The sequence below is a fragment of the Synechococcus sp. JA-3-3Ab genome (assembly GCF_000013205.1).
Classification (GTDB): domain Bacteria; phylum Cyanobacteriota; class Cyanobacteriia; order Thermostichales; family Thermostichaceae; genus Thermostichus.
Map to the genome: position 1 here is coordinate 1,895,209 of NC_007775.1, position 114,267 is coordinate 2,009,475.

Annotated in this window: 100 protein-coding genes and 2 tRNA genes (2 of these 102 cut by a window edge); 49 read left to right on the plus strand and 53 right to left on the minus strand. The window is 60.5% G+C overall.

Annotated elements, in window-relative coordinates; genetic code table 11:
* Window positions 1-401, minus strand: the beginning of a protein-coding gene (locus CYA_RS08885) for a hypothetical protein (protein WP_228375254.1). Its footprint begins 3,727 nt before the window's first position; only the first 401 of its 4,128 coding nucleotides appear in the window; the start codon lies at window positions 399-401; the stop codon falls past the left edge of the window.
* 504 nt (window positions 402-905) lie between these two features.
* Here CYA_RS08885 and CYA_RS08890 point away from each other — a divergent pair.
* Window positions 906-1,379 (plus strand): Hsp20/alpha crystallin family protein, encoded by a 474-nt coding sequence (locus tag CYA_RS08890; protein WP_011430710.1) that lies wholly within the window; start codon window positions 906-908, stop codon window positions 1,377-1,379.
* A gap of 46 nt (window positions 1,380-1,425) precedes the next feature.
* On the opposite strand, the gene CYA_RS08895 is transcribed toward CYA_RS08890, so the two are convergent.
* The 7 genes from CYA_RS08895 to CYA_RS08920 all read right to left on the minus strand — a co-directional run bounded on the left by CYA_RS08895 (window position 1,426) and on the right by CYA_RS08920 (window position 9,992).
* Window positions 1,426-2,208, minus strand: a complete 783-nt coding sequence (locus CYA_RS08895; RefSeq protein ID WP_011430711.1) for an SAM hydrolase/SAM-dependent halogenase family protein — start codon at window positions 2,206-2,208, stop codon at window positions 1,426-1,428.
* 52 nt (window positions 2,209-2,260) lie between these two features.
* The gene (locus tag CYA_RS08900) at window positions 2,261-3,508 is read right to left on the minus strand and encodes an RNA-guided endonuclease InsQ/TnpB family protein (protein WP_148203197.1); all 1,248 of its coding nucleotides are present in this window, start codon (window positions 3,506-3,508) and stop codon (window positions 2,261-2,263) included.
* Complete coding sequence (locus CYA_RS14165; protein WP_011430713.1) at window positions 3,396-3,989, minus strand: IS607 family transposase; 594 nt, start codon at window positions 3,987-3,989, stop codon at window positions 3,396-3,398. Before CYA_RS14165 ends, CYA_RS08900 begins: the two co-directional genes overlap by 113 nt.
* A gap of 93 nt (window positions 3,990-4,082) precedes the next feature.
* Window positions 4,083-4,838: a response regulator transcription factor gene (locus tag CYA_RS08905; protein ID WP_011430714.1), complete on the minus strand. Its 756-nt coding sequence runs from the start codon at window positions 4,836-4,838 to the stop codon at window positions 4,083-4,085.
* A gap of 147 nt (window positions 4,839-4,985) precedes the next feature.
* The gene (locus tag CYA_RS08910) at window positions 4,986-6,764 is read right to left on the minus strand and encodes an ABC transporter ATP-binding protein (RefSeq protein WP_011430715.1); all 1,779 of its coding nucleotides are present in this window, start codon (window positions 6,762-6,764) and stop codon (window positions 4,986-4,988) included.
* Window positions 6,765-6,914: 150 nt separating this feature from the next.
* The gene (locus tag CYA_RS08915) at window positions 6,915-8,255 is read right to left on the minus strand and encodes an FIST signal transduction protein (RefSeq protein WP_011430716.1); all 1,341 of its coding nucleotides are present in this window, start codon (window positions 8,253-8,255) and stop codon (window positions 6,915-6,917) included.
* Window positions 8,256-8,348: 93 nt separating this feature from the next.
* Window positions 8,349-9,992, minus strand: coding sequence for a LysM peptidoglycan-binding domain-containing M23 family metallopeptidase (locus CYA_RS08920; protein ID WP_228375256.1), 1,644 nt, complete (start codon window positions 9,990-9,992; stop codon window positions 8,349-8,351).
* 348 nt (window positions 9,993-10,340) lie between these two features.
* Here CYA_RS08920 and cysS point away from each other — a divergent pair, with 348 nt between their 5' ends.
* Complete coding sequence (gene cysS / locus CYA_RS08925) at window positions 10,341-11,861, plus strand: cysteine--tRNA ligase (RefSeq protein ID WP_011430718.1); 1,521 nt, start codon at window positions 10,341-10,343, stop codon at window positions 11,859-11,861.
* A gap of 23 nt (window positions 11,862-11,884) precedes the next feature.
* Here the strand turns inward: cysS and CYA_RS08930 are convergent, their stop codons facing one another.
* From CYA_RS08930 to CYA_RS08955, 6 genes are all read right to left on the minus strand, one after another.
* Window positions 11,885-13,414, minus strand: coding sequence for a S10 family peptidase (locus tag CYA_RS08930; RefSeq protein ID WP_011430719.1), 1,530 nt, complete (start codon window positions 13,412-13,414; stop codon window positions 11,885-11,887).
* Window positions 13,415-13,498: 84 nt separating this feature from the next.
* Complete coding sequence (locus CYA_RS08935; protein ID WP_011430720.1) at window positions 13,499-14,092, minus strand: hypothetical protein; 594 nt, start codon at window positions 14,090-14,092, stop codon at window positions 13,499-13,501.
* Window positions 14,093-14,288: 196 nt separating this feature from the next.
* Entirely contained in the window at window positions 14,289-15,311 is a 1,023-nt protein-coding gene (gene thiL / locus CYA_RS08940) for a thiamine-phosphate kinase (RefSeq protein ID WP_011430721.1), read from the minus strand.
* A gap of 83 nt (window positions 15,312-15,394) precedes the next feature.
* Entirely contained in the window at window positions 15,395-16,999 is a 1,605-nt protein-coding gene (gene kaiC / locus CYA_RS08945) for a circadian clock protein KaiC (protein ID WP_011430722.1), read from the minus strand.
* A gap of 25 nt (window positions 17,000-17,024) precedes the next feature.
* On the minus strand, window positions 17,025-17,327 hold the full coding sequence (gene kaiB / locus CYA_RS08950; RefSeq protein ID WP_011430723.1) for a circadian clock protein KaiB: 303 nt from the start codon (window positions 17,325-17,327) through the stop codon (window positions 17,025-17,027).
* Window positions 17,328-17,330: 3 nt separating this feature from the next.
* The gene (locus CYA_RS08955; protein ID WP_099835839.1) at window positions 17,331-18,332 is read right to left on the minus strand and encodes a circadian clock protein KaiA; all 1,002 of its coding nucleotides are present in this window, start codon (window positions 18,330-18,332) and stop codon (window positions 17,331-17,333) included.
* Window positions 18,333-18,483: 151 nt separating this feature from the next.
* Here CYA_RS08955 and CYA_RS08960 point away from each other — a divergent pair, with 151 nt between their 5' ends.
* The 7 genes from CYA_RS08960 (at window position 18,484) to CYA_RS08990 (ending at window position 24,893) form a co-directional block, all read left to right on the plus strand.
* Complete coding sequence (locus tag CYA_RS08960; RefSeq protein WP_011430725.1) at window positions 18,484-19,416, plus strand: nucleoside hydrolase; 933 nt, start codon at window positions 18,484-18,486, stop codon at window positions 19,414-19,416.
* Between the two features lie 311 nt (window positions 19,417-19,727).
* Entirely contained in the window at window positions 19,728-20,315 is a 588-nt protein-coding gene (pgsA, locus tag CYA_RS08965) for a CDP-diacylglycerol--glycerol-3-phosphate 3-phosphatidyltransferase (protein ID WP_011430726.1), read from the plus strand.
* 70 nt (window positions 20,316-20,385) lie between these two features.
* Window positions 20,386-20,850, plus strand: coding sequence for a crossover junction endodeoxyribonuclease RuvC (gene ruvC / locus CYA_RS08970; protein WP_041439100.1), 465 nt, complete (start codon window positions 20,386-20,388; stop codon window positions 20,848-20,850).
* A 66-nt stretch (window positions 20,851-20,916) separates the two neighbouring features.
* Window positions 20,917-21,564 carry an LON peptidase substrate-binding domain-containing protein gene (locus CYA_RS08975; protein WP_011430728.1) on the plus strand — a complete coding sequence of 216 codons (648 nt, stop codon included), beginning with the start codon at window positions 20,917-20,919 and terminating at the stop codon, window positions 21,562-21,564.
* A gap of 129 nt (window positions 21,565-21,693) precedes the next feature.
* A complete protein-coding gene (locus CYA_RS08980) occupies window positions 21,694-22,425 on the plus strand; it encodes an alpha/beta hydrolase-fold protein (protein WP_011430729.1) in 732 nt (243 codons plus the stop codon).
* Between the two features lie 45 nt (window positions 22,426-22,470).
* Window positions 22,471-23,529 (plus strand): ATP-grasp domain-containing protein, encoded by a 1,059-nt coding sequence (locus CYA_RS08985; RefSeq protein ID WP_011430730.1) that lies wholly within the window; start codon window positions 22,471-22,473, stop codon window positions 23,527-23,529.
* A 176-nt stretch (window positions 23,530-23,705) separates the two neighbouring features.
* Window positions 23,706-24,893, plus strand: coding sequence for a GNAT family N-acetyltransferase (locus CYA_RS08990; RefSeq protein ID WP_011430731.1), 1,188 nt, complete (start codon window positions 23,706-23,708; stop codon window positions 24,891-24,893).
* A gap of 5 nt (window positions 24,894-24,898) precedes the next feature.
* Here the strand turns inward: CYA_RS08990 and CYA_RS08995 are convergent, their stop codons facing one another.
* Complete coding sequence (locus CYA_RS08995) at window positions 24,899-25,573, minus strand: response regulator transcription factor (RefSeq protein ID WP_011430732.1); 675 nt, start codon at window positions 25,571-25,573, stop codon at window positions 24,899-24,901.
* 160 nt (window positions 25,574-25,733) lie between these two features.
* On the opposite strand from CYA_RS08995, the gene CYA_RS09000 reads away from it, so the two are divergent.
* Together CYA_RS09000 and CYA_RS09005 are read left to right on the plus strand one after the other, a co-directional pair.
* Window positions 25,734-26,480 (plus strand): rhomboid family intramembrane serine protease, encoded by a 747-nt coding sequence (locus tag CYA_RS09000; protein ID WP_011430733.1) that lies wholly within the window; start codon window positions 25,734-25,736, stop codon window positions 26,478-26,480.
* A gap of 50 nt (window positions 26,481-26,530) precedes the next feature.
* A complete protein-coding gene (locus CYA_RS09005) occupies window positions 26,531-27,172 on the plus strand; it encodes a Uma2 family endonuclease (RefSeq protein WP_011430734.1) in 642 nt (213 codons plus the stop codon).
* Window positions 27,173-27,331: 159 nt separating this feature from the next.
* Here CYA_RS09005 and tnpA (CYA_RS09010) read toward each other — a convergent pair whose 3' ends face one another.
* The gene (tnpA, locus tag CYA_RS09010) at window positions 27,332-27,808 is read right to left on the minus strand and encodes an IS200/IS605-like element ISSoc3 family transposase (RefSeq protein ID WP_011428991.1); all 477 of its coding nucleotides are present in this window, start codon (window positions 27,806-27,808) and stop codon (window positions 27,332-27,334) included.
* On the opposite strand from tnpA (CYA_RS09010), the gene CYA_RS09015 reads away from it, so the two are divergent.
* Window positions 27,764-29,005: an RNA-guided endonuclease InsQ/TnpB family protein gene (locus tag CYA_RS09015; protein WP_228375257.1), complete on the plus strand. Its 1,242-nt coding sequence runs from the start codon at window positions 27,764-27,766 to the stop codon at window positions 29,003-29,005. The two genes, tnpA (CYA_RS09010) and CYA_RS09015, sit on opposite strands and share 45 nt — an antisense overlap.
* Window positions 29,006-29,081: 76 nt before the next feature.
* Here CYA_RS09015 and CYA_RS09020 read toward each other — a convergent pair whose 3' ends face one another.
* Entirely contained in the window at window positions 29,082-30,689 is a 1,608-nt protein-coding gene (locus tag CYA_RS09020; RefSeq protein ID WP_011430735.1) for an NAD(P)H-quinone oxidoreductase subunit 4, read from the minus strand.
* Window positions 30,690-31,058: 369 nt separating this feature from the next.
* On the opposite strand from CYA_RS09020, the gene CYA_RS09025 reads away from it, so the two are divergent.
* Window positions 31,059-32,093, plus strand: a complete 1,035-nt coding sequence (locus tag CYA_RS09025; protein WP_011430736.1) for an adenosine deaminase — start codon at window positions 31,059-31,061, stop codon at window positions 32,091-32,093.
* A 76-nt stretch (window positions 32,094-32,169) separates the two neighbouring features.
* Here the strand turns inward: CYA_RS09025 and mnmH are convergent, their stop codons facing one another.
* Complete coding sequence (gene mnmH / locus CYA_RS09030) at window positions 32,170-33,219, minus strand: tRNA 2-selenouridine(34) synthase MnmH (RefSeq protein WP_011430737.1); 1,050 nt, start codon at window positions 33,217-33,219, stop codon at window positions 32,170-32,172.
* A gap of 191 nt (window positions 33,220-33,410) precedes the next feature.
* Between mnmH and CYA_RS09035 the strand changes: the two genes are divergently transcribed.
* On the plus strand, window positions 33,411-34,106 hold the full coding sequence (locus tag CYA_RS09035; protein WP_011430738.1) for a biuret amidohydrolase: 696 nt from the start codon (window positions 33,411-33,413) through the stop codon (window positions 34,104-34,106).
* Window positions 34,107-34,250: 144 nt separating this feature from the next.
* A complete protein-coding gene (locus tag CYA_RS09040; protein ID WP_011430739.1) occupies window positions 34,251-35,702 on the plus strand; it encodes an ABC transporter ATP-binding protein in 1,452 nt (483 codons plus the stop codon).
* 51 nt (window positions 35,703-35,753) lie between these two features.
* Here CYA_RS09040 and urtE read toward each other — a convergent pair whose 3' ends face one another.
* From urtE to urtA, 5 genes are all read right to left on the minus strand, one after another.
* Entirely contained in the window at window positions 35,754-36,518 is a 765-nt protein-coding gene (gene urtE / locus CYA_RS09045) for an urea ABC transporter ATP-binding subunit UrtE (protein WP_011430740.1), read from the minus strand.
* Window positions 36,519-36,552: 34 nt separating this feature from the next.
* Complete coding sequence (gene urtD / locus CYA_RS09050; RefSeq protein ID WP_011430741.1) at window positions 36,553-37,320, minus strand: urea ABC transporter ATP-binding protein UrtD; 768 nt, start codon at window positions 37,318-37,320, stop codon at window positions 36,553-36,555.
* 170 nt (window positions 37,321-37,490) lie between these two features.
* On the minus strand, window positions 37,491-38,699 hold the full coding sequence (urtC, locus tag CYA_RS09055) for an urea ABC transporter permease subunit UrtC (protein WP_011430742.1): 1,209 nt from the start codon (window positions 38,697-38,699) through the stop codon (window positions 37,491-37,493).
* Window positions 38,700-38,702: 3 nt separating this feature from the next.
* Window positions 38,703-39,860 (minus strand): urea ABC transporter permease subunit UrtB, encoded by a 1,158-nt coding sequence (gene urtB / locus CYA_RS09060; protein ID WP_011430743.1) that lies wholly within the window; start codon window positions 39,858-39,860, stop codon window positions 38,703-38,705.
* Window positions 39,861-39,964: 104 nt separating this feature from the next.
* Window positions 39,965-41,239, minus strand: a complete 1,275-nt coding sequence (gene urtA / locus CYA_RS09065; protein WP_011430744.1) for an urea ABC transporter substrate-binding protein — start codon at window positions 41,237-41,239, stop codon at window positions 39,965-39,967.
* Window positions 41,240-41,636: 397 nt separating this feature from the next.
* On the opposite strand from urtA, the gene CYA_RS09070 reads away from it, so the two are divergent.
* On the plus strand, window positions 41,637-43,571 hold the full coding sequence (locus CYA_RS09070; RefSeq protein ID WP_011430745.1) for a S9 family peptidase: 1,935 nt from the start codon (window positions 41,637-41,639) through the stop codon (window positions 43,569-43,571).
* Between the two features lie 67 nt (window positions 43,572-43,638).
* A complete protein-coding gene (locus CYA_RS09075; protein ID WP_011430746.1) occupies window positions 43,639-45,765 on the plus strand; it encodes a lytic transglycosylase domain-containing protein in 2,127 nt (708 codons plus the stop codon).
* 239 nt (window positions 45,766-46,004) lie between these two features.
* Here the strand turns inward: CYA_RS09075 and CYA_RS09080 are convergent, their stop codons facing one another.
* Complete coding sequence (locus tag CYA_RS09080; protein WP_011430747.1) at window positions 46,005-46,283, minus strand: DUF3082 domain-containing protein; 279 nt, start codon at window positions 46,281-46,283, stop codon at window positions 46,005-46,007.
* A gap of 47 nt (window positions 46,284-46,330) precedes the next feature.
* Here CYA_RS09080 and CYA_RS09085 point away from each other — a divergent pair, with 47 nt between their 5' ends.
* Window positions 46,331-47,050, plus strand: coding sequence for a J domain-containing protein (locus CYA_RS09085; protein WP_228375259.1), 720 nt, complete (start codon window positions 46,331-46,333; stop codon window positions 47,048-47,050).
* On the opposite strand, the gene CYA_RS09090 is transcribed toward CYA_RS09085, so the two are convergent.
* The 3 genes from CYA_RS09090 to CYA_RS09100 form a co-directional block, all read right to left on the minus strand.
* Window positions 47,047-47,910: an SDH family Clp fold serine proteinase gene (locus CYA_RS09090; protein WP_228375261.1), complete on the minus strand. Its 864-nt coding sequence runs from the start codon at window positions 47,908-47,910 to the stop codon at window positions 47,047-47,049. The two genes, CYA_RS09085 and CYA_RS09090, sit on opposite strands and share 4 nt — an antisense overlap.
* Before the next feature lie 64 nt (window positions 47,911-47,974).
* Complete coding sequence (locus CYA_RS09095; RefSeq protein WP_049749767.1) at window positions 47,975-48,856, minus strand: hypothetical protein; 882 nt, start codon at window positions 48,854-48,856, stop codon at window positions 47,975-47,977.
* Between the two features lies 1 nt (window position 48,857).
* Window positions 48,858-49,832: a fatty acid desaturase gene (locus CYA_RS09100; RefSeq protein ID WP_011430751.1), complete on the minus strand. Its 975-nt coding sequence runs from the start codon at window positions 49,830-49,832 to the stop codon at window positions 48,858-48,860.
* A 340-nt stretch (window positions 49,833-50,172) separates the two neighbouring features.
* Here CYA_RS09100 and psaK point away from each other — a divergent pair, with 340 nt between their 5' ends.
* Both psaK and CYA_RS09110 read left to right on the plus strand, forming a co-directional pair.
* The gene (psaK, locus tag CYA_RS09105; protein ID WP_011430752.1) at window positions 50,173-50,418 is read left to right on the plus strand and encodes a photosystem I reaction center subunit PsaK; all 246 of its coding nucleotides are present in this window, start codon (window positions 50,173-50,175) and stop codon (window positions 50,416-50,418) included.
* Between the two features lie 125 nt (window positions 50,419-50,543).
* Complete coding sequence (locus tag CYA_RS09110) at window positions 50,544-50,681, plus strand: photosystem II reaction center protein K (RefSeq protein ID WP_011430753.1); 138 nt, start codon at window positions 50,544-50,546, stop codon at window positions 50,679-50,681.
* A 164-nt stretch (window positions 50,682-50,845) separates the two neighbouring features.
* On the opposite strand, the gene CYA_RS09115 is transcribed toward CYA_RS09110, so the two are convergent.
* Window positions 50,846-51,385, minus strand: a complete 540-nt coding sequence (locus CYA_RS09115) for a DUF3611 family protein (RefSeq protein WP_011430754.1) — start codon at window positions 51,383-51,385, stop codon at window positions 50,846-50,848.
* Window positions 51,386-51,496: 111 nt separating this feature from the next.
* Entirely contained in the window at window positions 51,497-51,910 is a 414-nt protein-coding gene (locus tag CYA_RS09120; RefSeq protein WP_011430755.1) for a DUF4168 domain-containing protein, read from the minus strand.
* A gap of 339 nt (window positions 51,911-52,249) precedes the next feature.
* Between CYA_RS09120 and bchI the strand changes: the two genes are divergently transcribed.
* The 3 genes from bchI (at window position 52,250) to CYA_RS09130 (ending at window position 55,166) form a co-directional block, all read left to right on the plus strand.
* Window positions 52,250-53,308 carry a magnesium chelatase ATPase subunit I gene (bchI, locus tag CYA_RS09125; protein ID WP_011430756.1) on the plus strand — a complete coding sequence of 353 codons (1,059 nt, stop codon included), beginning with the start codon at window positions 52,250-52,252 and terminating at the stop codon, window positions 53,306-53,308.
* Between the two features lie 105 nt (window positions 53,309-53,413).
* A complete protein-coding gene (locus CYA_RS14170) occupies window positions 53,414-54,031 on the plus strand; it encodes an IS607-like element ISSoc2 family transposase (protein WP_011430757.1) in 618 nt (205 codons plus the stop codon).
* Window positions 53,919-55,166: an RNA-guided endonuclease InsQ/TnpB family protein gene (locus CYA_RS09130; protein WP_148203198.1), complete on the plus strand. Its 1,248-nt coding sequence runs from the start codon at window positions 53,919-53,921 to the stop codon at window positions 55,164-55,166. The genes CYA_RS14170 and CYA_RS09130 overlap by 113 nt, the downstream gene beginning before the upstream one ends.
* 9 nt (window positions 55,167-55,175) lie before the next feature.
* Here the strand turns inward: CYA_RS09130 and CYA_RS09135 are convergent, their stop codons facing one another.
* The 7 genes from CYA_RS09135 to ylqF form a co-directional block, all read right to left on the minus strand.
* Window positions 55,176-55,844 (minus strand): cofactor assembly of complex C subunit B, encoded by a 669-nt coding sequence (locus tag CYA_RS09135; RefSeq protein WP_011430759.1) that lies wholly within the window; start codon window positions 55,842-55,844, stop codon window positions 55,176-55,178.
* 57 nt (window positions 55,845-55,901) lie between these two features.
* Window positions 55,902-56,426 (minus strand): thermonuclease family protein, encoded by a 525-nt coding sequence (locus CYA_RS09140; RefSeq protein ID WP_011430760.1) that lies wholly within the window; start codon window positions 56,424-56,426, stop codon window positions 55,902-55,904.
* A gap of 143 nt (window positions 56,427-56,569) precedes the next feature.
* Window positions 56,570-57,724: a homocysteine biosynthesis protein gene (locus CYA_RS09145; protein ID WP_011430761.1), complete on the minus strand. Its 1,155-nt coding sequence runs from the start codon at window positions 57,722-57,724 to the stop codon at window positions 56,570-56,572.
* Window positions 57,725-57,858: 134 nt separating this feature from the next.
* Window positions 57,859-58,653, minus strand: coding sequence for a 3',5'-cyclic-AMP phosphodiesterase (gene cpdA / locus CYA_RS09150; RefSeq protein ID WP_041438436.1), 795 nt, complete (start codon window positions 58,651-58,653; stop codon window positions 57,859-57,861).
* A gap of 217 nt (window positions 58,654-58,870) precedes the next feature.
* Complete coding sequence (psbP, locus tag CYA_RS09155) at window positions 58,871-59,455, minus strand: photosystem II reaction center PsbP (RefSeq protein ID WP_071813523.1); 585 nt, start codon at window positions 59,453-59,455, stop codon at window positions 58,871-58,873.
* Window positions 59,456-59,549: 94 nt separating this feature from the next.
* Window positions 59,550-61,832 (minus strand): RelA/SpoT family protein, encoded by a 2,283-nt coding sequence (locus tag CYA_RS09160; protein WP_011430764.1) that lies wholly within the window; start codon window positions 61,830-61,832, stop codon window positions 59,550-59,552.
* A 198-nt stretch (window positions 61,833-62,030) separates the two neighbouring features.
* Window positions 62,031-62,900 (minus strand): ribosome biogenesis GTPase YlqF, encoded by an 870-nt coding sequence (ylqF, locus tag CYA_RS09165; RefSeq protein WP_011430765.1) that lies wholly within the window; start codon window positions 62,898-62,900, stop codon window positions 62,031-62,033.
* Window positions 62,901-63,079: 179 nt separating this feature from the next.
* Here ylqF and CYA_RS09170 point away from each other — a divergent pair, with 179 nt between their 5' ends.
* Both CYA_RS09170 and CYA_RS09175 read left to right on the plus strand, forming a co-directional pair.
* A complete protein-coding gene (locus CYA_RS09170; protein WP_011430766.1) occupies window positions 63,080-63,565 on the plus strand; it encodes a 2Fe-2S iron-sulfur cluster-binding protein in 486 nt (161 codons plus the stop codon).
* 6 nt (window positions 63,566-63,571) lie between these two features.
* A complete protein-coding gene (locus tag CYA_RS09175) occupies window positions 63,572-64,993 on the plus strand; it encodes an FGGY-family carbohydrate kinase (RefSeq protein WP_011430767.1) in 1,422 nt (473 codons plus the stop codon).
* A 382-nt stretch (window positions 64,994-65,375) separates the two neighbouring features.
* Here CYA_RS09175 and CYA_RS09180 read toward each other — a convergent pair whose 3' ends face one another.
* From CYA_RS09180 to CYA_RS09195, 4 genes are read right to left on the minus strand one after another with little or no spacing between them, the layout of a single operon-like run.
* Window positions 65,376-67,034, minus strand: coding sequence for an ABC1 kinase family protein (locus tag CYA_RS09180; protein WP_011430768.1), 1,659 nt, complete (start codon window positions 67,032-67,034; stop codon window positions 65,376-65,378).
* Between the two features lie 37 nt (window positions 67,035-67,071).
* Window positions 67,072-67,653: a peroxiredoxin family protein gene (locus tag CYA_RS09185; RefSeq protein WP_011430769.1), complete on the minus strand. Its 582-nt coding sequence runs from the start codon at window positions 67,651-67,653 to the stop codon at window positions 67,072-67,074.
* 37 nt (window positions 67,654-67,690) lie between these two features.
* Window positions 67,691-68,128, minus strand: coding sequence for an SRPBCC family protein (locus CYA_RS09190; RefSeq protein ID WP_011430770.1), 438 nt, complete (start codon window positions 68,126-68,128; stop codon window positions 67,691-67,693).
* Window positions 68,129-68,131: 3 nt separating this feature from the next.
* On the minus strand, window positions 68,132-68,695 hold the full coding sequence (locus CYA_RS09195; protein ID WP_011430771.1) for a hypothetical protein: 564 nt from the start codon (window positions 68,693-68,695) through the stop codon (window positions 68,132-68,134).
* A 124-nt stretch (window positions 68,696-68,819) separates the two neighbouring features.
* Here CYA_RS09195 and CYA_RS09200 point away from each other — a divergent pair.
* Window positions 68,820-68,904, plus strand: a tRNA-Ser gene (locus CYA_RS09200).
* A 105-nt stretch (window positions 68,905-69,009) separates the two neighbouring features.
* Here the strand turns inward: CYA_RS09200 and CYA_RS09205 are convergent.
* The gene (locus tag CYA_RS09205; protein ID WP_011430772.1) at window positions 69,010-69,819 is read right to left on the minus strand and encodes an RNA methyltransferase; all 810 of its coding nucleotides are present in this window, start codon (window positions 69,817-69,819) and stop codon (window positions 69,010-69,012) included.
* Window positions 69,820-69,885: 66 nt separating this feature from the next.
* On the opposite strand from CYA_RS09205, the gene CYA_RS09210 reads away from it, so the two are divergent.
* The 4 genes from CYA_RS09210 to fabZ all read left to right on the plus strand — a co-directional run bounded on the left by CYA_RS09210 (window position 69,886) and on the right by fabZ (window position 73,453).
* Entirely contained in the window at window positions 69,886-70,461 is a 576-nt protein-coding gene (locus CYA_RS09210; RefSeq protein ID WP_011430773.1) for a hypothetical protein, read from the plus strand.
* Between the two features lie 6 nt (window positions 70,462-70,467).
* Window positions 70,468-71,379 (plus strand): UDP-3-O-acyl-N-acetylglucosamine deacetylase, encoded by a 912-nt coding sequence (gene lpxC, locus CYA_RS09215; RefSeq protein WP_011430774.1) that lies wholly within the window; start codon window positions 70,468-70,470, stop codon window positions 71,377-71,379.
* A gap of 267 nt (window positions 71,380-71,646) precedes the next feature.
* Complete coding sequence (locus tag CYA_RS09220; RefSeq protein ID WP_011430775.1) at window positions 71,647-72,873, plus strand: RNA-guided endonuclease InsQ/TnpB family protein; 1,227 nt, start codon at window positions 71,647-71,649, stop codon at window positions 72,871-72,873.
* A 79-nt stretch (window positions 72,874-72,952) separates the two neighbouring features.
* Window positions 72,953-73,453 carry a 3-hydroxyacyl-ACP dehydratase FabZ gene (gene fabZ / locus CYA_RS09225; RefSeq protein ID WP_011430776.1) on the plus strand — a complete coding sequence of 167 codons (501 nt, stop codon included), beginning with the start codon at window positions 72,953-72,955 and terminating at the stop codon, window positions 73,451-73,453.
* A 168-nt stretch (window positions 73,454-73,621) separates the two neighbouring features.
* On the opposite strand, the gene tnpA (CYA_RS09230) is transcribed toward fabZ, so the two are convergent.
* Window positions 73,622-74,098 (minus strand): IS200/IS605 family transposase, encoded by a 477-nt coding sequence (gene tnpA / locus CYA_RS09230; RefSeq protein WP_011430777.1) that lies wholly within the window; start codon window positions 74,096-74,098, stop codon window positions 73,622-73,624.
* Between tnpA (CYA_RS09230) and CYA_RS09235 the strand changes: the two genes are divergently transcribed.
* The 3 genes from CYA_RS09235 to lpxB all read left to right on the plus strand — a co-directional run bounded on the left by CYA_RS09235 (window position 74,054) and on the right by lpxB (window position 77,631).
* A complete protein-coding gene (locus CYA_RS09235; RefSeq protein WP_011430778.1) occupies window positions 74,054-75,325 on the plus strand; it encodes an RNA-guided endonuclease InsQ/TnpB family protein in 1,272 nt (423 codons plus the stop codon). The two genes, tnpA (CYA_RS09230) and CYA_RS09235, sit on opposite strands and share 45 nt — an antisense overlap.
* Window positions 75,326-75,532: 207 nt before the next feature.
* The gene (gene lpxA / locus CYA_RS09240) at window positions 75,533-76,444 is read left to right on the plus strand and encodes an acyl-ACP--UDP-N-acetylglucosamine O-acyltransferase (protein ID WP_011430779.1); all 912 of its coding nucleotides are present in this window, start codon (window positions 75,533-75,535) and stop codon (window positions 76,442-76,444) included.
* Window positions 76,441-77,631: a lipid-A-disaccharide synthase gene (lpxB, locus tag CYA_RS09245; RefSeq protein ID WP_011430780.1), complete on the plus strand. Its 1,191-nt coding sequence runs from the start codon at window positions 76,441-76,443 to the stop codon at window positions 77,629-77,631. Before lpxA ends, lpxB begins: the two co-directional genes overlap by 4 nt.
* 2 nt (window positions 77,632-77,633) lie before the next feature.
* On the opposite strand, the gene CYA_RS09250 is transcribed toward lpxB, so the two are convergent.
* Together CYA_RS09250 and CYA_RS09255 are read right to left on the minus strand one after the other, a co-directional pair.
* On the minus strand, window positions 77,634-78,680 hold the full coding sequence (locus tag CYA_RS09250; RefSeq protein WP_011430781.1) for a DUF1611 domain-containing protein: 1,047 nt from the start codon (window positions 78,678-78,680) through the stop codon (window positions 77,634-77,636).
* Between the two features lie 4 nt (window positions 78,681-78,684).
* Complete coding sequence (locus CYA_RS09255; RefSeq protein ID WP_011430782.1) at window positions 78,685-79,734, minus strand: dipeptide epimerase; 1,050 nt, start codon at window positions 79,732-79,734, stop codon at window positions 78,685-78,687.
* 178 nt (window positions 79,735-79,912) lie between these two features.
* Between CYA_RS09255 and CYA_RS09260 the strand changes: the two genes are divergently transcribed.
* From CYA_RS09260 to CYA_RS09290, 7 genes are all read left to right on the plus strand, one after another.
* Window positions 79,913-81,550 (plus strand): acetolactate synthase large subunit, encoded by a 1,638-nt coding sequence (locus CYA_RS09260; RefSeq protein ID WP_011430783.1) that lies wholly within the window; start codon window positions 79,913-79,915, stop codon window positions 81,548-81,550.
* A 156-nt stretch (window positions 81,551-81,706) separates the two neighbouring features.
* Window positions 81,707-83,773 carry a GspE/PulE family protein gene (locus tag CYA_RS09265; RefSeq protein ID WP_011430784.1) on the plus strand — a complete coding sequence of 689 codons (2,067 nt, stop codon included), beginning with the start codon at window positions 81,707-81,709 and terminating at the stop codon, window positions 83,771-83,773.
* A gap of 160 nt (window positions 83,774-83,933) precedes the next feature.
* Window positions 83,934-85,076 carry a type IV pilus twitching motility protein PilT gene (locus CYA_RS09270; RefSeq protein ID WP_099834829.1) on the plus strand — a complete coding sequence of 381 codons (1,143 nt, stop codon included), beginning with the start codon at window positions 83,934-83,936 and terminating at the stop codon, window positions 85,074-85,076.
* 160 nt (window positions 85,077-85,236) lie between these two features.
* Window positions 85,237-86,463: a type II secretion system F family protein gene (locus CYA_RS09275; RefSeq protein ID WP_011430786.1), complete on the plus strand. Its 1,227-nt coding sequence runs from the start codon at window positions 85,237-85,239 to the stop codon at window positions 86,461-86,463.
* Between the two features lie 51 nt (window positions 86,464-86,514).
* The gene (locus CYA_RS15635; RefSeq protein ID WP_011430787.1) at window positions 86,515-91,224 is read left to right on the plus strand and encodes an alpha-2-macroglobulin family protein; all 4,710 of its coding nucleotides are present in this window, start codon (window positions 86,515-86,517) and stop codon (window positions 91,222-91,224) included.
* A 77-nt stretch (window positions 91,225-91,301) separates the two neighbouring features.
* Window positions 91,302-92,933 carry an alpha-D-glucose phosphate-specific phosphoglucomutase gene (locus CYA_RS09285; protein WP_011430788.1) on the plus strand — a complete coding sequence of 544 codons (1,632 nt, stop codon included), beginning with the start codon at window positions 91,302-91,304 and terminating at the stop codon, window positions 92,931-92,933.
* 136 nt (window positions 92,934-93,069) lie between these two features.
* Window positions 93,070-93,981 carry an alpha/beta fold hydrolase gene (locus CYA_RS09290; protein WP_011430789.1) on the plus strand — a complete coding sequence of 304 codons (912 nt, stop codon included), beginning with the start codon at window positions 93,070-93,072 and terminating at the stop codon, window positions 93,979-93,981.
* On the opposite strand, the gene CYA_RS09295 is transcribed toward CYA_RS09290, so the two are convergent.
* Complete coding sequence (locus CYA_RS09295; RefSeq protein WP_011430790.1) at window positions 93,978-94,439, minus strand: HHL1-like protein; 462 nt, start codon at window positions 94,437-94,439, stop codon at window positions 93,978-93,980. The genes CYA_RS09290 and CYA_RS09295 overlap by 4 nt on opposite strands.
* Window positions 94,440-94,554: 115 nt before the next feature.
* On the opposite strand from CYA_RS09295, the gene CYA_RS09300 reads away from it, so the two are divergent.
* Window positions 94,555-94,628: transfer RNA gene (locus tag CYA_RS09300), tRNA-Pro, on the plus strand.
* A gap of 99 nt (window positions 94,629-94,727) precedes the next feature.
* Here the strand turns inward: CYA_RS09300 and CYA_RS09305 are convergent.
* The 4 genes from CYA_RS09305 to xseA all read right to left on the minus strand — a co-directional run bounded on the left by CYA_RS09305 (window position 94,728) and on the right by xseA (window position 100,082).
* The gene (locus CYA_RS09305; protein ID WP_011430791.1) at window positions 94,728-97,328 is read right to left on the minus strand and encodes a DUF3536 domain-containing protein; all 2,601 of its coding nucleotides are present in this window, start codon (window positions 97,326-97,328) and stop codon (window positions 94,728-94,730) included.
* Between the two features lie 330 nt (window positions 97,329-97,658).
* Window positions 97,659-98,528, minus strand: a complete 870-nt coding sequence (gene folD / locus CYA_RS09310) for a bifunctional methylenetetrahydrofolate dehydrogenase/methenyltetrahydrofolate cyclohydrolase FolD (RefSeq protein WP_011430792.1) — start codon at window positions 98,526-98,528, stop codon at window positions 97,659-97,661.
* A 101-nt stretch (window positions 98,529-98,629) separates the two neighbouring features.
* On the minus strand, window positions 98,630-98,866 hold the full coding sequence (gene xseB / locus CYA_RS09315) for an exodeoxyribonuclease VII small subunit (RefSeq protein ID WP_011430793.1): 237 nt from the start codon (window positions 98,864-98,866) through the stop codon (window positions 98,630-98,632).
* Entirely contained in the window at window positions 98,847-100,082 is a 1,236-nt protein-coding gene (gene xseA / locus CYA_RS09320; RefSeq protein ID WP_011430794.1) for an exodeoxyribonuclease VII large subunit, read from the minus strand. The genes xseB and xseA overlap by 20 nt, the downstream gene beginning before the upstream one ends.
* A gap of 63 nt (window positions 100,083-100,145) precedes the next feature.
* On the opposite strand from xseA, the gene CYA_RS09325 reads away from it, so the two are divergent.
* From CYA_RS09325 to mraY, 6 genes are all read left to right on the plus strand, one after another.
* Window positions 100,146-101,351 carry an RNA-guided endonuclease InsQ/TnpB family protein gene (locus CYA_RS09325; protein WP_011430049.1) on the plus strand — a complete coding sequence of 402 codons (1,206 nt, stop codon included), beginning with the start codon at window positions 100,146-100,148 and terminating at the stop codon, window positions 101,349-101,351.
* A 173-nt stretch (window positions 101,352-101,524) separates the two neighbouring features.
* Window positions 101,525-102,661, plus strand: a complete 1,137-nt coding sequence (locus tag CYA_RS09330) for an AI-2E family transporter (protein ID WP_011430796.1) — start codon at window positions 101,525-101,527, stop codon at window positions 102,659-102,661.
* Window positions 102,662-102,780: 119 nt separating this feature from the next.
* Window positions 102,781-103,155, plus strand: coding sequence for a DUF1257 domain-containing protein (locus tag CYA_RS09335; protein WP_011430797.1), 375 nt, complete (start codon window positions 102,781-102,783; stop codon window positions 103,153-103,155).
* Window positions 103,156-103,177: 22 nt separating this feature from the next.
* Window positions 103,178-104,293, plus strand: coding sequence for a pentapeptide repeat-containing protein (locus CYA_RS09340; protein ID WP_011430798.1), 1,116 nt, complete (start codon window positions 103,178-103,180; stop codon window positions 104,291-104,293).
* A 99-nt stretch (window positions 104,294-104,392) separates the two neighbouring features.
* Window positions 104,393-106,768: a phosphoketolase family protein gene (locus tag CYA_RS09345; protein ID WP_011430799.1), complete on the plus strand. Its 2,376-nt coding sequence runs from the start codon at window positions 104,393-104,395 to the stop codon at window positions 106,766-106,768.
* A 171-nt stretch (window positions 106,769-106,939) separates the two neighbouring features.
* Window positions 106,940-107,962 (plus strand): phospho-N-acetylmuramoyl-pentapeptide-transferase, encoded by a 1,023-nt coding sequence (gene mraY / locus CYA_RS09350; protein ID WP_011430800.1) that lies wholly within the window; start codon window positions 106,940-106,942, stop codon window positions 107,960-107,962.
* 482 nt (window positions 107,963-108,444) lie between these two features.
* On the opposite strand, the gene CYA_RS09355 is transcribed toward mraY, so the two are convergent.
* From CYA_RS09355 to CYA_RS09370, 4 genes are all read right to left on the minus strand, one after another.
* A complete protein-coding gene (locus CYA_RS09355; protein WP_099813029.1) occupies window positions 108,445-109,008 on the minus strand; it encodes a hypothetical protein in 564 nt (187 codons plus the stop codon).
* 231 nt (window positions 109,009-109,239) lie between these two features.
* Window positions 109,240-109,857 (minus strand): Npun_F5749 family FMN-dependent PPOX-type flavoprotein, encoded by a 618-nt coding sequence (locus CYA_RS09360; RefSeq protein ID WP_011430802.1) that lies wholly within the window; start codon window positions 109,855-109,857, stop codon window positions 109,240-109,242.
* 27 nt (window positions 109,858-109,884) lie between these two features.
* On the minus strand, window positions 109,885-111,147 hold the full coding sequence (locus CYA_RS09365; protein WP_011430803.1) for a GNAT family N-acetyltransferase: 1,263 nt from the start codon (window positions 111,145-111,147) through the stop codon (window positions 109,885-109,887).
* Between the two features lie 119 nt (window positions 111,148-111,266).
* Window positions 111,267-111,920: a DUF3386 domain-containing protein gene (locus CYA_RS09370; protein ID WP_011430804.1), complete on the minus strand. Its 654-nt coding sequence runs from the start codon at window positions 111,918-111,920 to the stop codon at window positions 111,267-111,269.
* 436 nt (window positions 111,921-112,356) lie between these two features.
* On the opposite strand from CYA_RS09370, the gene murA reads away from it, so the two are divergent.
* Together murA and CYA_RS09380 are read left to right on the plus strand one after the other, a co-directional pair.
* Window positions 112,357-113,709: a UDP-N-acetylglucosamine 1-carboxyvinyltransferase gene (gene murA / locus CYA_RS09375; RefSeq protein WP_228375517.1), complete on the plus strand. Its 1,353-nt coding sequence runs from the start codon at window positions 112,357-112,359 to the stop codon at window positions 113,707-113,709.
* Window positions 113,710-113,830: 121 nt separating this feature from the next.
* Window positions 113,831-114,267 carry the 5' portion of a geranylgeranyl reductase family protein gene (locus CYA_RS09380; protein WP_011430806.1) on the plus strand. The gene runs 694 nt beyond the window's last position, so only the first 437 of its 1,131 coding nucleotides appear in the window; its start codon is at window positions 113,831-113,833; the stop codon falls past the right edge of the window.

Here is a 114,267-nt window from a genome sequence, read left to right on the forward strand (position 1 = left end):
GCTTCTTCTTGTTCATTTTCCGCTTGCCTTTGTGCCAGCCATGCCTGTAGCTGATCGTCAGACACCCAGTTCCTCACCCGCTCTTGATAGCTGGGATCCTGCCGCCGCTCCAGGAACTCTCGGTACTCGTGGCTGCCTCTCCCCCAAAGGCCAAACAAGACCAAAACCGGCACCTCTCCCAGATAGCGCAGATCAGCCACCAAGCGAACGTTGCGCCGGAGGTTGCGTTTCCAGTAGGGGTAGCGAACGTCGAACAACCGGCTTAAAAGGGTGCGATCCCCCTGCTCCAGCCGTTCTATCAGCTCCTCAAGGTTGTATGGCGCTCCTGCCTCCAAAACTTCTTCTGGGCAATACACGTACATGGGATCCCACTGCTCAAGCTGTCCTGGTTTGAAGGCCATCTTAGAGGCGGCCTGCCTTGTCTGTCAGGTCTCTCTCAAAACTTGCTACCAAACTGAGAGACTAACCAAACAACTTCAATTGAAGCTAGAGTTAGACTTTTAAGCTTTGATAAACTGTGCTGAACTGTTAGAGAATCCAGGCTGTTACCGCGCGGCCCTAACGCCGATGCCTCTGTCAAGCTGTCTGGCGGCAGCATTCTCAGCAGAAGCCGATCGAACCGGCAGAGAAAAGGTTGCGACAGGGATCCCGCTGGCTCTAGATGAGGTTGTCCAAAGTGAACTTTGGAGAAAGGTGATGGGATCCTCCCCTAGCTGGATCGGTTTGCCCTCCCTGCTGGCAACAGCGGTCTTGGATCATTGAAGCAGAACGGGGTTTGGATCCCATCTCGTCTCAATACAGCTTTTTCCGACGTGGGGGGAGTTCTGTAGAACGGTGGGATCCGGTTGTTACCCCTGTTGACCCGTTTTTCAAGAATTGTCCACCCTACTACCCAAGGAGCGGCTATGCAATTGGTTTACTTCACCCCCATCCTCGATGTGCGCGTGCAGCAAAGCACCCTTGACTTCCCGAGGCAGCAGAGCTCTGGAGAGCACCCTCGCACTTTCTTCCCCACGCCATTACAGGTTTGGGAGAGCGGCGAAGCCTACATCGTCCAGTTGTGGGCGCCGGGGGCCAATCGGGAACGCTTCCACATCGAGGCCACAGCCCAGCAGCTCTCCATCAGCGGTGAGATCCAGCTTCAAGGCCCTGAAGGTGCTGAATTACGCTACCAAGAGGTGGAGCCTCAGCCTTTTCAACGCACCCTCAAGCTAGCCAAAAGCATTCAGCCGGAAAAAGTCTCGGCCATCTACCGGGATGGCATTCTCACCCTCACCCTGCCCAAGGCCGATGCCGTGCGGGCGGTCAAAGTTCAGATAGGAACCTCAACTTCCGCAGCTGAGCCGGAAACTTTAACGGTGGAAAGCCAGCCTGCCTAGTCTCCCTTCTCCCCAAGCGAGAGGGGGCAGGGGGGAGGGAGTTCGGCTAGCTATCCCACTGCACGCGCACCTCGTCCCCTACTTTGAAATCCAAGGTGCGGCTGGCGTTGCCCCGGTTTTGCGCGATCTCCACCCAGCCGGAGCTGCCCACCAGGGCAAGCAGCTCGCCCTCGCTTCCCTCGGCAAAGGTGGCGGCGGAGCGGATGGTGATCCCCTTGATCCAGGCCCTCCAGTTGCGGCCCTCTACCCAGTTGCCAGGGAGAGTGGTGATGCCGTTGCCGAAGCGGTCGATGGACTGGATCACGCCGCGGCCGCCGTCGGGTTCTGCCTGAGGTGGCGGCCAGTCCCAGCGAACCAGCTCGGCCACATCCAAGGGATCCCCCAACTCTGCCAAGGGGATCCCGTTGGCCAGGTGGGCGGCCACGGGGGCAAAAATATCCCGCCCGTGAAAGGTACGGCTGGGGGAGGGGGTGCGCCAATAGCGGGGTCGGTTGAGTTCCACAGCAGCTAGAGGTGGGGATTGCTCCAGAACGCCGCTGAAGAGGCCATTGTCAGGGCCGACCAAATAGCCTCCTTGGGTTTGGATGGCCACCGCCCTTCGGCTGCTCCCCACCCCTGGATCTACCACCGCTAGGTGAATGGTTTCAGAAGGTAAATGGGGATAGGCCGTCATCAAGGCAAAACGGGCCGCTGCCACGTCCTGAGGCGGGATTTCGTGGCTAAGGTCGATAAACTGAACCTGGGGCGCGATCCCCCAAATCACCCCCTTCAGAATGCCCACGTAGGGATCCTGAAGACCAAAATCAGTGAGTAGGCTAATGACCTTCATTGGCGAGCTAAGCAGCGCTTGCCAGCCCTCTGGGAACTTTTAGCTGATACATTTACGCTGAACACTGCTGAGCATTACTGCTCAGCGGTGAAGCGATAGCATTCTGTCCGTTTCCGTTGTCACTACGCGATGCTGACGCGACCGCGCTACTCGGACGGAGTCCAAACAGAAAGGCGGTATCCCGCAAAGCCCTGAGCATAACACCCAGGGCGCCTTGCCAATCTCGTGGTAGCCTATGGTTGCACTTTGGGCATCTAAACACCTTTGCGCCACCCAACTTGGTGTGGATGTGCCCGCACTTGGTACAGGTTTTGCTGGTGTACGCTTCCGATACTTCCACGACAACCACGTTTTTCTTCTTGGCTTGAAACTTCAGGAGCTGCTTGAACCGGTAGTGCGCCCAGGTGAGCATCGCCCTTGCTGTCTTGCTACCAAACTTCCTCCCTGCCTTGGCAACCATCTTGGCTGACTCGAAAGTGGGGAGGAATATCAATCGGTAGTTATCCGTCAGGAACGCCGCTACCTTGCGATGGCACTCGTCCACCAAGTTCCTGATTCTCTCCCGCAGACGAAACGCCGCTTGCCGCATTCGCCTACGCTTGGGTCTCGGTGCTTTACTCAGCCTAGATTGCAGATCGTCTAGGTGGTAGCACAGCCGAACGATCCTGCCAAAGTCTCCCTTGGCGATATCTACAAAGCCCGCCCCATCAAACCCTGTAAGGAAGCTTCTTACTCCAGGATCAAGTGCGATCACCCCCTTTGCTAACGAACACTGCTCGTTCACGGGCTCAGGAAAGATGGCATACCATCTGTCTTTCACCCGCATTAGCTCAGTTCCACGTGCCCATTCTCTGGGCATCTCCTCGGATGCACGAAACGCCAAGCCTCGGGTGAGTTTCGGATACCACGTCCCATTGCGAAAGTTGCCGGCGTTGAATTGCAGCGTATGCGACCTGTCCCGCACACTGCGAAACCTCGCGTCTTTGCTTCGGCGAAACGCCAACCACGCCTCGACGACCGCGTTCTGCTTGATGTGGCAGGGGGCGTCCTTCACCCACTCGGGCAGGTCGGAGCGCAGGATGATGTCCCGCAGCTTTCTGGCCGTTTTTAGGGCACCATGCTGGCGCTGATAGGCAATCGCTTGGTTGTAGCAGTACCGGCACGCCGCTTGCCACCGCTTCCAAACTTTAGCCAGCGCTGGCTCCGGATAAATCCGTATCTTTCTCGATTGCAGCCCGGTATTTTCTGAGTCCGTAGAGCCGACTGCTGAAGCAGTGCAGGATGGTGAGGATATCCTCAACCAGTTCCTGCTGGGGAGAGAGGTGATCGTCATCGAGAACCAAGACTTCGCACCCGTATTGACGGCAGTACCACTCAACGAACTCAAATCCAAACCGGCAGAGTCGATCCCGGTGAGCGACCACAATTGTTCCGATATCTCCTGCACGGACTCGTTCCAATAAGGCAAGGAACTTTGGTCTTTTGAAGTCGAGACCGCCGCCAACCTCTCCGACCACTTCGGCTCCAGGATAGAGGTTAACCAGTCTTGCAATCTGTCTCTCCAAGTCTGACTTTTGCCCTCGACTGCTGACTCGGGCGTACAAAACGACTCGTTTGGCTTTCTTTGGCGTTCTGATGTAGCTGTCGAGGTCATACCTTCTTGCCCTACCAGATGGAGTACGTATTGCTTTGATCCAGCCCTTCTGTTCCCATCGCCTCAAGGTGTGGAGACACACCCCAAAATAATCCGCCGCTTCTCTCGGTTTTACATACCTAGCCATACCAAGCAGCCATACTGAACATACTGTACATTATTTTCAGTATAGTCCAGCATATCATTGACTAGAGTCATGCTCTCCTACGGCAGGTGGTTTTTACGGGGAAGAGGAGTCTTTTGCCAGTTCCGGCTGCAGCGGCTGGGGATCGGCAATGTTGGGCAGCTCCAGACAGTAGCCCGCCCCGTAGACAGTTTTGATGTACTGGGGGTGGCGCGGATCCGGCTCCAGCTTGGTGCGCAGATGGCGGATGTGGACGCGAATGGTCTCGATGTCGTCGTCGGGCTCGTAGCCCCACACTTCCTGCAGGATTTCGCTGGGGGAGACTGTCTGGCCGTGCCGCTGCATCAGGCAGTGGAGCAGGTCAAACTCCAGGTGGGTGAGCTTAATGGTTTTGCCAAACCACACCGCCTCGAAGCGCTCTGGCACCAGGGTGAGGGGGCCATAGGTGAGGATCTCGCCGTGTTTGGCCGTCTGGGGAATGCGATCGGCACGTCGCAGCAGGGCCCGCACCCGCACCAGCAGCTCCTGCACCTCAAAGGGTTTGGTCAGGTAGTCGTCGGCGCCAGCGTTGAAGCCTTCAATCTTGTCTTGGGTTTGGCCGAGGGCGGTGAGCATCAGGATCGGGATCTCGCTGGTGCGCTCCTCCCGCCGCAAGCGCTGGCAAACCGTCAGGCCGTCCACCTGGGGCAGCATCAGGTCGAGAATGATGAGATCCGGAAGAACCTGCAGAGCCAGTGCTTGTCCGCGTACCCCATCGGTGGCCTTCACGACCTCATAGCCCGCCAACTCCAGATTGATACGCAGAATATCCAGAATTGAAGGGTCGTCCTCAATGATGAGTATGCGAGCCATAGCCGGTTGCAGCCCAAACTGCGGATAAAACGTTTTGTTAAATCAGCTAACAAGAGTCCAAAGCTTTACGACTCAAAGTTTACTTAATTCTAGCCTCATTGCAAATCTGGCCGGGAGGCGGGTGGGCGCGGCTCCAGGGGAGACCCTTCATCCGGCTTGGCGGGCACGCTTTTTCGGATCCCCTTTGGGAATGGCGGCGATGAGGCGGCGGGTATAGTCCTGCTGCGGGTTCCGGTAGATCTGAGCGGCAGGGCCAATTTCTTCGATGCGGCCTCGGTTCATGACCAGAATGCGGTCGCTCATGAACTTGACCACGCTCAGGTCGTGGGAGATGAACAGATAGGTCAGTCCCAGCTCCTCCTGCAGATCCTTGAGCAAGTTCAGCACCTGGGCCTGTACGGAGACATCCAGGGAAGACACTGCCTCGTCGCAGACGAGCAGGCGCGGCTCCGAAGCCAGGGCGCGGGCGATGCAAATCCGCTGCCGCTGCCCGCCGGAAAACTGGTGGGGCAGACGATCCAGCGCCTCGGGATCCAACCCGACTCGTTCAAACAGGCGTTGGGCTCGTGCTCGCCGCTCGGCGGCGTTTCTCCCCATCCCGTGCAGCACCATCGGCTCCATGACGCTGGCTCCCACACTCATGCGCGGATCCAAAGAGGCTGCCGGATCCTGAAAGATAAGCTGGATCTCGCGGCGCAAGCGGCGCAGGCGCCGAGGCGGCAGGCGGAGCCAGTCTTCTCCGTCGTAGATTACCTGGCCGGAACTGGCGCGGATTAGACGCAACAGGGTTCGCCCCAGGGTGGTTTTGCCGCAGCCGGACTCGCCCACCACCCCCAGGGTTTCGCCTGGATACAGGTCGAAGCTGATCCCGTCCACAGCTCGGATCTCGCCCACCTGGCGGCCCAATGGCCCGCGACGGACGGCATAGTGGGTGCGCAACTCCCGCACCTGCAACAGAGGGGGCTGGCTGCATATCTGGCGCAGCCGTTCTTCCTCTTCGGCGGCTGGGATCTCCAGTTGCTGCCACCGCTCCTCGAGGGATCCCCCCTTTTCCTGGAAATCCTGGACGGTGGGCAGCCGCCGCAACCGCCGCTCCAACGGTGGGCGACAGGCCAGCAGGCCGCGGGTGTAGGGGTGCTGGGGATCCCAAAAGATCTGTTTCACCGATCCTTGTTCCACGGCTTGGCCCCGGCACATCACCACCACCTGATCCGCCAATTCCGCCACCAAATTGAGGTCGTGGGTGATGAAGAGGATCGCCATCTGTCGCTGCTGCTGCAGATCCCGGAGCAGGCGCAAGATCTCGGCTTGCACCGTTACATCCAAGGCGGTAGTCGGCTCATCAGCAATCAACAGCTTGGGGTTAGAGGCGATGGCACAGGCGATGGCCGCCCGCTGGATCTGGCCGCCGGAGAGCTGATGGGGATAGCGCTCCAGCATCTGGGGAGAAAGCTGCACTTCCTCAAACAGGCGGATGGCTTGGGCGCGGAGCTCCGCTGGGGGGAGGGAGGTGTGGGCCCTCAGGGTTTCCCGCAACTGCTGGCCACAGGTGTAGAGGGGGTTGAGGGCGGTGCTCGGCTCTTGGAAGATCATGGCGATCTGGGAGCCGCGGTAGCGCCGCCGTTGCCGGGGATCCAGCCGCAGCCAGTCCACTGTTCCCTGGGGGCCCTGGAAGAGAATGGTGCCTTCCACCCGAGCGGAGCTGGGCAGCAAGTCCATCAGCGTCAGGGCGGTTATGGTCTTGCCGGATCCGGATTCCCCCACTAAGCCCAGGACTTGTCCGGCCCCCAGTTGAAAGGACAGCCCATCCACCACCGGGGATCCCAAGCATTCTGCCTGGCTGCCGGCAGTGCGGCTGGGCAAGAAAACCCGCAACCCCTGAACAGTCAGAAGGGCAGAAGTGACAACCGGAGCGACATCGGCCATGGCTGAGGGCGGCGATCGAGGAATTGGCAGGATTATAGACCACCGCTCCAGCTTCCCTTCTTTCCCCGCTGGGGTAGCTCCAGGACTTCGGCAGCGTCGCTGAGGGAGTCTGGGTCTCAGCTACAAACTCAGCTCAGGATTGCCAAAACCTTAGCGGGCGGGCCGGAAGATCCCAAAGCAGGAGGTGTAGCCGTGCAAAAAGGTGGATCCCCCCACCGGGCCGATCTCGCCGTTGCAAAAAAAGCCCCCCAGGGGTAGCTCTCCCAGCAATTCCCGAAACCGTTGCGAGTCAAAGTTGGGGGTACCGTACAGCCCCTTGCCTCGTCCCAGGCAGGAGAACATCAGCGCCCCACAGGGATCCGGCTTGGGTTGAGAGGAGCGTTCTGCGGGGTAGCTTTGCTGTAGGTTGCGCTCGGCACAATAGCGGCTGAGGGCCCACCGCAGATCTTCCGCCGAAGTCTGGGCATCGCGCAGATGAAACTGCACCGTCTGGCCGGGGCGCACCCGATCCCCGATGGCGATCGCCCCCACCCGTGGATCGATGCCCAGGATCACGCGAATGAGAAAATCTCCCGACGTCGGCTCGGATTTGAACTCGTCCATCAGCAGGCCGATGAAGAGAGCTTGGCGGGCCAAGCGTTGATCCGATGGGCTGAGCCGTTCGGCCAAATCCTGTAAGACCGCCAAAGGAGGACGCCCCTCCAAGCTGAGGATCACATTCCCCTCCGCTTCGGTGACGCGCAAGGGATCCCCAATCGGGCGACATCCCTGAGCCACCACCGCATCTAGCACCACGTTGCCGGAGAGGGCCAGCCCCACCGTGCCTTCCCGATACAGCTCCCGCCGGGGTGTGGGGGTACGCGCATCCAGCAAAAACAGAGCATTGCCGCGAGGGCCGCGGCCGCCACTGGCCAATCCCCCTACCTTGACCGCCCCCGGATAGGCAAAATCCAGCCCTTGCAACAGCTCAGAGATTCGAGAGGAAAATCCATCCGCCAAGAGCAGAAAATGGGGCTTGCTCTGCGGCAAAACTCCAACCAAGTCTATCCAGGCCGAAGGAGGTGCATCCAAGTCGGGCAATTGGTTTCCCCGCAAATAAAAAGGGTGCAAGGCCACATCCGGCAGCACCGCCAAAGACAGCGACAGGGCCGGCCCCTCCTCAATTTCATGCCCCCCACCCACGATCCCGCCGCCGGAGCAGCCGATCAAAACGTCCACCTCCAACAGCTCCGACAACAGGGGCAGCACGCGAATGTACTCGCTGGCAAAGGCCGCCGACACAAACAGGATCCCCAAGTTGGGCCGCAGCGGCTGAGAGGGGACGTACCCGGTGAGCAGCCCCGGCAGGCTGCCGGATCCCACCGCCTGCACCTGTCGCGTCAGGGCGCTCTTCAGTTGGGCTACCTGGAGCTTAGCCTTAGCTTCCTCCACCACCTGCCGCAGAGCCGCTTCCAGAGAAGGGAGCTGGGAGAGCGCGTTCACCCACTGCATCGGCGTGTTCCTACGGTCTGGAGTTTGCTTTTTTAGGCTAGCAATTTATGCCCGGGACTGGCTGTTCTGCGCAGCCTCTTGTTTGAAACGTGTTTAGGGCAGATAGGGCCGCGGATCCACAGGCGCGCCCCCGCCGGGGCGGACTTCAAAGTGCAAGTGTGGCCCTGTGCTGCGGCCCGTATTGCCCCGGCTCATGATTACCTGGCCCTGCTGCACATACTGGCCCTTGGACACATAGATCCGGTGACCGTGGGCGTAGCGGGTAACGATCCCGTTGGGATGGCGAATATCGACGCGATTGCCGTAGCCATCCCCGGCATTGCCGGCAAAAATGACCTCCCCCTCCTGAACGGCTACAATGGGGGATCCCACCGGGCCGGGAATATCGACCCCCGCATGGAAGCGACCGCGACGGTAGCCAAAGCCGGAGGTGATTTGCCCCGCAACCGGCCAGATGAAGCCACTGCTGCGGGCCGGAGGAAGAGCTGGAGGAGGAGCTGCCGGCGCTGGCCGAGCTTGGGATTGGCTCCGGGCTCGTCGCCCGGGGGCCGGCGGGGCGGGCTGCGTGCCAGGCGCCGGAATTGTCAGGCGTTGGCCAATGCGTAGCCAGTGGGGATTGCGCAAGTGGTTAGCCTGGATGATCGACCGCTGCGTCACCCCATAGCGAGCGGCAATCCGCTCGATGGTGTCGCCAGCTCCCACCGTGTGGACCAGCGAGCCACCGGCCAAGAGGGCCTGTCGTTCTTGCTGCATCTGCTGGGCCTGGCGTTGCTGCTCGGCCTGTAATCGAGCTTGTTCCTGGGCTTCCTCTTCCTGGCGGCGGCGTTCTTCTGCCTCGCGGCGGGCGAGCATCTCGTTCTCGCGCCGGATCAGCTCGCCCACATCGCCGGGGATGAGCAGTCGTTGGCCAATGCGCAGATACTCAGGCCGATCCAGGGGAGTTGCCTCGATGATCCGCTGCTGCGGAACCCGGTAGCGGTTGGCAATGTCTTCCAGTGTATCTCCCGGCTTGACGCTGTAGATCAATCCCGGCTGGCTGGGGATCAGCAGCTTCTGCCCTGGCCGCAGCGGCGTACTGGCTTGAATGCCGTTGGAGACAGTGATGGCGGCGGCATCGAGCTGGTACATCTGGGTCAGATGCCAGAGGGTTTCCCCCGGCTGCACCTCATGCTCGAGAATGCCTCGGGGCCCTTCCCCAGTCGGGATCTGGCCCGCCTCGAAGGCTTGCCGCAGTTGGGCTTTTTTTTGCTCGTAGTTCTGCTGCAGGGCGCCGGACAGCGTGTGCACCGAGGGCGGAATCGGCTCCGCTAGCCGGGATCCCCAAGGGTGACGAGAAAGCTGGCGTTGATGCAGCGTGGCCACCCCCGCCAAGCCCAGCATGAGCAAGAGGCCGGTGGCCCACCTCGGGTAGCCCCGTCGCGCCGGAGCCAAGGTCGAGGGATCTGGATTTTCTAGCTCGGCTGGCTCATCGGAGGGGGCCGGCCCCGACTCTTCCAGGGCATCGGCGTGGGGATCGGCCTCCAGCTTCAGGAGCCACACCAGGCCCGTTAAGCTGAGAGAAAGGGCTAAGCCAGCCCACCGGAGTCTTGACGGGGCAGACAGAAGTGCCGGCTCTCCCCCCTCGGCAGCCCGCTCCTGAGCGGTCGGGATCCCTGCCGGATCCTTGGGCGGAGAAAGGGTGCTCACGGCAGCGCTATGGATGTCCAGCTCCCTCCCCTGGGCATCTGAGAACGTCAATCTTTGGGGCATCCTCACACCAACAGGCTGACACTAGAGTGAAAGAGAAGATGTCAAAATTGAGGCCAGCGGCCCCTTGCTGCAAGCTCCACCGAGGCCGGTGAAGCCCAAGCGCAGTTCGATAATGAATACGTTGGTTCGCACTCAGGTTAGAGTACCGTAGTTAATAAATCTAGACAAGTCTTTGCAGGTAACTTCAGCTAAAATGCTTGTCCCACAATGATTTCAGCCTTCGGCCTGTTGAGATTTTGTCGAGCCTTATCCGATGTAGAACAGAGTGTGCCACCGTGCCGATCTGGAAGCTAAAGCCTGCTTTGCTGTAGCTGAAACTACAAACCAGGATTCTCCATGACTTTGGTTGTCTACAACACCTTGACTCGCCGTAAGGAAGTGTTTCAACCCTTCGGTGGCTCTGAGTCCATTTCTGCCGACGAGGCGGCGGGCGGGGAGAAGCCGCTGGTGCGGATGTACGTCTGCGGCGTCACGGTTTACGACCTCTGCCATCTCGGCCACGCGCGCACCTATGTGGTGTGGGATATGGTGCGTCGTTACCTGGAGTGCCGCGGCTACCGGGTGAAGTATGTGCAGAACTTTACCGACGTGGACGACAAGATCCTCAAGCGGGCCTTAGAGCGGGGCGAGTCGATGCAGGCGGTGGCGGAACGCTTCATCGCCGAGTATTTCCAAGATATGGATCGCCTCAACATCAAGCGGGCCGATCTCTACCCCAGGGCAACCCGATCGCTGCGGGCCATGTTCGAGCTGATCCAATCGCTGGAGCTCAAGGGCTTTGCCTACCGGGTACGGGATCCCCTCGCCCCTCAGGGGGAGACTCCTGCTTACGATGTCTACTATGCCGTCCGTAAGTTCCCGGATTACGGCCAGCTCTCCGGTCGCAAGCTGGAGGAGCTGGAGGCAGGGGCCAGCGGCCGGGTGGGAGAAGAGGGCGCTGGCAAACGGGATCCCTTTGACTTTGCCCTTTGGAAGGCGGCCCCCCCTTCCGAGCCGGGGTTTGAGTCCCCTTGGGGTTGGGGGCGACCGGGCTGGCACATCGAGTGTTCGGCCATGGTGCGAGAGACTCTGGGGGATCACATCGACATTCACGCTGGTGGGGCAGACCTCATTTTTCCCCACCACGAGAACGAGCTGGCCCAATCCGAGCCAATTACCGGCAAGCCGCTGGCCAAGTACTGGCTGCACAACGGCTTTGTCAACGTCAACGGCCAGAAGATGTCCAAATCTTTGGGCAACTTCACCACCCTACGACAGGCCCTTGCCCTCTATCACCCCATGGCCCTGCGGCTGTTCCTGCTGCAGACCCATTACCGCAGCCCGATTGACCTCACTGAAGCAGCAATGGAGGCGGCCAGCCACGGCTGGGAGACTCTCCAAAAAGGGATCCACTGCGCCCAGCAGTTTGGCCAAGGGGGATCCCCCGATTCCGAGGCGATGAGGGCTTTCCAGACGGCCATGGACGACGACTTCGGCACCCCTGGGGCGCTGGCTCTTGCCTTTGAGCTGGCCAAGGAACTGATCCGCGAGCACAACCTCTTGACCCACCAGGGCCACACCCACCTGCAGCCGCACTTGCTGAGGCAGAAGGGCGCCGCCCTGCTGGAGATCTTGGCCACGCTGGGCTTCTGCTGGCCCCAGCCTGCCCAGGGATCCGAGAAAGCTGCCGCCAACGGGGAACTGGCCAAGCTTCCACCCCTTGAAGACGCGCGGATTGAAGAGCTGGTGGCCCAACGCACGGCGGCCCGCAAGGCGAAAAACTTTGCCGAAGCCGATCGCATTCGGGAGCAGTTAAAGGCTCTGGGGATCACCCTTATCGACCAAAAAGACGGCACCACCCGTTGGCTGCGGCAGTAGGCAGGCGGGGTTGGGATTGCCCATCACGCAGGGATCCCCGAGCTGGAAACGGCCTTTCGGTAAAACTCAGCCATTTCGGCAAACCACTCGGCCCGCGAGGGATCCCAGGTGTAGAACATGTGGCCGCCGCGGTAGTGGCGCAGGGTGAGGTTGGCCTTGAGGCGGGGATCCAGCTTCATCAAATCCACCAGGTGGTTGGAGGCAAAGTAAGGGGTGACCAGGTCGTAGAAGCCGTGGTGAATGCTCACCCGCATGTGGGGGTTGAGGGCCATGCTGCTGCGCAGCTCGTCCATGGCGCCGATGAACCCTTGCTTGAGCTCCCCCTTGGGGGCGAAGCGCCAGGACTTGAACACCTCTAGGTTCAGGAGGTGATAGGTCAGCTCCGTGTCCACCTGCAGGGTCTCCCGCAGGTGGCTGTTGATGGCGGCAGTAAACAGGCGATCTACCCCATCTAAGGTGGGATCGGATCCCTCGAAGGTAGGCCGATCCGGAAAGGGATCCACGGTGGTTACAGAGGCGTCGTAGAGCCCCAGCACCAGCCGCTGGGAGCGCAACAGCTCGCGGGCAAAGCTGGCCGGGTCGATCCGCCCCCCCTTGTGGGCCACATACTCCGGCGAGAGTCCGATCCCTGCCGCCATCTCCGCGTAGATGGCCTGCCGCTCCGCTTCTGGCATCGCCTCTCCCATGGCCAAGAGGGGCAACAGCCGCTGGCGGGCAAAGCCTTCTGCTTTGGGCAGCAGGATCTGCAAATCCTCCCCCCAGCCACACCGCCCATGATAGGCTGCTGTGGCGACATAGGAGGGGAAAAGCATTGCCCAGGTGCTGAGGTTGTAATCGGTGGTCTCCAGCAGCCCGAACTCGATGGCCGGCGAGATGAGAATAGCCCCCGACAGGCCCACGCCAAACTTGGCTTGCAGCTCCTTGGCCAGCCGCGCCACCCGAAAGCCCCCGTAGCTCTCGCCGGCAATGAAAATGGGAGAGAGCCAGCGCTTGTAGCGCGAGAGGAAGCCCTGGATAAACTCGCCCAAGGATTGCAAATCCCGCTCCACGTCCCAAAAGGGAGCCTCCTTGGGGGGCTCGTCTTCCTTTTCCTCCGCCTGGGTGGGCTTGGCCGCCGGATCGGATTTTTCCTGAGAACTTTTGGCGTCTTGAGACTCCTTGGGCAGGGCGCGGCTGAACCCCGTCCCCACCGGATCGACAAAGACCAAATCAGAAAACAGCAGCCAACTTTCGCCGTTATCCACCAGTTGCACTGGCGAGGGCGGCAAGCTGCCGTTGGGCCCAAAGCGGAGGCGTCTCGGCCCCAGGGATCCCATGTGCAAATAGGCAGAGGCCGCCCCCGGCCCGCCGTTGAAGACGAAGGTGAGAGGCCGCTGTCGGGAGTCAACCTCCTGCCTCAGATAGGCGACGTGGAAGATCTCGGCTACCGGCTTTTCCCGCCGGAAGAGGGTCTGCCAGCCGGCCACCGCCCTGTAGGGGAAGGACTTTCCCCCGGCGTTGAACGTGTGCTCCGTGGTGTGCAGGACAGGAGTGGACTTGGATTCTGCAGGCATAGAGACACGGGATCCACAACTTGCTGATCCAGTGAATCACAAGTTGCCGGATCTCCACCCCTGCCTTGGAACAGAAGCCGGGGATTACAGGGTGAGCGGCGCTTCCAAAGTCAGATTAAACGACTGGCCGGGGCGCAGCACCACCACCTGGGGAGCGGTTACATTGCCCACCACCACGCCAGCCACTGCCCCGCCTAGAACATTGCCCGCCGAGACGCCGCCGCTGATGGCTCCCAAAAGGGTGCCTGCGACTGCCCCGATGGCTGCATCCTGGGCGATGGCCTCAGCCGAATACTGGCGGGGATCCTTCTCGTCGTGGAGGATGCCGGAAGAGGCCTGCAGGCTATAGGTGCGACCGCCGAGGACGATGGAGGTGGCAACAAAGCGGGATCCGCCCGGTGCCGGTTCCATTTGCCCAAAAACGCGGCTGCCCGCCGGGATCACCAAACGCCCCTGGTTGTCGAAAATGTTTTGCGTGACGGCCACCTCCAGCGGGTAGATGGTGTCGGGGTAAAAGTATTGCGGCCCTTCGCTGCTGAGGCTGCCGACGGGAATAATCGTCCCCTGCTCAAGGCGGTAGGCACCCAATTGGAAAAGCGGCTGGGCCTCTCCTGGCAAGGGGGCCAGCAGAGGGATCCCTGCCAAACCGATCGCGGCTGCTGCTAAGATAGCTTTCATCCAGAAGTCTCCAATTCTCCGAAGTTCTGCACGTGCCCGCGGCCTTTTCGGGCCGAGGTTTGTCCTTTTGCGGTTTTCTCTACACTTCCAGGTTACCCAATCCCAGTTCCGGTTTCCTTTCCGACTCGAGTAGCTTGGTTTTCAACTTTGGGCAGTTTTGAGCGGCCTAGGTGGCCAGTGAGTTTTTCAGACAGGCTCAAAAGTGCTGGAAGGCCTGCTGGCGGCTGAGGATTTGCCCGTCCTGCAACCGCACCGTCCCCTGCGGATCCCAGCCGGTTACTTCCCCAATCCAGGCGGCTCCTGGCAACTTTTCCAACAGATGCTTGGCCACCGACACCTCGGCACTGAGAAGCAGCTCAAAGTCTTCGCCCCCATAAAGCGCCCACTCCAAAGCTTGGGCCGGGAACGCCTGGCGCAAAGCCACCGAAATCGGGATCCGCTCCGCCGCGATCCGCGCCGCTACCCCACTGCTCTGGCACACCTGCACCAGGGCGTCCGCCAAGCCATCGCTGGTGTCCATGCCGGCCAGGCGCAGAGGACCGGGGAGCGCTTCCAAAAGGGACAGAACATCCAAGCGCGGGCGCGGGTATTGGTGGGCTCTGATCAACTGCTGCCGCTGTGCTGCCGTGGCTGAGGATCCCTGTTCGGGATGGAGCAGCAGCTCCAGGCCGGCCCGCGCGTCGCCGTGGGGCCCTGTGACCACCAGCCAATCGCCCGGCTGAGCCCGTCTGCGCTCAATCGCCCGCCCCGGCTGCACCGATCCCAGGGCCGTGATCGCCACAAACCGCTGCGGCGACCGACACAGATCCCCCCCCACCAATTCTGCTCCCCAACGGGCACAGCAGGCCCGCATCCCTTCGTAGAGCTCCTCTACCCAAGCCACCGGCGTGGATCCCGGCAGGCCCAAGCCCACCACCAACGCCCGCGGACGGGATCCCATCGCTGCCAGATCCGAGAGATTGGCCGCCACCGCCCGCCAGCCCACCGCGTGGGCCGGGGTTGTCACGTCGCTAAAGTGAACCCCCTCCACCAAGACATCGGTGCTCACCACCAACTGCCCCTCAGGAGCGGGCAACACCGCCCCGTCGTCTCCCACCACCTGGGCAGGACAGTAGCGCTGCACGATCTGCAACAGCCCCGCCTCGCCGATGGCCGAGATGGGCGTGGGAGAAGAGCTGCTCTTGGGTTGAGGGAAAAAGTCGGGAAGATCGCTGAACAAAGGAGCCCCTGGCGGATGCACGCAGCCAAAAACCTATGGTTGCAAAATGTTAGGGGCAGTTGGCGCCGGTCAAGCCCAAGCCCCTACTCGTCCAAAGATTGGACATTTTGCACAATTCGAGAGAGCTCGTTCTTCTCATCCACATTGATGCGGGTCGGGGATCCGCTGATAATCCGCTCGTAGCCGCGGAAGGAATCGCGAATTTGAATCCCCGAATCCGAGATGAGGTACTCGCGGATGCCCTTGTCATGCCAGGATCCCCGCATTTTAAAGACGTTGAGCGCCCGTGCCATCTCGCCGCGAATCTCCACATACTGCAGCAGAATGATTGTGTCGGTGATGGTGGAGATGTGCGACTCGGTAATGGAATGGGATCCCATGAATTGATCGGTGGTGTTGGTGAAAAAGCCGGTGATCTCCTCCTGCTTGGCCAGGCCGGTTACGCCGATAACAAACTGTCGAAAAGCATTTTGGCTCACACCCCGCGCCAGCGCCGACAGCGAGTCGATGGCCATGCGGGAGGGCTTGAAGGCCATCATCTCGGTTTTGATCTTCTGCAGGTGGTCTTCCAGGCCGGCGGACTCGGGGTAGGCGCAGATGATCTTAAGGAGGCCTTGCCGCTCAAACTCCTCAAAGTCGATGCCCCAGGAAGAGGCATTGCGGGCAAGCTGGGCCCGCGACTCTTCGTAGGCAAAGAGAATGCAGCGCTCCCCATTTAGGCAGCCTCGCTCGAGGAACTTGCTCACCAGCGAGGTCTTGCCTGTGCCGGTGGCGCCGGTAGCCAAGATAATCGAGTCTTTGAAAAAGCCACCGCCGCACATCTCGTCCAGCTTCTCGATGCCGGAAGAGACGCGCACGTTGGAAGAGCGCTGCGTCAGTTGCATCGCTCCCAGCGGGAAGATGTTGATCCCCTCGTTGGTGATGGTGAAGGGATATTCCCCCTTCATGTGGGTGGTGCCCCGCAGCTTCAGGATCTCGATGGTACGCCGCCGCTTCTCCCCCTCCAGGATGTTGCGCAGGATCACCACGTTGTCGGAGACGAACTCCTCCACCCCATAGCGGGCGATGGGGCCGTACTCCTCAGTGCGCTCGGTGGTCATGACCGTGGTGACGTTGGCCTGCTTGAGGCGGGCTGTCAGGCGAAACAGCTCCCGCCGCACCACGCCCGCCGGCTCATACTGCTGAAAGATGGCCGTTACCGAGTCGATGGCCACCCGCTTGGCTTTGTATTTGCGAATGGCATATTGGATGCGCTCGATGAGGGCCGACAAATCGAAATTGCCGCTTACCTCGTAGCCCTCCGGATCCGGCGAAGCATCCAGAATAAAGAGCTGCCCCTTGTCGATGAGGGCCTGCAGATCCCAGCCGAAGCTGGCGGCGTTGCGAATGATGTCGGCAGGGGTCTCCTCAAAAGTAACAAAGATCCCTGGCTCCTGGTACTTGACAATGCCGTTGTAGAGAAACTGCAGGGCAAACAGAGTTTTGCCGGTGCCGGAGGTACCGCTGACCAAGGTGGTGCGGCCCAGGGGCAGCCCGCCGTGGCTGATGTCTTCAAAACCCTCGATACCCGTCTGTTTTTTCGGGATCCCCCGCGGCTCGGGCCCGCCCAGGAAGTAGGTCGATGGGATCCCCTCCGCGGCGTTACCTTGCAGCTTTTCTGACTCAGAAGGTTCCAATGGTTGGTTCATGCCCCTCTCTCCCCTAAAACCTGTCCTAAGCCTCTTCGTCCAATTCTTCGTAGAGCAGATCTAGGCCGATGAGCACCTTCTCTCGGTTGGACAGATCGCCGATAATCTTCCGCACCGGCGGCGGCAGGATTTTGGCCAGGGTCGGTGTTGCCAGGATCTTATCTTCCTCTGCCAGTTGCGGATTTTTCAAGACGTCGATGACTTTCAGGCTGTACACGCCGCGGAACTCTTTTTCCAGAATGTCTTGCAAGGTGCTGAGGGCGCGCAGAGAATTGGGGGTATTGCCCGCCACGTAGAGCTTGAGGACATAGGCTTTGCGAGTGGACATAACCTAGGGATCCCTTGGGGCAGATTTGGGAATGGAGCGGCGGTACATTTCGCTCAGGTGGGCCATCACGTCGATGAGAGTGAGGCGGTAATCCAGCAGGATCTCTTCGCTGCGACCCTCCAGTTTTAGTTGTTTGGCAAAATCCTCCATTAGGTTCATGTGCAGCTCCAACAGTTGGGCGGCGCCGATGTCGGCAAAAAAGGCAAGGGCCACCAGCTCGTCGATGCGGGCATTGACGGTCTCAGGAGATTGAAAATACTCCAGGACAATAGCCTGGTAAAGGTTACGCAGCCGCCGCATGAGGGCCTGCTGCTCGTCGGGGGGCAGGTGGCGGTAGAACAGCTCCGGCTCCCGATGGTAGTACACGCCGGCGTAGCCAAGGCGTTCCCGCAGCTTTTCCGCCAGCCGCCGCTGCTGCTGGTGCGTGTAGAGCAGGTAGGGCTGATCCTTGGGGTGAGGGTTTGCTGCAGGCAGGCTGCAGGTGGGGGAAATCTGGAGAAACAGGGCAATGGCTCGGTTGATCAGCAGCTCCAAGGGAGAAGCAGAAGGAGTGGCCTGGGATCCCTTTGGCGGCAACAGCTCTGACGGCGAGACGAGGCGAACCAGAGTGGCGTTGTGGTAGAAAAACCGCTCCCGCTTGAGCAGAGCTCTCGCCCCCGGAGGAACAGGGGGGGAGGACGCTTCGCCGGAGCGGCTGGCGCCGCCTTCCGGTTTGAGCTCTTCCGACACAATGGCCACCACTGTCGGCAGCAACAGTCCCTGCTTGCAAAGCTGACAGCCCAACGCCTCCAGCTTGTCCAGCCGCGTCGCTTCCACCAGCAGCACCAGGCAGTCCGGATGGTTTTCCTCCCCTCGCAGAGCCTCCAGAAAGGCTTCCGGATCCTGGAAGACCTCAGCCACAAAGCGTTCTGGCGACAACAAAGCCTCTGCCGCCAGCGGCTCTCCAGCAGGCGGCTCCCAGTCGAGCAAAAGGCTGATGTGCAGTGGGTGGGTGTCGGGCTTCAATAAGGATAGAAAACGATAAGAACCGCCTTCGATCTTAAATCTTCTTAAACCTGACCGGAATCTGCCTTGGCCTTCAGAGTCAGCCAAGGGAGACTCAAAGAGAGCGTGCCATTGCCGCCTACACTAGGGGTGAAAGGCCTCTGGGAGCCCTATGGTGCCCCTGATCATCGATTGCGACCCCGGCCAAGACGACGCGGTGGCCCTGCTCCTGGCGATGGCTTCGCCGGAGCTAGAGGTGCTGGGCATTACCACGGTGGCCGGCAATGTCTCTGTGGAAAAAACCAGCCGCAACGCCCGGCAGATCTGCGAGCTGGCCGGCTGCCCGCAGATGGCAGTCTATGCCGGCTGTCCCCGCCCGCTGTTGCGCCCGCTGCAGACTGCCGAAGAGGTGCACGGCAAAAGCGGGATCGACGGGGCCAACTTGCCGGAGCCCCAGATGCCGCTGGGATCCCTGCACGCCGTGCAGTACCTGATCGAGACCTTGATGGCGGCGCAGGAGCCGGTTACCCTGGCGCTGCTGGGCCCGATGACCAACTTGGCAGTAGCCCTGGTGCAGCAGCCCCGCATCGTGGAGCGCATCCGACGTCTGGTGTTCATGGGGGGATCTGCCTTTGAGGGAAACACCACCCCGGCCGCCGAGTTCAACATCTTCACCGATCCCCATGCTGCTCAGATCGTGCTCAGCGCCGGGATCCCCGAGGTGGTGATGCTGGGCCTGAACGTTACCCAGCAAGTCCTCAGTACGCCGGAGCGGATCGAGCGGATCCGCGCCCTCGGCACGCGGGTAGGCCAGACGGTGGCCGACATGCTCGCCTTCTACGGCAAGTTCGACATCCGGCGCTACGGCCTGCCGGGGGGGCCGCTGCACGATCCCTGTGTAGTCGCCTACCTGCTGCAGCCGCAGTTGTTCGAGCTCAAGCCCTGCTACGTGGAGGTGGAGACGGCTAGCCCCCTTAATCTGGGCCGGACGGTGGTGGATCGCTGGGGGCTGAGTGGCCGCCCCGCCAATGTGCAGGTAGCTTTTGGGGTGGATGCCGAGGAGTTTTACCGCCTGCTCACCGAGCGCTTAGGCCGCTATCGGTAGTCGAGGTCGTCAAGGAGCATGACTCTAGTCAATAATAAGCTCAACTATACTGAAAATAATGTATAATATGTTCAGTACGGATTACTACCAGTTGATCTTTCTGTTTACTTTCGAGTCTGCCAACATGGTAGCCAAAGCAAAGCAGAAAATTGGTAGTAAGACGACACGGAAACTGCGCTTTGGGTATTCTACTCAAAGCTTTGCGGGATACCGCCATTCTGTTTGGACTCCGTCCCGCTAACGCGAATGGAAACAAGCAGAATGCTATCGCTGCATAGTTGAACAGTGATGTTCAGCAGTGTTCAGCGTAAATGTATCAGGTCGAGGTGAACCCTACCAGCCCAGTCCTAGTTCCCAAGCCGGCGTGGCTCAACCTGCCCACCGCCATCACCTTGCTGCGCCTTGGAGGGATCCCTTTGATTCTGCTGGGGCTGGGCCTGGGATCCCCGCTGGGGCAAGGGCTGGCTTTCTGGGCGTTTTTGCTGGCGGCGGCAACTGATTGGCTGGACGGCCACTTGGCCCGCCGCTATGGGCTGGTGACCGATGTGGGCAAGGTTCTGGATCCCCTGGTGGACAAGCTGCTGGTGCTGGCCCCGCTGCTGAGCCTGCTGGAGCTGGGGCGGATCCCCGCTTGGGGAGTGTTTTTGTTGGTGGGGCGAGAGCTGGCCATCGCCGGCTGGCGGGCCAACCAAAGCCAAATCCGCGGCGCCAATCTCTGGGGCAAAGCCAAGACGGTCGCCCAAATCCTGGCCATCGCCCTGCTGATCCTGAACTGGCCTATCGGGATCCCCTGTTTTTGGGTGGCGGTGGCCCTCACTCTGATCTCGGGGTTGACCTATTTGTACACCGACCATGCCACGCCGGACGCCTCTGCCGGCAAGGAGAGACCCCCTGCCTGATCGCGTCAGCGGGACGGAGTCCTCTCGCGCTACTCGGACGGAGTCCTCAGACCCCACCCCTGAGCAGCGTATCCTCGGCCTCGACCCGGGGTTGGGGACGGTGGGTTTTGGCTGCATCCTGGCAGGTGCCGGCGGACTTCGCTCCCTGGACTACGGAGTCATCAGCACCCCTGGGGAGCAATCAATCCCGGAACGGCTGCAAACCCTCTACGAGGATCTAAAGGAGCTGCTGCGCCAGTTTCAGCCCCATCAGGTGGGGTTGGAAAAGCTCTTCTTCTACAAAATGGGCAACACCATCCCCATCGCCCAGGCGCGGGGGGTGATCCTACTCGTCCTGGCCCAGTATCATCTGGTGCCGGTGGAGTTCACCCCTGCCCAGGTGAAGCAAAGCCTGACGGGCTACGGGCGCGCTGACAAACAGGCCGTGCAAGCCGCCGTGGCCCGCGAGCTCAATCTGCCCAGCCTGCCCCGCCCCGACGATGCTGCCGATGCCCTGGCCATCGCCATCACCCTTTGGCACCACCGCTTTGCTTAGGAATCGGTCGGTGTGGCTCCGTCGAGATCGCTAAACTAGACTCAGTAGCGCAAAAAGCAAAGCCTTATGCCTTCCTCTTCTGTGGACGTACGTGAGCTACCCCTGTTTCCCCTGCCAGAGGTGGTGTTGTTTCCGGGCCGCCCCCTGCCGCTGCACATTTTCGAGTACCGCTATCGCATGATGATCAACACCATCCTGGAGACGGATCGCCGTTTCGGGGTGCTGATGTTCGATCCCCAGACGGGATCCCCGGTGCGGGTGGGCTGTTGTGCCGAGGTGTTGCAGGTACAGCGGTTGCCGGATGACCGCATGGACATTTTGACCTTGGGGCAGCAGCGCTTCCGGGTGTTGAACTACGTGCGGGAAAAGCCCTTCCGGGTGGGGCTGGTAGAGTGGATTGAGGATGAGCCGACCACTGCGGATTTGCAGGGCTTGGTGCAGCAGGTTTCCACCCTACTTCAGGATGTGGTGCGCCTCTCCGGCAAGCTAATGGAGCGGGAGACGGAGCTGCCGGAGCGACTGCCCACTACCCCGATAGAGTTATCCTACTGGGTTGCCAGCCACTTTCACGGGGCTCCCCGGGAGCAGCAAGCGCTGCTGGAAATGGTCAGCACCGAAAATCGCCTGCGGCGGGAAGCCGAGATCCTCGAGTCCACCCGCAAGCACTTGGCCGCCCGCACTGCCCTCAAGGATTTGTTCTCCGAAATCTCCTAAAATTTCTTGGGATCGCTTGAAAGACGCAGGCCACGGGGGAGTTGTCAGCCGTTCTGGCGCTCGCGTTGCCACCCGTCTCAACGGCGGCTGCAAAAGCCGGCTGAGGTTCAGTGATTGTCCAGGGATCCGATGTCCTACCCTCGCCGTTATCTGCGCTTTGCCTCCCGGGTTCTGGGCCGAGAAATGGAGATGCTCCACTTTGGGCATCGCGGCTACCCGCTCATCTGCCTGCCCACCAGCAATGGGCGTTTTTTCGATCTGGAAGATCGCGGCATTATCGCCAGCCTCGGCCATCACTTGGAGCAGGGCTATTTGCAGGCCTTTTGCGTGGAAACCCTCGATTGGGAGACCTTGTTCAACCGCGAGCTGGACGTGCCCCAGCGGCGGGATCGCTGGCTGTTGTTGGAGCAACACTGGGTAGAAGAGCTGATCCCCTACGCCAAAGCAGAAGCGCAAAATGACTTTCTGGTGGTGGCAGGCTTCTCTCTGGGGGCCACCCACGCCGTCAACCTCACCTGCCGGCACCCTGGCCTGGTGCGCCGTTGTCTGGCGCTGGGGGGGCCCTACGATGTGGCGGCCCTCGGCTCCGTCACCGGCTGGGATCCCCAACAGGCGGAACAGGAGCTGTATTTCATCAACCCCTTGGCCTACCTGTCCAACATGAGCCGACAACTCTGGGATCAGCTGGGCGGGCGCAACACCGAGCTAAAACTGCTCACCGCCCACCGCGACCACTGCCTCAACGACAATCTGCGCCTGGCAGAAGTCCTCCGCCGCAACGACATCCCCCATCACCTGGAGGTATGGGAAGGGGATCACGACTGGCCCACCTGGCAAGCGCAAATCCGCGCCTTCGCCTAGGATCCCTTGCAGAGGAGTCAGAGAGCTTTTGATGAGAGAGCCTGGATGATCGAAGACTACTGGGTTGGCAGCCTGCACTTCAGCGAGCCTTTTGGGGACGACACCCTGGCCCGTCTCAACGCCCTTCCCCCCATTCAAGCCCGCAACGGCCAAGCCTACAAGATCCGGGCGGAACATGTCACCATTCACGAGGTGAACCTGGATTACCGCACCAAGTACCGCCTCATCCTAGACCGCTTCAGCTACCTTTACCCCCAGGCCATCGGCCTGTTCATGGGCTTTGCCTTCAGGGGGGTGTACATCATCAACAACCCCTTCAGCTTTTACTACTACCTGCGCAACAAAGATGCCGCCTACATGGTGGTCAAAGAGCTGGGGATCTCCATCCCCAAGACTTACATTCTGCCCCCCAAGGAGGCCCCAGCTTTGAAAGCCGAAGATTTTAAGTATCACAAGTTCTTCGATTGGCAGGGGATGGCAGAAGATCTCGGCTGGCCAATCGTGATCAAGCCGGCAGAGGGACGGGAGGCCATCGGAGTCGAAATCGCCTACAACATGGAGCAGCTTCTCTACTTTTACGACCGCTCCGGATCCCAGGTGATGATGCTCCAGGAGAAGGTTAAAAGTCCTTATCCCTGGCAGATTCGCGCTCTCTGTATTGGCCGAAAGATCATCCCAATTAAATACATCTTTCGCAAGTTCGATGCCAGCGAATATCTGTTCGATCCAGAGTTTCTCACGCCGGAGATGGGCAAAAAAGTTATCGACACCTGCCGGATCATCAATCGGGCGTTGGGCTATGAAATGAACTCGGTGGAGCTGTTTATCGACGAACAAGGGGAGCTACAGGCCATTGACTTTAACAATCCGGTGCCCGATGGCCGCCTCAAGGCTTTGGGAGAAATTTTTTACAACGATTACCAGCAGGCCCTTTGCGATTTGGTCGTAGATATTGTGCGGGAACAGCGTCCTTTCGACTTCTTGCCCCCAGACGTCAACCGCTTTGCCCAGATCGCCCGGCGAGCCGACCTCACCCGTGAGCAGAAGTTTCAGATGGCTCTCGAGCTGGCCAACCGCTACTACGAGCCCAGGGATCCCGAATAAAATAACTTAACAAAAGCACGGTCTAGCGCTGGGAAAGCTTTGGGCTGGGCAAAGAGCAGTTGCCTGGCTTTCGTCTATGGGACCCTTGAGGCGCAGGGATTCCATCCTAGGTTGAGCTTAGAGGGGGGATCCCCTCCCAGCCGCAGCAGGGCAAGTTGGTCTATCCGGACAGGCAAATGTCAACCGGTTTGAAATTGCGCTGGTGCCACGATATTCGCGGGATCCCAGCATCTGCCTGGCAAGCGCTGCAGACGGAGCGCACCTCTCCTTTTTTGGAGTACGAGTGGCTGCACAGCCTAGAAGCCTCCGGCTGTGCCAGCCGCAACACGGGGTGGTTGCCCTGTCACCTGTTGGTGGAGTCGGATGGGCAACTCATCGCCGCTGCCCCCTTGTATTTGAAAAGCCATAGCCAGGGCGAATTTGTCTTCGACCAAGAGTGGGCTGCGGTTGCCAACCAACTGGGAGAACGCTACTACCCCAAGCTGATCGGCATGGCCCCTTTTACGCCGGCCACCGGCTATCGCATTCTCGTCCATCCCGACTACTCGGAAGCAGAGGTGTGGCCGTCGATGCTGGCTGCTATCGATCGCTTCTGCCAGGACAATGATATTTCGCTGTTCAGCCTGCTCTATGTGGACTTAGACTGGCGGGCCCAACTGGAGGCCGATGGATTGACTCCCCGAATTACCCACAACTACCAGTGGCACAATCCCGGCTATCGCTCTTACGAAGACTTTTTGAGCCAGTTCAACGCCAACCAGCGGCGCAACATCAAGCGAGAGCGGGCCGCCATGGAAAAAAGCGGCATAGAACTCAAGATCTACACCGGAGAGGAGATCACGCCGCGCCTTCTCTCTCTCATGTACGACTTTTACAGCAACACCTGCGCCCAATTTTGGAACTGGAGCAAATATCTCAACCGCCGCTTTTTCGAATCTCTCTATCCCAACTACCGGCAGCGGCTGGTGCTGGTGGCCGGGGAACGAAATACAGAAATTGTGGGGATGTCTTTTTGCGTCCGCAAAGGGGATCGCCTCTTTGGGCGCTACTGGGGCTGCCGAGAAGAGGTGAAGTTCTTGCACTTTAATGTGTGCTACTACGAGCCGATTGCCCTAGCCATCCGCGAAGGGATCCGCAACTTTGATCCCGGAGCTGGAGGATCCCACAAGATTCGGCGGGGATTTCCAGCCACTCCCGTGTATAGCTACCACCGTTTCTACCGCCCCAGGCTAAAGCAGGTGCTAATCCCCTATCTGAATCGCGTCAACCCTCTCATGTTGGCTGAGCTGGAGAGGGTAAATCAAAACGAGGTTCCCTTTCGAGAAGATATTCTACCCTCTCTGTCTACTCTTACGCGAGGTTAAATGAACTACCACTGGATAAGCTTTTTCTGAACGGCTGCCATACACATGGCAACGCGAGCGTTGATCTCATCTTCAGAGCCAAAGATATCCAGTTTCTCTTTGAGCCTTTGAATACAGTTTTGTACGGTTTTTTTGCTCGTGTGAATGCGGTCGGCGATGGCCTGGTCGGTGAGGGCCTCTTTGCAGAGCAGGTTCAAGACCTCGATTTCCCGCTCCGTCAGCTTTGTTAAGCCGCGCAACTCTCGCGGCATGCGCAATTCCCCATTGAGGGCACTTTTGGCTCCTTCCAAGAAGACACTGCGCCGCTCCATTTTGTTGACGGCGGCAAATCCGCCCTGGTGCTTGCTGATTAGGCCCACCAGGGGAGTTAGCAGCAGCGGCTCGCTGGAATAAACCATCACGTTCAGGGTGGGGTAGTTCTCGAAAATATGGCGCAAGAACTCTAGGCCCGGCTCGGCAGACTGTTCGCCGCTGGTTTGGCCGTAGAGCAAGTCGGCTACTACCAAGTCCGGCTGTTCCCGCTGCAGGCGCAGGATGGCGTCCATCGGGTTGGAGACTGTGATGCACTGAGCATCGGCTGCAAGCCGTTGCAGCCATTCGCAATTGTTTTGGGCAACCTCGGGATGATCCTCGACAATCAAGAACTTGAGCGGGGCAGTTCGGCTCTCGACCTCAAACATCGATCCACTCCTCCAAATCCAGCGTCGGCTGCGGGGGGACGGCCAAAACCCCTTTGCAGTTTAGGGATCCCACCGACAAACTACCCTAGTGTAGCCCCAAGTTGGGCCTGAGAAGGCGCAGCAGGGTAGGCTAGAGGGTGATGTTAACCGGATCCCGACTGTGGTACCCCTGCAAGATCGCAACCCAACCACCCGCACTGCCTACGTTACCTATGCTTTGGTGCTTATCAACATCCTGGTTTTTGTGTATGAGCTTACCCTATCACCGCAAGAGCTGGCGGCTTTCTTCCGAGAGTGGGCAGTGGTGCCAGCGGAACTGACCGCCAGCTTTCGGGGGGAGGCCACCTCTTCGCTGCGCCCCGAATGGGTAACGCTATTTACCTCGCAATTTTTGCACGGGGGCTTTTTGCATCTTGGCGGCAACATGCTCTTTTTGTGGGTTTTCGGCAACAATGTTGAGGATCGCTTGGGGCATGTGCGCTACCTCATTTTTTACCTAACTTGTGGAGCCTTGGCCGCCCTAACCCAGTGGTTTTTCGATATGGAATCCACCATTCCTTCGCTGGGGGCAAGTGGGGCCATTGCCGGGGTGTTGGGAGCTTATATCTTGCGTTTCCCGCGAGCTGAGATCCTGACTTTGGTACCCCTGGGCATTTTTATCACAACCGTCTACGTTCCCGCCTGGGTGTTTTTGGGTTTTTGGTTTGTACAGCAGGCGTTTTACGGCATCGCCAGCCTGCAGACGCCCACCAACATCGGCATGCAGGGGGGAGGGATCGCCTACTGGGCCCACGCGGGCGGCTTTGTGTTTGGGGCCATCTTGGGGCCGCTGATGGGGTTATTTTCTGGCAAAAGCCCTTATGACCGCCAAGCCGCTTGGCGACAGCCCGACAGGGACCTGTTCTGATTGAACCTCAATCCTTTTTGTGTCAGAGACCAACTTGAGAGGAGGAAATCATGGTTCGTCTGTCTGCCAAGCCCCTAACCCTGGAAGAGTTTCTGCAGCAGCCAGAAGCTCAACCCGCCAGTGAATTCATCGAGGGAGAGATCATCCAGAAGCCCATGCCACAGGGAAAGCACAGCCTACTCCAGGGGGAGCTAACTTCTTTTATCAACGCAAACCTCAAACCCAAACGCCTCGGGTGGGCATTTCCAGAGTTGCGCTGCACTTTTGCCGGCTATGCGATTGTGCCCGATATTTCTGTGATCGCCTGGGATCGGATCCCTGTGGATGAAGATGGCACCATTCAAAATCTCATTCCCTTTTGCCCAGATTGGATGATCGAGATTCTCTCTCCCGATCAAAACCAAGTGAAGCTGGTCAAAAAAATCTTGATCGGCTTGGCCCACGGCTGCCAGATGGGGTGGATCGTAGCTCCCGAAGAAAGGCTCGTTTTCGCCTACCCTGCCGGACAGCAGCCAACCGTGCATGAGGATCCGCAAGAGCTGATCCCCGTTCCCGCGTTTGCCCAAGGGATCCAACTGACGGTCGAAACGTTGTTTGGTTGGATGCGGGTTCGAGCTGACGAGAGCGGCAAGCACAGCGGAGATGCACAGGCGGGGCACTCGCCTAACCCCAGCCCTTCCGGTGCCCAGTGAGAAAAAAGCCGAGACCGGCTGGACCAGTGGCACGCCTTGCTGACAAGCTGCCCCAGCCTCCCTCGCCTCCATCAGAACCTCCGGGGTACTCCCGCCACAGCGCAGCTTGGCGGGATGGGGGATAGGCGGTGAGACGAAGGGGTTCAATGCCCCTGAGTCTCACAATCTGGGCGTTGCCTGCTGCTCGACATACTTCTTCAACTCCTCAACGGTGACCCCACCACAAGAGGCAACAAAATAGGCCCCTGTCCAAAATACAGGCTTGCTGTAGAACCGTGCCACCTCTGTGGCGAACTCTTTGCGAATCAACCGGCTGGAGACTGTTTTCAGGTTGTTCACCAGCTTCGAGACCTGAACATCCGGCGGAAAACTCACCAACAGATGCACATGATCCGCCTCACCGTTGAACTCCACCAAGGAACAGCGCCACTTTTGGCAGGTCGCTCGAAATATATCTTCCAGCCTCTGCAACATTGGAGCAGTTATCACCCGACGACGGTACTTTGTCACCAGCACCAAGTGGATTTGTAGGCTGTAAACAGAACGATGGCCTATGTTGTAGCTCATTGCGCTAAATGCTAGAACCGTCTCATGATTATCACCTACGAGTACCGGATCCTGCCCAGCGACGACCAAGCCGCTCTGATGACCGAGTGGCTGGAATTGTTGCGGCGGCAGTGGAACGACGCTCTGGGGCAGAGACTGGATTGGCTGACCGCAACCCGTTGTCCAATTGACCGCTGCAGCCTTGTCTCTTGTCCGTTGCCTGTGTCAGAACCCCCGCTGGAGCCGAATTATTATCGGCAGGCGGGATCCCTCAAACAAATCAAGCAACTGTTCCCGGCCTACCGGGGCATTTACGCCGAGGTGCTGCAGCAAAACTTGATGCGGCTGGACAAGGCGTGGAAAGCGTGGCGGGAGCCGGATAGCACAGGCAAGCGGCGGGGGCGGCCCCGCTTCAAAAAAGCGGGGGAGTTGAGATCCTTCACATTCCCCCGCATCAATTGCCCCAAGGCGGGAGCGCATCTGGAAGGGGAGACTCTGCGGCTGAGCAAGATTGGCTCGCTGCCTGTGGTGCTGCACCGCCCCTTGCCGGAGGGGTTCGCGCCCAAAACCTGCACAGTGGTGCGCAAGGCCGATGGGTGGTATGTCTGCATCACCTTGGAGGACAAAAGCGTTCCTCTCCCAGAGCCTGTGCCGATCAAAAAGGCGGTGGGCATTGATGTGGGATTGGATAGGTTTCTCACCACCAGCGATGGGGAGGTGGTGCCTATCCCGCGGCACTACCGCCAAGCTCAAAAGCACTTGGCCCGACAGCAGCGGCAACTGAGCCGCAAAGTGAAGGGGTCCGCCAACTGGAAGAGACAAGCCACGAAAGTTGCTTGTTTGCAGTTGCACGTTGCCCGACAACGCAAAGCGTTCCACTACCAAGTGGCGCACTGGCTGGTGGGGCAATACGACCTGTTGGTGGTGGAGGATCTCAACGTCCGAGGGCTGGCACGGACTCGGTTGGCTAAATCGATTTTGGATGCGGCTTGGGGACGATTTCTCGACATTCTGACAGCAGTGGCGGTCAAACGCGGCAAACAGGTGTTGAGAGTGGATCCCCGTGGTACGTCCCAAAATTGTTGTGTTTGTGAGGAGCGTGTTCCCAAGGCCTTGTCGGAACGGGTGCATGATTGCCCCCGTTGCGGGTCGTGGGACAGAGACTTGAACGCTGCTATCGAGATTTTGAAGCGTGGACTCAGGTCCCCCCGTATACGGGGGGATATAGGGGGGCGGTGGGACTGCCGCTCTCTGGCTGTGGAGGATCCTGGTTTACCAGTCCGTTGAAGCAGCAACTCCGGGAAGTGATTCTCGGAAGCTCCCGTCTACAGCCCGTCAGGGCTTAGCGGGAGAGGATGTCACTTCAGTCGGCGCTGTAGAGAGCAGGAGCTTGGGCAACCGTCGCTCCAATAGAGGAGAGTTCTTGGCGCAGCAGCGCCACCAGGGCATTGGTGGACTGGTCGTAGAGGCTAGTGACCAGCTTGGGATAGAGCCCAATGCCGATGATGGGGATCAGCAGGCAGGCGATGATGAACACCTCCCGCGGCTCGGCATCCACCAGTTCCTCGTGTTCGGTCAGCTCTTTGTTTTCCGGGCCAAAGAAGATCTGCCGCAACATCGACAGCAGGTAGATAGGAGTCAGGATCACCCCAACCGCCGCCAGAAAGACCACCACCAGCCGGAAGGGGAGGGAGTAGGCATCGGTGGTGGCCATGCCGATGAACACCATCAGCTCCGCCACAAAGCCGCTCATCCCCGGCAGAGCCAGAGAGGCCAGCGAGCAAGCGGTGAACATGGAGAAAATCTTGGGCATCTTCAGGCCGACGCCGCCCATTTCCTCCAGCTCCAGCGTGTGGGTGCGGTCGTAGGTGGCCCCCACCAAGAAGAACAGGCTGGCCCCGATCAGCCCGTGGGAGATCATCTGCAGCATGGCGCCGCTCATGCCGATTTCGGTCAGGGATCCGATCCCGATGAGGACAAAGCCCATGTGGCTGATGGAAGAGTAGGCGATCTTGCGCTTGAGGTTGCGCTGGGCAAAGGAGGTAAGGGCGGCAAAGATGATGTTCACCACCCCCAGCACGATCAGCACCGGCGCAAAGTAGAGGTGGGCATCCGGCAGCATGCCCACATTCATGCGCATCAGGGCATAGCCCCCCATCTTAAGCAAGATCCCGGCCAGCAACATGTGAACCGGCGCCGTGGCTTCGCCGTGGGCATCGGGCAGCCAGGTGTGCAAAGGGAAGACGGGCAGCTTCACCCCGTAGGCGATGAGGAAGGCCCCATACAGCAGCAATTGGAAGCTCAGCGGATAGGCCTTGTGGGCCAGATCCGTCATGTCAAAGCTGATGGGATCCCCGTAGAAGGCCATGGCCAGGCCCGCCACCAGGATAAACAGGGAGCTGAGGGCGGTGTAGAGAATGAACTTGGTGGCCGCATAGAGGCGGTTGTACCCCCCCCAAATGGAGAGGAGCAAATACACCGGGATCAGCTCCAGCTCCCACATCAGGAAGAAGAGCAACATGTCCTGCACGGCGAACACCCCGATCTGCCCGCCGTACATGGCCAACATCAGAAAATAAAACAGGCGCGGCTTGAGGGTGACCGGCCAGGCGGCCAAGATGGCAAGCGTGGTCACAAAAGCCGTGAGCAGGATCAGCGGCATGGAAAGGCCATCGGCCCCCACCGACCAGCTCAGCCCCACCTGCGGCACCCAGGTGTAGCGCTCCAGCAGTTGTAAGCTTGTCTGGCTGGGGTCATAGCCGACATAGAAGCCAGCCAGCAAAATGAGCAGGTCGGTAACCGCGATGAAGAGGGCAAACCAGCGAACCCGTTCTGCCAACTTTTGCGCGTAGACCCGGGTAGTGGGATCCCCAGCGGGCGCCGGGATCAAGGGGATGAAGAGGGCGGCCACCACCGGATAGACGATGACCGTGGTCAGCCAGGGAAACTCGTGCAAGCTGGGCAGCGCCATGAAGATAACCTCGTTACGCTAAGTTCATACCACACCCTTCCAGGGGGATTGCCGTCGGCTACAGCCAACAGCCTTTTACCAGAATCGCTCCTGAGTATCTCTGCTCAGCAAACCTCCAGAACTATCTTAAGGCTCTTTACCTAGTTTGCCGGGATCCCTGGCCGGGCTCGACCAGGACTCAAGCATTGACCTGGTCATCAAACCTGGCTATTAGAAACCTCATCACCTGGCCCCCGGCTAGCCGACCCTGCGCAATTGCGCCTGGACAGGACTGCCGCTGTTGGATAACAGTAGAAATAGTACTTAACAACCAAGCCAGGTCCGCCCTTGGCGGGCGGTGAGGGGAGCCTCTGGGGGAAGCTTTGAAGTATGGCACTGCATGCGGAGTTACACCGCCACCTAGGCGGTTCGGTCGTTCCTAGGATTTTGTGGCGCTACCTGCATCGCCAGGGATCCCCTCTGGCAGCACGCTTTCCTGACTACGCCGAGTTTGAGGAGTTCTACACCCGCCCGCGCAACACCCTTGAAGATTACTTGGAGCTGCACACGCTAGTGGAACAGGTGCAAACCCTGGAAAGCTTACCTTATTTCATCTACCGTCTGCTGCGGGGGGCCTATGTTTTTGAGGATTTGGCCTATCTAGAGATTCGCTACACCCCCTATCTGCGCACAGATCCCAGCTTGGACGAGGCGGATCGCCTCAAGCAGATGCGCCAAGTTATCGAAACGGTAGGGCAAGCCAGCCAGCAGCGGGAATATCCCATCGTCACCACCCAGATTGTGTGTTTGCACTCCCGCCTGCCCAGCCATATCAACCGCGCCATGGTGGAGGCCGCCGCCGAGTCCGAATACGTGTCTGCCATCGACCTGGCGGGGGGAGATAAGGCCTACGGCGAACGCATGGACGAGTGGATTGAGCTGTTCAAATATGCCCTGGCCCGTGGCCTCAAAACCACTGCCCATCTCTATGAGACTTTGGATGGCTGTTACCCAGAGCTGCTGCCCTATGTCTCGCGGATTGGCCACGGGATCCAGATCCCTCTCCACTACCCAGAGCTGCTGCCAGAGCTGGCGCGGCGCGGCCAATGCCTGGAGGTCTGTCCCACCACTTACCTGAAGACGGGGACGCTGCCCAGCTTGGAGCCCCTCAAAATCGTCTTCGACCGCTGCTTTGACGCGGGGGTAGATATCGCCATCTGCACCGACAACGCCGGCCTGCACAACGTGCGCCTGCCGTTTGAGTACGAAAACTTGCTCACGCACGACATTATCGATTTCGACCAGCTCAAGCGCTGTCAGGAGGCGGCTTTTCGTCACGCTTTTGCCTGGCCCTACAAGGAGCACCCCGCCTCGTTGCTGTCGGAGCTGCAGCAGTCAGCCTCGAAGTCCCTAGTTCCCCTCTGAGAGGGGCAAACAGGACTTTGCTTGACATTTCCGCCGCCAGACTTGGTCGCGCTTGCCCGGCGAGGGCTGGCGCAGGTCAAAACGACATCCCCCTGAGTCGGACAGCGGCCTCCTGTAGGCTGCTCTCGGAGAGGTCAGGCAGCTCAAGGCGAGCGCGGATACGGTTAAAGTGTTGCTGCAGGCCGTGGCGATAGGTGGGATCGTAGTGCTGCTGCAGTAGCTCCCGCACAAATTGCGGCCAGTCTTGGGCGTCGATGAGCTCAAACCAGCGCTGCAAACAGGCCTGGCCGTAGCGGGACTTCAAAGACAGCAATTTTTCCTTTAGCGCCTGGGGGTGGGCTATCCAGTGGGGATAGTGGGCGATCAACCCCTTCACCCGTTCTTCTAGAGGCAACTGCACCTCTACGCAGTCGGCTTGGGTGATGGCCTGCCAAAGAGCAGGGGGCAAATGAAGCTGGCCCACTTTGGCACTTTCCGACTCCACCCAGACCGGCTTGGCGGGATCCCACTGGAGAAAGGCCTGCACCAGTTGACTTTCAAAGCTCTTCTGACTGGGCTGTGGCACCCCCCACTCGGCCCCCAGCACCGATCCGCGGTGGCAGGCCAGCTTTTCCAGATCGAGGACTTGGGCTCCCCGCTGCTGCAGATGGCGCAGCAACTGGGTTTTGCCGCTCCCCGTTGGCCCGCAGAGGACGCGGTAGGTAAACTCCTGGGGCAAAGTCTGCAGTTGTCGGCGCACCCAGGCGCGGTAGGTTTTGTACCCCCCTTGCAAGACGGTTACCTGCCAGCCCACCTGGGACAACACCAGCGCCAGACTGGCCGAGCGCTGCCCGCCCCGCCAACAGTAGATGAGGGGGTGGTAGTCCCGGCCCTTGTCGGCAAAGTGGGTCTGCAAATGGCGGGCGATGTTCTGGGCCACCAGGCTGGCCCCCCGCTTGCGGGCTGTAAAGGGATCCACTTGCCTGTAGAGGGTGCCCACCTCTGCCCGTTCTGCATCGTCGAGCACGGGCAAGTTGATGGCCCCCGGCCAATGGTCTTCGGCAAACTCTGCCGGAGAGCGCACATCGATAATTTCGCTGTAGGTGTGCAGCCAGGGCTCTGCAGTGAAGTGAATCGGAGGAGACACAAACCTGCGGATAGAAATGGTAAGCTGTGTTCTATCTTGGCAGGGTTCTGGCCAAGGCTCACCGCCCCAGCTTTAACTTGGGAGAGCCGAGGTCAAGCGCAGGGTGACCCGAAGGCTTGGGTTGGATATCCCTCTTGATTGGGCTTTTGCTCTTTCTTTGCTCTTTATTGAATTGATTTGCCAGAGGTGCTATGGGATCCTATATTGCGGCAGAACCTTACCCCTATCCCTACAACGGTGACTTACGGCCTGAGAACACCGCCCTGATCGTCATCGATATGCAGACCGATTTCTGCGGGGTAGGTGGCTATGTAGACAAAATGGGCTACGACATTTCCCTCACCCGTGCCCCCATAGAGCCGATCCGACGGGTTTTGGCGGCAATGCGAGCCCTGGGTTTTTTCATCGTGCATACCCGCGAAGGCCATCGCCCCGATCTATCAGATTTGCCGGAAAACAAGCGCTGGCGCAGTCAACGCATTGGGGCAGGCATTGGGGATCCCGGTCCCTGTGGGCGCATCCTGGTGCGAGGAGAACCCGGCTGGGAAATTATCCCGGAACTGGCTCCTCTGCCAGGGGAGGTGATCATCGACAAGCCGGGCAAAGGCGCTTTCTATGCCACCGATCTGGACTTAATCCTGAGGCGCAAAGGCATCCAAAACCTGATCTTGACGGGCATCACCACCGATGTATGCGTCCACACCACCATGCGAGAAGCCAACGACCGGGGCTATGAATGTTTGTTGCTATCCGATTGCACAGGTGCCACAGACTACGGAAATTATCTCGCTGCTCTGAAGATGATCCAGATGCAAGGCGGGGTTTTCGGGGCAGTTGCCGATTCAGGTGCCTTGATAGCAGTACTTCAGGAACTCAAAACCGACTAGACCTCGATTTCTTTACGTGAGACACCCAAACCAGGAGATCTTGACCAACCATGACTACCACTGCCCAAACTGAAATCTCAACAGCACGGAAAGCCCCCCCCGGAACTGGAGGTCGTCAACCTCACCAAGCGATTTGGATCCCTGTTGGCCCTAGACCACGTCTCGATGAAACTCAAGCCGGGATCCCTTCATGCCTTACTTGGGGAAAACGGAGCCGGGAAAAGCACCCTCGTCAAGTGCGTGATGGGCTTTTATCATGCTGACTCTGGCGATGTTTGCATTGATAAACGAGCTCGTGCCATCCACAGCCCACGGGATGCCTATCACTACGGCATTGGCATGGTGTACCAACATTTCACCTCTGTACCCGCCATGACTGTGGCGGAAAACTTGGTCTTGGCCCGCCCAGATTTGCCTTTGGTGATTGACTGGAAAGAAGAGGAAAAAAAGCTGGCAGATTTTATGGAAACAGCCCCTTTCCAAGTCAACTTGCGGGCTTTTGTTTCCGAACTATCGGCAGGAGAAAAGCAGAAGGTCGAGATCCTCAAGCAGCTTTATTTGAACACCAAGATCCTGATCTTGGACGAGCCTACTTCTGTGCTCACGCCAGAGGAAGCCGACGAAGTCTTGGGCCTTGTGCGTCGTTCGGTGGAAGCTGGCGACCTGAGTGTATTGCTCATTACCCACAAGTTTCGCGAGGTGAATGCCTTTGCCGATGAGGTGACGGTGTTGCGACGTGGGAAGGTGGCCGGCCATGGACAAGTGAAAGATTTATCCACAGCAGAAATGGCCGAAATGATGCTGGGCCGGCAACAGGTGCAGATCCAGTTGGAGAAAGCCTTGGTCAAAGGGGGATCCCCTCTGCTGGAAATTGAAGGGATCCAGGCTGACAAGGACAATGGCTTGCCCGCTGTGCGGGGGGTGACCCTGACTGTTCATGGAGGTGAGATTGTGGGAATTGCCGGCGTTTCCGGCAACGGCCAGCGGGAGTTGATGGAAGTCTTGGCCGGGCAGCGGATGGCTACAGCCGGGCAGATCAAGATCAACGGGCAACTGTACAGGGCCACCCGCGCAGAAATGGTGCGCCACCGGGTTTGCTGTTTGCCGGAGGAACCTCTGAGAAATGCCTCGATCCCCAACATGAGCGTTGGCGAAAACTTGGCCCTGCGTCGTTATGACCGGGATCCTATGGCCAAAGGTTGGATGTTGATCTGGCAAGAGATTTGGCGCTATGCCCGCGCGTTAATCGAGCAATTTAAGGTGAAAACGCCTGCAGCCCAAACTCCCATCAGCCACCTGTCGGGGGGTAATGTCCAGCGAGCCATTTTGGCACGGGAACTCGCCGGAGATCCACAAATTTTGATCGCCGCCAATCCTTGTTTTGGTCTGGACTTTGCGGCAGTAGATTACATTCACTCGCAGATTGTGGATGCTCGTAACCGAGGAGTTGCCGTCTTGCTGATCAGCGAAGATCTGGACGAGCTTCTCAAGCTCTCCGATCGTTTGCTGGTGATGGCGGGCGGTCGGATCGTCTATGAAAGTCCTATCAGCAGCGTGGATCTCAAAGAAGTTGGCCACAAGATGGGCGGACATTAAGCATTAAGTGATTTGGTAAGTAATCAGCAGTGAATATGACATGGCTTCCCCTCAAATGGAGAGGTGAGCCCGAACTTTTTCTTCATCCATCTGGTTGGTCTGCCCCTCCATGATAAGGGATCCATTTTCCATAAGATAAAAGTAATCGGCTAGGCTTTGGGCAAACTCAAAATACTGCTCCACCAGCAACACCGAAACGCCCCGCTCCTTTTGAATGCGGCTGATGGCTTCTTCGATCTCGATAATGATAGAGGGCTGGATCCCTTCTGTGGGCTCATCCAGGAGCAAAAGTTTGGGCTCCGCCACCAAAGCTCTGGCGATGGCCAGTTGCTGCTGCTGCCCACCGCTCAAATCCCCACCCAGCCGTTTAAGAAAAGAACGCAGAATTGGGAATAGGTCATAGACAAACTCAGGTATGATCCGTTCTCTGTCCGGTGCCGCTTCTAGCCCCACCAGCAGGTTTTCCTCAACCGTTAGGCGGGGAAATATCTCTCGACCTTGGGGTACATAGCCAATACCGGCGCGGGCTCGCCAATTGGGAGGGTAATGGTTGATAGGACGGCCCTCAAAAGCAATTTTGCCTGTGCAGTCTTTCAGAAGTCCCATCAGGGCTTTAAGTGTGGTGGTTTTGCCCATACCATTGCGGCCCAGAAGGCAAACCGCTTGGCCGGGAAAGATCTTAAAAGAGAGATCCTTCACAATTAAACTCTGACCATAGTAAACCCTCAAGTTGGAGACCTCCAGGAGAGGCCCGGATCCATCTCGGGATAAGTTTTGTGTTGCGGTCGCGTTTTCCGTATTCATAGGCCTGCGCATGAGTCGATTAGATACAGAACTATAGCCTCTTTGCTTAGTTTTTCCCCTTGTGGGATCCAAGATAGACCTCAATCACTCGCGGGTCGTTTTTCACATCCTCAAAGGTACCTTCGCACAGCACCGAGCCTTGGTGTAAAACGGTAACCTTGCGGGCAATTTGTCGGACAAACACCATGTCATGTTCGATCACCAAAATGGTGTGGCTTTGGGCTAAGGATTGAATTAACTCTCCTGTAGCTTCTGTTTCTTTGTCCGTCATCCCGGCCACGCATTCATCCAGCAGCAGCAAATCCGGATCTTGAGCAATCACCATGCCGATCTCCAGCCATTGCTTTTCTCCGTGGGAAAGCAGCCCTGCCGGAACCCGATCCTTACGGCTGAGGCCAATGGTTTCCAAAAGAGCATCCGTTTTTTCTCGCAGATGCTTTTTGCCCAATAGGGTGGAAAAAACCCTTTTGTCAGGGTTGAGGGATAGCTCCAAGTTTTCTCGCACGCTCAAGTTTTGATAGACCCGCGGCGTCTGAAACTTGCGCCCAACACCCAAAATCGAGATCTCGTGTTCCTTGAGCTTGGCCAGATCCTTTCCTTTGAACAGCACCCGTCCTCGGGTGGGCTTAACCTTGCCCGTCAGCACATCGAGAAACGTAGTCTTGCCTGCCCCATTGGGGCCGATGACCACCCGCAGCTCCCCTTCCTCCAGAGAGAAGTTCAGCCTGTCCAAAGCCTTGAAGCCATCAAAGCTGACGGTGAGATCCTGAGTTTGTAAAATTTGTCGGGTGGCGGTGGGAGCTGCAGTAAGCATGGGGATCACATCCAAGAACGGAAAGGCCAAAGGTCAAACCGGATTCTCAACCCATCAAATAAACCCATCAAATAGGAGAGGAAACTTGGCATCGCTGGCTCACCCATGGGATCCTCTTACCTTAAACTTATATCTTGCACATAACTGACATCCTCAAGAGAAAGCCAGATTTAGGCTGGAGAAGTATTTGCCAAACGCCTGCGCCAAAGCTGAACGGTGACCCAAAGTTGCCTGCCTTGGGTGCGCACCCAACCCACCAGTCCATCCGGCAACACCAGCACCACCAGCAGGAACAATCCCCCCTGGAAAAACAGCCAAATCTCCGGAAAATTTTCGCTCAGCAAGCTCTTGGCAAAGTTAACCAACAGAGCCCCCAGCACCGCCCCCACCAAACTGGCCCGACCGCCCACCGCCACCCAGATTACCATCTCAATGGAAAAGGGAACGGCCATCGCATTGGGAGAGATGATCCCAGTTTGCAAGGTAAACAAAGCTCCGGCAACACCCGCCAGGGCAGCAGACACGGCAAACACCAGAACTTTAAAGCCGGTGGGATCGTAGCCGGAAAAACGAACCCGCGGCTCGTCATCTCGAATGGCTACCAGGATCCGACCGAATAGGCCGCTGGTCAGCCAACGACAGAGAAGGTAAGCCAAAACCACCGCCAGAACTGTAGTGACATAGACAGCAAAGCGCATTTCGGACGAGTTGACATCTAGGCCAAACAAAGTCTGGAAGTTGGTCAGGCCGTTGGTGCCGTTAATTAAGCGCTGTTGGCCGTTGAAGAAGTTAAAGAAAATGATCGTGGTGGCCTGAGTTAAAATGGAAAAATAAACCCCTCGGATGCGATTTCTCACCACCAAATACCCCAGGGCTGCCGCCACCAAAGCCGGGATCAAGACAACAGCAACAGCCGTAAACGGAAACGAATAAAAGGGATACCAAAACCAGGGCAATTCCGTTACCCCGTAGAGGCTGAAAAACTCTGGTATCTGACCTTCCGGCAATTGCAATTTCAGGTGCATCCCCAGAGCGTAGCCCCCCAAGGCGAAGAACACCCCATGCCCCAGGCTGAGCATGCCGGTATAGCCCCAGATGAGGTCGATCCCCAAAGCTACAATGCTGAGGGCCAGAAACCGCCCCAACAAGTTGAGCCGAAAGCCAGACAGCACAGTTGGGGCCACAAAGATCAAGGCCAGCACCAAAACGATGAGGATCCCGGCCTCCCACAGAAGCTTGCGAGAAGAATTGGGATCCCCACCCGCGGCGGGAGCAGCCACTTCATGATCAGCACGGGGGGAATGAACCAGTTTCATAGGCTTTGTGAGGGAGTAGAAGATGGAGAGTCTGGTCCTAGAGTTTTCGCCAAGCGAGATCATTCCCTAGGCATCCACCATACGACCTTTTTCGGGGAAAAGGCCCCGAGGTCGCACCTGCAAAAAGGCCACGATCAAAGCAAAGACCATCACCTTGGCCATGCTCGTGGTGGCAAAAAAGTTGAGGGTATCGGTCAGGATGGGCACGTTGGGAAAAATCAAAGCCAGCGTCCCTGAGCCGATGACAAAGTTGGCAATCCCGATCCCAAGCGCCGCCACAATACTGCCTAAGAGCTTACCAACACCCCCCACGACGACCACCATAAAGGTATCCACGATGTAGTTCTGGCCGGTGTTCGGCCCCACGGATCCCAGCAGGCTGACCGCCACGCCGGCTACTCCCGCCAGACCCGAGCCGACGGCAAAGGTAAGGGCATCCACCTTTTGCGTGGGGATCCCTACACAGGCGCTCATGGCCCGATTCTGGGTAACCGCCCGGATGCGCAGCCCCCAGCGGGTGCGTTGCAAGAAGAAGTACAGCCCCAGGATGCAGAGGATGGTGAGGGCGATGATAAACAGGCGGGTATTGGGCAAAAACAGGTTGCCCACCGGGATCCCACCCCCCAGCCACCGGGGAGCCGTCACGTCTTTGTTCTGGGCGCCGAACCAAGGCTGGGTAACCGCCAAAGCATAGGTTTGCGCCAGCACCCGCCCCCCCACCGATGCAATGGCCGTGGAGAGCACCAACAGCAGCGCCAGCGTCCACCCCTTGAGACGCGGCCAATCCGCCCGCCTGGACAAAAGCCACCAGCCGCCGAAAAAGAGCACCGCGAAGGCCCCCAAGCGGAAAGCCAGCACCCAATTGACGCTGCGCACAAACTGCTGCAGGATCAGGCTCACACCCCAAGTGGCCAGAAGGGTTTCCAGCGGTCGGCCATACAAAAAGCGGATCACCCCCCGCTCCAGGGCTAGTCCCACCAGAGCCGTGACGGCAAAGGCAGCTACCAAAGCTGGAAAGATGTACAGATCCCGCCAGGGATCCCCTAGGGGACGAAAGGCATTTTGAACCACAAAAGTGGTGTAGGCCCCCAACATCATCAGCTCCCCATGGGCCATGTTGATGACCCCCATGAGGCCGAAAACAATAGCCAAGCCCAAGGCGGCTATCAGCAAGACGGTGCCAATGCTAAGGCCGTTGAACAAGCTGTCCAGGAGCAAGGTCATGGGCAGGGGATCCTCCTTCCAACTAAACTAGGGAGGCTAACCGAGCATCTAGGCGGGATCCCCGACCCTATCCAAACGGCAAGGGATCCCAGCCCTGGCCAGGACTAGCTGACTTTGTAGCGACCGCCCTTGGCCGGATCTGACCAATCGCAGGCAAAGCCCTTGGTCTCTGCCACAAACTGGTTCCAGGGCTGCGGCTCCACGGCATCCGTAGAAAAGATGACATCAAACAAACCGTCAGAGCGCACCTGGCCGATCCGCACATACTTGGTCAGGTGGTGATTGGTGTTCATGGTTACCAAGCCTTCTGGGGCATCAAAGGTCTGGCCATAGGCTGCCTGCCGCACGGCGTCGATTTCCACTGTTCCCGCTTTTTCCACTGCCTGCTTCCAGATGTAAACCATGATGTAGGCGGCTTCCATCGGGTCGTTGGTGACGCGGTTTTGGCCGTATTCTGCCTTGAAAGCTTCCACAAACTTCTTGTTGGCAGGCGTATCCACCGTCATAAAGTAGTTCCAGGCGGCAAAGTGCCCTTCCAAAAATTCGGGGCCGATGGCCTGTACCTCTTCTTCGGCAATGCTGACGGACATGGAAGGATAGCGATCTGGCCCCAGCCCTGCCCCTTCCAGTTGTTTGAAAAAGGCCACGTTGCTGTCGCCGTTCAAGCTGTTGTAGATCACACCGCCATTGGGAAGAGCGGCCCGGATCTTGCTGATGATGGGGGTAACTTCTGTGCTGCCCAAAGGCAGATAGTCTTCACCCACCACTTTGCCCCCCAGGGCTTCCAACTGGGCCTTGATGATGGTGTTGGCCGTGCGGGGGAACACGTAGTCGGATCCCACCAGGAAGAACTCTTTGCCCTTGTTCTTGAGCAGCCATTCCACCGAAGGCTCGATCTGCTGGTTGGGGGCAGCGCCGGTGTAGAAGATGTTTTTGGAGCACTCTTGTCCTTCGTACTGCACGGGATACCAGAGCAGGTGCTGCTTGGATTCAAACACCGGCAACACGGCTTTGCGACTGGCCGAAGTCCAGCAGCCGAATACCGTTGCCACCTTGTCCACATCGATCAATTTGGTGGCTTTCTCGGCAAAGGTTGGCCAATCGGAAGCCCCATCCTCGATAATCGGCTCGATCTGCTTGCCCAAAACCCCACCGGCGGCATTGATCTCTTTGATAGCCAGCTTTTCGGCATCCACCACGCTGGTTTCCGAAATGGCCATGGTGCCGCTAAGGGAGTGCAAAATGCCAACGCGGATGGTCTCTCCCTGGGCGTAGGCGGGCACGGATCGCTTCACCCAGATCTGCGGCCCTAGGGCAGCCCCGGCTCCGGCCAGAGCGCCCATTTTCAGCACTTGACGACGATTAAATGATAGAGCCATCGGTGATCTCCGAAACGAAGTGAGTGCAAAGGGTATTAAGAAGTCCAGTTGTTGCAGCAGCCCGGCCAACAGAGGGAAGCACTTAGCTCATCACCTCGCCCATGTGTTGAACCTGCCCAACTGCGCTCAGCTGAGGCTTTCACCGAATGCCTTCCCAACGTCAACAGAGGAAAAGGCTAATCCTGCAGTCGAGAAAGCGCCGTGCGTCCCTGTTGCCTTAACGTGTTCCATCAAACCCATTCAGCCCGGAGAGAATTGTATCGCGGGATACCTTTTCCCAGAATCCGAGCCTGTTCTCGGCTCCCTTTCCCCACAGGCTGTAGGCAAAGGCAGGGATCCCTTGCTGCCGGCATAATAGGGGTTCTGGGGTCGAGAATTAGTTGAGAGTTAACAGCTTATGGTGCAACAGGCTGGCTATGGATCTTGGCGATCCCCGATTACCGCTGACCTGGTGGTGACGGGATCCCTACGGCTAGGGCAACCGGCTTGGGACAAGGGGGATCTCTACTGGACGGAGGGTCGCCCCCAGGAAAAGGGGCGCAACGTGCTGAGGCGGCAAGCTGCCGGTGGGGCGGTGCAGGAGCTGACGCCGGCCCCTTTTAACGTGCGCACCCGCGTGCACGAGTACGGCGGCGGGGCCTACTGGGTCTCTGAGGGGGTGGTGTATTTCTGCAACTTTGCCGATCAACGGCTCTACCGCCTGCTGCCGGGTTCGGATCCCCAGCCCCTGACGGAAGCAGGCCCCTATCGCTATGCAGATGGGGTGGTGGATCGGGCGCGTGGACGCATCCTCTGTGTGCGGGAGGATCACAGCCGCCAGGGAGAGCCGGAAAACAGCCTTGTCTCGATTGACTTAGCAAGTGGATCCCAGCAGATTTTGGCTTCTGGGCACGACTTCTACGCCAGCCCGCGCCTCAGTCCAGACGGCCAGAACTTGGTATGGCTGACCTGGGATCACCCCCAGATGCCCTGGGATGGGACGGAACTGTGGCGAGCAGAGGTGGCAGCAGATGGCACTCTAGGAGAGCCCCAAAAGCTAGCCGGTGGCCCTGCCGAGTCGATCTTCCAGCCCCAGTGGTCACCGCAAGGGGATCTCTACTTTGTTTCGGATCGCAGCGGCTGGTGGAACCTCTATCGCTGGGATCCCCAGGGCCCCATTCCCCTCTGTCCTATGGAAGCAGAGTTTGGAGAACCCCAGTGGGTGTTCGGCCTGAGCACCTACGGCTTTGCTGGGGATGGGCGCATTCTGGCCTGTTATGAACAAGACGGGCTGTCTCATCTGGCTTATCTGGATCCCCATTCAGGACAGTTGGCAGGGATCCCCTTGCCCTACACCCAGATCAGCGGTTTGCAGGTGAGTGGGGAAAAAGCCGCTTTCCTGGCCGGATCCCCGACGGAAGCCACTGCCTTGGTCTGCCTATACTTACCCTCCAGCCAAGTGGAGGTGGTGGCCCGTTCCAGCAGCGTGGCGGTGGATCCCGACTATCTGTCGATCCCAGAGCCCATTGTTTTTCCCACCGGTGGCGGCAAGGAAGTGGCCTACGCCTTCTTCTATCCCCCCAAAAACCGAGACTTTGTTGCCCCTGCTGGCGAAAAGCCACCCCTGCTGGTGAAAAGCCACGGCGGGCCCACCGGGGCGACGGCAGCCGTGCTCAACCTGGGGATCCAATACTGGACCAGTCGGGGGATTGCCGTTTTGGATGTGAACTACCGGGGCAGCAGCGGCTACGGACGGGCCTATCGGGATGCTCTCAAAGGCCGGTGGGGCCTGGTAGATGTGGAAGATTGCATCGCTGGGGCCCAATTCTTGGCAGCCCAGGGCAAGGTGGACGGGGAGCGGCTGCTCATTCGCGGCGGCAGCGCCGGCGGCTACACCACCCTGGCGGCCCTGACGTTTCACACCGTCTTCAAGGCCGGCGCCAGCTACTACGGGGTGAGCGATCTAGAGGCCCTAGCCCAGGAGACCCACAAGTTTGAGTCCCACTACTTGGACAGCTTAATTGGCCCCTACCCGGAGCGGCGGGATCTCTACCGGGAGCGCTCTCCCATCCACCACCTGGAGGGTCTCAACTGCCCCGTTATCTTCTTTCAAGGCCTGGAGGACGCCATCGTCCCTCCCAACCAAGCAGAGAGGATGGTGGCTGCCCTGCAGGCCAAGGGGATCCCGGTGGCCTATGTCCCTTTTGCCGGTGAGCAGCACGGCTTTCGCCAGGCAGCCAACCTCAAACGGGCCCTGGAGGCAGAGCTTTATTTCTACGCCCAGATCCTAGGGTTTCCCTTGGCGGAGCTTATCGAGCCGGTTCCCATTGCCAACTGGCCTCCTCCTCGTTGAGGTTACTTGTCCTGGCTCAGCGCCTCCCCATTGGGTATCCTAGTCAAGGACGCTGGGGAAGGGAGGCATGCAGAGCAGAACAAGCCACCGGCAACTCTGGAGGCGATGGCTTGCCGCGACCTTAGCAGCAGGCGGAGTACTGGGCGGCGTCCTGTGGGGCTTTTACGCCTCCTCCTGGGCAGAACCTGTCGAGATGGCGGCGGCGCCTCCAGCACCCCTGAGCTCGACTTCTGGCGCCGCCTTTTTGCGCGCCTACAAAGCCCTGCAGGCCGGCCAAGCGCAAGCGGCCCTGGAGCACCTGCAGGGCTTGGAAGAAAAGCTGCCAGTTCTCACCGACGAGATCTGGAAGCTCAGGGCTCAGGCTTATGAAAAGCTGGGGGATCGAGAAACAGCCCGCCAGATCTGGTGGCCCAAGATCTTGCACGAGTATCCCCACAGCCCGGTGGCCGCCTACGCCCTCTGGGGAATGGGCCAGGTGGATCAGTTGCGGCGGCAATTTCCCACCCACCCCCTGACGGCCCGCGCCCTCAAGCACCTGCTGGAGCTGGATCCTGACCGGTATGACCTGCTGCGGGATCTGGCCTTGCACCACCCGCAAACCCCTGGGTTAACGCCGCTGCTGGATCGCTGGCGGCAAGCCCAAGAGGGATCCCTCACGGCCTCCGATTGGCAGATCCTGGCCGATGCCTATTGGGAGCAGCGGGAGTACGGCAAAGCCGCCCGCGCCTACGGGCGTGCCCCCACCACCTCTCGCAATCTCTACCGCCAGGGGCGCAGCCACCAGATCTCGCGGGAGTTGCCCCAGGCGAGAGCCGCTTACCAAGCGCTGCTGGCTCAATTTCCCGACGCCGCCGAAGCCTCCCTCACCCGGCGCCGCCTGGCCGAGCTGAGCGACCTGCCGACGGCAATCGAGCTGCTTCGCCAGGTGGGATCCGGCTCGGATAGAGAAGCTCCAGAAGCGTTGCTCAGCCTCAGCCAACTGTATGACCGCAACGGCAGCCCGCAATCGGCCCAGGCGGTGCGGCAGACCCTTTGGGAGCGCTTCCCAGTCAGCGAAGCCGCGGCCACCGCCGCCTGGACGGTGGCTTGGCGCCAGGCGCAAACGGGCAATCTCAGCCAAGCCATTGCTCTAGCCCAGCAGATTGGCTTGGCCCAGCGGGATACGGAAATGGGGGCGCAACTGCTCTACTGGGCCGGCAAATGGCGGGAACGGCTGGGGGAGGTGGCTGCGGCGCGGCAAACCTATCAGCAGGTGCTGCGGCAGTTTCCCCACACCTACTACGCCTGGCGGGCGGCGGCGCAACTGGGCTGGCCAGTAGGAGATTTCTCCAGCGGCCGCCAAAGGGTTGAGGTGGATTTTCAGCCCGTTCGCCAACCTTTGCCCGCCGTTTCCGAGGCTACCCAGACCCTGCATCTCATTGGCGCTGGCCAACTGGCCTGGGAGCGCTGGCAGGGGGAAATGGCTCTGCTGCAACGGGATCCCGGCCAGATGAGCGTGGCCGAGCGCTTTGCCAGCGGCATTTTGCGCAACAACGCCGGCGAGCACCTGCGGGGCATCAACCAGGTGGCTGCCCTGCGCTTTAGCGCCGAGCCCGACCCGCTGCTGCCGACCCTGAGACAGCGCCAGGATTTCTGGCAGGCCATCTACCCGCTGCACTACTACGCCAGCCCAGAAAACACCTGGGAAAGGGATCCCTACGCCCAGCCCGGCCTGGCCCGCTGGTCGCGGCAATTTAACCTCAATCCCTTGATGGTGGCGGCCCTGATCCGCCAGGAATCCCGCTTTGAGCCAGAGATCGTCTCGGCCTCGGGAGCGCTGGGCCTGATGCAGGTGATGCCTGCCACCGGCCGCTGGATTGCCCAAAAAATCGGCCTAGCCCAGTACAGCCTCACCAACCCCGCCGACAATCTTCACCTGGGATCCTGGTACTTCGACTACACCCACCGCACCTACCAAGACAACACCCTCCTGGCCCTGGCCAGCTACAACGGCGGCCCCGGCAACGTGGCCAGGTGGCTGAGCCGCTTCGGCTTTGAGGATCCCGATGAATTTGTGGAGCAGATCCCCTTCGCCGAAACCCGTGGCTATGTCAAGTCTGTCTTTGGCAACTACTGGAACTACTGGCAGCTCTACACCCAAGAGGGGCGCACCTTGGTCAGCCAGCGCCTGCAACCGCACCTGTCAAATGATTGACGTTCTCCCCAGCCCCAAGGGGCGGGAATTCTTTCTTGCTCATCGCGAGCTACGCAGACGTACCGGTGAGATTGCCACCGCACGCCTCCTTCTTTCCCCCCCGTATACGGAGGGATGAAAGAGGGCGCGGGGCCTGCGCCGCCAAGGTTTTGGTCAAACTAGTGTCCAACCTGAGCGAGAGGCTGGAGGGTAGCCTCCGGCGCGATCTGTTGGCCAGCAGGCTCACAGCTCTTCTAGAGCTAGCGTCGGGAGGAGGTCAGCCTTTCCCCCAGCAACTGCACCGAGTAGGCCGCCAGCCCCAAGCCCACCATGAAAAACATGAAGGCGATCAGGGAAACGGATCCCACCAGCAGGTAGCGCACCAGAATGCTGATCCCCCGCGCCAGGGATCCGCTTTCCAGGTCGATGGGCGGCAACTTGGCCAGCATCGAGAGCAGCAATTGTAGGAACCCATAGCCCAAACTGGCAGCAAAGGCAGCCCCCAAGAGGGCGCTGAGGGGATGGGGGGAGGACGGCATGGGGCAGCACCGGAAAACTCACCCTTATTGTAGGCTCCAGGTACAATATGAGCGTTTGTCCTGAGAACGAAATGATGGGGAGCGGGTCTGAAGCAGTTTCCCACTACGAAGTGTTGGGGGTTTCGGTGCTGGCGACGGCAGCGGAGATCAAGTCTGCCTATCGCCGTTTGGTCAAGTACCACCATCCCGACAGCCTGCTGGCCAAAAAAGACGGGGCTGCTGCTGAACGCATTCGCCAGATCAACGCCGCCTACGCGGTGCTCAAGGATCCGCAAGCCCGCCGCGAGTACGACCGACAACTGCGCGCTAGCTGGGCCTCGCGCCACCCTCAGCCGACGGGCTCCCCCTCGGAGACGGTCAGCCAGGAGGCTATTGCCCGCGAAGCCTGGATTCGGCAGGTCTACACTCCTCTGAACCGAGTTTTGGGGCCTTTACTGTCTTCTCTCAAGCCGCAGTTAAATGCCTTAGCGGCAGATCCTTTTGATCCCGACCTGTTGGAGTCCTTCGCCACCTATTTGGAAGAGTGTAGCCAGAAACTGGCCCAAGCTCAGCAGATCTTTCGGCGCCTTCCCAATCCCAGCAGCTTGGGGGGAGTGGCTTCTCGCCTCTACTACGCCCTCAACCACCTAGAGGACGCTCTAGAGGAGCTGCAGTATTTCCCCCTGAACTTCGACGACCGCCATCTGCACACCGGACAAGAGCTGTTTCGGCGGGCGGAAGGGTTGCGTCGAGAAGCCATAGACACCTACGCCCAGAGTTCGCCCTAGCGAGACCCGCCGCCGGGTGGAGAGGGGCGGGAATCGTAGGGGGTGGGAATGTACTGCACGGAAGGACGGCCCATGCTGGCCTGGGGGTACAAGTCCATCAGGGCATAGATTTGGGGTGGCAACTCAGTAGAAATGGGCAGGCCCAACCTTTGGGCTTCTTCGGCGGTGATGGGGTAGTCGTGGGTAACTTGTCCGCTGGTTAGGTACTGGATGAGGGGCTCGATCCGTTCAGGGGCAATTTTGCGCTTGGGCACATCGTCCTTCAAGAGATCCCGCACGAAGTTCTGCACCTGTTGCATTGCTTTGCGGGCCAGATCCGCCAGGATCAGGGTTTGGTCGTCGATCTCGGCAATGGGCTTTTCCGCCACCACCTGCAGAATACTGGCGGCAGCATACCCCCCCAACTGCGGATCCACCGGCCCCAGGACTGCATTGGCATCCATGACAATTTCATCGGCGGCCAAGGCCAGCATCGTCCCCCCCGACATGGCGTAGTGGGGCACAAACACTGTCACTTTGGCCGGATGGCGGATCAGGGCGCGGGCAATTTGCTCCGTAGCCAGCACCAGGCCACCGGGGGTATGCAAAATCAAATCAATCGGGGTATTGGGTGGAGTGAGGCGAATTGCCCTCAACACCTGCTCGGAGTCCTCGATGCTGATGTAGCGGGAAACCGGGATCCCCAAAAAACTAATCGACTCCTGGCGGTGAATGAGCAGAATCACCCGGCTGCCCCGCTTTTGCTCCAACTCCCGAATGGCCATCAAGCGCCGGAACTCTTGGACACGACGGTTCAGCAGAGGTTGCAAAGAGCTGAAGATCAGAAAAATCCAGAACAGGCTGCCCCAGTCCACTTTCACACCTCAAGTGGGATCCCTTTGCCTCCAGCATAGAGGATACGGAACCTCTGGTGATCTGCAGGCCTCACGCGTTGGGTTCAGACGCCGCAAAAAAGCGATCCAAGGCCCGCAGCAAATCCGGTACAGAAGTTTGGTTAATCCAGGAGCGAATGTAAGCCCGCTGCTCCGCCAAGTTTTCAATGCAGCCCAACTTTTGCATGGCCAAGTAGCGGGTTTCTGCCGCGGCGCGATTGGTTTGCAAGTCCAGCCGCTGCTCCGGGGTAAGCGGATACTCTGTTTGGGCCAACAGGTGATCGGCCACCATCATGAACAGCAGAGGCCCCGCCAATTCCACCTGAGGCTCGGCTTCTGGCTCAGAATCGGCCCCGGCGAGATCCTGGAGATCTTGAAAGAGATCCTGCCCCAGTTGCAGCAGCTCTTCTGCTGAGGCAGCCCGCAGCGCTGTCTCCGCAGCAGCCCGCAGCGGCTCTGGGGAAACCTTGTGGCGAGCGGCCAATTCTGCCAGGGCCTGTTCCCATTGATCCCGTTGGGCTTGCAACACAGCTTTCTCTTGCGGAGAAAAATCCAGCCGCTCCAGCAACACCTGCAAAGCCACAGCCCCCACCAACAGGGGCGGAAAGCGCAACAGGGTAGAGCCGGATCCCGCCTGCTCCAAAAAGGCTTCCAAATCGGGGCCGGATCCCCTGTCCAACAAATCCTGCAGGTAGGCCAGCACCTGCGGCGGCGAAGTCAGCCTCAGGATCCCTCGGGCCTGCGCCCGCAACTCTGCCGGGATCCCAAGGGTTTGCAATTGGGCTTCCGCCCGCGCTTGCGCTTCCGCAATCACCTCTGGCAAATCCGCCGTCGCCTGACCGGCCTGTAAGAGAACCTGGCTGGTGTCCTGCAGCAAGCTGGCCGCCTCCACAAACAGCAGCAACTGAGGGATCCGCAGCGTCGGCAAGACCATGTTAACTAAGCCTCAGATCCGCAGCGGATCCCGCAGATTCTGGATCGGCTGGCGCAGCGGAACGGGTTGGCCCGTTGGGCTTGTGCCAGTGCAGGCCAATCAGCGCGTCGTACAAAAAGCTCCAAAACTCCCCTCTCTCCCAGATCCCCAGCGTTTGCTGGCAGTTACGCGCGTCCAGCTCAGGTTTGGCCGCCCAGTAGGCCGCCTGATACTTGTACCAGGGAACCGAGGGCCAGAGATGGTGGATCAAGTGATAGTTTTGCCCCAGCAGCAGAATATTGGTCAGCCAGCCAGGGTAAACCCTGGCGTTGTACCACCGCTCTTGGGATTGAAAAGGGCGATGGGGCAGATAGTCGAAAAACAGGCCCAACAAGAAGCCCATAATAAAGGCGGGGGGCAGCCAATAGTTCATGATGTAGTCGGTGTAGCCAAAGTGAATGGCCAGCGCAAACGTTAGGATCACCACCAGCCGACTCAGCCCCCATTGCAGCAGATCCCAGCGACCTTTGCGCCAGAGCTGCCGCTTGAAGAAAAACACCTCATGGTAGAAAAAGCGCGGCGCAATTAGCCACAGCGGCCCGCCCGTAGACACATAGTGATCGGGATCGTCTTCGGGATGGTTGACGTGGGCATGGTGTTGCATGTGCACCCGCTTAAAGACCGGATAGACAAAGCCCTGTAACAGGGCAGAGCCATGGCCCAGCGCCTCGTTTAAAAAGCGGTTGCGGTGGGCCGAGCCGTGCGAGGCATCGTGGATCACTGTGCCCAGAACATACAGGGCGACAAAATTCAGCCAAAACACCAGCCAGCGGGGCCAATGCCAGAAGGCGTACCCGCCAAAGCAAGAGGCCGAAAGCGCCACCGCCGCCAAAAACATCAGCAGGGTGGGATTCCAAAATTCTGGCGGCGGCCCCAACAGCTCACGGGGTAACGCAAAAGGCTTGGGATCCGGTTGCGGAGTCGCAGCAGCAGTCATCGGCAGCCATCCTTGGGTGTGCACAGCGCAGACGGTGAGGATGGATTAAGGCAACAAAGCCAGGTCATCACCTCAAAAGCGGGGGAAGAGAACAATTTGTTAACTTTCGTTAGTATACGGCAGAGAGCTGCTCCCCTCGTTGGCCCAGGCCGGATTTTTCTTGCCAACTCCAGCCCGTCTCGACCGTTCCCGGCGAGGGGTAGATCGGCCATGAGGCCAGAAGAAGCCACAGTGTGAGGTTTTGTTGCGGCCTCTGTTGCAATTCATGTGGGGATCCCTTTGGGAGTTGCGGAATGGGGGTAATCTAGGGGGCGGTTAACCTGAGCTGAGGAGGAAAACCATGCTGCCCATTGTTGCGCCGTTGGCTATGACTGCCCAAACCAGCCCTTGGTCTCCCCTGAGCGCGGTGATTATCCTGCTCTGCACAGGGCTGGCCTACCTAAGCTTCAAGTCCTCTTCGGGTGTGGCTTCAGAAACCGGGCCTGTGTTGGGGATGACCTGGCCGGAAGTGCTGGGGGTCGCCAGCTTCGGCCATCTGCTGGGCGTGGGGGTGATCTTGGGCCTCTCCAATATGGGGGTTCTCTGAGGCATTTTCCGTTTACATTTCTTGACCTTAGCGGGAATCTCCGCCCGGCAATGTTAAACTCTCTATCAATCCTGAAAAAGAGCAGTTTCTCCAGCTCCACTTCCTTCTTGTCGAGGTTTGTTGTCATGCCTGCGATGATGCTCCTGGCGGCTTTGCCAGAAGGCTATGAGTTGTTCGATCCCCTGATCGACATTTTGCCGATTATCCCCGTTTTGTTTTTCCTGCTGGCTTTTGTTTGGCAGGCGGCGGTGGGCTTTAAGTGAAGCCCTCGGAATCTGCGATTGGCAACTACGGACTTTGGGACTGCTTTTGCTTACCCCTCTTGTTCTGGCGGGGGGATAGTTTTAGTTGGGGCAGGTTTGGGGCAGGCCGCTGCGCCGCAGGCCTGATTCTCTGCCTTGCAAAGCTGAGACTGGCTGGCTGGGGTTCAGGGCTCGCGGTCGAGGGCGCCGGTAATCCAGAGCACCCCTGCCAAGCAGACGAAGTGGGCAAAGGTAACGTTGATATTGGCAGCCAGCAGCAGCACTCCTGCCGTCTGGGTGCTCAGCGTGCGGGTAAACAGCCGCACCAGCAGCTCTCCCACCTGCGCCTCCATAGCGATGAGGGCCAAGAAAGCGCCGGTCAGGCTGACATAGGTAACCCATTGCAACTGCTTGGGCAGATCCAACTGGCTTGGGGTAGCGGCGGATACTGAGCGGCGCTCCGCCTGGATCAGGTAGCGCCAGTTAAAGAAGAGACCGGCTGCCAGGGTTAGAAGGGTAAACAGGGTAAACCAGAAGGCGATAAAGGCCCCCGTCGAGTCGTCGCGATAGAGGGTATTCTGGCCAACCAAAAATCCCAGCCAGAGCAGCAGAGCTGTTGCCCCCAGAACCGCCTGAAACCAGAACCCGAAGCGGCGCGTCAGGCGCAAGCGAGACTTCATGCGCTCGACAGCCACCCGTACTGACGGCGACATAGGCTCGTTCATCGCTCTCCCCCCGCTCTCTACGGACGAGCACTGACCTCCGCTTCCAGCCTACCGCTATCTTCCGTCCTCCGTCACATCCAGGCCAAAGCGCTGCAGGGGATCCAAGGGGGGTTAGGGTTTGGGGCTAGGGCTCACGCTGGGATCCCCGCTTTGCAGGCGCAGGATTTCGGCTTCGATGCGATGTCGGAGGGTTTTGCCTTCTTCGGAGCGAATCCACAAGGTAATGCGGTTGTATTCGGGCACGGTCATGCCGTGGCGGGTGATGATCTCGGTGGCGGTGCGAATGAACTCCCGCCGGATTTGATCTTTGCTGGCCGGATCCGCGGTGGCCTGGGAGCGCTGCTGGGCCTGTTGTCGGTGGGGCTCCATCTCCAGGACGATGCGGGCGTACTTGGCGACCTGTTCATCGGTCAAAACCAGAGAGGTGGCCGGGGTTTGGGCTACGGCAAGGGAAATGCCCAAGACAGGGATCCAAGTACAGGCCCAGATCAGGCCCACCAGCCCTTTTTGGGCCAAGTTGGGCATGGAGAATGCTGTCCACCGTCTCCGACTTGCTTGACCTGACACCGCTGCTATCTCCCCACCCGATAACTGGTCTTCAACAGGGTTGCTGGCGCTTTTGGGATCCTCCCTACTTTGGTGTAGCTCTCGCCTTTACCCAGCTTCAACCCACTCCGGGTATAGGCTCTGATGCTATCTGTTTTTCCCGGCAAAAGGCCAGGGATCCCAGAGCCTGCTTTTTATTTGACCGAAAAGCGGCCTTGAGGTTCCTGGTGCGGCCTTTCCATCTCTTTCCTGCCCATCTCGACGGCCCAGGGGGAGTGGCCTCTGGGATAATGGGGGTAGATGCTCGTTGTTGCCTCTATGAACTTGGAACGTCGCCCGGTTTTCCCGTTTACCGCCATTGTCGGCCAGGAGGAGATGAAGTTGGCCCTGCTCCTCAACGTCATCGATCCCCGCATCGGCGGGGTGCTAATCATGGGGGATCGCGGCACGGGCAAGTCCACCACCATCCGCGCCTTGGCCGATCTGCTGCCCCAGATCGAGGTTGTCAAGGGGGATCCGTTCAACAGCCACCCGCGGCAGCGGGATCTGATGAGCGACCAGGTGTGGGAGCGCCTGCAGGCGGGGGAAACCCTGGAAACCACCTGGATCCAGGTGCCGATGGTGGATCTGCCCCTGGGAGCCACGGAAGACCGGGTCTGCGGCACTCTCGACATCGAGCGCGCCTTGTCTCAGGGGGTGAAGGCTTTTGAGCCGGGGCTCTTGGCCAAGGCCAACCGCGGCATCCTCTACGTGGACGAGGTCAACCTCCTGGACGACCACCTGGTGGATGTCTTGCTGGATGCGGCGGCCTCTGGCTGGAACACGGTGGAGCGGGAAGGGATTTCCATTCGCCACCCGGCCCGCTTTGTCCTGGTGGGATCCGGCAACCCTGAAGAGGGAGAATTGCGGCCCCAACTCTTGGATCGCTTCGGCATGTTTGTCCGCATCGAGACGGTGCGGGATCCGGCCCTGCGAGTGCAGATCGTGGAGGAGCGCAGCCAGTTCGACGCCGACCCCCAGGCTTTTCTGGCCAAATACGCCGAGGCCCAGCAGCGCCTGCGGGAGCGCATTGAAAAGGCCCAGCACCTCTTGCCGACTGTGATGGTGGATCCTGAGTTGCGCCTGAAGATCTCCGGCGTGTGTGCGGCGCTGGAGGTGGATGGGCTGCGGGGCGATATCGTCACCAACCGGGCAGCCAAGGCGTTGGCAGCTCTGGAGGGGCGCAGCGAGGTCACCGTTGCCGATATTCGCCGGGTCATCAGCTTGTGTTTGCGCCACCGCCTGCGCAAGGATCCGCTGGAAACCATCGACTCCGGCTACAAGGTCGAGAAGGCCTTTAGCGAGGTGTTTCAGGTGAGCCTGGAGAGCGCCGCTTAGCTCTCACCCCCAGCCCCTCTCCCCCTGGGAGAGCATGACTCTAGTCAATGATACGCTGGACTATACTGAAAATAATGTACAATATGTTCAGTATGGCTGCTTGGTATGGCTAGATATGTAAAACCGAGAGAAGCGGCGGATTATTTTGGGGTGTGTCTCCACACTTTGAGGCGATGGGAACAGAAGGGCTGGATCCATGCAGTACGTACACCATCTGGTAGAGCGAGAAGGTATGACCTCGACAGCTACATTGGCCTCCGGCCCGCTGACGCGAACAGAGCGCCCAAGAAGGACAAACGAGTCGTTTTGTACGCCCGAGTCAGCAGTCGAGGGCAGAAACCAGACTTGGAGAGACAGATTGCAAGACTGGTTAACCTCTATCCTGGAGCCGAAGTGGTCGGAGAGGTTGGCGGCGGTCTCGACTTCAAAAGACCAAAGTTCCTTGCCTTATTGGAACGAGTTCGTGCGGGAGATGTCGGAACAATTGTGGTCGCTCACAGGGATCGACTCTGCCGGTTTGGATTTGAGTTCGTTGAGTGGTACTGCCGTCAATACGGGTGCGAAATCTTGGTTCTCGATGACGATCACCTTTCTCCCCAGCAGGAACTGGTTGAGGATATCCTCACCATCCTGCACTGCTTCAGCAGTCGGCTCTACGGACTCAGAAAATACCGGGCTGCAATCGAGAAAGATACGGATTTATCCGGAGCCAGCGCTGGCTAAAGTCTGGAAGCAGTGGCAAGCGGCGTGCCGGTACTGCTACAACCAAGCGATTGCCTATCAGCGTCAGCATGGTGCCCCAAAAACGGCCAGAAAGCTGCGGGACATCATCCTGCGCTCCGACCTGCCCGGGTGGGTGAAGGACGCCCCCTGCCACATCAAGCAGAACGCGGTCGTCGAGGCGTGGTTGGCGTTCCGCCGAAGCAAAGACGCGAGGTTTCGCAGTGTGCGGGACAGGTCGCATACGCTGCAATTCAACGCCGGCAACTTTCGCAATGGGACGTGGTATCCGAAACTCACCCGAGGTTTGGCGTTCCGTGCATCCGAGGAGATGCCCAGAGAATGGGCACGTGGAACTGAGCTAATGCGGGTGAAAGACAGATGGTATGCCATCTTTCCTGAGCCCGTGAACGAGCAGTGTTCGTTAGCAAAGGGGGTGATCGCACTTGATCCTGGAGTAAGAAGTTTCCTTACAGGGTTTGATGGGGCGGGCTTTGTAGATATCGCCAAGGGAGACTTTGGCAGGATCGTTCGGCTGTGCTACCACCTAGACGATCTGCAATCTAGGCTGAGTAAAGCACCGAGACCCAAGCGTAGGCGAATGCGGCAAGCGGCGTTTCGTCTGCGGGAGAGAATCAGGAACTTGGTGGACGAGTGCCATCGCAAGGTAGCGGCGTTCCTAACGGATAACTACCGATTGATATTCCTCCCCACTTTCGAGTCAGCCAAGATGGTTGCCAAGGCAGGGAGGAAGTTTGGTAGCAAGACAGCAAGGGCGATGCTCACCTGGGCGCACTATCGGTTCAAGCAGCTCCTGAAGTTTCAAGCCAAGAAGAAAAACGTGGTTGTCGTGGAAGTATCGGAAGCGTACACCAGCAAAACCTGTACCAAGTGCGGGCACATCCACACCAAGTTGGGTGGCGCAAAGGTGTTTAGATGCCCAAAGTGCAACCATAGGCTACCACGAGATTGGCAAGGCGCTCTGGGTGTTATGCTCAGGGCTTTGCGGGATACCGCCTTTCTGTTTGGACTCCGTCCGAGTAGCGCGGTCGCGTCAGCATCGCGTAGTGACAACGGAAACGGACAGAATGCTATCGCTTCACCGCTGAGCAGTAATGCTCAGCAGTGTTCAGCGTAAATGTATCAGCTAGGCAAATAGGGCTTCCAGTTTGTCGGCGATGGCGGCAACCCAGGCCCGCTCCTGGCGGCTGAAGCTGCGCGGCCTGTCGCTGCCCAAAATGAGGCATCCCCTCTGGCCGATGGGCTGGCAGAGAACTGCCTGGGATCCGGGGGGCAACAGGCCGTCGAACTCGGCGCGGGCGGGGAAAAATCTCAGATCCCCCAGGTAGAGGGGCTGACGTGTCTCCAATACCTGCTGCAGGGTGCCCTGAAGCTGCAGGGAGGGCAAGTGGCCGGGGCTGGCCAGGATCCCCCGCTGCAGCAGGGTGCGCCCCTCCACCCAGATCACCACGGTGCGGGCGGCGGTGGTGCTGAGCAGGGTGTGGGAAGCCCAGGCCAGCTCCAGTTTTTCCCTCTCGGACAGATCCGGGTGCCAGTCGCAACCTGGACTTCCCTGCAGGGGGGCAGCCTGGGGAGGACGCGGCTGGATCTGCTGCCACAGCAGGCCGGTCAAGATCAAAACAGCGCTGAGGAGGATCCCCAAGGCGTCGGAGCGGGACTGGCTGGCCAGCAACTCCGGCGTAAACAGCAGGCGATTGGCCAGCACAAGGACGCTGCCCAGAAGGCCGGTCACCAAAGGCAGCCGCCTCAGCCAGCGATTGGGATCCCGGGAAGCCGGAGTGGATTTAACCCTCAAAGCAGGCAGACGTCTCTCAGAGTGCCCAGTAAACCCAGTCTAGAGCTATCCAAGGCGTCAGAGGCGGCTCCAGATGCCGAGGCGCTCTTGGCGGGCTCTTTTTTGCAGGCCACCGAAGTAGCTGTCGTATTTGATGTTGTGGCTGTAGGGAGCGATGCGGGCCAGGCCGTTGCGCACCAGCATAGCGTTCATCTGCTGGCCCTCCAGCCAGACGTAGGCCTCCACCAAGCCGGTGGCATCCACATTGCGCAGCAGCTTATCCCCTTCCAGCTTGACGGTGCGGTGCAGGATGCGCTCCCGCATCAGCTCAATTGCTTGCTGGTAAAAGGGATCCTCCTCCGGGCTAAGACCTTGGATCCCGGCCAGGCGGATGAGGCGCAATTTCTGTTCCCCTTCGACCTGCACCACCAGCGTGTCACCGTTGACCACGCTCACCACCACTGCATCCGGGTAGCGATCAAAGTAGTGGTTGTCGAAGTAGAAGGGGGTATCGGGCACAACCCGCCGCTCCCCAAAGCCGTGGCCGGGCAGGGCCAAGAGCCATCCCAACACCGCAGAGCCAACAGCAATACGCCGGAACATGTCTTTCCCCCTTGCGGATAGCGGCTCCCCTCCCCCAGGGAGCGTTTGTCGGCAACACCTAAGGCGTAATGGTAGCGGCAACTGCCTGGAAGACAACCCCTTGCCAGGGATCCGATGGCCGGTTTGGGAGATGGGGATTCCTACTATGGGTGGGGGTTCTGGGCGAGAAACTCCCGATCCAAGGATAGGGGAGCAACCGGCTGGGTGAGCGTAAACTGACCGCTTACAATCCATTGTTTGAGGATCTCAGCAACTTGCATCGAGCGGCGCAGGCTGGCCAGGGGAGCGGTGCGCACCTTGCGGCCGTTGAGGGTGATGTGGCCGGATTTGAGCTGGGCATAGCTCACCAGGCCAAAGGTGGGGCGCACCCGCCGGGGGATGGAAAAGTCGATCACCGGCGCCACCAGCTCCTCATCCCGGATGGCGATGGGCTCCAGATCGGCGGGGGAAAGGATGGGGATGGGGATCCCAACCCCCAACATCAAGCTGGGGCCGTAGTTGCGGAAGTAGCAGCCCCGCACCCATTCGGCTTGCATCTGTTTGGCGTCGCCAATGAGGGCCAAGGTGGCGGCAGGGCCGATGGGGGTTTGGTTGGGCAGCCGTTTTTGCCGCGGGAAGTGTTGGGTGCCTTCCCAGGCGATGTAGCCGATGCCGCCCCCCAGAAAGATGCGGCTGCCGATCCCCACCCGGCGCAGGAGGGGGTCGTTGAGGAGGGGGGAGAGCTCACCTGGATTGGAATAGACGGCATTGCCCAGGTGCGGCTCCAGCAGGCCCAAATAGGTGTACAGGGGCCGATCCCCGCCGTTGACGCCGACAATGAAGTTTTGGTAGGCGTTGCGGGGGTTGAACAGGTAGAACTGGTTGAGCTGATCCCGCGTCAGGGTGGTCTCGTAGTCAGCGCGGGGATAGCAGTCGGTTACCTGGCCAACAGCCCGCAGGTGCACCCGCTTGCCGGCCACCAGATCGGCGATAACGTGGCCGCCCCCGTAGGGGTGATCGGCTTGCTCGCTGGGCTGGGCTGCCCCTAGGTAAAGATCCACGGCGCCAAAGCCGGCATAGGCGGGCACCCCATTTAGCCAAGCCTGGCGAATCTTGATCGGCGGATCCGTATGGCCCAGGTTGAGGATGGCCCCCGACGACTCCATCGGCTCAAAGGTGCCCGTGGTTACCACATCCACCTGCTCAAAGGCCTCCTCAAGGCTGAGGGTGGCCAGCTTGGCCTTGGCTTCCAGGGCCGTCCACACCCGCACCTGGCCTTTGGCAATGCGCCGGTTAATTTCTTCTAGAGTTCTTTCCATCGCCTTCAAAAGATGGCAAGGGTCTGGGCAGATCTCCCTCCCAGAGGGGCCACAGCGCCAATCAATATCAATAGCTTAGAGAGCCCAAAGGCGCTCGAGGGGGGAGGGTTGCCGTCGGCTGAGAGGGGGATCTTTCAGTACCCTTTCAGAGCTAGGTTGGGCATTTGCAGGGCGGCTTCCACCCGTTGCACCTGGGTTTTGAAGCTGCCATCCTGCTCCAGCCATATCTGCCTCAGGGCCGGGGGGATCACGTCCAGGCTAAACCGAGAGCTTTTGGGGCGAAATTGCACACAGGTGGAGGGACAGGCAAAGTAATCGACCCCCTGCCGGCGGCGGTGCAGGTCTTGGTGGATGTGGCCGAAGATCACCAGGCGAATGTGGTCGAACTCGTCCAAAACCTGAAACAGCCGCTCCGGCTGCTGCAGGGCACTCTGATCCAGCCAGTCGGAATCCACCGAGAAGGGGGGGTGATGCAGGGCCAAGAGAACATGGTTCTGGGCAGCCTGGCTGCGCTGCAGCTCCTGGCGGAGCCACAGCAAGGCGCCATCCGTTAGGTAGCCGCTGTCTTTGCCCGGCACCAGAGAGTTCAACAAAATAAAGCTCCAGTTCTCTCGGCTGAAGCTTTTCTCCCGGTGTACTCGCTCGGCGCAGAGCTCTGAGTTCATGTTATGAAGGCGATCGTGGTTTCCCGCCAGCCAATAGGTGTCGATGGGAAGAGCTCGCAGATGCTCCCGCAAACGGGCATAGGCGGCGGCGCTGCCATCCTGGGCGAGATCCCCGGTGAGCAGCAGCAGATCGGGCAAGGGATCCAAGGCGGCAATGGCCTTTTGCACCTGCAGGAAAGAGGTCTCCGTGTCCACCCCCAACAGCCGCTGGTGCGGCTTGGCAAACAGATGCAGGTCGCTGATCTGAACCACGTATACGGTCATAGACCAGACTGAAGGGGGATAGAAGCCCATCTCTGCAGATTTAAAACATTACCGTTTTAGCAGCAGATGTCTCGCCTGGGATCTGAAGAGCCAATTCGATCTCAATTGGTACAACCTTTATATGGATTGGGCATTGATGCAATTTCTGCAATCAGGCCTGCCTTGGCTGAGGCTTCCTAGAGCAGCTAAGATTCTCAAAAAATCTTGGAGAAAAGTCTTAAGAGACATTCAAAGAATGGCCCACATTCCTGAAGGCAGCCTGCACCTGCGGCCAGCGGGATTCTTGGGTGGAGGCAGTCAGAGTATAGAGGCGATGGTGGCGCACGGTTACCGTCACTACCTCGTGGCGGAGCTGGGATCCGATATCGGTTTGGTACTCAAACAGGTAGTAGGGCCGGCCTTGCCGCTCAAAAGCTTCGGCGGCCAACAGCTTGGTCGAGCGACCAGAGCCTTCCGGGGCGATGATCTTCTCCGCCACCAATTGCCCCACCTCGTCCGGGCCACCCAGATCGGCAATCGTCTCTCCCTTATCAAAGGGGGCAATCATCAGGCTGACGTTCTCCGTCTCGTAGACCAAGTCGCGCAGAAGCACCGCTGGCCCTTTCCCTGGCCCCAAGTTCACTGCCACCATGCCGTTGGGATAGGCAAAGGCAAAGGCTCCGCCAGGATCCCTGTAGGCGCGCAAGTTAGAGCCTGCGGAGCAGGCACCGGTGAGCAAGCTGAGGCAAACACAGAGCAGTAACAACACCCCAGAGAGCCGCTGTCCGAATCGGGCAAGATGCCCACCTTGTGCTGCTGACATGCCGGGATCCTCCGCTCAGATTGGTTACCCATCTCAATCATCCTAATATGGGCGCCTCCTCTCGAACCAGCGAAAAAAAGACCCTAGAAGTTCTTCAGCGGGATCCGTTCTGGTAGTGGCGGGAGCGCAACACCAGCACATCCGAGAGCTGGCGCAATTGACTCTGAACTTGGTCGAGCTGTTTTTTGTCCCGCACATCAATACAGAGATCGATCAGAGCCGTACGGTTGGCAAAGGTCTGCACCCTGGCATTGCGCACATTAATGCTCTGATCCGAAAGACGGGAAAGGATGTCCCGCAGCACGCCAACGCGGTCAATGACCTCCAGGCGCAGTTCCACAGGGTAGATCTGGGTGCTCTGCCGTAATTGCTCCTCGTTCCAGCGCACCGGCACCAGCCGCTCCCCCGGAACCTGAGCCACCCGCGGACAATCGCGATGATGAATGGTGATACCCTTGAAGCGGGTAACCACGCCCAGGATGGGATCCCCTGGCAGCGGGTTGCAACATTTGGCCAACTGGTGTTTCAGACCCTCCACCCCCAGGATGGGAGATTGGGATCGGCTGGAACCTCGGCTCCCATTGGCCCGCGGCAGCAGCAGCTTGGCTTCCTCAAGGGATCCCTCCTCTGGCGGGGGAGAGACTGCCGGCTTGCTCACCTCCTGCAGCCGATGGAGCACCTGCGTGGGGGTGACCTCTCCATAGCCCAGCGCCGCCAGCAGGTCGTCCACGCTGGTGTAGTTGAGCTTCTCGGCCACCTTTTGCATCCGCTCCGACTTGAGCAGCGCATCGAACCCCGTTTTGCCCAGCTCCCGCTCCAGCAAGTCCCGGCCCCGGGCGATGTTTTGCTCGCGATTGCAGCGCTTAAACCATTGGCGAATGCGGTTGCGGGCCGAGCTGGTGGCTACAAAATTGATCCAGTCCAGGCTGGGGTGGGCGTTCTTGTGGGTGATGATTTGGACAATGTCGCCATTGCGCAGGCGGGTATTCAAGGGCACGATCTTGTTGTTCACCCGCGCCCCGGCACAGTGATCCCCAATTTCAGAGTGAATGCGATAGGCAAAGTCCACCGGGCAGGATCCCTGGGGCAGGGCCAGCAAGTCTCCTTTGGGCGTAAAGACGTAAACCTCGCTCTCAAATAGGTTCTCGCGAATGGTGTCCAGGTATTCTTTGTCGTCCTTGAGGTCGTTTTGCCACTCCAACAGTTGCCGCAGCCAGGTAAAGCGCTCTTCCTCGGGCTTTACGGGGGTGCTGCCGGCTTCTTTGTACTTCCAGTGGGCGGCAATGCCGTATTCGGCCACGCGGTGCATCTCTTCGGTGCGGATCTGCACCTCCACCGGTCGGCCCTGTAGGCCGATCACAGCCGTATGCAAAGATTGGTAGCGGTTGGCCTTGGGCAAGCCAATGTAGTCTTTGAAACGACCCGGAATGGGGCGAAAACAGTTGTGAACGACCGCCAGCACCCGGTAGCATTCGCTCACGGTTTGCACGATAACCCGCACGGCCAGGAGATCGTAGATCTCGTGAAATTCTTTGCGCTGCTGCTGCATCTTGCGGTAGATGCCGTACAGGTGCTTGGGCCGCCCGCTAATCTCAAAGTGCTCTAGCCCCCCTTGAATGAGGTGCTTCCGCAGCTCTTCAATAAACGCTTGGATCTCTGCCTCTCGCTCGCTACGCTTGGCGTTGACCAGCTCTTGAATCTGGCGATAGGCTTCGTAGTCCAGGTACTTAAAGGCCAAGTCTTCCAGTTCCCACTTGAAATGCCAGATCCCCAGCCGGTTGGCCAAGGGGGCGAAGATCTCCATAGTTTCGGCTGCAATCTGTTTTTGCTTGTGGGGGGGCAGATATTGCAGCGTGCGCATGTTGTGCAAGCGATCCGCCAACTTGACCACAATGACCCGGATATCCTTGGCCATGGCCACAAACATGCGGCGGAAGTTTTCTGCTTGCTGCTCCGTTTTGCTGGAGAAATTAAACTGAGAAAGCTTGGTTACCCCCTCCACCAGCAGGCGAACCTCAGGGCCAAATTCGGCCTCTAGGGCCTCCAGGGTAACTTCCGTATCTTCGACAACATCGTGCAGAAGGCCAGCAGCTACGGTAACGGCGTCACCCCCCAACTCCCGCAACAGGCTGGCCACGGCCACCGGATGGGCGATGTAGGGATCCCCTGATTTCCGCTTTTGGCCCTTGTGCAAACAGTAGGCAAACTCGAAGGCCCGGCGCAGCAAATCTGCCTCTTCCGCCGTGTAGGATCGCAGCCCATCGCCGAGATCTTCAGCGCCTGAAAGCAAAGCCCGCAGCCATCCCGGCACCTCAAAATCCAGGCTATTTAGGTCAAAGCCTCCCTCTAAGCTGGCGGCAACAGCAGGCTGACCCATGGGAATCTAGCAAGGAGGATGGTTTACTCCCTGGAGTTTCTTACAGCCTATCCCCAACTTTACCCGTCCGCAGGCAGGTTAAAGGCAAAAAGCGCTGCGAAAAACTTCAGGGAAAAATCTGGCGCAGTGTTAGTATTCTAGTTCCATCCTATCACTCACTCTGCCGCATCTCGTAGCAACATATACAGACAGATGAAGCTAGCCTCTTGCTAGAGGGCTAGAGCTGGGAGGAATTTGCAAAGCTAGAGGCCCTAGCCATCCCTTGCGATAGTCGTTGAGAATTTGCCTTGCCGCTCGTTCGGCATCCCCTCGATACCGCCGCTCTGCGAGATCTTGCACTGCCACGCTGCCAGGGGGGATCGGGTCGGGCCAGCCGTAGCGCTGTTGCAGCAGGGCTTGGGCCTGGGGCTGCACCTGCAGCAGTTGATCCACGAAGTAGGCGGCCACCTGCTCAGGATCGTAGGCTGCGGCGCCGATGTCATCACAGATGGCCAGCAGGGAGGCTGCCTGTTGATCCGGCAGCGAAGGCGGGAGGATGCCCGGCGAGTCCAGCAAATCCAACTCCCCCCCTAGCCGTACCCACTGCAGTTGCCGGGTTACCCCAGGGCGCGCAGCGCTCTCGACGGCTCGCCGTCCCAAAAGTCGATTCAACAAGGCAGACTTGCCCACATTGGGAAAACCCACCACCACGGCCCGGACAGCCCGCGGCCGCATGCCCCACCGTTGCCGCCGCTCGTTTACCGCTTGCCCCATCTGTAAGATGGCTTGCTTGAGGCGGGGCACCCCTTCTCCCGATTGACCGTTGGTGGGATAGACCGGGATCCCTTGCTGCGAAAAATGCTCCTGCCACGCTTTGAGATCCCTTGCCGCAATGGAATCGGCTCGGTTAAGCGCCAAGAGGCGAGGTTTTTCCCCCAGCCACTTGTCCAGCTCAGGGTGACGGCTGGCCAGCGGGATCCGCGCGTCCACCACTTCAATTGCCACGTCCACCAGCCGCAATTGTTCCCGCAACTGGCCAATGGCCTTGGCCACATGGCCGGGATACCACTGGATGGGCGGAGAGCTCATGCCGCCAAAACCTTGGAAAAGCTCGACGGCTACGCAAACAAGGACAGGATCTACTTTAGCCTGCCCAGCCCGCTCCTTCCCAATCCCAGGGCGAGTAAAAAATAATACAGTATAGGTGTGACTAGGATCCCTTGCCAGGACAAGCTAACGTTAAGGGATGTAACAACGAAGGAGAGACAATGGTCAAGCGGGTGCGGTTGGATCCCATTGCTCAGGTGTCGGAAGTGGCCACCAACAGCAACTTGCTCTCGGTGCTGTTGCGGGAAGAGCTGAATGTCTTGAAAGAGTGCGGCGGGCGCGGCCTCTGCGCCACCTGTCATGTGTATGTAAAAGAGGGGATGGAATCGCTCTCGGCCATGACCCCCCGGGAGCAGCGCACCTTGGAGGTGATCACCACTCGTAAGACCAATTCCCGCCTAGCTTGTCAAGCGCGGGTTCTGGGGGAAGGGGTGGTGGTGGAATTGCCGGTGGGAATGTACGCCAATGCTCTCAAGGATATCGAGGTGCTCATTGGGCGGCGGGCCGAGCAGCCCATCTTGCACCCTATCACTGGTGCTGTGTTGGTGCAGGCAGGAAAGCTGATTACCCGTTCGGTGCTGGAGTCGGTGAAGAACCTCGATCTAGACATCCAAGAGGCTTTGGCCCGCAGCAGCCGAGATTTCTAGAGCTCTATGGGACCTGTATTTCTCGGGATCGACCTAGGCACTTCGGGAATGCGGGTGGTGGCCCTTTCAGAAGCGGGGGAGGTGGTGGGCAAAAGCGAGCGCTCCTGGGATCCCCCAGAAACCAACCCGGGCCGCTGGCTGCGCACCCTGAAGACGCTGCTGGCACACCTGAAGACCCAACTGGGGGATCGCTACGCCATCGTTGCCCTCAGTGCCTGTAGCACCTCTGGCACGGTTTTGCCGGTAGACGGGCGGGGCATGCCGCTGGATCAGGCCTGGCTGTATTCCGACCTGCGGGGACAGGCCCAGGCCCGGCGCTTGGGGATCCCGGCCAGTTGGGGGCTCAGCCGCTGGCTGTGGTGGGCAGAAGCCCATCCTGATCAATACCGGGACAGCTACCTGGCCCACCCGGCGGACTTTCTCCTGAGCCAACTGGGAGGCCGCCGGCGGGTAACCGATCACACCCATGCCCTAAAAAGCGGCTTCGACCTGGAAACCTACACGTGGCCGCGGGAGTGGCTGTCTCGCCATGGCCTCGACCCCAAGCGCTTTCCTGAGGTGGTGGCGCCAGGAACGGTTCTGGGAACGGTGCGGGCGGAGTGGGAGCTGGGGCCAGAGGTGCTGATTGCTGCCGGGATCACCGATGGCTGCGCCGGACAGTTGGCCGCAGGGGCTACTCGCTTGGGGCAGGTTGCCACCAGCCTGGGCACAACCCTCATCTTCAAGGCCAACAGTGCTGTTCGCGTGAGCGGGACGGAGTCCTATCCCGTGCAAACGCAAAGCCTCTACTCCCATCTGCACCCCGACCGAACCAGTTGGTGGCCAGGAGCAGCCTCCTTCTGCGGCGGCGGGGTCTTGCCCCACTTCTTCCCCGGCGGCAACTTTGCTGCCCTGGATCGGCAGGCGGAAGCCCATCTGCCCACGGGCTTGGTCAGCTATCCCCTCTGCCGACCCGGCGAGCGTTTTCCCATCCTGGATAGTGAATTTGCCGGCTTCTTGCCCCAGGCGGAAGTGGGATCCCCTCGCTTCTATGCAGCTCTCTTGGAAGGGGTGGCAATGGTGGAGCGGCTGGGGCTGGAGACCTTGGCCGCCCACGGGATCCCCATAGAGGGAACGCTGTTGACCACCGGCGGCGGCTGCAAAAGCCCTCTGTGGCTGCGCCTGCGCGCCAGCCTCCTTGCCCGCCCCTTAGCAGTGGTCAAGCACCCCGAGGCCGCCGTAGGGGCAGCTGTCCTGGCCGCCTCGGCCTATTGGTGCTGCTCGGTGCAGCAGGCTGCCGATCGGCTGGTGCAGGTGGAACGCCTCATCCAGCCCGATCCCGAGTGGGTCAAGGCCTATACCGAGATCTACTCGGAGTTCCTTAGCCGCCTTCCTAATTTCTGGAGATTCCCTGAAGGGAGAGCCGCTAACCCGCTACTCACTGGGTAGCAGGTTTTCTTTTGTTTCCAATTTCTAGGGATCCCCCCGAAGGGGGAACCATCCGGGATGTTGCCCGGATACTCGGGCGGGTCCATCTGTTTCCAATTTCTAGGGATCCCCCCGAAGGGGGAACTCTACCCTTATTAAACCCAAGCGGGGCAAGGAATGCAAGGCCTATTTGCGAGGGGGTCGGTCGAAGAGGGCAAAAAAAGGCCTTGCAGAGGAGGGGTGAGAGGCCTGAAAGCCTTGTGGCGCAAGGCATCGAGCGGGTCAACGAAAAAATCGGCTTTTGCGGGTTTTGGCGAGGCGCTCGCAGAAGCGTTGATACCGTTTTTATGTGCTTTTGGCAACATGGCTAGGATCGGGATCCCTGGCAAGTCCGAGCTAGGGGCTAATTGCGCAGGCGACCGGAGCGGAGGATGCTGAGGATGAGCCACAGTCCCAAGAGGCTGGCGGCGCCAAAAAGCAGCTCGCTCAGCCAGAAGACCTGGAAGCGCTGGGTTTGCGCCGAGATGATGGCGGCGCCGATAATCAGGGATCCGACCAGGATGCTGTAGGAGAGGCGGTTGGCCGACTGATCCAGGCTGATGCGGAGGTCTTCCAGCTCTTGGATGGTGAGGTTCCAGCGTTGGGTTTCCGAGGTGATGCGGCTAAGCAGCACTTCCAATTGCCGCGGCGACTGCAGCGAGAGGTTTTTCAGGTCCAAGGCTGTGCGCAGCAGCGAGGGTAGGGGAGCTTCCCCCAGCAACTGCTGCCGAAACACGTCCGCCATCAGGGGGCGAATTTGCTCCGGCAGATTGTAGTCTGGGGTGAGCTGGCGGGCGATCCCTTCCAGATTGGCCAGGGCCTTGGCGCACAGCCCCAGGTTGCCGGGGATGCGGATCTGGTTGCGCCGCGCTGCTTGCAGGATCTCGGAGAAAAGCTGGCTAAAATCCAGCTCGGCCACAGTTAGGGTGTAGTACTGCCGCAAAAGACGCTCGTATTCCCGCTGCAACTGGGCCAGGCTGACGGCGGGATCCCGCAAGCGGCCCCTGGGGCTTTCCGGCAGGGCCAGCTCCAGGGTGAGTTCGGCACAGCGCTGGGCATCCAGGCTGACGATGGCCAAAATCAGCTCCAGCACAATCTGCTGCGTGCGCGGATCCAGCCGCCCAATCATGCCGCAGTCCAAGAGGGCTACGCGACCGGATCCCAAATAGAACAAGTTGCCGGGGTGGGGATCGGCGTGGAAGTAGCCGTCGATGCAGATCTGCTGGAAAAAGGCGCGGGTGAGCAGGCGGGCAAGCTGCTGCGGCTCGGCGTCGCTGCGATCCGCCTCCAGGAGTGGCTTTCCTTCGATCCACTCCAGGGTCAGCACCTTGGGGGTGGTAAGAGCCCAATAGACGCGCGGCACCACCAGTTGGTTGGGATCAAACCAACGGCCAGCCTGCAGGCGTTGCCGCAGCTGCTCCGTGTGGCGGGCTTCCTGGGTAAAGTCCAGCTCCGCCTGAATGGCCCGGCAAAACTCATCCGCCAAGGCCACCACGTCTGCCAGCCGGCCAAATTCTGTTTGCGCCACCAATTCAGCAATGCTGCGGATGAGCCTTGTATCCCGCTCTACTATTGCCTCCACGCCGGGCCGCTGGATCTTGAGGGCCACCGCTTCGCCGCTGACGAGATGGGCGCGATGGACCTGGGCAATGGATCCCGCCGCCACCGCTTCCGTGTCGAGGCTGCTGAATACCTGTTCCAGCGGCTTTCGCAACTGCTGGCGCAGCAGGATCTCCACCGCGTTCCAGGGCACGGGGGGCACATTGCTCTGCAGGGTGCTGAGGGCCTCGATATACTCCCGCGGCAGCAGGTCGGGGCGGGTGCTCAGCAACTGGCCCAGCTTCACATAGACCGGCCCCAGATCCACCAGGATGTTGCGCAGCACCAGGGGTGGTGGCAGTTGCGGCTCTTCCGCCTTGCCCAAAGAGAGCAAGCGCCGCATGTAGTCCCAGCCGTGGCGCAGGACTACTTCTAGGATCTCCGCCTGACGGGCGCTATTCTGGGCCAGCCGCGCAAAGACCACCTCTTTCCTCTCCTCTTCCGGGCTTGCCTAGGAAGGCTTAGAAAAAGGGCACGGGAGCCACCCGGCGGGTTCCATCCCAGCCGCTGGCTAGCCCTTCTCGCAAGACCCGCAGCACCTCGTCGGTGCTGGCGTTGGGCTCGGCAAAGGAGAAGAGGTGCTTATAGCGCAGCCTCCCTTCGCGATCCACGATGAACTGGCCTGGCAGGGGCGCCCCCAGGGCTTGGCCGACGCCGTAGAGCCGAAAGGTTTTGCACTCCGGATCCACCAGCAGCGGATAGGGCAGTTCCAGGTCGGCTTGGATCTGTTGGCTTTGCACCGGGTCGGTGCTGGTAACCATCAGCAGCTCTGCTCCCAGAGCCCGGATCTCCTCGTAGCGGGCCTTCAGCTCCTGGATGTGGGGGTAGCAGAAGGGGCAGAAGAGCTTTTCTGTAAAGATGCGGGTAAAGGCCAGAACCACCGGCTTTTGGCCGCGGTAGTCCGACAGGCGCACGGGATCCCCGTGCACATTGGGCAGCTCAAAGTCAGGGGCCAGCTCGCCAATCTGCAGAGGGCTGTTGGCCGGCTGGGGGATGAAGTTGTCGAAAAAGCGACGGTTGAACAGGCTGCTGTTGCTGGTCATTGCCATTTTTTACGTTTCTTTACTACCTGCCACCAGCCTAACCCAAAGCCTCGGCCACTGCCTTTAGCCGTCGCAGTTGTGCCCGCATGTCGTGCCGGGTCAGCTCCGCTGCCACCAGATAGAACCCTGCCGCCACCCAAGGGTTGGGGATGCAAAACTCAAAGCGGTTTACCAATAGCGTTCCCAGCGGCTGGGGGCAACATTCCCAGCGGTCGGTGCCCTGAAAAAAACCCTCAAACTGCCACTGCACCAGGCCCTCGGCCCGCTCGGCGATCACGCAGTCTAGGCTGGGGGAAACCAGCGGCAGGCGCAGGAAAAAGCGGTAGCGGCTGCCCAGTTGCCCAGTGGGGGATCCCAGCGCCTCACAGCTCAACAGGGGGTTGAGCCAGCGCCGCATCAGCGCTGGATCGATTAGACAGCGCTCCACCTGGGCCACGCCAGCGGCAATTTCAATCGCTTGAGTATAGACGGGCATGCTCTAGGGAGCGGCTGCAGCGGCAGGCTGCGCTTCGCCGCCAGGGACGACGGTACTCAGCAAAATCAGGATATCGCGATACTCCACCTGATCCGGCCCGCGGCGGGGGGATCCCACTTGGATGACCGCCTGCTGGGGCGGCCTGTCGGGGCGAGGGGGAGACTCGAACACCAGCGTGCGGATGCCGCCGGCCTGCTCGAGATCGGAGAGGAGATCCCAGCCCCGGCCCCAGAGGGTGCGGCGGTAGTAGGCGGCGATCTCCGAGAGAGGTTGAGAGGTCTGCAAAATCAGGGAGGCAAGCCCTCCTTCCTGATCCCAAATTTGCCCCGAAGAGATGACGGTGGCGTCGGGCAAGCGCAACTGGTGCGGGAAGTGGGGAGGGAGAGCGCGGGTATCGCCCACGGAAGCCTCAAAATGGGTGCCATCTTCGCCGATGTGGCGCAGCACCGGATCCGGGGGGGCAGCTTCGGAAGGAGATGCGTCTGGCCAAGGGCGACAGGCAGCCAACAACGCTAGCGACAGCCAAGCCAGAAGTTGCACCTGACCTGGGCAAAAATGTCCTCTCATCGCATAGCCAGGGATCCCTCAGTGGGTTATAGCGGATCCCCATTCCTCCCCACAACCCGTTAGCAGGGATAGCAGGACCCCTCGAGCTGCACAAGCGGCAACTGCACAGCCTAAGATAGGTTCTGGAGAGGTGTCCGAGTGGTTTAAGGAAGCAGTCTTGAAAACTGTCGTGGCGCAAGCCACCGTGGGTTCGAATCCCACCCTCTCCGTCAAATCAAGTTTGCCGCAGGAAGACCATCCAGACCTAGCTGGATTCCCTTGTCTCAGTTCCCAGAGGTTTGTTTTCAGAGGCAGCCGGCCAGAGGCCGCGGCAGCTAGGATCCACTCTCAGCAGGATGAGGATCCTCTTTTTTTGGGGGTTCTCGAGGAGAAGATTTTTGGCTCCACTGGAGTTGTCGCAGGATCCCGCGTAACAGGGCCACCTCGGACACGATCAGGCCGGCGCGGTGAAAGAGGGCGCGCAGCTTGAGCATCTTGCGGCGAGCGGTGTGGGGGTGCAGGTAGCCAATTTGCAGCAACAGCGCCTCCAGGTGGCCGAAAAAACCCTCCAGCAGCTCGAAGGGAGCCGGCTTTGAGATCCCAGAGCTGGTCACTGGCGGGGGAAGATTCTGGCAGAGGAGGGTGCGCAGCTCGTAGCAACAGATGCCCACTGCCTGGGCCAAGTTCAGGGAAGGGTAGGCCGGATCGGTGGGGATCTGGATCTGGCGATGGCAGAGGGCCAGCTCTTCGTTGCTCAAGCCCCGATCTTCAGGGCCAAACACCAGAGCGGCAGGGCCGGCAGCCAGCAGCTCCGGGAAAGCCTGGCGGGGAGACTGAATTTGCCATTCGGGCGGGTAGGGCTCGCGGCGGCCTGCTGTCCCGAATACCTGCACACATCCCTGAAGGGCCTCGGCTAAGGTTGGCACCTGCCGGGCTTGGCGGAGCAAGTCCGTCGCATGCACGGCCATGGTGACTGCTTCTGCGTCGAGGGGATCGCATTGGGGATCCACCAACACCCACTGCCGCAGGCCCATGTTTTTCATCACGCGGGCAATGGCCCCGAGATTGCGCGGCCCTGCCGGCCGCACTAACACAAGGCGTACCTGCGCCAATCGCTCCTGAGCCCAGTTGGACGATGCCGGCATTGCTCAGAAATCGCAGATAGGGATCCCCTAAAGTAGAGGAGTTAGATCTTGTCATAGATTGCGCCGATGGGATCCGCCTACCGCCGTTGGCTGAGTTGGATGTGCCTATTGCTGCTGGGGTGCTGCTGGGGATCCCCAGCCTTGGCTGCCCATTCGTCGCTCTCCCCAGCAGCAGAGCCGACTCAGGTGTCGCCCCAGCTCGTTCGCGATAGCGGTGCGGAGCACTTTTCTCTGGCCGAGGCGCGACAGCGGCTGGAAGCCATTGCCGAGGCCATGCGCTCGATCCGCCTATGCAGCCGCCCCAACTGCCGTTACCGCGATATCTCCGTCGAGGTTCGACCCATAGCAGGAGCCGAGCCGCCGGAGTACGAGGGCCGCATCGACGCCGCCATCGACCGCCCCTCCGGTAGCTTGGACAGGGCCCACTACCGGCTGCGATTTCGGGGGGGGCGTTGGCAGTTGTTGGGGGGGGAAGAGGTTTCCGATGTCTCCTCGTTTTTCTTTGAGGGAGATACTTACGAGGTGTTCAGCGCCTACGGCAGTCGCAAAGGCAAATTGGCAGACGCCAGCAGCAGCCTGCGCGTTGGCTATCGGGAACTCTACTATCGCGTTTTCGACCGGGGCCAAGAGCGTTGGCCATAGAGACCTATGAGAGAACAACAACACACCTTGGCCAGCTCTATTTCCCTAGAGGGGGTGGGCCTGCACACCGGCCTGCCGGTTCGCTGTAGCCTGCATCCGGCCCCTGCCAGCAGCGGTCGAGTCTTTGTGCGGGTGGATCAGCGGGGCTCCCCTCCCATCCCCGCTCGGTTGGGATCCCTGGCCCCTGCCGCTCTCTGCACCCGTCTACAGCAGGGATCCCCCCCTGTCCAGGTGCAGACGGTGGAACACTTGTTGGCCGCTCTTTACGTGCTGGGCATCGACAACTGCCGCATCGAGGTGGAGGGGCCGGAGCTGCCGATTCTGGATGGCTCCGCCCTGCCCTTTGTGGAGGCCGTTGCCCAAGCCGGGATCCTGGCCCAGGAGCAGCCGGCCCTGCTGGGGGTGATCCAGGAGCCGGTCACGGTCTGGGCAGGGGAAGCCTTTGTCAGCGCCGTGCCCTACCCCGGGTTTCGCTTTACCTATGGCATCGATTTTGCCGACTGCCCTATCGGCCAACAGTGGCTGAGCTGGCGGGAGAACAGGGCGGACTTTGTCCAATCCATTGCCCCGGCCCGCACCTTCGCCCGCCAACAGGATGCGGAGCTGGCCCACCAACAGGGGCTGATTCAGGGGGGCAGCTTGGAAAATGCTATCGTCTGCAGCAAAACCGAGTGGTTGGGGCCGTTGCGCTTCCCGGATGAGCCGGTGCGCCATAAGCTGATAGATTTACTAGGAGATCTCAGCTTGTTGGGCTGCCGCTTGCAGGGGCACATTGTGGCCTACAAGGCGGGCCACGCCCTCCACCACCGTTTGGCTGAGCAGTTGCTCAAGAGTGGATCCCTGCAGGTGGAGCCAGCTCAAGAGCAAGCAAGGGATCCCCTTTGCCTCGGTGGGGTGGAATCTCGCTCTTCGTTTTGAGGGGGATCCCGGCTGCTGGGATGGGTGAAAAGTTCCTGGCCTGCTGCAATTTCTCTGTGCGGCCTTGCTTTGGGTTCAATGCCCGCCCATGCGGGCTTTAGCTAATCCGCCGTTCGCGCTAGCGGGACGTAGTCCTGGAAGCCCCGCTCTGTACCCCCCAGTCCCCCAGCCCCCCAGTCCCCCCGTATACGGGGGGATATAGGGGGGGCGGGCCGGTCAGAGTCAGGATGAGAGGCGGGAGCGTTCAACAGGTACAATGCATTCATCATGAGAACCGCTTACCAGTACCGCTTGCGCCCTACTGCTAGCCAAGTCGCCCTGATGGGTGAGTGGCTGGAGCTGCTGCGTAAGCAGTACAACTATCGCCTGGCAGAACGGTTCAACGGGTGGGAGCAGAATCGCTGCAATATCCATGCCTGCTCCTTGACGGTCTGCCATCTGCCTGAGTTGAAAGACAAGCCCGATTTCGACTCACAGAAACGAGACTTGGTAAACACAAAGGCTCTCTTCCCCGAATACCAAGCGATTCATTCCCAGGTGCTCCAAGACTGTGTAGAACGAGTGCAAAGAGCGTTTGACCGATGGCTAAAAGGTGACTGTAACGGCAAGCGGGCAGGCAGGCCCAGGTTTAAGGGTGTTGGGCGGTATCGCTCCTTCACCTTCCCTCAGATGAAGCAGGACTGCATTCGAGGGCAGTTTATCCATCTGCCCAAAATTGGGCCGGTCAAGCTGGTCCAACACCGTCCTTTGCCTGAGGGGTTTGTTATCAAAACGGCCACCATCACCCGCAAGGTGGATGGGTGGTACGTCACCTTGAGTTTGCAGGATTCGTCTGTCCCGGAATGGAGCCCTGACACGCCAACGTGGGAAAACACGATGGGGATAGACCTGGGGCTAAGCTCTTTCTTGGTCACCGATGAGGGTGAGGCGGTTGAGGTTCCTCAGCATTACCGTAGGGCGCAAAAGCCCCTCAAGCGGCTGCAACGGTCTGTATCGCGCAAGCAGAAGAGGCCAAACCGCTACCAGAAAGCGGTCAAGAGGTTGAGCAAGGCACATCAGAAAGTAGCCAACCAGCGCCGAGATTTTCACCACAAAACTGCCCGCAAACTTTTGCAGACAAGAAAGCACATAGCCCATGAGGCGTTGGACATCAAAGGTCTGGCGAGGACTCGACTGGCCAAATCTGTGCATGATGCTGGGTGGGGGCAGTTCCTGCAAATTCTGGCAGCCAAGGCTGAAAGAGCTGGGCTGTTGACGATTGCAGGGGATCCCCGCGGCAGCAGTCAAGGGTGCTCGGGGTGTGGTCGTGAGGTGCCCAAAAAGCTGCATGAGCGGTGGCACGATTGCCCCTCCTGCGGGCTAAGGCTGTCACGGGATCACAACTCGGCGCGAGTTATCAAATCCAGAGCGGTGGGGCGTCCCGTTCTTCAAGCTCAGGAAATGTCCTGCCATTGGGCAGGAGTCACTGTTGGCGAAGCGTGGCGTAAGCCATGAAGCCTGCACTCTATGCGTCAGCATGAGTGCGGGAGTACGTCACGGTTTCACGGTTTGTCTTCTGGCTCTGTGGGTTACTATGTCCTCTGATGTCTCTCCTCCACCTCTTCTCTCGGCTGAAGCAGCTGCCCAGTTGGCAACCGCTCCCCCCGTCTTCACCACGGATCAAATCCTGGAGATCCTGCCCCATCGCTACCCTTTTTTGCTGGTGGATCGCGTGGTGGAGTATCAACCAGGGCAACGGGCGGTGGGCCTGAAAAACGTCACCTTCAACGAGCCCTTTTTCCAGGGGCACTTCCCCAACCGACCGATCATGCCCGGCGTTCTGATCGTCGAGGCCATGGCGCAGTTGGGGGGGATCGTGTTGACCAAGTTGCCGGATGTGGCTGGGCGGTTGGCTCTCTTTGCCGGCATCGATGGCGTTCGCTTCCGCCGCCCCGTGCTGCCGGGGGATCAGTTGCTGCTGTCAGCCAATTTGCTCACCATCCGGCAAAAACGCATCGGCAAGATGTTTTGTCGGGCCCAGGTGGGGGGACAGTTGGTGACCGAAGGGGAGCTGATGTTCTCCCTGGTGGATTGATGGGCCAACAGCGGCCAGCAGCGGGGCCTTTGGCGCTCCGCAACCGCGGGGCAAGTGGGGGGTGGCCATCTGTTTTCCCCATCAGAACCTCCGGGGTACTCCCGCCACAGCGCAGCTTGGCGGGTGGGGGATAGGCGGTGAGACGAAGGGGTTCAATGCCCCTGAGTCTCACAATCTGGGCGTTGCCTGCTGCTCAACATACTTCTTCAACTCCTCAACGGTGACCCCACCACAAGAGGCAACAAAATAGGCCCCTGTCCAAAATACAGGCTTGCTGTAGAACCGTGCCACCTCTGTGGCGAACTCTTTGCGAATCAACCGGCTGGAGACTGTTTTCAGGTTGTTCACCAGCTTCGAGACCTGAACATCCGGCGGAAAACTCACCAACAGATGCACATGATCCGCCTCACCGTTGAACTCCACCAAGGAACAGCACCACTTTTGGCAGGTCGCTCGAAATATATCTTCCAGCCTCTGCAACATTGGAGCAGTTATCACCCGACGACGGTACTTTGTCACCAGCACCAAGTGGATTTGTAGGCTGTAAACAGAACGATGGCCTATGTTGTAGCTCGTTGCGCTAAATGCTAGAACCGTCTCATGATTATCACCTACGAGTACCGGATCCTGCCCAGCGACGACCAAGCCGCTCTGATGACCGAGTGGCTGGAATTGTTGCGGCGGCAGTGGAACGACGCTCTGGGGCAGAGACTGGATTGGCTGACCGCAACCCGTTGTCCAATTGACCGCTGCAGCCTTGTCTCTTGTCCGTTGCCTGTGTCAGAAGCTCCGCTGGAGCCGAATTATTATCGGCAGGCGGGATCCCTCAAACAAATCAAGCAACTGTTCCCGGCCTACCGGGGCATTTACGCCGAGGTGCTGCAGCAAAACTTGATGCGGCTGGACAAGGCGTGGAAAGCGTGGCAGGTGCCGGATAGCACAGGCAAGCGGCGGGGGCGGCCCCGCTTCAAAAAAGCGGGGGAGTTGAGATCCTTCACATTCCCCCGCATCAATTGCCCCAAGGCGGGAGCGCATCTGGAAGGGGAGACTCTGCGGCTGAGCAAGATTGGCTCGCTGCCTGTGGTGCTGCACCGCCCCTTACCAGAGGGGTTTGTGCCCAAAACCTGCACAGTGGTGCGCAAGGCCGATGGGTGGTATGTCTGCATTACTTTGGAGGACAAAAGCGTTCCTCTCCCAGAGCCTGTGCCGATCAAAAAGGCGGTGGGCATTGATGTGGGATTGGATAGGTTTCTCACCACCAGCGATGGGGAGGTGGTGCCTATCCCGCGGTACTACCGCCAAGCTCAAAAGCACTTGGCCCGACAGCAGCGGCAACTGAGCCGCAAGGTGAAGGGATCCGCCAACTGGAAGAGACAAGCCACGAAAGTTGCTTGTTTGCAGTTGCACGTTGCCCGACAACGCAAAGCGTTCCACTACCAAGTGGCGCACTGGCTGGTGGGGCAATACGACCTGTTGGTGGTGGAGGATCTCAACGTCCGAGGGCTGGCACGGACTCGGTTGGCTAAATCGATTTTGGATGCGGCTTGGGGACGATTTCTTGACATTCTGACAGCAGTGGCGGTCAAACGCGGCAAACAGGTGTTGAGAGTGGATCCCCGTGGTACGTCCCAAAATTGTTGTGTTTGTGAGGAGCGTGTTCCCAAGGCCTTGTCGGAACGGGTGCATGATTGCCCCCGTTGCGGGTCGTGGGACAGAGACTTGAACGCTGCTATCGAGATTTTGAAGCGAGGACTCAGGGCGGTGGGACTGCCGCTCTCTGGCTGTGGAGGATCCTGGTTTACCAGTCCGTTGAAGCAGCAACTCCGGGAAGTGATTCCCGGAAGCTCCCGTCTACAGCCCGTCAGGGCTTAGCGGGAGAGGATGTCACCGAGGAGGAGCCCAGCGGAGGCAACTTGGCGTGGAAAGACCCTGCTAAAGTGTTGGGATAGGGGCATGTCAAGTGCTGCTTTCACCTCCCGGTCGGAGTTTCACAGCAGAGCGGTGGAGGATTGTGCCCTCCCCAAGCAAGCCCTAATCGCAGGGTTGGGAGCGTAGCTACATTTGCTGGCTAGGTTAGAAATGAGTTCGTTGGCTTCAGCGGGATCCACTCCCAACTCCTCTGTTCGGATTCATCCCACAGCGGTGATCCATCCGAAGGCTGAGTTGCACGAGACGGTACAAGTTGGCCCCTATGCGGTTATCGGCGAGCATGTGCGCATTGGCGCCCGTACGGTGGTGGGGGCCCACGTGGTGATCGATGGTTGGACAGATATTGGCGAGGACAACCAGATTTTTCCGGGGGCGGTGCTGGGCACGGAGCCTCAGGATCTGAAGTACAGCGGCGCGCCCTCTCAGCTGGTGATCGGCAAGGGCAACCGCATCCGCGAGTTCGTCACCATCAACCGAGCCACCAATGAAGGGGAAGCGACGGTGGTCGGCGATCACAACCTGCTGATGGCCTACGTCCACGTCGCCCACAACTGCGTCATCGAAAATCAGGTGGTGATCACCAACGCTGTCTCCCTGGCTGGCCACATTCACATTGAGTCGCAGGCGCGCATCGGCGGCATGGTCGGGCTCCACCAGTTTACCCGTGTGGGGCGCCTGGCTATGGTGGGGGCCATGAGCCGGGTGGATCGCGACGTGCCGCCTTACATGTTGGTGGAGGGGCACCCGGCCCGCATCCGGGGCCTTAACTTGGTGGGGTTGCGGCGAGCCAAGGGGATGGAGGGATCCCTGGCGGCCTTGCGGCAGGCCTACCGGCTGCTCTACCGTTCCGGTTTGCCCCTGGAAAAAGCGCTGCAAACGCTGCGGGAGAGTCTGCGAAGCGAGGGGGGCTCTAGCATCTTCTCCCTGCAGGGGAAAGAGCTGGTGGACGAGACGGGATCCCTGCTCCATCTGCTGCAATTTTTGGAAGATTCCCTTTCCCAACCCCAACGGCGCGGCCCTCTGCCGGCCTTGCGCCGCAGCAGAGAAGAGGACGACCTGTGAGCCATCTGTTTATCTGCACCGGAGAAGTCTCCGGGGATCTGCAGGCCGGCCATCTCATCCGCGAGTTGCTGCGCCAACGCCCGCACCTACGCATCACGGCAGTTGGGGGAGAGGAGATGGCCGCTGCGGGGGCCAATCTGTTGCACCGCACCACGGAGATCAGCTCTATCGGCATTCTGGAGGCTCTCCCCTTCGTCGGCCCTGCCCTATGGACGGAGTGGAAGATCCGCCGCTTCCTGGCGCAAGACCCGCCTGATTTGGCCATCCTGGTGGATTACATCGGCATCAATAGCCGCATCGCCCGCCTGTTGCAGCGGCGACGCATCCCTGCCGTTTACTACATTGCCCCCCAAGAATGGGTGTGGTCGCCCAACAGCCGCCTCACTTACCGGCTAGCCCAGCAGATGCGACTGATGGTGGCGATTTTCCCTGAAGAAGCCCGCTACTACGCCGCAGCAGGTGCCCAGGTTTGCTATGTGGGCCACCCCCTGCTGGATATTTTGGCGAGTGTACCCGGTCGCGCTCAGGCCAGGGCTGAGTTAGGGATCCCTGAGGAAGCGATGGTGGTGGCGCTGCTGCCGGCCTCCCGCCGCCAGGAGCTGCGCTCGGTTTTGCCCATCTTGCTCCAGGCAGCGCGGCTGTTGCGGGCTCGCCTGCCCCAGGTGCGGTTTTGGGCGCCGCTGGCCTCGCCCCGCTTTGCCGCCCCGATTGCCCGAGCCGCCCGCCGCTATGGGCTGGAGGATCTCACCCTTCTCTTGCCTCGCCCTTCGCCTCCGAAGGCGCATCACCTGCTGTTGGCGGCCGCCGACCTGGTGCTGGCCAAGTCGGGAACTGTCAACCTGGAGGCGGCCATTTTGGGGATCCCGCAGGTGGTGATCTACCGCCTCAACCCAATTACCTTTTGGCTGGCCCGCCATTGGCTGAAGGTGTCGGTGCCCTTTATGTCTCCCCCCAACTTGGTGCTGATGCGCCCCATTGTGCCGGAACTCCTCCAGGAGGAGGCCCAGCCAGAGCGAGTCGCCCAACTGGCCTTGGAGCTGCTGACTCGGCCCGAGCGCCGCACCCAACTGCAGGCCGACTATGCTGCTATGCGGGCAGCGCTGGGGGAGCCGGGAGTTTTGGCCCGCGCCGCCAAGGCCATCCTGGAAGTGCTCGACAGCGAAACTCGCCCTAAGGGAGATCCCTGAGGCTAGCCTGTCGAGAGAATGGCATCCAAGAGGGGATCCGCCCCAAAGCGCACCACGTCGGTACAGGGCCGCCCGGTCTCCACTTCCACCTGGCGGATCTGGGCCAGGGCGGCTTCCTCCTCCCAACCGAAGGTATTGAGGGCCACCCCCACCACCGGCACGGGGGCAAAGGCGCCGGCAGCTCTGGCCACCTGTTCGTACAGCTCGATGACCTTACGCAGGGGAGGGATGGGTACGTAGTCCATCCCTTTGATGTGGGTTTGCCCAGCTCGGTGGACCAAGATCAAGTGGGTGGGCTGGGATCCCCGCAACAGGGGCAGGGTTGCTGTAGAGGCGGGGTTGAGCAGGGATCCCTGGCCTTCGATGTGCAGGATGTCGTGGTCAAATCCATAGCGCAACACCAGTTGCTCCACAGCGCCGCTGGCATAGTCCACCCGCACCGCATCCAGGGGTATCCCATCGCCGCTGATGAGGATCCCGGTTTGTCCGGTGGCCAAAAAGCGGGAGCGCAGGCCGCGCTTCAGGCTGGCCCGGTGCAGCTCTAGGCTGGTGGACATTTTGCCCACGCTCATGTCGGTGCCCACCGTCAGTACCCGCCGACAGGGGAGAGAGCGAGCTAGGCCCCTCCCTACTCCCAGACCAGGGGGTTCGCGGCGAATGTCCCAGATCCAGGCTCCCGGCTGCAGCCACTGCCGCAACTGGGCATCTTCCGCTAGGGGGGTGTGCAGCCCGTTTGCTAAAGACAAGCCGGCTTGCAGGGCTTGGCAGAGCTCCTCCCGCCACTCAGGGGGCAACTGGCCGCCGGAAGGAGCGATCCCAATCACCAACACCTCGGGGCCGTAAACCAGCGCCTCTTGCACCGAGGCTACGATGGGAATGTCTTTGGCAATGCCCGTGAGTTGGGCCAGGGATCTCCCCGCCTGCTCCCGATCGATGACGGCCACCACTGGAAAAGGCCCATAGCGCAATAGCCCCAGCCCTGTTTTGCCGTGCTCCCCCAACAGGCCGCCGTGGAGCAGGATGGCCACCCGAGTTTGACTGGAGAGCATGGTCCTACTCCCGCAACTCCACCCCTAGGCCGGGTCGGTCGGTGGGGATGAGACAGCCCTCCTGCACCGAAGCCCCGGAAAAGGGATCGTCGATGAGATTGAGGTGGCTGTCTAAGTCCACGTAGTCCACCAGCGGCGCTAGGTGGGCCGCCGCCGTGTTGCCCAGGGCGGTGTTGCTGTAGCAGCCCAGCATCACCTGGAGCCCATAGGCTTTGGCGGTGTGGATCATGCGCCAGGCTTCGCTAAGGCCGCCGCACTTCATCAGCTTGATGTTGATGCCGTGCACCCGATCCACCAGGGCGGGAATATCGCGGCTGTCGAAACAACTCTCATCCACGAAGATGGGCAGCTTCGACTCGTGCCAGAGGGTGATCAGCTTCGCCTCCTGTCCCCTCTCCAAGGGCTGCTCCAGGTAGCTCACCCCCTGCCCCGCCAGCCAATTGCTCATGCTCAGGGTTTGCTCCACCGTCCAAGCGCCGTTGGCATCCACTGTAATCAGGGATCCCAGCGGGATCACCTCTTGTACAGCAATCAGCATGTTCTGATCCGCCATCAGCCCCAAGTCGCTGCCCAGCTTGATCTTGAAGGCCCGCGCTTGGGTCTGTTCCATCCAGGCCAAGGCACGCTGGCGGGCCGCCTGAGGGGTGGAAATGCCAATGGTCAAAGTGGTGGGCGGGATGCGGGAGCGATCCAGCCCCCACAACTGCCACAGGGGCCTCCCCAGCCGTTTGCCCATCCAATCGTGCAGGGCCATATCCACCGCTGCCCGCGCTGCCGAAGGGATCCCGGCCCGCAGCAGTTCTGCCTCGATTGGCTGGCGCTCCCAGGGGGAATGGCGGCGCAGGATCCCTTTGGCCACGTCCAAGCCCATCAGGATGTCGTCCAGAGACTGGTGGCAATCGTCGCTCACCGAAAAAGGGCAAGCCTCTCCCCACCCTTCAATTCCCTCCTCCTCAATTCGCACCCAAGCCAAGGTTGTATCGCTGTGGGTACCTCGGCTGATGGTCAAGGCGTAGCGCTTGTGAACGGTGAAAGGTTCGACGTAGAGCCGCATGGGCATCTCCAGAAGAAGAAGCTTGGAGGGGCAATTGGGCCTGGGCCGTCCCTTTGAGCTTAGCTTGGTTCCCAGCCCAGCCTGCCCCCGTCCCCAAGCCCAGAAAACAAGTTATCCCTTGCCCCGTCCGCCGTCTATGGTGGGATCCAGATCCACCGTTCTCCATACCCTTGCCACCATGAATACCGCCGAACTGCTGGTTCGCTGCCTGGAAAATGAGGGGGTGCAGTACATCTTCGGCGTTCCTGGCGAAGAAAACCTGGAAGTCCTGCAAGCCCTGCGCCGCTCCTCAATTCGCTTTATCACCACCCGCCACGAACAGGGGGCCGCCTTCATGGCCGATGTCTATGGCCGGCTGACGGGCAGAGCGGGGGTGTGTCTCTCCACCTTGGGGCCGGGCGCCACCAACCTGATGACCGGAGTTGCCGATGCCAACCTGGACGGAGCACCCCTAGTGGCCATCACCGGCCAAGTCGGCACCGACCGCATGCACATCGAATCCCATCAATACCTGGATTTGGTGGCCATGTTTGCCCCCGTCACCAAGTGGAATGCCCAGATCGTGCGCCCCAGCATCACCCCGGAGATCGTGCGCAAGGCTTTCAAATTGGCCCAAACCGAGAAGCCGGGAGCCGTCCACATCGACTTGCCGGAAAACATTGCCGCCATGGAAGCCAGCGGCACTCCCTTGAGGAGAGATCGCCTGGACAAAACCTACGCTTCCTATCAAAGCCTGAACGAAGCGGCCTCCCTGATCTCCCGCGCCCGCAACCCCTTGATTTTGGCCGGCAATGGAGCCATTCGCGCCCAAGCCAGCAGCGCCCTCACGGAATTTGCCACCCGCTTGAACATCCCCGTGGTCAACACCTTCATGGGCAAAGGAGTGATCCCCTACACCCACCCCTTGTCCTTGTGGGCCGTTGGCCTACAGCAGCGGGATCTGATCAGTTGTGGCTTCGACCGCACCGATCTGCTGATCGCCGTCGGCTACGACCTCATCGAATACTCCCCCAAGAAATGGAACCCCGACGGCACCATCCCCATCGTTCACATCGCCGCCCTGCCGGCTGAAATCGACAGCAGCTACATCCCGCAAGTAGAGGTGGTGGGAGACATTTCCGACTCCCTGATGGAGATCCTGCGCCGCTGCGATCGCACGGGCAAGCCGGATCCCTATGGCATCAGCCTGCGGCAGAACATCGTCCGCGAGTACACCTGCTATGCCCAGGATCAGAGCTACCCGATCAAGCCCCAAAAGCTGATCTACGACCTGCGCCAAGTCCTGGAACCCGAAGACATCGTCATCTCCGATGTCGGCGCCCACAAAATGTGGATGGCCCGCCTCTACCACTGTGACAAACCCAACACCTGTCTCATCTCCAACGGCTTTGCCGCCATGGGCATCGCCATTCCGGGGGCCTTGGCCGCCAAACTGGTGCATCCTGACCGGCGCGTTGTGGCCGTGACCGGAGATGGGGGGTTCATGATGAACTGCCAAGAGCTGGAAACTGCCCTCAGGGTGGGCACCCCCTTTGTCACCCTCATCTTCAACGATGGCGGCTATGGGCTGATCGAGTGGAAGCAACACAACCAGTATGGCGAGGCTGCTTTCGTCAAGTTCGGCAATCCAGACTTCGTTAAGCTGGCGGAGAGCATGGGCCTCAAGGGCTACCGCGTCGAAAAGGCTGCCGACCTGATCCCCATCCTGAAGCAGGCCCTCGAGCAGCCGGTGCCCACCCTCATCGACTGCCCTGTCGATTACGGCGAAAATCTTTACTTGACCCAGCGGTCGCAAGCGCTGGTCTGCGAGACTTAGGGGACGAGATGGATGTGAATGCGAGATTTGAGCCGAGTTGGGGCATAGTAAGCCCAGGGTTGGCGGCCTCTGGGCAGTCCAGACTTATGTATCTTTACCGTTGACCCTTAGCAGCCAAGTGCAGTGAAATAGAGGCATTGTGGGTGACCCGCCAGCATGAGCGATCTTCCTTCCCCTCCCTTTACCTCGCGCCGCGCCGGCGCTGCCAGCAAAGCCCTGGCCATTGCCAACGTCAGCATCACTCCTTTCGGCCGCAAGCTCAAAGAGCTGGGCTTTGCCGACGATAAGCAAATCCAGGACATCCAAAACGCCCTCAAAGCCGATCGCGAAGGGGGCAGCAAGGCCCTAGCCCTGGTGGTCAAAGAGATTGTCGGCAAAGAGATCACCCCTGACCTGGAGCGGGCCTACAAGCGGCAGCAGCTCTTTGAGCTGAAAATCATCTACGGGATCCCCCCCCTCGACATCGATTTGGAGCCGGTGGAGATCTCGGAGATGATCGGGCTCATCGACTCGCTCTTGCCTCTCGACATCTGCAACCGCTACAAGTTCTTGCCCATCCGCCGCCAAGACAACCAAGTGCTGGTGGCGATGGTCAGGCCGGACAACCTGCAGGCGCTGGACGACATCCAGCGGCGCTTCCGCATCCAGGGGCTGAAGCTGCAGCGGCGGGTCTTCACCCAGCGGGATTTCGACGCCCTGATCAACCGCTACATGGATGCCCAGGCGGAGCTGCTGGCCATCAAGGGCATCAACGACGCGGCTGCCCCTGTCCAAGAGGAAGAAGAGGTGGTGGTCAACATCGCCGAGCTCGATCTGGACAGCATCGAGGATGTCGCCGTCGATGAGGCTGGCGAGGGATCCCTGGAGCAGCAGGTCAAATCGGCAGATGATGCCCCGATTATTAAACTGTCCAACCAGATCCTGGTCAAGGCCCTGCAGGACGGGGCGTCGGACATCCACATCGAGCCACAAGAAGAATACCTGCGCATCCGCTTCCGCAAGGATGGGGTGCTGCGGCAGGCTTTTGAAAACTTTCCCAAGAAGATCGTCCCTGCCCTCACCGCTCGCTTCAAGATCATGTCCAACCTGAACATTGCCGAGCGGCGCTTGCCCCAGGACGGGCGGATTCGCCGCGTCTTCAAGGGGCGCAAGGTGGATTTCCGCGTCAGCACCCTGCCCTCCCGCTACGGGGAGAAGATCGTGCTGCGGATTCTGGACAACTCCGCCACCCAGCTCGGCCTGGACAAGCTGATCACCGACCCAGAGACCCTGGCCAGCTTCAAGGAGGTTGTCAGGCGACCCTTTGGCCTGATCTTGGTAACCGGGCCCACCGGATCCGGGAAAACCACCACCCTCTACTCGGCGCTGGCAGAAGTGAACGATCCCGGCATCAACATCAGCACCGCCGAGGATCCCATCGAATACTCCCTGCCGGGGATCACCCAGGTGCAGGTGATCCGCGAAAAGGGCATGGACTTTGCCATGATCCTGCGCGCTTTCTTGCGGCAAGACCCGGATGTGATCCTGGTGGGGGAAACCCGCGACCACGAGACGGCCAAAACCGCCATCGAAGCCTCCCTCACCGGCCACCTGGTGTTGACCACCCTGCACACCAACGATGCCCCCGGTGCCATCGCCCGTCTGACGGAGATGGGGATCGAGCCGTTCATGATCTCCAGCTCGCTGTTGGGGGTGCTGGCCCAGCGCTTGATGCGTCGGGTATGTACCGAGTGTCGGATCCCGTACCACCCCACATCCGAGGAGTTGGCCCGCTATGGCCTCAGCCTCAGCGGCGACGGCGAACAGCTCACCTTCTACAAAGCCAACAAGCTCTCCCCCAAAGAGATCGAGCAGCGCAAAGCCACCGGCAAGCCCATCTGCGAGAAATGTGGGGGCGTGGGCTACAAAGGCCGCGTGGGGGTGTACGAGTTCATGCGCATGAACGACCGCCTGGCCGAGTTGATCAACAAGGGGGCTCCCACGGAGGTCATCAAGGAAGCCGCTGTCGAAAGCGGCATGAAAACCCTGCTCGCCTACAGCTTGATGCTGGTAAAGCAGGGCCTGACCACGCTGGAGGAGGTAGATCGGGTTATCCTCACCGACAAGGGTTTGGAAACGGAGCTGAAGGCCCGTGCCAAGGCCCTTAGCACCTGCCGCAACTGTGGCGCCGCCCTGCAGGTAGACTGGATGGATTGCCCCTACTGCCTGACGCCGAAGTTTTAGGCAAGGCGCCTGGCTCTTGACGCCGCCAAGGTGCTGATTATAACAGTCCTATACGAGTCCTGGAGGGTTGCCTCTAGCCCGGCTTTAGAAGGGTTTTTCATCGACAACTCCTAGGTCGAACCCAGCCTGACTCAGCTTACCGATTGGAGACACCAGCCCTATGCCACAACTCATGATCGAAGACCTGATGGAAGAAATCGTCCGCAGGGGCGGTTCTGACATCCACATCTCAGCCGGTTTGCCCCCCTATTTCCGCATCAATGGCGAACTCCAGCCAACCGAGCACGAGCCCCTCACCCCTGAGGAGGTGCAGCGGCTCATTTTCAGCATGTTGAACAACACCCAGCGCAAACACCTGGAGCAGAACTGGGAGTTGGACTGCTCCTACGGCGTGCGCGGGATCGGGCGCTTCCGCGTCAACGTCTACCGGGATCGCGGCACCTACGCCTGCGCCATGCGGGCGCTGGCCTCTGAGATCCCCAACATCGACAAGCTGGGCCTGCCGGATGTGTGTAAGGAGATGGCCCGTCTGCCTCGGGGCCTGGTGTTGGTGACCGGCCCGACGGGATCCGGCAAGTCCACCACTTTGGCCGCTATCATCGACTTCATCAACCGCGAGCGGGCCGAGCACATCCTCACCATCGAGGATCCCATCGAGTACATCTACACTCCCATCCGCAGCATCATCCACCAGCGGCAGTTGGGCGAAGACACCAAGAGCTTTGCCAATGCCCTGCGGGCGGCGATGCGGGAAGATCCGGATGTGATCCTGATCGGGGAGATGCGGGATCTGGAAACCATCCAGTTGGCCATCACCGCCGCCGAGACCGGCCACCTCTGCTTTGCCACGGTCCACACCAGCTCTGCCGCCCAGACGGTGGATCGCCTGGTGGACGTGTTCCCGCCGGAGCAGCAGCAGCAGATCCGCGTGCAGCTCTCCAACTCCCTCAAGGCCGTCTTCTCGCAAACTTTGGCCCGCCGCCTCAACCCCAAGCCGGGAGAGCCCGGGCGGGTGCTGGTGCAAGAGATCATGGTGGTGACGCCGGCCATTGCCAACCTGATTCGGGAGGGCAAGACCGCCCAGATCTACTCGGCCATCCAGACGGGCGGCAAGCAGGGCATGAAGACCCTGGAGCAGGATCTGGCCAACCTCTACCTGCAGGGCAAGATCGACTTCGAGACGGCCATGTCCAAGACCTCTCGCCCTGAGGAGTTGCAGCGGCTGTTGGGCAACGTTGCCGGGCCCTCGCCAGCCGCGGCAGCTCAACACCAGCGTCCAGCGGGGGTTGCCGTCCGTCGTTGAGCCGCAGCGCCGCGTCCCGGGGTGAGGTCTTCTTGCCGATCTCTGGCCGCCGCCTCAATTTGTGGCTAAGCTCTAGCTGAGAAAGTTAGTTGCCCAAAGTTCGGGGGCTGGATCCCACAACTCGAACCCTCTCATCATGAGTTTGAATCGGGGGTAAGCTATGCCGCGCTACAAGGTTCGGGGGTTAAAGGCCGGTCAGCCGGTACGCCTGACGGTGGTGGCCAACAACTTGACCGAGGCGCGTGCACGGCTGCGCCGAGAGGGCGTTTTTGCCAAGCCAGAGGACATTCAGGAAGAAAAGCCCTTTTTCTCGCTGGAGACCTCTTTTGATTTCTCGATGCTGGGATCCATCGACATTCGGGACAAGGCGGTGTTCTCGCGGCAATTTGCTGCCCTGATCAACGCCGGCGTGTCGATGGTGCGCTCCCTCACCATTATGGAGGAGCAAACCGGCAACCCCAAGCTCAAAAAATACCTGCGGGCGATTCGGGCGGAAGTGGAGGCGGGGAAAAACCTGTCCGATTCCATCCGCCCCTATCCGGATGCCTTTGACGGCCTCTACTGCAGCATGGTGCAGGCGGGGGAGGTGGGCGGCGTGCTCGACGAGGTGCTCAACCGCCTGGCCAAGCTGCTGGAGGACATGGATCGCCTGCAGAAGCAGATCAAGTCAGCCATGACCTACCCGGTGGTGGTGACGATCTTGGCTGTCTTGATTTTCTTGGGCATGGTGCTGTTCATCTTGCCCACGTTTGAGAGCATCTACAACGACTTGGGGGGTGAGCTGCCCGCCTTTACCCAGTTTTTCATCAACATCAGCAAGTTCCTGCGCACGCCCCAGTACAGCTTGGGCCTGGTGGGCTTTCTGGTGGCGGTCTTCTTTGCCTTCCGCCGCTTTTATCGCACCCCCGCCGGCAAGGAGACCATCGACGCGCTGGCCCTCAAGCTGCCCATTTTCGGGGATCTGATCCAGAAGTCGGCGGTGGCCCGTTTTTGCCGCACCTTTGGGGCCTTGACCCGCTCTGGGGTGCCGGTGCTGACTTCGTTGGAAATTGTGCGCGACACTTCCGGCAACCAGGTGGTGGCCAACGCCATCGACGCCGCCCGCCAATCCATCTCGGAAGGGGGCCAGATCGCCCCGGCCCTGGATAAGGCCAAGGTCTTCCCGATCATGGCCATCCAGATGATCAGCGTGGGCGAAGAGACGGGGGAGCTGGATGCCATGCTGATGAAGACGGCGGACTTCTACGAGCTGGAGGTGGAGGAGGCGGTGCGCGCCCTCACCAGCCTGCTGGAGCCGCTGATGATCGTGATCTTGGGGGGGATGGTGGGCTGCATCATCGTGGCCATGTACCTGCCGATGTTCAACGTGTTCGAGCTGGTGAAGTAGCGACCCCGTCCCCAGGGCAACCAGGACACATAGGGAGGAGGAAGGGATCCCATGCTGCGGCGCTGGTTGGTGGCCCTGGGGGTGTTCTTGGCCGTGGGGCTGGCGGTTTTGCTGTCGGAGCCGCCGACGGGATCCCTGACGGGGCGGGTGGAGCTGCCGGCAGGGGTGGCGCCGGGGAACGTCCAGGTGATTGCCGCCGGCCCGGTGAGCCGCAGCGTCAGCCCGTCTGCGGAGGGCGAGTATCGCTTGGATCAATTGCCCGTTGGGGAATACCGGGTGACGGTGCGGGGATCCGGCCTGGAAACCGTCTTCAGCGAGAGGCCTGTGCAGGTGCGGGAAGGGTCAGTAGCTTCTGCTCCTCTCCTGCGCCCGCAGCTTCTGCCCCCCAGCCTCTACCTCTACAGCACCAGCCAGGTGTTCACGACCGCCGAGCCGGCGCGGCTGGAGTGGAGGGCCAGTGGCTTGAGGGCGGTGCAGTTTGCCGTTTACCGCTTTTCCCTGGCCGATCTGGAGGGATCCCCTCGCTTGCGGAATTTGGCCCTCGGCTACGGATCCCTGGATCCGGATTTGTATTCCACCCTGCGAGGAGAGCTGCTGCGCCGTTGGCAGCAGCCGCTGGGGGGAGAAGAGGTGACCCGCACCTTGGATCTGGGGATCCTGCCGCCGGGGGCCTACTGGCTGGAGGCGGAAGGACAGGAGCCGCTGAACCCGAGTGCACCTTTGCCCCGTTCTGAGGAGTGGCTTTTGGTAAGCGACCTGGGCCTAATCCAGAAACAGGATGCCAGCCAGTTGGTGGTGCAGGCGGTGCATTTGCAGGAATTGCGTCCTCTGCCGGGGATCCAGATCCAAGTTTTTGGGGAGTGGGGGGATCCCTTGACGGCCACCACCGACGAGGAGGGGCTGGCCCAGTTTAGCTTGCCGGCGGGGGAGAGATCCTCGTTGGTGGTCTATGGCCGCAGCGCCGACAACACGTTGCAGGTTTTGTCCCGCAGCTACACCTACGGCTGGAACCAGCCGTACCGCATCTACGCCTACCCAGACCGCCCCCTCTACCGCCCCGGCCAGACGGTCTATTTTCGCGCCCTGGTGCGGGAGCAAGGCCGCCTCACCCCGCCCCCGGCAGGCCAGCCGCTGCAAGTAACCCTCGCCGCTCCCAACGGCGATGTGCTGGAGGAGCAGACCCTGGCCACCAACGCTTTCGGCAGCGTCCACGGGCAGTTTCAATTGCCGGAAGAAACCCCCCTGGGCAGCTACAGCCTAGAGTGGCAGTTCCAGGGATCCAGCCGCGAGTCCACCGACTTTGGGGTGGCAGCCTACCGCAAACCGGAGTTTGAGGTGACGGTGGTGCCCGACCGGCCTTGGCTGGTGCGGGGGGGATCCCTGAAGGTGCAGGTGGAGGCCGAGTATCTTTTCGGCGCGCCGGTGGCCGCTGCCCAGCTCCGCTACCGAGTTTACAGCAGCCCCGACTGGAGCCTGCGCTACGGGCTGTTGCCCCGTTCTGCGGCAGAAGACTATTTTGCCAATGACCTGGGAGAGGAACCGGCCTACTACGGCGGCTACGGGCGGCTGGTGGCGGAAGGGGAAGGGGTGACAGATGCTCAGGGACGGGCCGAGTTGCGCCTGGAGCGCCTGTTGGCGGATCTGGACTGGGAGGAAGACAGCTACTGGGGCCCGCAGGAGGTGCAGCAGTTGCGCATTGAGGTGGAGGTGACCGATATCAGCCGCCGCAGCGTGACCGGGGCGGCGCGGGCCTGGGTGACAGCCGGCGAATTGGCCCTCTTTGCCGCAGCCGATCGCCACCTGCCCGCGCCGGGGGACGTCGTCACCTACCGGCTGCAAGCCCGCGACTACGATGGCCGCCCCGTCAGCACCGCCGGGGAGCTGAGCCTGGAGCGCTGGCGCTGGGATCCCAAGAGCAGCACCTACCAACGGCAAGGTACCCTGCTGCGGCAGCCTTTTCAGATCGTCAACGGGGAGGGCAGCCTCACCCTCAGCTTGCCCGCCGACCTGGAGCCGGGAGACTACCGGGTGCGGTTGACGGCATGGGATCCCCGCCGCCGTCGCGTGCAGGAGGTCGCCTCTCTCTGGGTGGTGGAGCCGGGCAGCCCCCTGCAAAGCTGGGGATCCCTGCCCAGCCTGGAGGTGGTGGCGGATCGCCAGATCTACGAAGTGGGGGAAGAGGCCCAGATCCTGATCGCCTCGCCGCTGCCGGATCTGCCGGTGCTGGTGGGCCTGGAGGGATCCCGGCTGCACCAGGTACAACTGCTGCGCCTGCAGGGGCATACGGCCACCCTGCGCCTGCCCATCCGGGAGGAGTATCGCCCCAACCTCTACGTCACCGCCACTGTCGTTGGCCCAGAGCGGCGGCTGTACCAGAACGAGGCGCTGCTGCGGGTCTCGCCGCTGGATCGCTTTTTGCAGGTGGAGCTGCAGACGGATAAGCCCACCTACCAGCCGGGGGAGACGGCCCGAATTCAAATCCGCACCCGCAATGCCCAAGGGCAGCCGGTCAGCGCCGAGGTGGGGCTGGGGATCGTGGACAATGCCCTCTACCTGCTCCGGCCCGACTTTACCCCCGATATCCGCCGCTTCTTCTACGGGCGCCAGGACAACCAAGTCACCACCACCACCTCTTTCCCGCAACAATATCCCGGCGGCGCCGACAAGCTGGCCGGCCAAGTGCGGGAAGACTTTCGCGATACCGCCGCCTGGTTCCCGGATCTGGTTACCGACGCCGATGGCCTGGCTCAGGTGCAGGTGCGCTGGCCCGACAACCTCACCACCTGGCGCTTGACCGCCCGTGCTGCCACTGCCGACACCCAGGTGGGATCCGCTCTTGCCACAGTCTCGGTTAGCAAAGACCTGTTGGTGCGCTTGGCAGCTCCCCGCTTTTTCCGGGTGGGGGATCAACTCACCTTGGCCGCTGTTGTGCAAAATCGCACCACAAAAGCCCAGGCGGTGGAGGTGGGGCTGGAAGTGCCCGCCAACTTGGCGTTGCAAGGCCCGGATCGACAACGCCTTACCGTGCCGGCCCAGAGGGCGGAGCGGGTGGAATGGCCCCTGCGGGTGCTGGGGGCCGGCGAGACCCCCCTGCGGGTTTGGGCACAAGGGGAGGGGCTGCAGGATGCGCTGCAACTGCGGATCCCCAGTCAGCCCTTAGGGGCAGTGCACCGCTTCTTCCAAACGGGGCGGCTGCAGGAGGATGGCCTTGAGCTGCCTTTGGATTGGCCGGCCACCTGGGTGCCGGGATCCCGACACCTGCATCTGGAACTGGCCGCCAGCCCCGCAGCGGAGCTGTTGGGGCCCTTGGACTACCTGGTGCAGTTCCCCTACGGTTGCACCGAGCAGACTTTGAGCCGCTTTTTGCCCGCCTTGGCGGTGGCCCAGGCCGGCGAGCAGTTGGGCCTCAGCTTGCGCTTGCCCACCCTGGAGCGGCTGCCGCGGGTGGTTCGGGCCGGCCTGCAGCGGCTGGAGGAATCCCAGAACTACGACGGCGGCTGGGGCTGGTGGGCCTACGACACCAGCAACCCCTACCTGACCGCCTACATCCTGCAGGGCTATCATCTCGCCCAGGCCGCCGGCTACGCCCTCAAGGAGTGGCGGGTGCGGCGGGCTTTGGAGTATCTGGCTGGGCAGCCGTTCCAACGCCTCTCCCCCGATCTGCGGGCCTTTGTGGCCTACAGCCTGGCCCTCTGGGATCCGGCGCTGGTGACTGCCGAGCTGCCGCCGCCGCCGCAGCTTTCCACCTTTGGCCTGGCCTACCGCGGCCTGGCCGCCCTGCAACGGGGCCAGCGGGATCTCGCCCAGGCGGCTCTGGAGGAAGGTCTGCAACGGCGACAAAGGGATCCCCAGGGCCGCTGGTTTATTCCTGCCGCCTCCGCTCCGCCAGCCGGGGAACGCCCCACCTACGACGACCTGGAGGTGGCCGGGCCCCTCCTGCAACTGGCCGTGCGCCTCCAGGATGGCCGCGCCGGGGAGATCGCCACCGCCCTTCTCCAGCAACGGCAGGACAACCGCTGGCGCACCACCAAAGCCACCGCCGACGCCCTCCTGGGCCTAGTGGCCCACTACCAAGCCCAGCAACAGCAACAGCCTGGCCCCCGCCAGGTGCGGGTGCAAGATGGGGTAAGCGGGGCGCAACTGGCCCAGTGGCAGGCCGGTCCTCAGGATCCTCGCCAGGTGCTGGACTGGGACGACGCCGAAGTGAGTAACCTGCGCCGCCTGCGCCTGGAAAAATCCGGCCCCGGCCCCCTCTACTACAGCCTGCGGGGAGAGGCCTTTCTGCCGGAGCTGCCGCCCCCCGACAGCCAGGGCTTCACGGTGAGCCGCCGCTACTTCCGCCTACAGCCCCAGCCCCAAGCCAATGGCGAGATCCGCTACCGGGAACAGCTCCTGCGCCCCGGCGAGGCGGTGCGGGCGGGCGAGGTGCTCCTGGCCCGGCTGACGGTGGAAGCTGAGCGGGATAGCCACTACGTGGTGATCGAGGATCCCTTGCCCAGCGGCGCCGAGATCACCTCCCGGGATCCGCGAGGGCTTGCCGCCGACTACTGGTGGGACTGGTTTTGGGCCCATCAAGAGAACCGGGACGACCGGGTGGCCTTCTTCAGCACCGAGCTCAAGCGGGGCCGCCACGAGTTCGTCTACCTCTTCCGTCCCGAGATCCCTGGCCAATTCCAGGTGGCCCCTGCCCTTGTCGAGGAGATGTACGATCCCAGCCGCTATGGCCGCAGCGCTGGCCAGGCGCTCAAAGTCCTGCCCTGAGCTTGAAGCTGCCCAGGGATCCTCCCTAGAGGCCCCAACGATGAGATAGTAGAGGGGCGAGCAGAGTTGGGCAGCCTATGATCCTGCGCACCGTGGCCACCATCCCTTTTCCCGACCAAAAGCCGGGCACCTCCGGCCTGCGCAAGCCGGTGCAGGTGTTCCAGCAGCCCCACTACCTGGAGAACTTCATCCAATCCACCTTTGACGTCCTCGAGGGATCCGCCGGCCAAACCCTGGTGGTGGGCGGAGACGGCCGCTACTACAACCGGGAAGCCATCCAGATCCTGCTCAAGATGGCAGCAGCCAACGGCATCGGGCGAGTACTGCTGGGCCGGGGTGGGATCCTCTCCACGCCAGCGGTTTCCTGCTTAATTCGCAAATACGGGGCCTACGGCGGCATCATCCTCTCCGCCAGCCACAACCCCGGCGGCCCCCAGGGAGACTTCGGTATCAAGTACAACATCGGCAACGGCGGCCCTGCCCCGGAGAAGGTGACCGAGGCCATCTACGCCCGCACCCAGCAGATCCGGGAGTACCGCATCCTGCAAGCCCCGGATGTGGACCTGGATCGCCTGGGGGAGCAGCGGCTGGGATCCCTGACGGTTTCCGTCATCGACCCGGTGGCCGACTATCTAGGCCTAATGCAGCGCCTGTTTGATTTCGACGCCATCCGCGACTACCTGGCCTCCGGGGTTCGCATCGCTTTCGACGCCATGCACGCCGTCACCGGCCCCTATGCCCACGCCATCCTGGAGGGAGCTCTAGGGGCGCCCCAGGGCAGCGTCCTCAACGGCCAGCCGCTGCCGGATTTTGGCGGCCTCCACCCGGATCCCAACCTGGTGCATGCCCGCGCCCTGGTGGAGCTGCTGTTTCGAGAAGATGGGCCGGATTTCGGCGCCGCCTCCGACGGGGATGGGGATCGCAACATGATCCTGGGCCGCCGCTTCTACGTGACCCCCAGCGACAGCCTGGCGGTGTTGGCCGCCAACGCCCACCGGGTGCCCGGCTACCGGGAGGGGCTGGCGGGGATCGCCCGCTCCATGCCCACCAGCCAGGCAGCAGACCGGGTGGCGGCCAAGCTGGGGATCCCTTGCTACGAGACGCCTACCGGCTGGAAGTTTTTTGGCAACCTCCTGGATGCCGGCAAAGTTACCCTCTGCGGCGAGGAGAGCTTCGGCACCGGCTCCCACCACATCCGGGAAAAAGACGGCCTCTGGGCTGTCCTCTTTTGGCTCAACATCCTCGCCGTGCGGCGCCAGTCGGTGCGGCAGATTGTGGAAGACCACTGGCGCACCTACGGGCGCAACTTCTACTCCCGCCACGACTACGAGGGGCTACCGGTGGAGGTGGCCGAGGAGCTGATGGAGCACTTGCGGCGCTCCGTGGCAAGCTGGGTGGGGCAGCGCTTTGGCTCCCAAACAGTAGCCTATGCCGATGACTTCAGCTACACCGATCCCGTGGACGGCAGCACCAGCCGCAACCAGGGGATCCGCATCGGCTTTGAGGACGGCTCCCGCATCGTCTACCGCCTTTCCGGCACCGGCACCCACGGGGCCACCCTGCGGGTGTACTTGGAGCGGTTTGAGCCGGATCCCAGCCGGCACGGCCTGGATCCCCAGGTGGCCCTGGCCGAGCTGATCCAACTGGCGGATCACTTCGCCCAGATCCGCGCCCGCACCGGTCGGCAGCAGCCGGATGTGATCACCTGAGAGTTCTGCCGAGAAGCTAGATCTCTCTGGGGGGAGGGATTAGGGGCAATGGCCGGCAGAGAAAGACGCTCGAGAGTGGCGGTAGGATGAGGAGGTGGGGACCCTTCCACAACGCCTCCACATCTTTTTTCTGTCTGTGTTCACTGCTCCTCCTGCGAGTTTGGCAGCCGATCCCATTGCCCCTTTTGCTCCCCAAACCTGGAGCTGGCGGGGTCACGCCATTCGCTACGTCGTCCAGGGATCTGGCTCCCCACTGATTTTGGTGCATGGCTTTGGGGCCTCCATTGGCCACTGGCGGCACAACATCCCTGTGCTAGCGGCGGCGGGATACCGGGTCTATGCTTTGGATTTGCTGGGGTTTGGCGGCTCGGCCAAGCCGGCCCTTGCCTACAGTCTGGAGCTGTGGGCCGAGCTGCTGGCGGATTTTTGGCGGCAGCATGTGCGGCAGCCGGCGGTGTTCATCGGCAACTCTATCGGCGCCTTGCTCAGCTTGCTCATGGCTGCCCGCTATCCCCAGCTTGTTGCTGGAGCCGTGCTGCTCAACTGTGCCGGCGGTCTCAACCACCGCTCCCACGAGCTCAGCCCGCTGGCCCGCCTTTTCATGGCCACCTTCACTGCTCTGGTGGCCTCGCCGGTCACGGGGCCCCTTCTGTTTGATTGGGTGCGGCAGCGGCAGCGGATCCGCGCCACTCTGAAACAGGTGTACTGCAACCCTGCCGCCATCACTGACGAGCTGGTGGAGATCCTCTACGCCCCTTCCTGTGAGCCGGGAGCGCAGCAGGTGTTTGCCGCTGTTCTCACGGCTCCCCCTGGCCCTACGCCGGAAGCGTTGCTGCCCCAGGTGCGCTGTCCGCTGCTGGTGATTTGGGGGGAACGGGATCCCTGGACGCCTATTCAGCGGGGTCGCGGCTTTCAAAACCATGTGCAGGGGATCGACTACCAATTTTTCCCTCTTCCCGATACGGGCCATTGCCCCCACGACGAGCGCCCAGAGATTGTCAACCCCTTGATTTTGAGCTGGCTACCCAAAGCCTTTGCCACGGCTTAGCCTTTCTTGGAGGCTTGGGTAGTTCTTTTGCCCAGGCCCAGCCACTTGCGCACCCTGTCTATCCAGCTCTGAAGGGGCGAAGGCTGGGGCCGAACTGCCACCTGAATCGGCTCGTCTTGAAACTCTTTGTCCTTAAGGCGAAAGCCAAACTCCAGCTCGTCTTTGACTTTGCTAAGACGGGGAAAGAGGCGGACGGCTGCTTTTTTGAGCTCTTCCTCGTTTTGGAAGATGGCCTGGTGGATGGCGCTGGAGCGACTGACCGCCAGGGATCCCACGGGCAGCCAGGGGTTGGGTTTGCCGGGCTCAGCTTGGCGGCGCCGGGCAAAAATGGCGAACTCCGGCATCCCCTTGGCTTTCAGCTCGTCGTAGCGTTTGGCGGCTTCCTTGCGCTTGGCCGTGTTGGCCTTGGCCGGTTTCTTCTCTGGCTTGGATTGGCTGAAACCCTTGGGCTGACTCATACTCCAGTAGGGCAACGGTGGATCCCCATAGCTTAGCGCAGAACGACTCCCGCCCGCGGGAAGATGCCATGCATGGCATGCTATACTTACAAAGCCTTGGATTTGGATTGCTCCTCGGGATGTAGCGCAGCTTGGTAGCGCACTTCGTTCGGGACGAAGGGGTCGCAGGTTCGAATCCTGTCATCCCGATAGATTCAGGAAAATGCGGGGCAACGGCCATCCTTCGAGCCTAAGGCCCTCTTCCCCTTGGGCAGCAGAGGGGCAAAAGCGCAGCCTGCGGCACTCAGATCACTGGTGGGGTTGTAGGTGACGCAGCCAGGCGTTGACGTTAACGCGGAGCCGCTGCCCAAGCTGGAAGAGGCGGCGCAAGGTTTCGCCAGGGATCTCCTGGCCTTCTTCTCGAAGGTGGGTTGGGCCGCTCGCGCTCCCTTCAGCCAGATGCAGTTGAAGTTCTCTCTGCCGTTCCAGACCCAGCAGGTAGAGCTCCTGGAGGCGATCCAGGTTGATGGGCAGGCGCAGATCGTCAGCTAGTTTTAGCCACTCCTCCAGGTTGTGGAGCTGTTCGCCAAAGCTCTCCGGCTCAAAATCGTGGGCAAGGTGCCACATCCCCCGCTGCAAGAGCCGATCCAAAACCCGGGCCGCCTCCTCCCGCCGCAACTGACACCCCAACTGCTCCGCCTCGCGGGCAATTGCTCGCAACTCCAGCAGGTGATCCCGCTTGCCCTCTTCTATTTCCATGGCCCGTAAGCTGCTCAATAGGCGCTGGTTGAGGGTAATCTGGGCGGCGGCCAACAGCTCTTCCGGGATCGGCAGGCCATCGGCCCGAAAAGCCATCAAAACCCCGTAATTCTCCAGGTAGGTTTGGCGATAGAGCTGGGCCAAGCGCTCCAACGTGTCCTGGGTAAGCCAGCGCAGCATCTGCTGCCGGTCTTCCTCAATCAGGGCGTTGAGGTCGAAGGTTTCCGGTCCCAGCAGCTCTTGCAGGGTTAGGACGAGCTGGATGCGGCTGCGGGATCCAGATAGCAGGGTGGCTTTCAACTGCTCGTAGCTGCGCCGCCCTGTAAACGGCTTGACGCCACATTGAAAGTCCCAGCCGCCCAGGTGGAGTAGAGCGTAGATGAGGTCGTGCTCTTCAGAGGTGGTGGGAAAAGAGAGCTTCACCCGCCCAACCAGCAGCGTGGATCCCCCTATAGCTAGGCGCTCCTGATCCACCGGCTCCAGCATATACCCAGAGGAGCGAGGTACGCCGTTGACCAGGGAAAGCATGGCGTGCTGGGCCACGAGCCGCTGCGGGCTAACCCGGCGGGGGCGCACCAAAGCTTGGTAAACTCCTCGGCCGTCTTTGTAGAGTTCGAGGTTGCTGGGGGCCTTGCTTAGGCGAAGCAGAAACTCCTCCTCCAGATCCACCTTGGTGGCAGCCGCTGCCAACTCAATGGCCCGCGCCGCATAGCGCAGGATTTGCACCCCCTCAGGGCGAGCGAGTTCTTCAAAGAACCAGCCGCAACTGGTGAACATCAGTTGGCTGTAGCGCTGCATCTCCAACAGGCGCAGCACCTGCACCCGGTCTTCGGCAGTGAGGCGGTGGCTTTGGTGCTCCTGCAAAAATGCCTCGCAGCGCTCCCGATCCAAGATCACCTCGATGTAGCGATCCCGAGCCAGCCAGGGATCCCGCAGGTAGGCCTTAGCCTCCGTCTCGTAGATCTCGGCCAACTGATCCCGCAGCCAGTTGAGGGCCTCCCGCAGCGGTTGCCGCCAGCGTTGGTGCCAGCCAGGCACTGCCCCACAGCCACAGTCCCGTGACCACCGCCCCACCCCATGGGCGCAGCTCCAGGCAGTAACTGGCTTTAGTTGCACCTCCCAGGTGGGAGGGTGGTGGCTGAGGAAATGGGCGTAGTTGCCCACTTGCCAGCCTCGGCGGGGAAACTCCTCGCAGAAGGCATAGGCCAGGGTACGCTCGGTTCCGCGTTTGTGGTGGCCAAAGGTCTCGCCATCCGTGGCACAGTTGACGAGTTGGACTTCTCGGCCAGGGCGAATGGCCAACTGGAGCCGCTCCGCCAGCGCCTGGGTGCTGTAGGCAATATCGCCAAAGCCAAGGTCGCGGGAGATGGGGCCGTCAAAGAAAAAAACATCTAGGTAGCCGCCTCGGTCGGGGGTAAAGCAGCGATAGGGCCGGCTGGGATCGATCTGACCCTGGCTGACATCGATCCATTCCGTTTGACCCAAAGGGCGAATGCGCTGCGCCTGGCTGGGTGCCAAGATGACAAAGCGGATCCCGCAGTCGACCAAGGCCTTAACCGTTGCTGCATCGATAGCGGTTTCCGCCAGCCACATGCCCTCGGGAAAGCGGCCAAAGCGATGCTGGAAATCGGCAATCCCCCAGCGGATCTGGGTGTACTTGTCCCGCTCGTTGGCCAAGGGCAGGATGACGTGGTTGTAGACCTGGGCGATGGCATTGCCATGCCCCTCCAGCCGCTCGGCGCTGAGGCGGTCGGCAGTCAAGATGCGTTGGTACACTTCAACATCGTGCTCCTCCAACCAGGAGAGGAGAGTGGGGCCAAAGTTAAAACTCAAGAATTCGTAGTTATTGACAATGCGCACCACCCGCCCCTGCTCGTCCAGGATGCGGGCAAAGGCGTTGGGACGATAACACTCCGCCAGAATGCGCTCGTTCCAGTCGTGGAAGGGGGCAGCGCTGGGCTGGCGCTCAATGCGGTTTAGCCAGGGATCCTCCCGCGGCGGCTGGTAGAAATGACCGTGCAGCACCACGTAGGGAGCGGTGGTTGTAGCTCGCGGAGGCGGAGAGCTAGCATCAGCTAAAAAGGGAGCCGGATCCCCTTGCCCTGATTCGGCCGCCGGCATAGAGGCGTTTTTGGAGCCACTCGGCAGCATGAGACCCTACTCCTTGCCCGCCCTCGGAGCTTCAGTTCTGGGGAGACGGGCTGCTAGTTAACCTAAGTTCATATCCATACGTTACAGCGATCCCCGATCTGCGACTGTCAATGTAAAGGACTTGGACAAAAATTTGATGGCGAATAACTATTGCTTAGCAATCTTCTTGCGTTCCCCCAGCGAAGACTCTTGAGCAAGCCCGAAGATGACCCGATCTCACTGCCACTCGGAGTAACAAGCTATACAAAAAGCCTCACTGATGTCTCCAAGGCTCCCTCCTGGTGGCCGGCCATTGGCAGTTGTTCATGGATTTTGAGGACAGCTTCCAGGCTACAGGTGGCTGCGAAGCTTGTAGCTTTCCAGGGTGTTGGCCAGCAGCATCGTCACCGTCATCGGCCCCACGCCGCCTGGTACAGGCGTGATGGCAGCGGCCCGCTCTTTGACCGCTTCGTAGTCCACATCTCCCACCAACTGCTCAGATCCGTCAGGGTCTTGGATACGGTTAATGCCTACATCGACAACCACGGCGCCCGGCTTCACCATGTCTGCCGTGAGCAAGCGAGGACGCCCTACAGCCATGACCACAATGTCGGCACTGCGGGTTACTTCGGCCAGGTTGGGTGTACGGGAGTGGGCCACGGTAACCGTTGCGTCGGCGGCCAACAACATCAGGCTCAGGGGCTTGCCCACCAGGAGGCTGCGGCCGACCACCACCGCTTTTCGTCCGGCAATGGGGATCCCTTCCGCTTGCAACAGGCGCATCACACCTAGAGGCGTACAACTGCGCAGGCCGGGCTCGCCGCGCACTAGCCGGCCCAGGTTGAGGGGGTGGAGACCGTCCACGTCTTTGGCGGGGTCGATGGCCAGAAGGGGCGGGATGGGATCCCAGCCGGGGGGCAGAGGCAGTTGCACGAGGATGCCGTCGACGCGCTCGTCCTGGTTGAGTTGGGCGATGGCGTCGAGCAGATGGGCGGGGGAGTCTTGGGCGGAAAAATGGCGGCCAAAGGAGGCAATGCCCACTCGCTCACAGGCCCGCTCTTTGCCGCGCACATAGGCAGCACTGGCGGGATCCTCCCCCACCCGCAGCACTGCCAATCCCGGCGGACGCCCCACCCGCGGCAGCCAAGCTTGCACCTGAGCGGCCATCTCGGCTTGCAGCCGGCCAGCCAAGGCTTTGCCATCCAGGATCTTGGCAGACATGGGGGCCCCAGAAGACATCTTGACAACTTGACGATTGTTACGGGTCGAGCATTGTCCGTCAAGCCTCGGCGCAGCAAAGAGGCGACGGCAGAGCGGGATCCCTAGAATGCTTGCCAGTCTTCGTCGTCTTGGTTCAATTCCTCGATGAGGATCTCCACCTGCTGCCGCTTTTCCTCCAAAAACTCGGCGCAGCGCTTCAGGGTCTGGGCGGCCTGTTGGAAGCGCTCCACCACCTCCGCCAGATCCAGCTCTCCCGATTCGATCTGGGCAATCAGACTTTCCACTTCGGCGATGGCTGCTTCGTAGCGCCAGGGATCCTCACGTTTGCGGCGGCTCATGGCTCTCCTCCACTCGGGCCCAGAGGCTGCCCGAGGCCAGTTGTATCCTCAGCCGGGTCTGGGGCGGCAGGCGGTGGCTGCGGACCAGGGATCCCCGCTCGTCGCGCACCAGGGCATAGCCCCGCCTGAGAACGGCGGCAGGATCGAGGGCTTGCAGGTGCTGCTGGAGAGCTTGGTGGCGCTGTTGCTGCTGCTGGAGACGGTGGCGCACGGCCTGGACCAGGCGCTGCTGCTGTTGGGCTAGGCGCTCCTGGGCCTGCTGCAGCAGCCGCTCCGGATGCACCTGGGCTAGGCGGCGCTGGGCGTGGTGCCAACGCTGTTCAGCTTTTTCCAGAGCATGCAGGGTGCGCTCGACAAGCTGCTGGCGCAACTGGAATGCCTGGCGCTGCAGTTCCCGCAGATCGGGCACAACTCGCTCGGCGGCCGCTGTGGGGGTGTGCGCCGCATAGTCAGCAGCGTAGTCAGCTAAGGTCTCATCCCGCTGGTGGCCGATCCCGGTCACCACCGGAATGGAGCACTCGGCAATGGCCCGCACCACCCGCTCGTCGTTAAAGCAGGCCAAGTCCTCGCCGGATCCGCCCCCCCGGGCCACGATCAGCACTTCCGCCCGCCCGTCCCGCTCCACCCGGCGAATGGCCCGCACAATCGACTCCGGGGCCGCCTCCCCCTGCACCTGGGCTGGCGCAAACAGCACCCGCAGCCCGGGGTAGCGCTGGTTGAGGGTGCGGCGGATATCGCCCCAGCCAGCGGCGTCGGGAGAGCTGACGACGGCAATACACTGAGGGTGGGTGGGCAGGGGCCGCTGGTTGTCGAACAGGCCTTCGGCGGCAAGGCGGGCCTTAAGCTGCTGAAACCGCCACGCCAACAGCCCCTCGCCCGCCGGCAGCAGTTGCCAGATAACCAGGCGGTAGTAGCTGCCGCCGCTGTAGATGCCAAGTTGACCCAGGGCCAGCACCCGTTGCCCCACTTCTGGCCAGAAGCTGAGCCGGGCAGTCTGACTTTGCCACACAACCCCCTTGAGGAGGTCGCCGCTTTCCGGATCCACCAGGGTCAGGAACAGGTGGCCGTTGCGGCTGCGCTGGCAACTGGAGACTTCTCCCACCACCCACAGCCTGGCCAGGTAGGGATCCCCGGCCAGCAGCGATTTCAAGTAGCCGGACACTCCCCCCACCGAGAGCAGGGGTAAGCCTCTAGTCCTGAATTTACTGAACAACATATTGTCTTACGGAACTAAAATAGCCACACTGAATTAAGCGTGCTGCCGCGCTATCCCAAAGTTATGTTGCTAGGTTTTTGTACCCGATTGGAACTAAATAACCGGCAAAAGACCTTGGCCGCTCAGCATGCAGGGGTGGCCCGTCACGCCTACAACTGGGGTCTGGCTATCTGCAAGCAGGCTGTTGAATCCAAACAGAAGCTACCCACGGCTATTGACCTGCACAAGCGCTTGGTAGCCGAGGTGAAGAAAGAAAATCCCTGGTACTACCAGGTCTCCAAATGCGCTCCTCAGCAGGCCCTCCGCAACTTGGAGCAAGCCTTTAAGCGCTGGCGGAGTGGGTTGGGGAAGTTCCCCCGCTTCAAACGCAAGGGAGTGCGAGACAGCTTTTACTTGGAAGGTAGCATCCGCATCTCTGGTGACCGCATCAAGGTACCTATCCTTGGTTGGTTACGCTGTGCGGAGCTGCTCCCCACTGCCACACCCAAGAACGTGGTCATTAGTCTTCGCGCTGGACATTGGTATGTCTCCTTCAAGTATGAAGCTCCGGCGCCTCAGGTGGAGAAGACCGGGGAAGTTGTGGGAGTAGACTTAGGTATCAATCGCTTGGCCACCTGTTCCGACGGGGAAGTATTCGAGAATCCAAAGCCCTATTACAAAGCGAAGAAGCGTCTGGCCAGGCTGCAACGGCGACTGAGTCGTAAGCAGAAGGGATCCGCTAACCGTAAGAAGGCAGTAGCACAGCTCGCTAAGGCCCATAAGCGGGTGGCAGGCATTCGGCAAGACAATCTGCACAAGCTAACGACCTACCTGGCCAAGAAATATCGGGTAGTGGTGATTGAGGACTTGCAGGTGAAGAACCTGCTTAAGAACCACAAGCTGGCAGGAGCGCTGTCAGATTGTGGCTTTTACGAGTTTCGGCGACAGCTAGAGTATAAGGCCCGGCTCTACGGCTGTCAGGTGGTGGTGGCGGATAGGTTTTATCCGTCCAGCCAACTGTGTTCTCGCTGTGGGCACCGACAGAAGATGCCGCTACAGGAAAGGATGTTCTGCTGCCCGTGTTGTGGTCTGGAGCTAGACCGCGACTTGAATGCAGCCCTAAATCTGTTGCGGTGGTACAGAACTACCTCAAGCTCTGGGGGAAGTGACGCCTGTGGAGATCCCTCTGGCGGGGTGGTAGGGGTGAACTCTGCCGCTAGTCATGGGTCGCTGAAGCAGGAAGAAAGCAGCGATGCTGGGCAAAGTTCTGCTTTGTTCAGCGTTGCATAAGTCTTTCGGAGCGGACTTCCTCGGCAAGAAAGGATTCTGTCCCGCAGTCGAGGCCATCAAAGGCCAGAGCCATTGCTTGCGGATCCAGATCGCGCATACGGGCTCCCCCATGGAAATGCTCGGGATCCCATCTAGAATAGGCGACGACAGGGCGAGAGAGGAGGCGAGCTGCGGTGACCTTCGCCCAGTGGCTGGGGCTGGCAGCATTGCTGGGTTTGCTGGTTCTGCTCTGGCAGATCCGGCAGATCCTGCTGTTGGTGTTTGCGGCCATCGTCTTGGCAGTAGCTTTGGATACCTTAGCCCAGATCCCGCAGCGCTACGGCTTTCGCCGCGGCCCCTCGCTCCTCATCACCGGTTTGACGGTTCTGGTGGGGGCGATTCTGGTGGGGCTGATCGTGGTGCCTCCCTTGGCGGATCAGTTGCGGCGGCTGTTTACCGATGGGGTGCCCGCCGGGATCGTGCAGGCGCAGCGGCTGTTCGAGAGCCTCATCCTCTCGTTGCCGACGGATATCGAGCTGCCGACGCTGCGGGAGTTGGCCAATAGCTTGGTGCCCCAGGCCACCGAGTTGGTGCGCCAGGTGCGCGACTTTTTCTCCGAGTCCTTCACCGCCTTTTTCGCCACCCTGCTCAATCTGTTGTTTGTGATCATCCTCACCATCCTGTTGTTGGTGGATCCCCAGGCTTATAGCCGCGCCTTTGTCTCGGTTTTCCCGGCCTTCTACCGCCCCCGCGTCCGCTACATCCTCAAGCGCTGCGAGCTGGCGCTGCGAGGGTGGCTGGTGGGGATCCTGTTCACCAGCAGCTTGGTGATGCTGCTAAGCGGCATTGGCCTCTGGATTTTAGGTGTGCCCCTGAGCCTGGCCAACGCGGTGCTGGCGGGACTGTTTAATTTCATCCCCAACATCGGCCCCACCCTGAGCGTGGTTGCCCCAATGCTGGTAGCCCTCACCGACGCCCCCTGGAAGTCCCTAGCAGTGCTAGGGCTGTACATCTTCATCCAGCAGCTTGAAAGCAGCGTCTTTACCCCGCTTGTCATGTCGCGCCAGGTGTCGCTTTTGCCCGCCCTAACTTTGGTGGCCCAAGTTACCTCGGCCTTTTTCTTCGGCGTGCTGGGCTTGTTTTTGGCTGTGCCGCTGGCGGCCATCCTGCAGGTGTGGATCCAGGAGGTGCTGATTCGGGATGTGTTGGATCCCTGGCAGGGATCCCGGGCCCGCCCCTTGCCCCTGGCCAAGGGAGATGGGATCCCGGCTTCCCAGGAGAAGCGGAAGCCTCTGCAGCCGGAGAACGAGAACGCCATCCTGCTGCCGTGAGGGTAGAGAAGTTACGGGAGCCGCGGGAAACGTAATCCTCCTTCACATTTCTTCCACAACTGCAGAGGCGCTTCTATAGTGAGGATCCCGTCTCCATCCGTCCAAGGATCGGAACCGCCATGTCCCACTTCACCACCTTGCAAGTGCAAATCAAGGATGCCGACCTGCTGGAAGAGACCCTGAAGGAATTGGGCTACACCGTGGAGCGGAACGCCAGCCTGCGCGGCTACCTCTGGAACCGCACCCGCGCCGATCTGGTGATCCGGCAAAAGAACGGCTTCGACATCGGCTTTCGCCGCAACGGGGATCACTATGAGCTTGTGGTGGATCTGTGGGGGGCGGGCATCGATCCCCAGACCTTTCTGGAGCCGATTTTGCAGCGCTACGCCCACAAGAGCTTGCTGCGCTCTGCCCGGCAACAGGGCTTCGCCATCGAGGCGGAGGAGCATCTAGAGGATGGCACCATCCGCGTAGTGGTGGGGCGCTGGGTGTAGCCGGGCCCATTGGCATCCGCTCATGCTCAGCAACTCCCGACCCTTGGTGGGCACAGGTGAGGGATCCCGGCCCCGCCCTTGGGATCTGGTGTTGGGAGGACGAGCCGCAGCCGGCGGTGCCCCGGCCCACGCCTTAGTTTTGGGGGGGCTTGAGGGGGCGCGGCGACGGCTCACCCAGGGCGACGAGGCGGTGCGTCTGGCCACCTTGCCCCAGCTGCTGCAGTACGGGCCGGCAGGCCTGGCCGAACTGATCGAAGCACTTGCTGGCAACACCTCCTGGGCGGTGCGCCTAGAGGCCTGGCGGCTGCTCTCCCAGCTCGAGCAGCCGGAGGCAGAGGAAGCCTGTCGAACCTACAGCCCCTTTCGCCCGGTGGGGGGTGCCCAGGGGGTCATCGTGGCCTATCGGCGCGGGGAGCGGAACTTTGCCTACGCCGACTTGGAGGGAGTGGATCTGCAAGAGGCGCGGCTGGGGGGTGCCAACTTCTACGAAGCTAATTTGAGAAAGGCCAACCTGGGTCTTTGCAACTTCAACGGCGCCCACCTGCACCAGGCAGATCTGCGCCAAGCTAACTTGCAAGGGGCCAAGCTCAGTGGCGCCGTCCTCCAGGGGGCGGATCTGCGGGGAGCCGATCTGAGGGGGGCGAAAGTCAGCGGCACCAGCCTGCGGGGATCCCGGCTTTCGGAAGAGACCCGCCTGGAGGAGCGGCTGCGCCACATCTGGCAGTTGCAAAACTGGGGGGGACAAGGGCAAGATTTCTCCGGCCAAGACCTGAGCAAGGCCGACTTGAGAGGGCTGGGGCTGCGCCAGATCCGGCTGCGGGGGGCCAACCTCAAGCGCGTGGATCTGCGCGGATCCAACCTGGAGGGAGCAGACCTGCGGGGGGCCAACCTGCAGCGAGCGGATCTGCGGGGGGCCAACTTGCAAAATGCCGACCTCGAGGGGGCCGATCTCGGCGGCGCCGAGCTGCGCCAGGCCCAGTTGCAGGGGGCCAACCTGCGCCGGGCTGACCTCAGCCGCGCCAACCTGACTCAGGCCAACCTGGAAGGCGCCCAGATCGAGGGCCTCAAACACAGCGGATCCCAGATTGCCGGCCTCATCTTCCCCGACGGCACCCCCCTCAAGCCCTGGTGGTGGTAGGCTGACCACCGCTGCCAAATCCAAAGGAATCCCAAGATCCCCAAGCCCCCGCCCCAACCTGGAGCAGCATGAGAGTAGAGATACCTAGGGGGTACGGCTATGGTTTTGGCAGAACAGCTCTCAACCAAACCGCTCACCGACGACGAACTGCGCAAAATGGACGCCTACTGGCGGGCCGCCAACTACCTGTCGGTGGGGCAGATTTACCTGATGGACAACCCGCTGCTGCGGGAACCTCTAAAGCTAGAGCATGTGAAGCCGCGCCTGCTGGGGCACTGGGGCACCACACCGGGGCTGAATTTTATCTACGTGCATCTCAACCGCATCATCAAGCGGGAAAACCTCAACGTCCTCTACATCACCGGCCCCGGCCATGGCGGCCCCGCTCTGGTGGCCAACACGTACCTGGAGGGCACCTACAGCGAGGTGTACCCCAACATCGGCCAAGATGCCGACGGGATGCGCAAGCTCTTCAAACAGTTCTCCTTCCCCGGCGGCGTGCCCAGCCACGTGGCCCCAGAAACCCCCGGCTCCATCCATGAGGGGGGAGAGCTAGGCTATGCCCTGGCCCACGCCTTTGGGGCGGCCTTCGACAACCCCGATCTGTTGGTGGCCTGTGTAGTCGGGGATGGAGAGGCGGAAACCGGCCCTCTGGCTGCTTCCTGGCACTCCAACAAGTTCCTCAACCCCATCCACGACGGGGCAGTGCTGCCGATTCTCCACCTCAACGGCTACAAGATCGCCAACCCCACCATCCTGGGCCGCCTCAGCCGTGAAGAGCTGCAGAGCCTGTTTGTGGGCTATGGCTACAAGCCTTACTTCGTAGAAGGCTCCGATCCGGCCCAGATGCACCAGTTGATGGCCGCCACTTTGGACACGGTAATCCACGAGATCCAAGAAATCCAGCAGCATGCTCGTACCAAGGGGGATCCCAGCCGTCCCCAGTGGCCGATGATCATCCTGCGCACCCCCAAAGGCTGGACGGGCCCCAAAGAGGTGGACGGCAAAAAGGTGGAGGATTTCTGGCGCTCCCACCAGGTGCCGCTGGCGGATCTGGCCAAGAAACCAGAGCACCTCAAGATCCTGGAAGAGTGGATGCGCAGCTACAGACCGGAAGAGCTCTTCGACGAAAACGGCCGCCTGCGGCCCGAGCTGCAGGAGCTGGCCCCCAAAGGGGAAAAGCGCATGGGCGCCACCCCCTATGCCAACGGCGGCCTGCTGACGCGGGAGCTGAAAATGCCGGATTTCCGCCGCTACGCCGTGGACGTGCCGCACCCCGGCACCCTCGAAGCCGAAGCCACCAAGGTGCTGGGGCAATTCTTGCGAGATGTGATGAAGCTCAACCCCCACAACTTCCGCCTCTTTGGCCCCGATGAAACTGCATCCAATCGCCTGGACGCCGTGTTTGAGGCCAGTGACCGCACCTGGGTGGCGCCTATCTACGACTACGACGAGCACCTCTCCCCCGATGGGCGGGTGATGGAGATCCTGAGCGAGCACGTCTGCCAGGGCTGGCTGGAGGGCTACCTGTTGACAGGCCGCCACGGCTTTTTCTCCTGCTACGAAGCCTTCATCCACCTGGTGGACTCCATGTTCAACCAGCACGCCAAGTGGCTGAAGACCACCCGCCACATCCCCTGGCGGCGGCCCATCCCCTCTCTCAACTACCTGCTCACCTCCCACGTGTGGCGGCAGGATCACAACGGCTTCAGCCACCAGGATCCCGGCTTTCTGGATCACGTGGTCAACAAGAAAGCCGATGTTATCCGCGTCTACCTGCCCCCGGATGCCAACACCCTGCTCTCGGTGGCGGATCACTGCCTGCGCAGCCGCCACTACGTCAATGTCATCGTGGCGGGGAAACAGCCGGCCCTGCAGTACCTGGACATGGATGCCGCCATCAAGCACTGCACCCAGGGCTTGGGGATCTGGGAGTGGGCCAGCAACGACCAGGGCTCGGAGCCGGATGTGGTCATGGCCTGCTGCGGCGATGTGCCGACGATGGAAACCCTGGCGGCGGCGGACTTCTTGCGGCAGCACCTGCCGGACATCAAGATCCGGGTGGTGAACGTGGTCAACCTGATGAAGTTGCAGCCGCCCAGCGAACACCCCCACGGCATCAGCGACAAGGAGTTTGTCAGCATCTTCACCCCCGATAAGCCCATCGTGTTTGCCTTCCATGGCTATCCTTGGCTCATTCACCGCCTCACCTACCGCCGCCCCAACCACCACAACCTACACGTGCGCGGCTACAAGGAGGAAGGCACCACCACCACTCCCTTCGACATGTGCGTCCTCAACCAGGTGGATCGCTTCAACCTGGCCAACGACGTGTTGGAGCGGGTGGAGCGCTTCAAATACCGGCGGGATCACGTCCAGCAGCTCATTCGGGACAAGCTGGTGGAGCACAAGCAGTACATCTGCAAGTACGGCGAGGATCTGCCCGAGGTGCGCAACTGGAAGTGGCCCTACTAGTGGATCCCCCTTCCCCCAACTTTCACCTCTAGCCGCCGGCAGGGTAGAGTTTTCTTGGGCTCTCCTGCCGGAGCGTTCTGGGCGGTTGTGCTGGAGGTTGAGAATGTGAGGGGTTCAGAACGGGTGGATGCGGATACCCTTCCCCGGCTGGAAGAGGCGGACTGGGGAGGGATGGCCCTCTCCTTAGTTCTCGGCCTGGCCCTCTCAGCGCTGGTCATCGGGATCCGGCCCCAGGTGGCCGTCCCCTTTGGATTGAGCGTGCTGGGCTCGGCCCTGCTGGGATCCCTACTTCTCCCGGTCTTGCGGCGCTGGAAGGCAGGCCAGGTCATCCGCGAGGAGGGGCCCCAGTCCCACCACAAAAAAGCGGGCACGCCGACCATGGGTGGCCTTAGCTTTTTGCCCGTAGGGCTGCTGGTGGCCGGCATCGGGAGCGGCTGGGATCCCCAATGGCTGGCGGTGGCCCTACTGACCCTGGCTTACACCGTGGTTGGCTGGCTGGACGATTGGCTGGTCATCCGGCAGCGCTCCAACAAGGGGTTGTCTGCCAAATCGAAGCTTTTACTCCAAGTTGGGATCGGCCTGGTTTTCTGTGGCTACCTGGCCTGGCAAGGGATCCCCACCGTTCTCACCCTGCCGGGAATAGGCGCCCTCCCCCTGGGCTGGCTGTTCTGGCCCTTGGCCTTGTTTGTGCTGGTGGGCACCAACAACGCCGTCAACCTCGCCGACGGCATGGACGGCCTGGCGGCAGGGATGGTGGCCCTTGTCCTGGCAGGGCTGGGGCTGACGGCAGCGGATCCCGTTTTGGCGCTCGTGGCTTTTGCCTTGAGCGGCACCTGTCTGGGCTTTCTGGTGCACAACCACCACCGGGCCCGCCTGTTTATGGGCGATACCGGATCCCTGGGGTTGGGGGGCGCTCTGGCGGGGCTGGCGCTGTTGGGGGATCAGCTCTGGGCCCTGGCCTGGATGGGCGCGGTGCTGGTGGCAGAGGCCCTGTCGGTGATCCTGCAGGTGGGCTACTTCCAATACACCAAACGCAAAACCGGACAAGGCAAACGGCTGCTGCGCATGTCGCCCTTGCACCACCATCTGGAGCTGGGGGGCTGGTCGGAGGTGCAGGTGGTGGGGTGCTTCTATGGGCTAACGGCGCTATTGGTGGGGCTGGGCTGGGCCTGGTGGCACTGGGCCGGCGCTTGAGAGGCAGAGGATCCAGGGGTACCACGGCAGGGGCCAAGCGCCGAAGCCGGACTTGGGGCTGCTTTCGGGGTTGGGAGGAGCATGCCTCTAACCCCCAAAACCCTGAACTTTGCTGAATTTACTGAGCTTTAGGCGGTTTGGCAAAAGTCATTGAGAGGGATATAGTAGACCAAGTTTCCCCCTGATCCTTGAGTCCACCGCAACGGTTGCCGGGAAGTGAAGGGGGAAAGCGCTCGGGGGGTATTCCTCAGGGCTTTGCGGGATACCGCCTTCCTGCTCAGAGATAGGCAGGATGCGATCGCTTCTTTCCTGAACCATGTTCAGGAGAGTTCAGCGTGAATGTATCAGGTCTAAACTGACTTAAGGGTTGTGGCTTGCCCTGGGCAGAGATTTGTCCATGGGTACAGCATCCTGTCCCCAACCCAAATGGCTGCAATTTCAAAAATGGTTGAAAAGGGCTTCTAGGCCGCCCGCAGAGCCCTCTAAGGCTGCAGGATCATCGACCAAAAGCCGCTCTCTTCATTCCAAAAGGGCGCCAGCGACTCTCCCACCACGTTCGGCCCCCAGTAGCGAGCGGTTCCATCCAGGGTAAAAGCCACCACAATATCGCCGGGGCCGATCTGCAATGGCTCCTCGCCCAAACTCAGCACCAGCCCCTCGCTGCCCCCTTCTCCGGGCGCAAAGTCCCAGTGGGCCGTTTCCGGGTTGAGCAGCCGTCCACCGCTGCGCATCAAGATCACCAGCCGAATCGGGTGAGGGGTGCGATTGCCGACTCGAAAGGCTCCTGTGCGGGTGGAGGTGGGGAAGGCAGACTCTGAGGGCAGGACAGGAGCTGCATTCCCCTCGAAGGAGCCTTGTGGGGATTTTAACATCGGCTGGGCTGCCAACCCCCGAACGAGAGCCAGACCCCAAACCAAAGCGGCAGCCAACCCCAGGGATCTCTGGCGCAGCTTGCCCCGCAAGGTCCCTTTCGGCGGCCCGCCGGCAACAAGAGCGGCAACAGCTTGGGTGATACAGGCAGGAAATGAGCGGATGGAAACAGACATCAGATTACCGCAACCAGGAGTGCTACATGCCGGATTGAGAAAGAAGCTGAGCGACCGTGACCTCGCCATTGGTGAGCAGATCCAGCCCGCAGGCGGCGTCGCGCTCAGAATAGGACGGTTGTTCAGCCACGCTAACACCTCTATCCTTGTCTGTTCTTCAATATTCATTCAACCTTCTCTCGGAAGGCGAAAACCGCTCCCCCCTCCCACCTGCAGTCGGCTGGGATCCTTCTAGGGGTTGACCGCTCGGCATTTCCACCCTTGCGGGCTGCGCTCATACAGAGTCCGTCGCTGGGGATAGATCGCATCTCCCTTGAGCTGGAGGTGATCCACCTCCGTTGGATCCAACAGCAGTAGGACAAATGTCGGCGGTGGCAAAGATGCCTTTTCGGGGGGCAGCTCTTCAACAAAAGCCTCGGGTGGGGCAAGAGGGCCTTTAGGTTCCGGCCAGAACCAGAGCAGCCGTCCTTTTTCCGAGATTTGTTGCCACAACTGTTGTCGGTGCTGCTGCGCCCGAGGATCCGGGTGGTCGGCGGTGATGGCCTCGAGAGTGCCGGCAATGCGAAATTGCTCGCGAGTTTTACAGAAGTACCAGCAGATCTGGGCCAGTGGGCAGTGGGCGATCTGGCAGATCTTCTCGCTGCGGCTGTCCACCGCCAACTGAATGCGGTCGGTATCCCCCAAAAATCCCCGGAAGACCACCGTGCGGTTGCGCGGGTGCCCCCAAGGATCCACCGTAGCCAACTGCAAATAGCGCACACCCGCGTCGCTGCGGTTGCGGTGCAAGGCCGCCTGCAGCAACGTCCGCCAAGAGGGATCCCCAGCCGGGTTATCCTTCAACTCGTTCATAGGGGTGCGCAGGTGCCAGCCGAGACTTTAGCCGGGAGGGGGAGGAGCTTCCGATTGCGGATCCCTGGCCTGTCCTAGTGAGGATTCCGGCCGAACGGAATGGGAATCCAGACCAGTTGGGTGAAGGGAATGAAAGGGATGCTCCAGACAGCCCTCTGCCAGCCCCTCGAAGCGTTCCGGCACCGGCTGTTTCACCGGCAATTTCTGGAGCACCAGAGCGAGATACTCGCTGTACCATGGGGAGCGAGCTTCTCGCACCTTGTGCCACACCGAGCGCGACATCAACAGCGTCCGCTCCACGTCCCGGGCTCCCAGCTTGAGCAAAAATTCCTCCCGTTCCGGCTGGTAATCGGTGGAGGTCAAAGCCAAAGCCTGCGGCGGATAGGCTTGGGTGAGCCGGGCCATCTTGGCCATGAGCTCAGGATAGAGCCAGGTGTAGGCGGGGTGAACCGTAAGCTTGGCCACATGCGGCTGCTGCCCGGTACGGTCCAACTTCAGGTTGAAATAGCCGATAGCGGTTTTCCGCTCCGGCTCATAGACACACATCTCCACCCGTTCCGTTTGGCTGATGACGCATTTGGCCTGATCTAGGAGCCAATCCAGCGGGCTGGTGCGAAAATCGCTCACGTCGCGGTCGTATACCTGGCGCACGGTGGCCGGCATGGATCCCGTATCCAGTTGGTAAATGGCGTAGGCATCCCGGTTGGTCACCGGCACCAGGTTGGGCAGCATGGGCTCGTGCTGGCTGAGGGCGGCCAGAATCTCGGGCCGGATCGACCAGTAGGTAATCTGGGCCAGCGGTTGGAAGCCGTTGTGGCGGTAGAGGGCCATCGCCCCCTTGTTGTGGATGTTCACCTCCAAGATCCAGGTGCGGGCCTCGCGAAAGTGCTCCATGCAGTGTCTGAGCAACTTAGAGCCGATTCCCTGCCGCCGGGCGGAGGGCACCACAGCAATGTGATCCACCCGCCAGGTGCTGCGGGAATGATTAAAGGGAGAAACTTGAATGACCCCCTGGATTTTGCCCTCCAGCTCCGCCACATGCACCGTAAACATGTGCTGAAAACGGTTGGGAAACAGGCTCAAAGTTTTCAGGGGGCCATACCACTGGCGCAGCCGCCGCACCTGGCGACGAATGTCCACCGAGCGGCCGCTGTACTCTTCATCAAAAGCTTGAGCCAAAATCTCCTCCACCGCCTCCAGATCACCCAGTTGAGCCGGGCGGAGAATCAGTTCGGGAGCCTCCTTAGGAGCTTTGGAATCCGGGTTGGGCTTTTCCGCAGGGTTGTCCATGCCAAAGTGTGGGCGGGAGAATACTCAAAGCATAGCTCAGGATCCCCCACTTCTTCTATCTAAGGGGGGCGTTGCTGCCACAAATGAGATTATCGGGCTTTCCGTTGGCCTTTGGCCAATCAGGCCCCCGCATCCAGCAACGCCAGGTTGCGGAAGGTAAAGCGCTTTTCCACAGGGCCGGTTTCCGTCTCTGTTTGAATGCGCCGCTCCGAGAGGATATAGTACTTGCCCACTTTGGTGTAGAGATCTTCAAATTGGCTGCGCCCACCCTTCTGCTCGCCAGTCTTGGCGTCGTGATAGACGGAGTCGTAGCGGTGGGAGAGGTAGCCTTCGCCCGTGTCATGGCTGCTGAAGGTGTGAATAGTAACCACCATACCGTGAATATGCCGATGCACCATGGTAACTTGGTTGTCGCGCACGTGGTAGCGATCCCCTTCGGCTTTGCCGCCCACCAGGATCTCCACGGTGCCATCGGGTAGGATCTGGCCATAGCGAAAAGTGTTGTTCCCGTGGGTCTCGGCGAAGCTGCGGCGCACCCGGTGAACGGCAATCTCCCAAAGTTGATTGTGAATGGCTTTCCGGGCTTCCTCATCCTCCACGCCCGTAACCGTCGCTTTTAGGTCTGCCCCCACTCGCACCTGGCCCACAAAAGTGCGCTCCCCATCCCAGTAGGTGACCTCGGCGCTGTAGCCCGGAAAGTCGGGATCCCAGGTGTAGCGATTTTCGTAGGCGGCCCGAAACAACTCTTCGGCAGAAACTTGGGTCGCGGTCATCGAGTGTCTCCTGTCTTACTGGCAAGCGCTTCTCATGACCATCCATCATACTGCCCCTTGCTGCCAGGCTATCCCCCTAGCCGCCCGCGGCAGGAACCTGCGTTTGTTGACATACTCTCTACGCCCAGGGCCTGCTTCCCCACAGCGATCAGCCAGGGGTTTTCGCGCCACAAAGAGCTGACATAGCTAATTGCCCATCCGCCGCTGTAGGATAGAGGCATAGCCACTGGAGCTTCTCTTCCTTCGTCACCCTAAGTTTTGGCCTGCAAGTTTAGTTGCTGCTTTGATCCCCGGAGTATTCTCTGGAAAGAGCCTTTCTATTTTTGGTGGGTGAGGAGGAAGATTGAGAGATTTTTTTGACAATCGCGTCGGCAGGACGGAATCCCTAGCGCCTAACCTGTCGCCGGCCCAGACCAGAGTGGCAGCCCCGCCGGAGATGATGGGGCCAGTGCTGAAAATTGTCGGCAAGCAGACCTTGAGCGGCCACATTCCCATCGGCGGCGCGAAAAACTCAGCTTTGGCGCTCATGGCGGGATCCCTTTTGGCTCCTGCCGCTTGTCGAATTCACAACGTGCCGCGCCTGCTGGACATTGAACGCATGGGGCAGATCCTGACCAGCCTGGGGGTTAAGGTGTCCCATGTGGGCAATACCCTTGACCTGGACGCCAGCTCCCTCAAAACTTCCCAGGCGCCCTACGAGTTGGTCAGCCAGTTGCGGGCCAGCTTCTTCATCATCGGGCCGCTGCTGGCGCGGCTGGGAGTGGTCAGAGTTCCTCTGCCCGGCGGCTGTGCCATCGGCTCGCGTCCGGTGGATCTGCATGTGCGGGGCCTGCAAGCGTTGGGGGCAACGGTTCAAATCGAGCACGGCGTGGTTCATGCCTATGCCCGCAAGCTGGTGGGAACCCGCATCTACCTTGACTATCCCAGCGTCGGCGCCACCGAGACGCTGATGATGGCCGCTACGCTGGCCGAAGGGGAAACGGTGATTGAAAATGCTGCCCAAGAGCCGGAGGTGGCCGACTTGGCCCGTTTTTGTCAGGCGATGGGAGCCCGCATCCGTGGCGTGGGCACCAATACGGTTGTGGTGGTAGGGGTGCCGCGCCTGCACGGCACCGAGTACACGGTCATTCCCGACCGCATCGAGGCCAGCACCTACCTCATTGCCGGGGCCATCACCCGCTCCGAACTCACGGTTGGCCCTGTTATCCCGGATCACCTGCGAGCGGTGATTGCCAAGCTGCGCGACATGGGGCTGCGGGTGGAGGAAGAAGGCCCCAACCGGCTGCGCATTGCCCCGGCTCAACTCAGTTCGGGCTGGCTTTGCCAGGCAACCGATATCCAAACCTTGCCCTATCCAGGTTTTCCCACCGATGTGCAGGCGCCGATCATGGCCTTGGCTGCCCTGAGCGAGGGCAGTTGCACCATCGAGGAGACGGTGTTTGAAAACCGCATGCACCACATTCCCGAGCTCAACCGCATGGGGGCGGATATTCGTCTCAAGAACCGGGTGGCCATTGTCCGGGGGGTGCCGTCGCTGTCGGGAGCGCCGGTGGTGGCCACGGACTTGCGGGCGGGGGCAGCTCTGGTGTTGGCTGGCCTGGCGGCTGAGGGCTGCTCTACTATCCACGGGCTCCACTACATCGACCGCGGCTACGAAGCTATCGATGAAAAGCTGCGCAGCGTTGGGGCCAAGGTGTATCGCTGTAACAACCCGGCAGGGATCCCGGCCACCCCTCAGCCTGAACAAGCTGATGGAAAGGGGATCCCATTGCAGAATTGGCCCACTTGAGCCTACGCCGTTGGGGGGATCCGCCGGCCCCCTCCCCCTTGTTTTCTTGAGGGAAAAAGGATGCGGTAGGCTAGGAGCCGACAGCCCAAATTCAGGGAGAAGGGGTTGGGGATCGAGAGCCATGTCCCAAGTGTACGACTGTGTCATCGTCGGCGCTGGCCCTGCCGGCGGCTCGGCCGCCTATCACCTGGCCAAGCGGGGGCGCTCAGTGCTGGTCTTGGAGAAGGATCCTTTGCCCCGCTACAAACCCTGTGGCGGCGGCGTTTCTCCCATGGTGGCGGCCTGGTTTGACTTCGATTTCAGTCCCGCCATTTCGCTGAAGATCCGGCAAATTCGCTACACCTGGCGGGGCGGGGATCCGGTCGTGGCCGACCTGGATCTGAAAGAGCCGGTATGGATGGTGCGGCGGGAGGTCTTCGACCATTACTTGATCCAGCAGGCGCAAAAGCAGGGGGCAGCACTCCAGACGGAATGTCCCGTCTCCGGCATTGAGTGGCAGAGCGACCGCTGGCAAGTGATGACAGCCACCGGCCCGGTCTGGGGTCGGTATGTGATCGG

Coding starts and splice junctions, on each gene's coding strand:
- CYA_RS08890 (WP_011430710.1), top strand. CDS start 906: ATGCAATTGGTTTACTTCACCCCCATCCTCGATGTGCGCGTGCAGCAA.
- CYA_RS08895 (WP_011430711.1), bottom strand. CDS start 2,208: ATGAAGGTCATTAGCCTACTCACTGATTTTGGTCTTCAGGATCCCTAC.
- CYA_RS14165 (WP_011430713.1), bottom strand. CDS start 3,989: ATGGCTAGGTATGTAAAACCGAGAGAAGCGGCGGATTATTTTGGGGTG.
- CYA_RS08905 (WP_011430714.1), bottom strand. CDS start 4,838: ATGGCTCGCATACTCATCATTGAGGACGACCCTTCAATTCTGGATATT.
- CYA_RS08910 (WP_011430715.1), bottom strand. CDS start 6,764: ATGGCCGATGTCGCTCCGGTTGTCACTTCTGCCCTTCTGACTGTTCAG.
- CYA_RS08915 (WP_011430716.1), bottom strand. CDS start 8,255: ATGCAGTGGGTGAACGCGCTCTCCCAGCTCCCTTCTCTGGAAGCGGCT.
- cysS (WP_011430718.1), top strand. CDS start 10,341: ATGACTTTGGTTGTCTACAACACCTTGACTCGCCGTAAGGAAGTGTTT.
- CYA_RS08930 (WP_011430719.1), bottom strand. CDS start 13,414: ATGCCTGCAGAATCCAAGTCCACTCCTGTCCTGCACACCACGGAGCAC.
- CYA_RS08935 (WP_011430720.1), bottom strand. CDS start 14,092: ATGAAAGCTATCTTAGCAGCAGCCGCGATCGGTTTGGCAGGGATCCCT.
- kaiC (WP_011430722.1), bottom strand. CDS start 16,999: ATGAACCAACCATTGGAACCTTCTGAGTCAGAAAAGCTGCAAGGTAAC.
- kaiB (WP_011430723.1), bottom strand. CDS start 17,327: ATGTCCACTCGCAAAGCCTATGTCCTCAAGCTCTACGTGGCGGGCAAT.
- CYA_RS08960 (WP_011430725.1), top strand. CDS start 18,484: ATGGTGCCCCTGATCATCGATTGCGACCCCGGCCAAGACGACGCGGTG.
- pgsA (WP_011430726.1), top strand. CDS start 19,728: ATGTATCAGGTCGAGGTGAACCCTACCAGCCCAGTCCTAGTTCCCAAG.
- CYA_RS08975 (WP_011430728.1), top strand. CDS start 20,917: ATGCCTTCCTCTTCTGTGGACGTACGTGAGCTACCCCTGTTTCCCCTG.
- CYA_RS08980 (WP_011430729.1), top strand. CDS start 21,694: ATGTCCTACCCTCGCCGTTATCTGCGCTTTGCCTCCCGGGTTCTGGGC.
- CYA_RS08985 (WP_011430730.1), top strand. CDS start 22,471: ATGATCGAAGACTACTGGGTTGGCAGCCTGCACTTCAGCGAGCCTTTT.
- CYA_RS08990 (WP_011430731.1), top strand. CDS start 23,706: ATGTCAACCGGTTTGAAATTGCGCTGGTGCCACGATATTCGCGGGATC.
- CYA_RS08995 (WP_011430732.1), bottom strand. CDS start 25,573: ATGTTTGAGGTCGAGAGCCGAACTGCCCCGCTCAAGTTCTTGATTGTC.
- CYA_RS09005 (WP_011430734.1), top strand. CDS start 26,531: ATGGTTCGTCTGTCTGCCAAGCCCCTAACCCTGGAAGAGTTTCTGCAG.
- CYA_RS09015 (WP_228375257.1), top strand. CDS start 27,764: ATGATTATCACCTACGAGTACCGGATCCTGCCCAGCGACGACCAAGCC.
- CYA_RS09020 (WP_011430735.1), bottom strand. CDS start 30,689: ATGGCGCTGCCCAGCTTGCACGAGTTTCCCTGGCTGACCACGGTCATC.
- CYA_RS09025 (WP_011430736.1), top strand. CDS start 31,059: ATGGCACTGCATGCGGAGTTACACCGCCACCTAGGCGGTTCGGTCGTT.
- CYA_RS09035 (WP_011430738.1), top strand. CDS start 33,411: ATGGGATCCTATATTGCGGCAGAACCTTACCCCTATCCCTACAACGGT.
- urtE (WP_011430740.1), bottom strand. CDS start 36,518: ATGCGCAGGCCTATGAATACGGAAAACGCGACCGCAACACAAAACTTA.
- urtD (WP_011430741.1), bottom strand. CDS start 37,320: ATGCTTACTGCAGCTCCCACCGCCACCCGACAAATTTTACAAACTCAG.
- urtC (WP_011430742.1), bottom strand. CDS start 38,699: ATGATCTCGCTTGGCGAAAACTCTAGGACCAGACTCTCCATCTTCTAC.
- urtB (WP_011430743.1), bottom strand. CDS start 39,860: ATGACCTTGCTCCTGGACAGCTTGTTCAACGGCCTTAGCATTGGCACC.
- urtA (WP_011430744.1), bottom strand. CDS start 41,239: ATGGCTCTATCATTTAATCGTCGTCAAGTGCTGAAAATGGGCGCTCTG.
- CYA_RS09070 (WP_011430745.1), top strand. CDS start 41,637: ATGGTGCAACAGGCTGGCTATGGATCTTGGCGATCCCCGATTACCGCT.
- CYA_RS09075 (WP_011430746.1), top strand. CDS start 43,639: ATGCAGAGCAGAACAAGCCACCGGCAACTCTGGAGGCGATGGCTTGCC.
- CYA_RS09080 (WP_011430747.1), bottom strand. CDS start 46,283: ATGCCGTCCTCCCCCCATCCCCTCAGCGCCCTCTTGGGGGCTGCCTTT.
- CYA_RS09085 (WP_228375259.1), top strand. CDS start 46,331: ATGAGCGTTTGTCCTGAGAACGAAATGATGGGGAGCGGGTCTGAAGCA.
- CYA_RS09095 (WP_049749767.1), bottom strand. CDS start 48,856: ATGGTCTTGCCGACGCTGCGGATCCCTCAGTTGCTGCTGTTTGTGGAG.
- CYA_RS09100 (WP_011430751.1), bottom strand. CDS start 49,832: ATGACTGCTGCTGCGACTCCGCAACCGGATCCCAAGCCTTTTGCGTTA.
- psaK (WP_011430752.1), top strand. CDS start 50,173: ATGCTGCCCATTGTTGCGCCGTTGGCTATGACTGCCCAAACCAGCCCT.
- CYA_RS09110 (WP_011430753.1), top strand. CDS start 50,544: ATGCCTGCGATGATGCTCCTGGCGGCTTTGCCAGAAGGCTATGAGTTG.
- CYA_RS09115 (WP_011430754.1), bottom strand. CDS start 51,385: ATGAACGAGCCTATGTCGCCGTCAGTACGGGTGGCTGTCGAGCGCATG.
- CYA_RS09120 (WP_011430755.1), bottom strand. CDS start 51,910: ATGCCCAACTTGGCCCAAAAAGGGCTGGTGGGCCTGATCTGGGCCTGT.
- bchI (WP_011430756.1), top strand. CDS start 52,250: ATGAACTTGGAACGTCGCCCGGTTTTCCCGTTTACCGCCATTGTCGGC.
- CYA_RS14170 (WP_011430757.1), top strand. CDS start 53,414: ATGGCTAGATATGTAAAACCGAGAGAAGCGGCGGATTATTTTGGGGTG.
- CYA_RS09140 (WP_011430760.1), bottom strand. CDS start 56,426: ATGTTCCGGCGTATTGCTGTTGGCTCTGCGGTGTTGGGATGGCTCTTG.
- CYA_RS09145 (WP_011430761.1), bottom strand. CDS start 57,724: ATGGAAAGAACTCTAGAAGAAATTAACCGGCGCATTGCCAAAGGCCAG.
- cpdA (WP_041438436.1), bottom strand. CDS start 58,653: ATGACCGTATACGTGGTTCAGATCAGCGACCTGCATCTGTTTGCCAAG.
- psbP (WP_071813523.1), bottom strand. CDS start 59,455: ATGTCAGCAGCACAAGGTGGGCATCTTGCCCGATTCGGACAGCGGCTC.
- CYA_RS09160 (WP_011430764.1), bottom strand. CDS start 61,832: ATGGGTCAGCCTGCTGTTGCCGCCAGCTTAGAGGGAGGCTTTGACCTA.
- ylqF (WP_011430765.1), bottom strand. CDS start 62,900: ATGAGCTCTCCGCCCATCCAGTGGTATCCCGGCCATGTGGCCAAGGCC.
- CYA_RS09170 (WP_011430766.1), top strand. CDS start 63,080: ATGGTCAAGCGGGTGCGGTTGGATCCCATTGCTCAGGTGTCGGAAGTG.
- CYA_RS09175 (WP_011430767.1), top strand. CDS start 63,572: ATGGGACCTGTATTTCTCGGGATCGACCTAGGCACTTCGGGAATGCGG.
- CYA_RS09185 (WP_011430769.1), bottom strand. CDS start 67,653: ATGACCAGCAACAGCAGCCTGTTCAACCGTCGCTTTTTCGACAACTTC.
- CYA_RS09190 (WP_011430770.1), bottom strand. CDS start 68,128: ATGCCCGTCTATACTCAAGCGATTGAAATTGCCGCTGGCGTGGCCCAG.
- CYA_RS09195 (WP_011430771.1), bottom strand. CDS start 68,695: ATGAGAGGACATTTTTGCCCAGGTCAGGTGCAACTTCTGGCTTGGCTG.
- CYA_RS09205 (WP_011430772.1), bottom strand. CDS start 69,819: ATGCCGGCATCGTCCAACTGGGCTCAGGAGCGATTGGCGCAGGTACGC.
- CYA_RS09210 (WP_011430773.1), top strand. CDS start 69,886: ATGGGATCCGCCTACCGCCGTTGGCTGAGTTGGATGTGCCTATTGCTG.
- lpxC (WP_011430774.1), top strand. CDS start 70,468: ATGAGAGAACAACAACACACCTTGGCCAGCTCTATTTCCCTAGAGGGG.
- CYA_RS09220 (WP_011430775.1), top strand. CDS start 71,647: ATGAGAACCGCTTACCAGTACCGCTTGCGCCCTACTGCTAGCCAAGTC.
- fabZ (WP_011430776.1), top strand. CDS start 72,953: ATGTCCTCTGATGTCTCTCCTCCACCTCTTCTCTCGGCTGAAGCAGCT.
- CYA_RS09235 (WP_011430778.1), top strand. CDS start 74,054: ATGATTATCACCTACGAGTACCGGATCCTGCCCAGCGACGACCAAGCC.
- lpxA (WP_011430779.1), top strand. CDS start 75,533: ATGAGTTCGTTGGCTTCAGCGGGATCCACTCCCAACTCCTCTGTTCGG.
- CYA_RS09250 (WP_011430781.1), bottom strand. CDS start 78,680: ATGCTCTCCAGTCAAACTCGGGTGGCCATCCTGCTCCACGGCGGCCTG.
- CYA_RS09255 (WP_011430782.1), bottom strand. CDS start 79,734: ATGCGGCTCTACGTCGAACCTTTCACCGTTCACAAGCGCTACGCCTTG.
- CYA_RS09260 (WP_011430783.1), top strand. CDS start 79,913: ATGAATACCGCCGAACTGCTGGTTCGCTGCCTGGAAAATGAGGGGGTG.
- CYA_RS09265 (WP_011430784.1), top strand. CDS start 81,707: ATGAGCGATCTTCCTTCCCCTCCCTTTACCTCGCGCCGCGCCGGCGCT.
- CYA_RS09270 (WP_099834829.1), top strand. CDS start 83,934: ATGCCACAACTCATGATCGAAGACCTGATGGAAGAAATCGTCCGCAGG.
- CYA_RS09275 (WP_011430786.1), top strand. CDS start 85,237: ATGCCGCGCTACAAGGTTCGGGGGTTAAAGGCCGGTCAGCCGGTACGC.
- CYA_RS15635 (WP_011430787.1), top strand. CDS start 86,515: ATGCTGCGGCGCTGGTTGGTGGCCCTGGGGGTGTTCTTGGCCGTGGGG.
- CYA_RS09285 (WP_011430788.1), top strand. CDS start 91,302: ATGATCCTGCGCACCGTGGCCACCATCCCTTTTCCCGACCAAAAGCCG.
- CYA_RS09295 (WP_011430790.1), bottom strand. CDS start 94,439: ATGAGTCAGCCCAAGGGTTTCAGCCAATCCAAGCCAGAGAAGAAACCG.
- CYA_RS09305 (WP_011430791.1), bottom strand. CDS start 97,328: ATGCTGCCGAGTGGCTCCAAAAACGCCTCTATGCCGGCGGCCGAATCA.
- folD (WP_011430792.1), bottom strand. CDS start 98,528: ATGTCTGCCAAGATCCTGGATGGCAAAGCCTTGGCTGGCCGGCTGCAA.
- xseB (WP_011430793.1), bottom strand. CDS start 98,866: ATGAGCCGCCGCAAACGTGAGGATCCCTGGCGCTACGAAGCAGCCATC.
- xseA (WP_011430794.1), bottom strand. CDS start 100,082: ATGTTGTTCAGTAAATTCAGGACTAGAGGCTTACCCCTGCTCTCGGTG.
- CYA_RS09325 (WP_011430049.1), top strand. CDS start 100,146: ATGTTGCTAGGTTTTTGTACCCGATTGGAACTAAATAACCGGCAAAAG.
- CYA_RS09335 (WP_011430797.1), top strand. CDS start 102,781: ATGTCCCACTTCACCACCTTGCAAGTGCAAATCAAGGATGCCGACCTG.
- CYA_RS09340 (WP_011430798.1), top strand. CDS start 103,178: ATGCTCAGCAACTCCCGACCCTTGGTGGGCACAGGTGAGGGATCCCGG.
- CYA_RS09345 (WP_011430799.1), top strand. CDS start 104,393: ATGGTTTTGGCAGAACAGCTCTCAACCAAACCGCTCACCGACGACGAA.
- mraY (WP_011430800.1), top strand. CDS start 106,940: ATGGCCCTCTCCTTAGTTCTCGGCCTGGCCCTCTCAGCGCTGGTCATC.
- CYA_RS09355 (WP_099813029.1), bottom strand. CDS start 109,008: ATGTCTGTTTCCATCCGCTCATTTCCTGCCTGTATCACCCAAGCTGTT.
- CYA_RS09360 (WP_011430802.1), bottom strand. CDS start 109,857: ATGAACGAGTTGAAGGATAACCCGGCTGGGGATCCCTCTTGGCGGACG.
- CYA_RS09365 (WP_011430803.1), bottom strand. CDS start 111,147: ATGGACAACCCTGCGGAAAAGCCCAACCCGGATTCCAAAGCTCCTAAG.
- CYA_RS09370 (WP_011430804.1), bottom strand. CDS start 111,920: ATGACCGCGACCCAAGTTTCTGCCGAAGAGTTGTTTCGGGCCGCCTAC.
- murA (WP_228375517.1), top strand. CDS start 112,357: ATGATGGGGCCAGTGCTGAAAATTGTCGGCAAGCAGACCTTGAGCGGC.